At 36.0% G+C, this 82,939-nt stretch carries 72 protein-coding genes, 5 tRNA genes and 1 other RNA gene; 26 read left to right on the top strand and 52 right to left on the bottom strand.

Going from position 1 to position 82,939, the window contains the following annotated elements:
* Window positions 1-558: 558 nt before the first annotated feature.
* Window positions 559-1,251: a DUF4294 domain-containing protein gene (locus tag RBU60_RS01060; protein ID WP_308862756.1), complete on the bottom strand. Its 693-nt coding sequence runs from the start codon at window positions 1,249-1,251 to the stop codon at window positions 559-561.
* A 107-nt stretch (window positions 1,252-1,358) separates the two neighbouring features.
* Between RBU60_RS01060 and RBU60_RS01055 the strand changes: the two genes are divergently transcribed.
* The 3 genes from RBU60_RS01055 to RBU60_RS01045 all read left to right on the top strand — a co-directional run bounded on the left by RBU60_RS01055 (window position 1,359) and on the right by RBU60_RS01045 (window position 5,113).
* Window positions 1,359-2,447, top strand: coding sequence for a M42 family metallopeptidase (locus RBU60_RS01055; RefSeq protein ID WP_308862755.1), 1,089 nt, complete (start codon window positions 1,359-1,361; stop codon window positions 2,445-2,447).
* Window positions 2,448-2,658: 211 nt separating this feature from the next.
* Window positions 2,659-3,744, top strand: coding sequence for a DNA topoisomerase IB (locus tag RBU60_RS01050; protein ID WP_308862754.1), 1,086 nt, complete (start codon window positions 2,659-2,661; stop codon window positions 3,742-3,744).
* A 70-nt stretch (window positions 3,745-3,814) separates the two neighbouring features.
* Window positions 3,815-5,113 carry an acyloxyacyl hydrolase gene (locus RBU60_RS01045; protein WP_308862753.1) on the top strand — a complete coding sequence of 433 codons (1,299 nt, stop codon included), beginning with the start codon at window positions 3,815-3,817 and terminating at the stop codon, window positions 5,111-5,113.
* Here RBU60_RS01045 and RBU60_RS01040 read toward each other — a convergent pair whose 3' ends face one another.
* Window positions 5,114-6,064 (bottom strand): phosphoribosylaminoimidazolesuccinocarboxamide synthase, encoded by a 951-nt coding sequence (locus tag RBU60_RS01040; protein ID WP_308862752.1) that lies wholly within the window; start codon window positions 6,062-6,064, stop codon window positions 5,114-5,116.
* A gap of 10 nt (window positions 6,065-6,074) precedes the next feature.
* Window positions 6,075-7,028: a PhoH family protein gene (locus RBU60_RS01035; protein WP_308862750.1), complete on the bottom strand. Its 954-nt coding sequence runs from the start codon at window positions 7,026-7,028 to the stop codon at window positions 6,075-6,077.
* Between the two features lie 99 nt (window positions 7,029-7,127).
* On the opposite strand from RBU60_RS01035, the gene RBU60_RS01030 reads away from it, so the two are divergent.
* From RBU60_RS01030 to gldG, 4 genes are read left to right on the top strand one after another with little or no spacing between them, the layout of a single operon-like run.
* Window positions 7,128-7,961 (top strand): SAM hydrolase/SAM-dependent halogenase family protein, encoded by an 834-nt coding sequence (locus RBU60_RS01030; protein ID WP_308862749.1) that lies wholly within the window; start codon window positions 7,128-7,130, stop codon window positions 7,959-7,961.
* Window positions 7,958-8,254 carry a putative quinol monooxygenase gene (locus RBU60_RS01025; protein ID WP_308862748.1) on the top strand — a complete coding sequence of 99 codons (297 nt, stop codon included), beginning with the start codon at window positions 7,958-7,960 and terminating at the stop codon, window positions 8,252-8,254. Before RBU60_RS01030 ends, RBU60_RS01025 begins: the two co-directional genes overlap by 4 nt.
* A gap of 4 nt (window positions 8,255-8,258) precedes the next feature.
* Window positions 8,259-8,990, top strand: coding sequence for a gliding motility-associated ABC transporter permease subunit GldF (gldF, locus tag RBU60_RS01020; RefSeq protein ID WP_308862747.1), 732 nt, complete (start codon window positions 8,259-8,261; stop codon window positions 8,988-8,990).
* The gene (gene gldG, locus RBU60_RS01015) at window positions 8,990-10,660 is read left to right on the top strand and encodes a gliding motility-associated ABC transporter substrate-binding protein GldG (RefSeq protein ID WP_308862746.1); all 1,671 of its coding nucleotides are present in this window, start codon (window positions 8,990-8,992) and stop codon (window positions 10,658-10,660) included. The genes gldF and gldG overlap by 1 nt, the downstream gene beginning before the upstream one ends.
* On the opposite strand, the gene RBU60_RS01010 is transcribed toward gldG, so the two are convergent.
* Genes RBU60_RS01010 through idi form a run of 4 tightly spaced genes read right to left on the bottom strand, consistent with a single transcriptional unit; the run spans window position 10,650 to window position 12,877 of the window.
* Window positions 10,650-10,922: a hypothetical protein gene (locus tag RBU60_RS01010; protein ID WP_308862745.1), complete on the bottom strand. Its 273-nt coding sequence runs from the start codon at window positions 10,920-10,922 to the stop codon at window positions 10,650-10,652. The genes gldG and RBU60_RS01010 overlap by 11 nt on opposite strands.
* Window positions 10,923-10,971: 49 nt before the next feature.
* Entirely contained in the window at window positions 10,972-11,952 is a 981-nt protein-coding gene (locus tag RBU60_RS01005; RefSeq protein WP_308862744.1) for a type I phosphomannose isomerase catalytic subunit, read from the bottom strand.
* Entirely contained in the window at window positions 11,949-12,365 is a 417-nt protein-coding gene (locus tag RBU60_RS01000) for a 6-pyruvoyl trahydropterin synthase family protein (RefSeq protein ID WP_308862743.1), read from the bottom strand. Before RBU60_RS01000 ends, RBU60_RS01005 begins: the two co-directional genes overlap by 4 nt.
* A complete protein-coding gene (gene idi / locus RBU60_RS00995) occupies window positions 12,365-12,877 on the bottom strand; it encodes an isopentenyl-diphosphate Delta-isomerase (RefSeq protein ID WP_308862742.1) in 513 nt (170 codons plus the stop codon). The genes RBU60_RS01000 and idi overlap by 1 nt, the downstream gene beginning before the upstream one ends.
* A 194-nt stretch (window positions 12,878-13,071) precedes the next feature.
* Between idi and RBU60_RS00990 the strand changes: the two genes are divergently transcribed.
* Complete coding sequence (locus RBU60_RS00990) at window positions 13,072-14,661, top strand: peptide chain release factor 3 (RefSeq protein WP_308862741.1); 1,590 nt, start codon at window positions 13,072-13,074, stop codon at window positions 14,659-14,661.
* Window positions 14,662-14,878: 217 nt separating this feature from the next.
* On the opposite strand, the gene RBU60_RS00985 is transcribed toward RBU60_RS00990, so the two are convergent.
* The 23 genes from RBU60_RS00985 to RBU60_RS00875 form a co-directional block, all read right to left on the bottom strand.
* Window positions 14,879-15,574 (bottom strand): T9SS type A sorting domain-containing protein, encoded by a 696-nt coding sequence (locus RBU60_RS00985; RefSeq protein WP_308862740.1) that lies wholly within the window; start codon window positions 15,572-15,574, stop codon window positions 14,879-14,881.
* A 35-nt stretch (window positions 15,575-15,609) separates the two neighbouring features.
* Window positions 15,610-15,846: a T9SS type A sorting domain-containing protein gene (locus tag RBU60_RS00980; RefSeq protein ID WP_308862739.1), complete on the bottom strand. Its 237-nt coding sequence runs from the start codon at window positions 15,844-15,846 to the stop codon at window positions 15,610-15,612.
* A gap of 126 nt (window positions 15,847-15,972) precedes the next feature.
* Entirely contained in the window at window positions 15,973-16,191 is a 219-nt protein-coding gene (locus tag RBU60_RS00975; RefSeq protein ID WP_308862738.1) for a hypothetical protein, read from the bottom strand.
* 277 nt (window positions 16,192-16,468) lie between these two features.
* Complete coding sequence (locus tag RBU60_RS00970; RefSeq protein ID WP_308862737.1) at window positions 16,469-16,783, bottom strand: DUF3467 domain-containing protein; 315 nt, start codon at window positions 16,781-16,783, stop codon at window positions 16,469-16,471.
* Between the two features lie 9 nt (window positions 16,784-16,792).
* On the bottom strand, window positions 16,793-21,097 hold the full coding sequence (rpoC, locus tag RBU60_RS00965) for a DNA-directed RNA polymerase subunit beta' (RefSeq protein WP_308862736.1): 4,305 nt from the start codon (window positions 21,095-21,097) through the stop codon (window positions 16,793-16,795).
* 75 nt (window positions 21,098-21,172) lie between these two features.
* Window positions 21,173-24,985 (bottom strand): DNA-directed RNA polymerase subunit beta, encoded by a 3,813-nt coding sequence (gene rpoB, locus RBU60_RS00960; RefSeq protein ID WP_308862735.1) that lies wholly within the window; start codon window positions 24,983-24,985, stop codon window positions 21,173-21,175.
* Window positions 24,986-25,155: 170 nt separating this feature from the next.
* On the bottom strand, window positions 25,156-25,530 hold the full coding sequence (gene rplL, locus RBU60_RS00955) for a 50S ribosomal protein L7/L12 (protein WP_308862734.1): 375 nt from the start codon (window positions 25,528-25,530) through the stop codon (window positions 25,156-25,158).
* A gap of 52 nt (window positions 25,531-25,582) precedes the next feature.
* Window positions 25,583-26,104, bottom strand: coding sequence for a 50S ribosomal protein L10 (gene rplJ, locus RBU60_RS00950; RefSeq protein ID WP_308862733.1), 522 nt, complete (start codon window positions 26,102-26,104; stop codon window positions 25,583-25,585).
* Window positions 26,105-26,113: 9 nt separating this feature from the next.
* Window positions 26,114-26,812, bottom strand: a complete 699-nt coding sequence (gene rplA, locus RBU60_RS00945; protein WP_308862732.1) for a 50S ribosomal protein L1 — start codon at window positions 26,810-26,812, stop codon at window positions 26,114-26,116.
* A gap of 18 nt (window positions 26,813-26,830) precedes the next feature.
* Window positions 26,831-27,268 carry a 50S ribosomal protein L11 gene (gene rplK / locus RBU60_RS00940; RefSeq protein WP_308862731.1) on the bottom strand — a complete coding sequence of 146 codons (438 nt, stop codon included), beginning with the start codon at window positions 27,266-27,268 and terminating at the stop codon, window positions 26,831-26,833.
* Window positions 27,269-27,342: 74 nt separating this feature from the next.
* The gene (nusG, locus tag RBU60_RS00935; protein WP_308862730.1) at window positions 27,343-27,894 is read right to left on the bottom strand and encodes a transcription termination/antitermination protein NusG; all 552 of its coding nucleotides are present in this window, start codon (window positions 27,892-27,894) and stop codon (window positions 27,343-27,345) included.
* Between the two features lie 15 nt (window positions 27,895-27,909).
* Entirely contained in the window at window positions 27,910-28,107 is a 198-nt protein-coding gene (gene secE, locus RBU60_RS00930; RefSeq protein WP_308862729.1) for a preprotein translocase subunit SecE, read from the bottom strand.
* Between the two features lie 14 nt (window positions 28,108-28,121).
* A tRNA-Trp gene (locus tag RBU60_RS00925) sits at window positions 28,122-28,194 on the bottom strand.
* Window positions 28,195-28,255: 61 nt separating this feature from the next.
* Window positions 28,256-29,443, bottom strand: a complete 1,188-nt coding sequence (gene tuf, locus RBU60_RS00920; RefSeq protein WP_308862728.1) for an elongation factor Tu — start codon at window positions 29,441-29,443, stop codon at window positions 28,256-28,258.
* Window positions 29,444-29,553: 110 nt separating this feature from the next.
* A tRNA-Thr gene (locus RBU60_RS00915) sits at window positions 29,554-29,625 on the bottom strand.
* Between the two features lie 66 nt (window positions 29,626-29,691).
* A tRNA-Gly gene (locus tag RBU60_RS00910) sits at window positions 29,692-29,764 on the bottom strand.
* 46 nt (window positions 29,765-29,810) lie between these two features.
* Window positions 29,811-29,892: transfer RNA gene (locus RBU60_RS00905), tRNA-Tyr, on the bottom strand.
* 45 nt (window positions 29,893-29,937) lie between these two features.
* A tRNA-Thr gene (locus RBU60_RS00900) sits at window positions 29,938-30,011 on the bottom strand.
* Between the two features lie 155 nt (window positions 30,012-30,166).
* Window positions 30,167-31,066, bottom strand: coding sequence for a tyrosine-type recombinase/integrase (locus RBU60_RS00895; protein ID WP_308862727.1), 900 nt, complete (start codon window positions 31,064-31,066; stop codon window positions 30,167-30,169).
* Window positions 31,067-31,413: 347 nt separating this feature from the next.
* Window positions 31,414-32,580 carry an acyl-CoA dehydrogenase family protein gene (locus RBU60_RS00890; RefSeq protein WP_308862726.1) on the bottom strand — a complete coding sequence of 389 codons (1,167 nt, stop codon included), beginning with the start codon at window positions 32,578-32,580 and terminating at the stop codon, window positions 31,414-31,416.
* Between the two features lie 54 nt (window positions 32,581-32,634).
* Window positions 32,635-33,501, bottom strand: a complete 867-nt coding sequence (locus RBU60_RS00885) for a ComEA family DNA-binding protein (protein WP_308862725.1) — start codon at window positions 33,499-33,501, stop codon at window positions 32,635-32,637.
* Between the two features lie 14 nt (window positions 33,502-33,515).
* Window positions 33,516-35,636, bottom strand: a complete 2,121-nt coding sequence (locus tag RBU60_RS00880; protein WP_308862724.1) for an amino acid carrier protein — start codon at window positions 35,634-35,636, stop codon at window positions 33,516-33,518.
* A 242-nt stretch (window positions 35,637-35,878) separates the two neighbouring features.
* Window positions 35,879-36,100 carry a PspC domain-containing protein gene (locus tag RBU60_RS00875; RefSeq protein WP_308862723.1) on the bottom strand — a complete coding sequence of 74 codons (222 nt, stop codon included), beginning with the start codon at window positions 36,098-36,100 and terminating at the stop codon, window positions 35,879-35,881.
* 202 nt (window positions 36,101-36,302) lie between these two features.
* Between RBU60_RS00875 and RBU60_RS00870 the strand changes: the two genes are divergently transcribed.
* On the top strand, window positions 36,303-36,503 hold the full coding sequence (locus RBU60_RS00870) for a dodecin family protein (RefSeq protein ID WP_308862722.1): 201 nt from the start codon (window positions 36,303-36,305) through the stop codon (window positions 36,501-36,503).
* A gap of 50 nt (window positions 36,504-36,553) precedes the next feature.
* Here RBU60_RS00870 and RBU60_RS00865 read toward each other — a convergent pair whose 3' ends face one another.
* Window positions 36,554-37,828 carry a DUF2851 family protein gene (locus RBU60_RS00865; RefSeq protein ID WP_308862721.1) on the bottom strand — a complete coding sequence of 425 codons (1,275 nt, stop codon included), beginning with the start codon at window positions 37,826-37,828 and terminating at the stop codon, window positions 36,554-36,556.
* Complete coding sequence (locus RBU60_RS00860) at window positions 37,828-38,517, bottom strand: SGNH/GDSL hydrolase family protein (protein ID WP_308862720.1); 690 nt, start codon at window positions 38,515-38,517, stop codon at window positions 37,828-37,830. Before RBU60_RS00860 ends, RBU60_RS00865 begins: the two co-directional genes overlap by 1 nt.
* 87 nt (window positions 38,518-38,604) lie before the next feature.
* Here RBU60_RS00860 and RBU60_RS00855 point away from each other — a divergent pair, with 87 nt between their 5' ends.
* A complete protein-coding gene (locus RBU60_RS00855) occupies window positions 38,605-38,805 on the top strand; it encodes a hypothetical protein (RefSeq protein ID WP_308862719.1) in 201 nt (66 codons plus the stop codon).
* On the top strand, window positions 38,778-39,167 hold the full coding sequence (locus tag RBU60_RS00850) for a hypothetical protein (protein ID WP_308862718.1): 390 nt from the start codon (window positions 38,778-38,780) through the stop codon (window positions 39,165-39,167). The genes RBU60_RS00855 and RBU60_RS00850 overlap by 28 nt, the downstream gene beginning before the upstream one ends.
* 292 nt (window positions 39,168-39,459) lie before the next feature.
* Here the strand turns inward: RBU60_RS00850 and RBU60_RS00845 are convergent, their stop codons facing one another.
* Window positions 39,460-41,571 (bottom strand): amino acid carrier protein, encoded by a 2,112-nt coding sequence (locus tag RBU60_RS00845; RefSeq protein WP_308862717.1) that lies wholly within the window; start codon window positions 41,569-41,571, stop codon window positions 39,460-39,462.
* A 162-nt stretch (window positions 41,572-41,733) separates the two neighbouring features.
* The gene (locus RBU60_RS00840; protein WP_308862716.1) at window positions 41,734-42,714 is read right to left on the bottom strand and encodes a PLP-dependent cysteine synthase family protein; all 981 of its coding nucleotides are present in this window, start codon (window positions 42,712-42,714) and stop codon (window positions 41,734-41,736) included.
* 381 nt (window positions 42,715-43,095) lie between these two features.
* On the opposite strand from RBU60_RS00840, the gene RBU60_RS00835 reads away from it, so the two are divergent.
* On the top strand, window positions 43,096-44,331 hold the full coding sequence (locus RBU60_RS00835; RefSeq protein WP_308862715.1) for a T9SS type A sorting domain-containing protein: 1,236 nt from the start codon (window positions 43,096-43,098) through the stop codon (window positions 44,329-44,331).
* A gap of 238 nt (window positions 44,332-44,569) precedes the next feature.
* Here the strand turns inward: RBU60_RS00835 and RBU60_RS00830 are convergent, their stop codons facing one another.
* The gene (locus tag RBU60_RS00830; protein WP_308862714.1) at window positions 44,570-44,953 is read right to left on the bottom strand and encodes an acyl-CoA thioesterase; all 384 of its coding nucleotides are present in this window, start codon (window positions 44,951-44,953) and stop codon (window positions 44,570-44,572) included.
* Window positions 44,954-44,968: 15 nt separating this feature from the next.
* Window positions 44,969-46,210, bottom strand: a complete 1,242-nt coding sequence (locus tag RBU60_RS00825; RefSeq protein ID WP_308862760.1) for an ABC transporter permease — start codon at window positions 46,208-46,210, stop codon at window positions 44,969-44,971.
* Window positions 46,211-46,217: 7 nt separating this feature from the next.
* On the opposite strand from RBU60_RS00825, the gene RBU60_RS00820 reads away from it, so the two are divergent.
* Window positions 46,218-47,459 (top strand): exo-beta-N-acetylmuramidase NamZ family protein, encoded by a 1,242-nt coding sequence (locus tag RBU60_RS00820; protein ID WP_308862713.1) that lies wholly within the window; start codon window positions 46,218-46,220, stop codon window positions 47,457-47,459.
* Here RBU60_RS00820 and RBU60_RS00815 read toward each other — a convergent pair.
* Entirely contained in the window at window positions 47,456-47,947 is a 492-nt protein-coding gene (locus RBU60_RS00815; RefSeq protein ID WP_308862712.1) for a YkgJ family cysteine cluster protein, read from the bottom strand. The two genes, RBU60_RS00820 and RBU60_RS00815, sit on opposite strands and share 4 nt — an antisense overlap.
* Before the next feature lie 216 nt (window positions 47,948-48,163).
* Here RBU60_RS00815 and RBU60_RS00810 point away from each other — a divergent pair, with 216 nt between their 5' ends.
* A complete protein-coding gene (locus RBU60_RS00810; protein WP_308862711.1) occupies window positions 48,164-48,871 on the top strand; it encodes a class I SAM-dependent methyltransferase in 708 nt (235 codons plus the stop codon).
* A 96-nt stretch (window positions 48,872-48,967) separates the two neighbouring features.
* Here RBU60_RS00810 and RBU60_RS00805 read toward each other — a convergent pair whose 3' ends face one another.
* The 3 genes from RBU60_RS00805 to RBU60_RS00795 all read right to left on the bottom strand — a co-directional run bounded on the left by RBU60_RS00805 (window position 48,968) and on the right by RBU60_RS00795 (window position 55,615).
* Window positions 48,968-50,587, bottom strand: coding sequence for an amidohydrolase (locus RBU60_RS00805; RefSeq protein ID WP_308862710.1), 1,620 nt, complete (start codon window positions 50,585-50,587; stop codon window positions 48,968-48,970).
* A 219-nt stretch (window positions 50,588-50,806) separates the two neighbouring features.
* On the bottom strand, window positions 50,807-52,552 hold the full coding sequence (locus tag RBU60_RS00800) for a TonB-dependent receptor (protein WP_308862709.1): 1,746 nt from the start codon (window positions 52,550-52,552) through the stop codon (window positions 50,807-50,809).
* 27 nt (window positions 52,553-52,579) lie between these two features.
* Complete coding sequence (locus RBU60_RS00795; RefSeq protein ID WP_308862708.1) at window positions 52,580-55,615, bottom strand: tetratricopeptide repeat protein; 3,036 nt, start codon at window positions 55,613-55,615, stop codon at window positions 52,580-52,582.
* Window positions 55,616-55,853: 238 nt separating this feature from the next.
* Here RBU60_RS00795 and RBU60_RS00790 point away from each other — a divergent pair, with 238 nt between their 5' ends.
* Genes RBU60_RS00790 through RBU60_RS00775 form a run of 4 tightly spaced genes read left to right on the top strand, consistent with a single transcriptional unit; the run spans window position 55,854 to window position 59,094 of the window.
* On the top strand, window positions 55,854-56,537 hold the full coding sequence (locus tag RBU60_RS00790) for a cell division ATP-binding protein FtsE (RefSeq protein WP_308862707.1): 684 nt from the start codon (window positions 55,854-55,856) through the stop codon (window positions 56,535-56,537).
* A 3-nt stretch (window positions 56,538-56,540) separates the two neighbouring features.
* Entirely contained in the window at window positions 56,541-57,272 is a 732-nt protein-coding gene (locus RBU60_RS00785) for a class I SAM-dependent methyltransferase (protein WP_308862706.1), read from the top strand.
* A gap of 6 nt (window positions 57,273-57,278) precedes the next feature.
* Window positions 57,279-58,175, top strand: coding sequence for a glycosyltransferase family 2 protein (locus tag RBU60_RS00780; protein WP_308862705.1), 897 nt, complete (start codon window positions 57,279-57,281; stop codon window positions 58,173-58,175).
* Window positions 58,168-59,094 carry a glycosyltransferase gene (locus RBU60_RS00775; RefSeq protein WP_308862704.1) on the top strand — a complete coding sequence of 309 codons (927 nt, stop codon included), beginning with the start codon at window positions 58,168-58,170 and terminating at the stop codon, window positions 59,092-59,094. Before RBU60_RS00780 ends, RBU60_RS00775 begins: the two co-directional genes overlap by 8 nt.
* Before the next feature lie 233 nt (window positions 59,095-59,327).
* Here RBU60_RS00775 and RBU60_RS00770 read toward each other — a convergent pair whose 3' ends face one another.
* The 4 genes from RBU60_RS00770 to typA form a co-directional block, all read right to left on the bottom strand.
* A complete protein-coding gene (locus tag RBU60_RS00770) occupies window positions 59,328-60,068 on the bottom strand; it encodes a glycosyltransferase family A protein (protein ID WP_308862703.1) in 741 nt (246 codons plus the stop codon).
* Between the two features lie 88 nt (window positions 60,069-60,156).
* Entirely contained in the window at window positions 60,157-61,308 is a 1,152-nt protein-coding gene (locus RBU60_RS00765; protein WP_308862702.1) for a sulfatase-like hydrolase/transferase, read from the bottom strand.
* A 460-nt stretch (window positions 61,309-61,768) separates the two neighbouring features.
* Window positions 61,769-63,061 carry an O-antigen translocase gene (locus RBU60_RS00760; RefSeq protein WP_308862701.1) on the bottom strand — a complete coding sequence of 431 codons (1,293 nt, stop codon included), beginning with the start codon at window positions 63,059-63,061 and terminating at the stop codon, window positions 61,769-61,771.
* 200 nt (window positions 63,062-63,261) lie between these two features.
* Window positions 63,262-65,061: a translational GTPase TypA gene (typA, locus tag RBU60_RS00755; RefSeq protein ID WP_308862700.1), complete on the bottom strand. Its 1,800-nt coding sequence runs from the start codon at window positions 65,059-65,061 to the stop codon at window positions 63,262-63,264.
* A 752-nt stretch (window positions 65,062-65,813) separates the two neighbouring features.
* Between typA and RBU60_RS00750 the strand changes: the two genes are divergently transcribed.
* The 3 genes from RBU60_RS00750 (at window position 65,814) to RBU60_RS00740 (ending at window position 69,380) form a co-directional block, all read left to right on the top strand.
* Window positions 65,814-66,419 carry a hypothetical protein gene (locus RBU60_RS00750; protein WP_308862699.1) on the top strand — a complete coding sequence of 202 codons (606 nt, stop codon included), beginning with the start codon at window positions 65,814-65,816 and terminating at the stop codon, window positions 66,417-66,419.
* A gap of 112 nt (window positions 66,420-66,531) precedes the next feature.
* On the top strand, window positions 66,532-67,350 hold the full coding sequence (kdsA, locus tag RBU60_RS00745; RefSeq protein WP_308862698.1) for a 3-deoxy-8-phosphooctulonate synthase: 819 nt from the start codon (window positions 66,532-66,534) through the stop codon (window positions 67,348-67,350).
* Window positions 67,351-67,463: 113 nt separating this feature from the next.
* The gene (locus RBU60_RS00740; protein ID WP_308862697.1) at window positions 67,464-69,380 is read left to right on the top strand and encodes a TlpA family protein disulfide reductase; all 1,917 of its coding nucleotides are present in this window, start codon (window positions 67,464-67,466) and stop codon (window positions 69,378-69,380) included.
* Window positions 69,381-69,429: 49 nt separating this feature from the next.
* Here the strand turns inward: RBU60_RS00740 and RBU60_RS00735 are convergent, their stop codons facing one another.
* Window positions 69,430-70,194 (bottom strand): endonuclease/exonuclease/phosphatase family protein, encoded by a 765-nt coding sequence (locus RBU60_RS00735; protein ID WP_308862696.1) that lies wholly within the window; start codon window positions 70,192-70,194, stop codon window positions 69,430-69,432.
* A gap of 82 nt (window positions 70,195-70,276) precedes the next feature.
* Window positions 70,277-71,479, bottom strand: a complete 1,203-nt coding sequence (locus RBU60_RS00730) for an NAD(P)-dependent oxidoreductase (protein ID WP_308862694.1) — start codon at window positions 71,477-71,479, stop codon at window positions 70,277-70,279.
* A 235-nt stretch (window positions 71,480-71,714) separates the two neighbouring features.
* Here RBU60_RS00730 and ssrA point away from each other — a divergent pair.
* Both ssrA and RBU60_RS00720 read left to right on the top strand, forming a co-directional pair.
* Window positions 71,715-72,115: a transfer-messenger RNA gene (ssrA, locus tag RBU60_RS00725) on the top strand.
* Between the two features lie 167 nt (window positions 72,116-72,282).
* A complete protein-coding gene (locus RBU60_RS00720; RefSeq protein WP_308862693.1) occupies window positions 72,283-73,461 on the top strand; it encodes a glycosyltransferase family protein in 1,179 nt (392 codons plus the stop codon).
* A gap of 103 nt (window positions 73,462-73,564) precedes the next feature.
* Here the strand turns inward: RBU60_RS00720 and RBU60_RS00715 are convergent, their stop codons facing one another.
* Window positions 73,565-73,888 (bottom strand): formate/nitrite transporter family protein, encoded by a 324-nt coding sequence (locus RBU60_RS00715; protein WP_328517249.1) that lies wholly within the window; start codon window positions 73,886-73,888, stop codon window positions 73,565-73,567.
* A gap of 569 nt (window positions 73,889-74,457) precedes the next feature.
* Window positions 74,458-75,945 carry an MDR family MFS transporter gene (locus RBU60_RS00710; RefSeq protein ID WP_308862692.1) on the bottom strand — a complete coding sequence of 496 codons (1,488 nt, stop codon included), beginning with the start codon at window positions 75,943-75,945 and terminating at the stop codon, window positions 74,458-74,460.
* A gap of 268 nt (window positions 75,946-76,213) precedes the next feature.
* Between RBU60_RS00710 and RBU60_RS00705 the strand changes: the two genes are divergently transcribed.
* The gene (locus tag RBU60_RS00705) at window positions 76,214-77,668 is read left to right on the top strand and encodes a sodium:solute symporter family protein (protein ID WP_308862691.1); all 1,455 of its coding nucleotides are present in this window, start codon (window positions 76,214-76,216) and stop codon (window positions 77,666-77,668) included.
* A 313-nt stretch (window positions 77,669-77,981) separates the two neighbouring features.
* On the opposite strand, the gene RBU60_RS00700 is transcribed toward RBU60_RS00705, so the two are convergent.
* From RBU60_RS00700 to RBU60_RS00690, 3 genes are all read right to left on the bottom strand, one after another.
* Window positions 77,982-78,233, bottom strand: a complete 252-nt coding sequence (locus tag RBU60_RS00700) for a GIY-YIG nuclease family protein (RefSeq protein ID WP_308862690.1) — start codon at window positions 78,231-78,233, stop codon at window positions 77,982-77,984.
* Window positions 78,234-78,692: 459 nt separating this feature from the next.
* Complete coding sequence (locus tag RBU60_RS00695) at window positions 78,693-78,848, bottom strand: hypothetical protein (protein WP_308862688.1); 156 nt, start codon at window positions 78,846-78,848, stop codon at window positions 78,693-78,695.
* Entirely contained in the window at window positions 78,815-79,156 is a 342-nt protein-coding gene (locus tag RBU60_RS00690) for a hypothetical protein (RefSeq protein WP_308862687.1), read from the bottom strand. Before RBU60_RS00690 ends, RBU60_RS00695 begins: the two co-directional genes overlap by 34 nt.
* A gap of 127 nt (window positions 79,157-79,283) precedes the next feature.
* Between RBU60_RS00690 and RBU60_RS00685 the strand changes: the two genes are divergently transcribed.
* Window positions 79,284-79,619, top strand: a complete 336-nt coding sequence (locus RBU60_RS00685; protein WP_308862686.1) for a hypothetical protein — start codon at window positions 79,284-79,286, stop codon at window positions 79,617-79,619.
* On the opposite strand, the gene RBU60_RS00680 is transcribed toward RBU60_RS00685, so the two are convergent.
* Window positions 79,616-80,383 carry a LexA family transcriptional regulator gene (locus tag RBU60_RS00680; RefSeq protein ID WP_308862685.1) on the bottom strand — a complete coding sequence of 256 codons (768 nt, stop codon included), beginning with the start codon at window positions 80,381-80,383 and terminating at the stop codon, window positions 79,616-79,618. The genes RBU60_RS00685 and RBU60_RS00680 overlap by 4 nt on opposite strands.
* 416 nt (window positions 80,384-80,799) lie before the next feature.
* Here RBU60_RS00680 and RBU60_RS00675 point away from each other — a divergent pair.
* The coding region (locus RBU60_RS00675) for a leucine-rich repeat domain-containing protein (RefSeq protein ID WP_308862684.1) at window positions 80,800-82,939 on the top strand (2,140 nt) is incomplete at its 3' end.

Here is an 82,939-nt window from a genome sequence, read left to right as displayed (position 1 = left end):
CTTCGCTAAGCGGTTGCAAAACTAATACTTATTTTTACTATCGCAAGGCTTTTTGAAAAAAATATTTAAAACTTTTTTCTAAAAACAATTCCTTAAATAATCAATGAACTACCGCGCCTAAGCGGGGTGCAAATATACAACCTTTTATTTCACTCTAACAAAAAAAATCTTAGGTTTATTTTATATTCTTTTTAAAGCACTGAAAATAAATATAGTGGAAATAGAATAGATCGGTTTTAGGATTAATTTAAAGAGAGAACGAGAAAAGATCCTCGTGCTTCCACTCCCTTTTTCAGTAAATAAACAGTTCTGTATATCATTGTTATCTAATAAAGAACCAAGACTTAATTATAACGTATTGACGAACAATGACTGTTTGATTTAAAATAACCCTTTCCCTCTGTATAGAATCATTTAAAAAAAAACACCTATTTAAAGATCCTTTTAGATTACAACACCCTCCTACTTTACAAGATATCCCACCGAACACTGATATCCTAAGATATGACTAGATCTAATAATGCTCTAAAGAATAGTAATAGCACTGGACTTGAGAAATTAATTCCAGCGTTTCATACTTGCAGAGAAATCTATAGCAATGGCAGGCTCACTTCTATCCAATTCATTTTTCTGAAAACCCCTTCTTAATATATGCTCTATATAATAGTCTTCCCTTACATGTAATGGGTCATAGGTTTCCTTCAAAGAGATATTAAAAAGACTCGCCGTGGTATTGTACCAAAATGCATTCCACCCGCTTCTTAATTCTTTTATCACCTCAAAGGTGGTTTCTCCAGTTTGGCGATACATAAGTTTCACCAAGATTTGTCCTTCAGTTTTAGTAAGTTTTTTTAATTCTTCAGAAAATTCGTCTTCAATATATTTTTGAACGATTTTCGTGTACTTCTTTTTCTTGTGTTTACTTTCAATAGAATTAAGACGTTCATTAAGTTCGGTTAACCTTTCCGAAGCTAACACCGCATAAGGCCAAACTTTCTTCGTTTTTCGATGTAAAATTAAATAGGTTCTACGCTCTGCTCTGCTCTTAAATTTAAAAGGTCCCAAAAGAAGTACCTCATCTAGATTAACCGCTTCAACAGCAAGGGAGTCATCCTTTATCATGTACAAACCAGGAGATGTTACTAAGACACGCTCCTTAGAAGTGTCGTTTAGAAACACTCTATTCTTCTGTTGCGCCTGAAGCACAAAAGAGAGTAAGAAAATATATAAAATAGCAAGATGCTTCAACATGTCATTTTTATACCTAAAGAATAGCTAAAATCATTCCAAAATTAATTCCGCTTCAAGCGTTGTGATTTAATTTATTGTTATTTTCGTAAAAATGTAAAATTTCAATTATGAGCAAAAATAGTATCCTTAATAAAAAGTCACTTACTTTTTTAGAAAAATATTTAAATAATGCCGCTCCAACCGGGTACGAATCGGGAGGACAGAAAATATGGATGGATTATCTTAAACCTTATGTAGATGAATTTATCACCGACACCTACGGAAGTGCGGTAGGAGTCATTAATCCAGATGCAAAATTTAAAGTCGTTATAGAAGGACACGCCGATGAAATTTCTTGGTATGTGAATTATATTACCGATAACGGACTTATACACGTGATTAGAAATGGAGGAAGTGACCATATGATTGCAGCTTCCAAACGCGTAAACATTCATACCAAAAACGGGATTGTAGACGGAGTTTTTGGCTGGCCGGCGATTCATACCAGAGATAAAAGTAAGGAAGAGCATCCTAAAATAGAGAACATCACCATAGATGTAGGTTGCGAAACCAAAGAAGAAGTAGAGAAATTGGGCGTACATGTAGGTTGTGTGATCACTTATCCAGACGAATTTTTTATCCTGAATAAAGACAAATTTGTATGCAGAGCGCTAGACAACAGAATGGGCGGTTTTATGATTGCTGAAGTGGCTCGTCTTTTAAAAGAGAATAAGAAGAAGTTAGATTTTGGTTTATACTTCACCAATTCTGTACAAGAAGAAATTGGTCTTCGCGGTGCCGAAATGATTACCCAAACCATTAAGCCCAATGTTGCTATTGTGACCGATGTAACTCACGATACTTCTACTCCAATGATTAGTAAAGAGAAAGAAGGCGATACCAAGATTGGTGCCGGTCCCGTAATTTGCTACGCTCCAGCAGTACAAAATAATTTGCGTGAGATGATTATAAATACTGCAGAGAATAATAAAATTCCGTTTCAACGAGCTGCAGCTAGTAGAGCGACCGGGACAGATACAGATGCTTTTGCTTATAGCAATGGTGGTGTAGCTTCAACGCTCATCTCTTTGCCGCTTCGTTATATGCATACCACGGTAGAAATGGTGCATCAAGACGATGTAGAAAATGTGATTAAGCTTATTTACGAAAGTCTTCTTCAGATTAAAGCCGGAGATACGTTTAGCTATTTTGATTAAACTTTCGCTTCCGCGGAATTGATTTCACTTTATTTCCTAGTGAAAGGTAATTAATCTAAAATTTAAGCCTCTTGATATTTTCAAGAGGCTTTTTTTCGTTAACAATTCTTTACAAAATCATAAAAGAACTTCCCGAAGAGAAACTTTCACTTTTTATTATCAATGTGCTTTCGCTTTTAGGTCTACATTCAGTTCATAAATAAACTCACTCGTGCGACTATCCCCTCAACAACTCAAAAAAATCATCCAAGAACCAGAAGAGTTCACTAATTTGGCTCACCTCCATTATGTTTCAGATGAGGACCTCAACATAAGTCGGCATAAAGCAGGGAAAGGCTTTTATTATAAAGACAAGAAGGGAGACACCATTTCTTCCGATAAGGAAAAAGCGCGTATTAAAGCTTTAGTGATTCCTCCCAATTGGAAAAACGTTCGTATCACTCCGTTAAAAAACGGACACCTGCAAGTGGTGGGACGGGATGATAAAGACCGCAAAGTTTACCTTTATCACGAAACTTGGAACAGTTTTAAAACCCAAACCAAGTTTTATAAGATTGCTGCTTTTGGACAGCAGCTTCCAAAAATCAGAAAACAACTCGATAAAGATTTAAGAAAACAAGGGATGCCCAAAGAAAAGGTTTTGGCCTTGGTGATTCGCTTGATGGAAGAAACCCACATTAGAATTGGCAATCATTATTATGCCAAAAAGAACCAAACTTACGGTCTTTCTACCTTAAGATCTAAACATGTACACATCACTAAAGACCTTCTTAGGTTTGATTTTATTGGTAAAAAAGGAAAAGAGCACCAAATTGACATCACCGACAAGAAACTTATCGAGTTGGTGCAAAACTGTGAAGAGATAGCAGGCTGGGAATTGTTTAAATACTACGATGACAACGGACAAAAGCAAGTCATTGACAGTACGATGGTGAACGAATACATACAGAATAGTTGTGGCGACTTTTATTCGGCTAAAGATTTTAGAACCTGGGCTGCGACTAAAATATTTTTTGAAACCCTAAGAGACATTGGTCTTGCCAAAGAAGAAAAGCAACAGCAAAAGAATTTGAACCTCGCTTACGCGGAAGCTGCCAATGGTTTAGGAAACACTAAAAGCGTATGCAAAGAATATTATGTACACCCCATTATTCCCGAAAAATACCTTGACGGAAGTATTTCTACTTATTTTGAAAAGTTAGAAAACAATAAACCTCCCAAAACAAAAAATCTTTCCAAAACAGAAGAGGTCTTACTTGATCTTATGAAGAATTTTGAAATTGATTTTAAGAATTAAGCCTTATATTGTTAAAATTCTTTTTATTTGTAGAAATCGTATTCCTTTTGTAAGTTTTACATTTCTATTTATGAGCAAAGCATTACCCATTCGGAATTCTTTTTTTTATTCTTCCGTAAAGTATTTTAGTTTCCTCTTACTTCTTCTTTCTCAACTAGGATTTTCTCAAGAAAAAGAGAGTTCATGGAAAAATCATTATTTCTCTTCTGAAGTTCTTTTTGGTAAAACAGCGCCTTCCAATGAGTTTTTTCCTAGCCTCTCGATGCAAACTGGATTATCTCTAGGTTTAGGAAAAAACCATTTGGAAAGTAAAAGTGAATGGGCATATCGACTTAATTATCCTAAAACTGGAATTCGTCTAGGAATCAATGATATGGGAAATCGGGATGTTTTGGGGTATCAATTTTCTTTGATTCCCTATGTAGAGCTTCCGTTATTTCCCAACAAAAAGAATCCTTTAAGTATGATGATAGGCTTGGGATCTTCTTATTTTACCAAAAAATTTGACGAAGAGAACAATTCCCTTAATCATGCGGTTTCTACTAACCTCAGCTGGGCTTTTGATCTTTTCTTCTACTACCCTATTCTACAAAGCCCCAGGACAAATTTACGTTTGGGTCTAGGATATTCTCACCGATCTAACGGTCATAAAAAATTACCCAACAACGGTTATAATTCTTTTTTAGGGAGCGTGAATGCAAATTTCAAATTTCATAAAGAAGAGCGTTCTTCAGAAACTGTAACGCATCCCAATTTCAAAGCTTCACAAAATTACTATTTGATGCTGGAAACGGGTTGGGGAGAGAATTCGCTTGCGCTTAGTTTTAATGAACCTAAAAATGTGTTTGCGCTAAGGTTGGGTGTAGGAAAAAAAATAAATAACACGTTTAGAATCGGTGCCGGAGTTTTCTATCATTTTTATCAGCATTACTACGATTACATTCGCAACGACGAGTCTTTGGTACAAGGTGGAGAAGAATTTGAATCCCTCAAAAAGCATCCTACATTAAATGCTTCTGCCTTTGGTGTTTTTATTAGCGGAGAGATGATGTTTTTAAACCACGTGGGATTTGCTCTCCAATTAGGAGCAAATTTACATAAACCAGCTTACGGAATCGAGTGGCGCCACACTCAAGGATGGGCAAATACACCAAGAGAAATCCCCGAAGGTTGGGTCTTGGGAGAATACAATACCAAGTACAAATTAAAAAAGCTTATTACTTCCAAAATTGGAGCTAAATATTACTTGACTTCCTTAGCTAAAAACCCGACTCAAAACTTCTATATCTCAGCAAGCATCAATGCAAATCTGGGACAAGCAGATTTTAATGAATTTGGGCTGGGTTATATTTATAATTTTAAAGGCTAACTATTCCTCTAAATAAGCCAACACATTCTCCTCAATTCGTTCTTTAATATTAGAAATATCTGCTTTTACAAACTTTTCTCCGGTGATGTTTTCGTATAATTCGATGTAACGTTCAGAAACTGATTTGATATATTCATCATTCATTTCGGGAAGCTCTTGACCTTCTAATCCTTGAAAATCGTTCTCAATAAGCCATTGTCTTACAAATTCTTTAGAAAGTTGCTTTTGCTTCTCTCCTTTTTCTTGTCTTTCTTGATAGCCTTCCGCATAAAAATAACGAGAAGAATCTGGCGTATGAATCTCATCAATCAATACAATTTTCCCTTCTTTTGTTTTTCCAAATTCGTATTTGGTATCCACGAGAATCAATCCACGGGAAGCGGCAATCTCACTACCTCGTTGAAAAAGCGCTGTGGTATATTTCTCTAACTGCTCATAATCTGCTGCAGAAACGATTCCTCTTTTAAGAATGTCTTCTCTAGAAATATCTTCGTCGTGATCACCTTGTTCGGCCTTGGTAGCTGGTGTAATAATAGGATATGGTAGTGGGTCGTTTTCCTTTAATCCTTCCGCTAAGGAAACTCCGCAAATTTCGCGTTTTCCCGCTTTGTATTCTCTAGCAGCGTGTCCTGCCAAATACCCACGAATCACCATTTCTACTTTAAAAGGTTCGCACATTTTACCTAACGCCACATTAGGATCTGGAGTTGCTTCCAGCCAATTGGGAACAATATCTTGCGTAGCCTTCATCATCTTGGTCGCAATCTGATTTAGAATTTGTCCTTTATAAGGAATTCCTTTTGGCATCACCACATCAAAAGCAGAAAGTCTATCGGTAGCAATCATGACCACTTGGTCATTCTCTAATTCGTAAACTTGTCTTACTTTTCCTTTATAAACACTTTTTTGTTGCGGAAACTGAAAATTGGTATCGGTTAGGGTATTATTCATCAACATATAATTAATCTACGTTTTCTATCTTTTTGTAAGCGGCAATAACATGACGGACTAATTTATGTCGTATCACATCTTTATCATCTAGATAAACCATCCCAATTCCTTTGACGTCTTTTAGGATTAAAAGAGATTCTTTTAATCCTGAAGTTGCCCTTGGCGGTAAATCTATTTGTCCTGGATCTCCCGTAATCATAAATTTTGCGTTTTTCCCCATACGGGTTAAAAACATTTTCATTTGTGCGTGGGTGGTATTTTGTGCTTCATCTAGAATAACGAAAGCATTGTCTAGCGTTCTTCCTCGCATAAATGCCATAGGCGCAATTTGTATCACTCCTTTTTCTATAAAAGACTCTAGCCGTTCGTGGGGAATCATATCTCTTAACGCATCATACAAAGGCTGCATATAAGGATCTAATTTCTCTTTTAAATCTCCTGGAAGAAATCCTAAATTCTCTCCAGCTTCTACCGCCGGTCTAGTCAGTATAATTTTACGAACTTCTTTTTCTTTAAGTGCTTTTACCGCTAAAGCCACTGCGGTGTAGGTTTTTCCTGTCCCTGCAGGCCCTACGGCAAAAACCATATCATTTTTCTTGGTGAGCTCTACCAATTTTCGCTGGTTGGCGGTTTGTGCTTTAATTAATTTACCACTTACCCCGTGTACTAATACATCGCCGCTTTGTGCAGAAGTTTCATAGTCTTCTTTCTTTTCGCTAGTAAGCACTCTTTCGATTACCGTTTCATTAAGCTTGTTGTATTTTCCAAAATGCTCAATAAGCATATTGATTCTTTTATCAAACTCTTCTAGTAGTTCTTCATCTCCAAAAGCCTTTATCCTATTTCCTCTGGCAACAATTTTTAACTTAGGAAAGTATTTCTTAAGTAGTTCAATAGTTGCGTTTTGTAATCCAAAAAATTCTCTTGGATTAATTTCTGAGAGTTCAATTTCAAGTTCGTTCAAATGCAAGTGTATTTATTAATCTTTTATCTTTAAATTCGCAGTACAAATTTAGGTAAAAATATCATCAAATCACATTAAAAGTATTAACATCATTTCCTTATGGCTATCATCACTTTAACAACAGATTTTGGGCTAAAAGACCCTTCTACAGGTGCTGTTAAAGGTGCTATTCTTAGTGAACTGGAAGGCGTAAACATTGTTGATATCTCTCATAACGTTTCTCCTTTTCATATTACCGAGGCCGCATATATCATTAAAAACGCGTACAGCAGTTTCCCAAAAGGAACCATACATATTATTGGAGTAGATTCAGAAATTACACCAGAGAATAAACATATTGCCATACAATTAGACGATCATTTTTTTATTTGCGCCAATAACGGAATTATGTCTCTCATCGCTGCAGAAATTAAACCTCAGAAGCTAGTCGAGGTTAACATCCATAATGCGATAGAAACCAATTTCCCTGTGTTGGATGTTTTTGTAAAAGTGGCTTGTCATATCGCTCGAGGCGGAACCTTAGAAGTTATAGGAAAAAGTATTCCTGAAGTGAAGCAAATTACAAAGCTTAACCCGTTTATCAACGATAACCAAGATCAGATTATAGGTCACGTGATGTACATTGATACCTATGGCAATGTGGTGACCAATATCTCCAGAAAAATTTTCGAAAATATAGGAAAAGGAAGATCTTTTACCATAAATGCCAGATCTACTAGCTTTACCACAATTCACGAAAGCTATAGTCATGCCATAGATTTTAATTCCCCCAAAGACAATCGGGAAGAAGAAGGTAAAAAACTTGCTATTTTTAATGCTTCTAACTATGTTGAAATCGCGATTTACAAAAGCAATCCTCATACGGTAGGAAGTGCTTCTACCCTATTGGGACTTCAGCTTATGGATACTATCAATATTAAATTTAACTCATGATTGTACGCATTGTAAAAATGTCTTTTAAAGAAGAAGAGATCGAGAATTTTTTAGCCCTTTTTCAAAGTAAAAAACAATATATTCGAGGTTTCGAGGGTTGTACTTTTCTAGAGCTTTATCAAGACAAACACAACCCCTCTATTTTCTTTACTTATAGTTACTGGGAAAGTGAAGCCAATTTAGAAAGCTATAGACATTCTGCTTTGTTTAAAGAAGTTTGGACAGCCACCAAAATTAAATTTAATGCCAAACCCGAAGCTTGGAGTCTCGATCAACTCGTGAGTTTAAAATAATTTTATGAAGGCTATTTTTTTAAAAGAAATCAATTCGTTTTTCTCTAGCACTATTGGCTATTTAGTTATTGGTGTCTTTTTAGTGATCTGCGGATTGTTTTTATGGATATTTAACGGAGACTTTAATATGTTGGATCAAGGTTTTGCCAATCTATCTCCCTTTTTCCTTTTAGCCCCTTGGGTATTTTTATTTTTGATTCCTGCCATCACTATGCGCAGTATTGCCGAAGAAAAGAAACAAGGAACCTTAGAAATCTTACTCACGCAACCTATCACCAAATGGCAGTTGATTTTAGGTAAGTATTTTGGGGCTTTCACGCTTTCGGTATTAGCGCTAATTCCTACGCTATTATATGTATTTACCATGTATCAATTAGGGAAGCCTGAAGGAAATATAGATTTAGGAGTGGTGGGAGGAAGTTATGCAGGCTTATTTTTCTTAAGCGCCACCTATACTTCTATCGGGATTTTTGCTTCCAGTTTAACCGAAAATCAAATTGTATCCTTTATCCTAGCCGTATTGCTTTGTTTCTTATTGTATTTTGGGTTTGAAGGAATTTCAAATTTTGATATCTTTAAATCTGAAGCTTATAGTTTAGAGTACTTTGGGCTTAGTTATCACTATAAAAGCATTAGTCGTGGGGTAATTGACACCAGAGATCTTATCTACTTTATTAGTGTCATCTTTTTGTTCTTAAGCCTAACCAAGTTGAACCTAGAAAAAGAAAACAAGTAATGGGGAAAAATATAAAATATATATTCGGAATCCTGATTGCTTTAGTGCTAGTGAATGCCGTTGCATCACTATATTTTCACAGGTTTGATCTTACGCAGCAAGATCGTTACACCCTTTCTCAACCTTCAAAAGACCTTATTAAAGAAGTAAAAGATCCTATCATTGTCGATGTTTTCTTAAAAGGAGATTTTCCTGCGGAATTTAAACGCCTGCAATCAGAAACCCGATATCTACTTGAAGAATTTAGTGCTTACAATTCTGAAATTAAATTCAATTTCATCAATCCCTTAGAAGAAGGTGTCGATGCGCAGAAGGTGGCCAACAATTTCTATAAAGCGGGAATGATGCCAGAAACCTTAAACATGAACCAGAACGGAAAGGTGAGTGAAAGTCTTCTTTTCCCTTGGGCCGTGGCATATTATGATGATAAATCTGTTCAGATCAATTTATTGAAAAAGAAAATTGGAGATGCTAACGAGCAAATTGTCAACACTTCCGTAGAAAATTTAGAATACGCTTTCGCGGATGCTTTTAGCAAATTGGTTTATGGGAAAGACAAAAAAATAGCGATCATGCGCGGCAACGGCGAACTGCCCGAAAAGAATATTGTAGACTTTGTAAAGACCTTAAAAGAATACTATTATATCGCTCCCTTTACTTTAGATTCTGTTGCGATTCAACCTCAAAGAACACTAGATCAATTAACTCAATACGATCTGATTTTAGAAGCCAAACCTACTCAAAAATATACGGAAGAAGAAAAATTAGTCTTAGACCAATACCTGATGCAAGGCGGAAAAATGATATGGCTGGTAGAAAATGCGGCCATAGAAAAAGACAGCCTATTTACCAACCCAGACAATGCAGCATTAGCTTACCCTAGAGATCTCAACCTAAATGATTTCTTCTTTAAATACGGAGTTAGAATCAATACTTCCTTGGTGAATGATGTTATTTCGGCGCATATTATTTTGGCTCAAGGTTCTGGTAACGAAACCCAGTTTAATCCGTTCCCTTGGTATTATTCTCCCTTAGCGGTTTCTAATAACTCGCACAGCATCATAAAAAATACCGAAGCCGTAAAGTTTGATTTTGCCAATAGCATAGATACCTTAAAAAATGAGGTTAAGAAAACCGTTTTACTGCACAGTTCTCCTACGACCAAGTTAGACGCAACTCCGCTAATGATCAACTTGGAGATGATCAATCAAAAACCTGTTCGAGAAAGTTATACGGATGGGAAACAAAGCTTAGGCGTATTGTTAGAAGGAGAATTTACTTCTGTATACAAAAATAGAATCCTTCCTTTTGAAGTTAAAAACTATTCCGATAAGAGTAAAGAAACGAAGATGCTGGTGATCTCTGACGGAGATGTGATTAAAAATGAATTTAATAGAGAAGGACCTATTGCTCTAGGTTACGATAGATTTACGGGAACCACTTATGGCAACAAGGAGTTTTTAATGAATGCCACTAATTATTTACTAGATGATACTGGTTTGCTAGCTGTAAGAGCTAAAAACATTAAACTGGCATTCTTAGACACAAAAAAAGTTGCTCAAGAAAGAACTTCTTGGCAACTTTTTAATATGGTTTCACCTCTTATCTTACTAGGTATTTTCGCTTTTGGCTTCTATACCTATAGAAAGAAGAAATACATTAAGCATTAAGAGCGTTGATATCTTTTACAAGATCGTGCGCTTTTTCTTCTAATTGCTTATTTACTGCTTTTAAATGCTTTCCTTTATTCTCTACTGAGTTGTCATTAATCTTAGTGATTAACTCGTCATACGAGCGCATTGCATCTTCCACAATTGCTTCTGATTTTACTTGATCTCCCTTAGGATTTACCATTTGATGTAAAAATGCAGCTTCAATAATATCGCCCATTACATAATTTACATTTCTCTTAAGCGTTCTTTTACTTGCCATAAGTACTAATTTAATTTAAGACACAAAATTACGCTAAAAAAGGATAGGGTTATATAGTTACGTGAAGTAATTTACAATTTTTAGAACTAATTGTAATTTCTCTTAAATTTGCAGGAATAAGTATACTCTCTCCTACGCTAATTTCCTCTTTCCCTTCTTCGTATTCTATAAGCGTACTTCCTTCTACACACATTAAAATTACAAAGCAGTCATTATTAATAGGAAGCTTAAAGTTATAATCTTCTTTAAGGTGAAGTAGTTGAGTGCTAAAGTAGGAACAATCTACAAGAGAATTTAATTTATTCTCTTCTAAAGAGTACCTAATCTTGTAATCATCATTGTTGCTGTAATCTATCGTATCTAAAGCTAATTGGGTATGTAGTTCTCGTTGCTTGCCATCAATCCCCTCTCTATTATAATCGTAAATACGGTAGGTGATGTCTGAGGTTTCTTGAATCTCAGCCAATAAGACGCCAGCTCCAATGGCATGAATTAAGCCTGCTTTAATAAAGAAGGCATCTCCACTCTTCACCGATTCTTTGTTGAGAATTTCTTCTAAGGATTCATTTTTTAAGTGAGACAAGTAATCTTCTTTACTTATCCCATTTTGGAACCCTGTGATTATTTTAGCTTCGGGATCTGCTTGAACGATATACCACATTTCAGTTTTCCCTAAAGTACCATGTCTCTTTGAAGCCAACTCATCATCTGGGTGAACCTGAACAGAAAGCTTCTCTTTGGCGTCGATAAATTTTACCAATAAAGGAAATTTTTCTTTAAACCGAGCATAAATAGACCTGCCCACAAGTTTCTCTTTATACTTTAAAATAAGGTCTTTTAAGTTTTCTCCCTTTAAAAACCCATTCTCTACTACCGAAAAATCTCCATCTACCCCACTAATCTCCCAGCTTTCACCTATTTGATTGCCTATTCGCTCTTTACCTAAAACGGAATGTAGCTTTTCGCCACCCCAAATCTTAGTTTTTAAAATAGGTGAAAATTTTAAAGGATATAGTTTTTCTTCTTTCATTCTACAACTCCTTTATAGGAAACAAAATTTCGAGACGTTTCATACAACACAACCTCTACCTCTAAATCACTCTTTATTTTAGCTCTTAATTTATTCCAAATTATCACCACGATATTCTCTGCGGTTGGATTTAAGTTTTTAAACTCTTCAATATCGACGTTTAAATTCTTGTGATCTAAATAGTCTTCAATTTCGATTTTGATTAAATCCTTGAGAACTTTTAAATCCATCACAAAACCGGTTTCTTCATCAATAGCTCCAGTAACCGAAACAATCAATTCATAATTATGGCCGTGATAATTGGGATAACTACACTTTCCGAAAACGTCTAGGTTTTTTTGATCGTTCCAGTCCTTTCGATACAATCGATGGGCAGCATTAAAATGTGCTTTTCTACTTACAGTTACTCCCACTATGCTATAAATTTATAATAATTATCGAAAATAATCTTAAACCAAGCCGTGTATTTTTCGGGTTGGTTAGCCATATCTTTTTTAATCTCTTCTACACTCATCCACTTCCAATCGGCCACCTCGTCTGGATTTACCTTAGGTTCATCATTATAGTGACCCGTCAAGATATAATCGTATTCGTGCTCACTTAACCCGTTATCAAAAGGAGCTTTATAGATAAAAGAAGTGACTTCTTTAAGATCGGTTTGAAAACCCATTTCTTCCATCAGTCTCCGTTTCCCAGCGTCTACGTTGCTTTCTCCTTCTCTTTGGTGACTGCAGCAGGTATTCGCCCATAATCCCGGAGAATGGTATTTTGAATGTGCCCGTTGTTGAATCATGATTTCGTTTTTATCATTATAGACAAAAACCGAAAATGCACGATGAAGTAGCGCCTTTTCGTGTGCTTCAATCTTTTCCATCAAGCCAATTTGCTCGTCGCTTTCATTGACTAAAATTACTTTCTCTTCCATAGAAATCAAAAGTACAAAATTGCATTTCTATTTCATAGGAATAAAAGCAGGCTTAACGTTAAAATGCTTTTTCAAGAAGCTTAAGTACTTGGTTAGGTTTTCAAAAGTCATCATCGTCTTAGTGATGGCGTTAAAAAATAAAGCATTTGACAAGAAATATTGCGGTAGCTTCTTAAAAACAATACCTTTGCAAAATGAAATTAATTGACGAAATAAATAAAAGGAGAACTTTTGGTATTATCTCCCACCCCGATGCAGGTAAAACAACCTTAACGGAAAAATTATTGCTTTTTGGAGGTGCTATTCAAGAAGCGGGTGCGGTAAAATCAAATAAGATTAAGAAAGGTGCGACCAGTGACTTTATGGAAATTGAACGTCAAAGAGGAATCTCTGTAGCCACCTCTGTCTTGGCATTTGAATACCGTGATATTAAAATCAATATTCTAGATACACCTGGGCACAAAGATTTTGCCGAAGATACTTTTAGAACCCTTACCGCGGTAGATAGCGTTATTGTAGTGATTGATGTCGCGAAAGGAGTCGAGGAACAGACCGAGAAACTTGTCGAGGTATGTCGTATGCGTAACATTCCCATGATTGTTTTTATTAATAAAATGGACCGGGAAGGAAAAGATGCTTTCGATTTGCTGGATGAAATTGAGCAGAAACTTCATCTGAGAGTGATTCCATTGAGCTTCCCTATTGGAATGGGGTATGACTTTAAGGGAATCTACAACATTTGGGAAAAGAACGTCAATCTATTTACCGGCGATCCTAGAAAAGACATTGAAGATACCATAGAAATTTCTGATTTAAGTAATCCTGAATTGGATGACCTTATCGGAACTGATGCTGCCAATGAGTTGAGAGAGGAGGTAGAACTGGCGCAAAGCGTTTACCCTGAATTTAGCAAAGAAGAATACCGAGACGGACAATTACAACCCGTATTTTTTGGTTCTGCTTTAAATAACTTCGGTGTTAGAGAGCTTTTAGATTGCTTTATAGATATTGCTCCCTCCCCAAGACCTAAAGAAAGCACCACCAGAGTTGTTCATCCAGAAGAAAAAGATTTTACGGGTTTCGTGTTTAAGATTCACGCCAATATGGATCCTAGACACCGAGATCGCTTGGCATTTATAAAAATTGTTTCGGGAAAGTTTGAGCGTAATGTTCCTTACTTACATGTAAGACAGGGTAAAAATTTAAAATTTAGTAGTCCCAATGCTTTCTTTGCGGAAAAGAAAGAGATTGTAGATGTTTCATATCCCGGAGATATTGTAGGACTTCACGATACTGGGAATTTTAAAATTGGAGATACCCTAACCCAAGGTGAAGAGTTAAGCTACAAAGGGATTCCGAGTTTTTCTCCAGAGCATTTTAGATACATCAACAATGCAGATCCTATGAAGTCTAAGCAATTGGAAAAAGGAATTGACCAGTTGATGGATGAAGGAGTGGCGCAGTTATTCCGTTTAGAACTTAATAACAGAAAGGTGATAGGTACGGTGGGCGCTTTGCAGTATGAAGTAATCCAATACCGACTAGAACACGAATACGGAGCTAAATGTACCTACGAAAATTTGAAGGTACACAAAGCTTGCTGGATAGAGCCAGAAGATCCAAAAAGCGCTGAGTTTGCTGATTTTAAACGAGTGAAGAGTAATTACTTAGCTACAGATAAACGCGGACAGTTAGTCTTTCTAGCGGATTCTCAATTTTCATTGCAAATGACGCAAGAAAAGTACAAAAACATTAAATTCCATTATACTTCTGAATTTAAGTAGTTAGGTTTTATTAAGTAAGAGCCATCAAATTAAAATCATATTTAAATGTCATTTCGAACGGAGTCGAGAAGTATTTAAACTAATTATAAGTAATTTTGATTCGTTAATCATTTTAAACGTTTGCCAAATGTTTCTTCTTGACAAACAGCATGATTATAGATTATTTTAAATTGAAAAAGCCACTAACTTACAATAAGTTAGTGGCTTTTTTGTGAATTTATCGTTTTAGCATTTTCTTGACACTTTCTCCTGTCTCACTTTTAATCTTTACAAAGTAAATACCTGCCGGCAAGTAAGAAACATCATAAGTGATTTGAGCTTCTTCAAAATGTAACACTTCTTTTCCGTCAACGGAAAAAATACGCACCGATTTAATGTTTTTACCAGATTCTACCTCCAACTGAAAGTGATTAGTTACAGGATTAGGGTAAAGATTCACCGCTACTTTTTCCATACTCGCCACCGCTAGTTGTTGGTTGCGGTAAATAGCTTGGTCGCCATTACCGTTAGTAATTGTTAAGACAATATAATTAGGTTGAGTGGCAAAGGTATAAGAAAATGGATTTAAAAAATCATCTATATCAATAAAGTCTATCGCAAACTTTTCATCATAAGCATCCACACCAGTTAAGCCTGGACAAATTTGAAAATCACTGCCCCCTTCATTAATTGCAAAAGAAGCTGTTGAATTATGAGTTAGAATGCCCTCTACAGAACTACAGGGAGAACCAAATATAAAATAATCATTATCAAAACTTGCTGTATAATTATCTTGATACACAAGTGGTGGTGGAAAATCATTTCCATTAATAACCAATTTCTCTAAATACCAAGTATGGTCTTCTAAGGGCGCTATTTGTGCTAAGCTGTTAAAGCTTAACAAGCAAATAATTAGTTTAATTATAATTTTCATAATTTAATTTTTTACTGAATTATTAAATTTTTGGTTTAAATTATTTCTCCGTCACAAGAAAGTGCCATCACATAAGTTCCTGGCACATATGTGGAAACATCTATAATTAAATTAGAATCATTTACATTAAGAATATAATTGTTACTCACTGCTGTTTGTGTAGAGGTAATACTTAAATAAGCTGAAGTTGCTCCTTGAGTTTGGTAAGCTACCTGTACTTGATTGTTTGCAGGGTTTGGGCTTAAGCTTTGTAATGCATAAGGACTAGCCACCTCAATAGAAGCGTAATCTTTATAACCATCAGCTTCTGCGATGATTTCAAGTTTATACTCTTGCGCTATATCCCTACTTAGAGTTAACTGTTCGCCAGTATGTAAAAGATTTCCTTCACTATCGTATCAATTGTAAACAGCAGCTTCATTAATAGTAGTGGCCTCTAAAAAAGATGAATTGTTTGTTTCATTGCTTTCAGCTTTAAAAAACAGACGTTTATTGTTGGGTTTAATTTCATAACTTTCTGTTCCTGTTGTTTTACTTGTGACACTTTCAATCTGCCTTACATGATATAGGTACGTTAATTTATGGGTAGGTTCTTCGGTTAAAAAATTGAAGCTCATACTAACCCTTTTTAGTTATATAATGTATGAATATAAGAAAAATGTGTTAATAATTTAACCATAACCCACCTATAAGCTAAATAATATGATTTTAAAGCGACATATTACAATATGAGGTTGTTTCAATTTAATGAAATTTGTGTAAGCGATAGCAGCGGTATCCTTTTTATGGTCTTTTCGCCATAAAAAGATTTAGCGAATAGCGCGACCCGCAGGGATACACCCAAAAAAAAACATAAAAAAAACTCCGAAGTGAAAGCTTCGGAGTTTTATCTTTTTATGCTTGTCCCGTTGGACCAAAATTTAATGGAATGGGAGGTTTATCATAATCTTTTATTTCGCCGTGAGCGCTTTCAAACCGTTGAATATTATCTCCTAAAGCTTTTAATAACCGCTTTGCATGTTGTGGAGTTAAGATAATTCTAGACTTCACTTTACTTTTTGGTGCTCCAGGCATAATGTTTACAAAATCAACTACAAACTCAGATGGGGAATGATTGATAATCGCCAAGTTACTATACGTTCCTTGTGCGGTTGCTTCATCCAACTCTATGTTGAGCTTATTCTTTTTATTCTTGGCTTCTTCACTCATAACGATGTGTTAATTATAGTTTACCTCTTGTTTCTTTTCCATCATTTCGTTCAAGTCTTCTTTAGAACCTACGATAATGTTATCGTATTCTCTAAGACCTGTTCCTGCTGGGATTCTATGTCCTACAATTACGTTCTCTTTTAATCCTTCTAAGTAATCTACTTTACCGCTTACCGCAGCTTCGTTTAATACCTTAGTCGTTTCTTGGAACGATGCTGCAGAGATAAATGATTTGGTCTGTAATGACGCTCTCGTGATCCCCTGTAAAATAGGTGTCGCTGTTGCCGGTTGAATATCTCTCGCTGTTGCTAGAGTTTTATCCTCTCTTCTTAAGATAGAATTCTCATCTCTTAATTCTCGAGCCGTAACAATTTGACCTGGTTTAAGGTTGGCACTGTCTCCTGCTTCATCTACTACTTTCTTTCCAAAAATGTTATCATTCTCTTCAATAAAGTCAGATTTATGAATCAATTGGTTTTCTAAGAAAATAGTATCACCCGGATCTTGAATTCTAACTTTACGCATCATTTGACGTACTACTACCTCAAAGTGCTTATCGTTAATCTTCACCCCTTGTAATCTATACACTTCTTGTACTTCATTCACTAAATACTGTTGTACAGCACTTGGTCCTTTAATGTTCAAGATGTCTTCTGGAGTAATAGATCCATCAGATAAAGGCATTCCCGCTCTTACGTAATCGTTTTCTTGTACTAGAATCTGGTTAGAAAGTTTTACTAAATACTTCTTCACCTCTCCCAATTTAGACTCAACGATAATCTCACGATTACCACGCTTAATTTTACCAAAAGAAATCACACCATCAATCGCACTTACAACCGCTGGGTTAGAAGGATTACGCGCTTCGAATAATTCGGTTACACGAGGTAGACCTCCTGTAATATCTCCGGCTTTAGATGATTTACGAGGTATTTTTACTAAAATTTTACCAATCTTAATTTTCTCTTCATCATCTACCATTAAGTGAGCCCCTAGTGGTAAGTTATAAGAACGTATTACTTCATCTTTCTTTCCTAAGATTAATAAAGTAGGTATTTTCTTTTTGTTTCTAGATTCAGAAATTACTTTTTCTTGGAAACCAGTTTGTTCATCGGTTTCTACTTGGTAAGTAACTCCTTGTTCAATATTTTCGAATTTAACTTTTCCTGCAAATTCAGAAATAATAACTCCGTTATAAGGATCCCACTGACACACTAAATCTCCTTTTTTGATCTTATCTCCTGGTTTAATTAACAATTGCGCTCCGTAAGGAATTACATTGTTACTTAAAACAATTTTGGTTTTAGGATCTACAATCTTCAATTCTGAAGTTCTAGAGATTACAATCTCAGCTGGTTGCCCATCTGTATTTTCACCTTTAACGGTTTTAAGATCTTCAATCTCTGCAATACCGTCAAACTTAGCGATTAATTTATTTTCTTCTGAAATGTTTCCTGCAATACCTCCTACGTGGAACGTTCTTAAGGTAAGCTGGGTTCCTGGCTCTCCAATAGATTGGGCAGCAACAACACCAACAGATTCTCCTTTTTGAACCGTTTTCCCAGTGGCAAGGTTTCTACCATAACATTTTACACAAATCCCTTTCTTAGCCTCACAAGTTAAAGCAGATCTTACCTCTACACTATCTAAAGCTGAATCTTCTACTTTTGCAGCAATATCTTCATCGATCTCTGTTCCTGCTTCGGCAATTAGTTCTTGAGTGATTGGATCTATGATGTCGTTTAAAGAAGTTCTACCTATGATTCTTTCTTTTAAAGTCTCAACGATTTCTTCATTCTTCTTTAAAGCACTTACATCAATACCTCTTAAGGTACCACAATCTACTTCCCCAACAATAACATCTTGAGAAACATCAACCAAACGACGAGTTAAGTAACCTGCATCGGCCGTTTTAAGTGCGGTATCGGCAAGACCTTTACGCGCCCCGTGGGTAGAGATAAAGTATTCAAGAATTGAAAGACCTTCTTTAAAGTTAGATAAAATTGGATTTTCAATAATTTCACCTCCACCAGAGTTAGATTTTTTAGGCTTAGCCATTAATCCACGCATTCCAGTTAACTGGCGAATCTGTTCTTTAGATCCACGTGCTCCAGAATCTAACATCATATATACCGAGTTAAATCCTTGGTTATCTTCACGAATTCGCTTCATCGCCAATTCGGTTAGATTGGCGTTGGTCGCCGTCCAAATATCAATAACTTGGTTATAACGTTCGTTGTTGGTAATAAGACCCATATTATAATTGGCCATAATTCCTTCAACTTGTTGGTTAGCATCATCAATCATTTCTTGCTTTTCTTTAGGGATAATAATATCTCCTAAAGAGAAAGAAAGACCTCCTCTAAATGCAAACCCGTAACCTAAACTTTTAATCTTATCTAAGAATTCTGCCGTTTCAGGAACACTAGTTACCTTAAGAATGTTACCAATAATATCTCTTAAAGATTTCTTGGTTAATACCTCGTTGATAAATCCTGCTACTTCTGGAACTTCTTCGTTAAACAATACACGTCCTACGGTAGTATCAATGATTTGGAAAACAAGTTCTCCTGCCTCATTAAAATCCTTTGCACGTACTTTAATTGAACTGTTTAAGTCTACTTTTTTCTCATTGTAAGCGATATTTACCTCTTCTGCCGAGTAAAAAGTAAGTCCCTCTCCTTTCATCGTACGGTCTGGAGCAGAAACTCTTTTCTTAGTCATATAGTAAAGACCAAGTACCATATCCTGAGAAGGTACCGTTACCGGAGATCCATTCGCAGGGTTTAAAATATTATGGGAAGCCAACATTAATAATTGAGCTTCTAATATCGCTTCTGGTCCTAATGGTAAGTGAACCGCCATTTGGTCACCATCAAAATCGGCGTTAAATGCCGTACACACTAAGGGGTGTAATTGAATTGCTTTCCCCTCAATTAACTTAGGTTGAAAAGCTTGGATTCCTAAACGGTGAAGCGTAGGAGCACGGTTTAGCAATACGGGATGTCCTTTAAGAACATTCTCCAAGATATCCCAAACTACAGGCTCTTTTTTGTCTATTATTTTCTTGGCAGATTTTACCGTTTTAACAATTCCTCTCTCAATCAATTTTCTAATTACAAAAGGCTTGTAAAGTTCGGCTGCCATATCTTTTGGAAGACCACACTCAAACAATTTCATTTCTGGCCCTACAACAATTACAGAACGTGCCGAATAATCTACACGTTTCCCTAATAAGTTTTGACGGAAACGACCTTGCTTACCTTTTAATGAATCTGATAAAGATTTTAAAGGACGGTTAGAATCTGTTTTTACTGCGGAAGATTTTCTGGTATTATCAAATAAGGAATCTACCGACTCTTGAAGCATACGTTTTTCATTACGTAAAATTACTTCAGGAGCTTTAATCTCCATTAATCTTTTAAGACGGTTGTTACGAATAATCACCCTTCTGTAAAGATCATTTAAATCTGAAGTCGCAAAACGACCTCCGTCAAGCGGAACTAATGGACGCAATTCTGGTGGAATCACCGGAATCGCTTTCATAATCATCCACGCTGGTTTATTTTCTTTTCCTTTATTAGCATCACGGAAAGCTTCTACTACTTGTAAACGCTTTAAAGCTTCCGTTTTACGTTGTTTTGAAGTTTCGTTATTTGCTTTATGTCTTAATTCATAAGAAAGTTCATCTAAATCTAAACGGTTAAGAATGTCGATAAGGCACTCTGCTCCCATTTTAGCGATAAACTTGTTAGGATCTGTATCGTCTAAGTATTGATTTTCCTGCGGAAGTGTTTCTAGAATATTTAAATACTCTTCTTCCGTTAAGAAATCCATTTTCTTTAACTCATCACCTTCCTCACTCTTAGCAATACCTGGCTGAATTACTACGTATCTCTCGTAGTAAATAATCATATCTAATTTCTTAGAAGGTATTCCTAATAAGTAACCTATTTTGTTTGGTAAAGAACGGAAATACCAAATATGAGCAACAGGAACTACCAAATTGATGTGTCCTACTCTATCTCTACGCACTTTCTTCTCTGTAACTTCTACACCACAACGGTCACAAACAATCCCCTTGTAGCGAATTCTTTTATATTTACCACACGCACATTCGTAATCCTTTACAGGACCAAAAATACGCTCACAAAACAGTCCGTCACGTTCTGGTTTGTGGGTACGGTAATTAATAGTTTCTGGTTTTAGCACCTCACCTCTGGATTCTCCCAAAATCTTTTCTGGAGAAGCTAAACCTATAGAGATTTTATTAAATCTCTTTTGTTCTGTATTCTTATCGTTATGTCTTGCCATAATATATGGTACTAAAGAATTATTATAATTTTAGCCTTATAAGAGATACCCTCGCCGAAGCGAAGGCAATCCTTATTACTCTTCTAACTTAATATCCAATCCTAAACCTTTTAATTCGTGCATTAACACGTTAAAAGACTCTGGTAATCCTGGTTCTGGCATTGGTTCACCTTTCACGATTGCCTCGTAAGTTTTAGCTCTACCAATTACATCATCAGATTTTACAGTTAAGATTTCACGAAGGGTTGCAGAAGCACCATATGCCTCTAAAGCCCAAACTTCCATCTCTCCAAAACGCTGACCTCCAAATTGTGCTTTACCACCTAATGGTTGTTGTGTAATTAAAGAGTAAGGTCCAATAGAACGTGCGTGCATCTTGTCTTCAATCATATGCCCTAATTTCAGCATATAAATGATTCCAACGGTTGCCGGTTGATCAAAACGATCACCTGTTCCTCCATCAAATAAGTAGGTATGTCCAAATCTTGGAATACCTGCTTTATCAGTCAGGTCGTTAATTTGATCAATTGTAGCTCCGTCAAAAATTGGCGTTGCATACTTTTGACCTAATTTCTCTCCTGCCCAACCTAATACGGTTTCATAAATTTGTCCAATATTCATACGAGAAGGTACCCCTAATGGGTTCAACACAATGTCTACTGGTGTTCCATCATCTAAGAAAGGCATATCTTCTTGACGTACAATACGCGCAATAATACCCTTGTTACCGTGACGACCCGCCATCTTATCTCCTACTTTAAGTTTACGCTTCTTAGCGATGTAAACTTTAGCTAGTTTAATAATTCCTGATGGTAATTCATCTCCTACAGAAATCGTAAACTTCTCTCTTCGTAAGTTTCCTTGAAGATCGTTTTCTTTAATTTTGTAGTTGTGAACTAAATCGGCTACCAATGAATTTACATGATCATCAACAGTCCAACTACCTTGAGTTAAGTGGGTATAATCATCTACAGAGTTTAACATTTTAAGTGTATACTTCTTACCTTTTGGTAAAACATCTTCCCCTAAATCGTTCTTAACCCCCTGTGCTGTTTTTCCACCAACGATGACAAATAACTTATCGATTAATTCATTTTTAAGCGTTTCAAACTTAACTCTGTATTTATCTTCAAGTCTTGCAATGTCTTCTTTGTCTTGAGCTCTCTTGCGCTTATCCTTAACGGCTCTAGCAAATAACTTTTTGTTAATTACTACCCCATTTAATGAAGGAGAAGCTTTTAGAGAAGCATCTTTTACATCCCCTGCTTTGTCACCAAAGATGGCACGTAAAAGTTTTTCTTCTGGCGTTGGATCTGATTCTCCTTTTGGAGTAATCTTTCCAATAAGAATATCTCCTGGTTTCACCTCTGCTCCAATACGAATCATCCCGTGCTCATCAAGATCTCTTGTAGCGTCTTCTGAAACGTTAGGAATATCATTGGTCAATTCTTCATTTCCTAATTTGGTATCTCTAACTTCTAGAGAATACTCATCAATATGGATAGAAGTAAAGATATCTTCTCTTACTACTTTCTCTGAAATTACAATCGCATCCTCAAAGTTATACCCTTTCCAAGGCATAAAGGCTACTTTCATATTTCTACCTAAAGCTAATTCTCCAGCTTCTGTAGCGTATCCTTGACAAAGTACTTGCCCTTTAGCCACTCTATCGCCAATGCGAACAATAGGCTTCAAGTTGACCGAAGTACCTTGGTTTGTTTTTCTAAATTTAATAAGATTGTACGTCTTAGAATCTGAGTCGAAACTCACCATTCTTTCTTCTTCGGTACGATCATATTTAATAGTTACTTTCTGAGCATCTACATACTCCACAGTTCCAGCTCCTTCCGCATTAATTAATACTCGAGAATCTGAAGCTACCTGACGTTCCAATCCGGTACCAACAATAGGAGAATCAACTCTTAATAAAGGTACAGCCTGACGCATCATATTCGATCCCATCAAGGCACGGTTGGCATCATCATGTTCCAAGAAAGGAATTAATGACGCAGATATAGATGAAATTTGGTTGGGAGCAACATCTGTAAAGTGAATCTCTTTTGGATCTACTACAGGGAAATCTCCTTCCATACGAGCAATTACCTTATCGGTATTAATCGTACCATCTTCTTTTAATGGAATGTTTGCTTGTGCAATTAACTTTCCTTCTTCTTCTTCTGCAGAGAAATAAACCGGTTCTGTTTGAAGATCGATTTTTCCATCCTCTACTTTACGGTAAGGCGTCTCAATGAATCCCATTCCGTTCACTTTTGCATATACAGAAAGTGAAGAAATTAGACCAATGTTTGGCCCCTCTGGAGTTTCAATAGGACAAAGTCTACCGTAGTGTGTATAGTGAACATCACGAACCTCAAATCCTGCTCTTTCTCTAGATAAACCACCTGGTCCTAATGCAGAGAGACGACGCTTATGCGTAATTTCTGCCAGCGGGTTGGTTTGATCCATAAATTGGGACAGCTGGTTGGTCCCAAAGAAAGAATTAATTACAGATGAAAGTGTTTTTGCATTAATTAAATCAATAGGAGTAAACACTTCGTTATCACGTACATTCATACGCTCACGAATGGTTCTTGCCATACGAGCAAGACCTACACCAAATTGCTGAGACAACTGCTCTCCTACTGTTCTAACACGACGGTTAGACAAGTGATCGATATCATCAATCTCTGCTTTTGAGTTGATCAACTCAATTAAATATTTAATAATGGTAATGATATCTTCTTTGGTAAGCACTTGCTTATCCATAGGGATATCTAAACCTAATTTTTTATTCATTCGGTAACGTCCAACTTCCCCTAAATTATAGCGTTGGTCAGAAAAAAATAATTTATCAATAATTCCTCTAGCCGTTTCCTCATCTGGCGGCTCAGCGTTACGTAATTGTCTATATATATGTTCTACCGCTTCTTTTTCTGAATTGGTAGGATCCTTTTGTAAGGTGTTGTGAATAATAGCGTAATCTCCAGTAGAATTATCTTCTTTATGTAAAAGTATAGTCTTCGTACCTGTTTCTAGAATCTCTTCGATATGATCTTTGTTAAGCTCAGTATCCCGATCTAAAACGATTTCATTACGCTCAATAGAAACTACTTCTCCTGTATCTTCATCTACAAAATCTTCATACCACGTATTTAATACACGTGCAGCTAATTTTCTACCTAATACTTTTTTTAATCCAGATTTTGAAACCTTAATTTCTTCAGCAAGATCAAAAATCTCTAAAATATCTTTATCTCTTTCAAATCCGATCGCACGGAAAAGAGTAGTAACTGGCAATTTCTTCTTTCTATCAATATACGCATACATAACGCTATTGATATCCGTCGCAAATTCTATCCAAGATCCTTTAAAAGGAATTACTCTGGCAGAATATAATTTAGTTCCGTTAGCGTGAAAAGACTGTCCAAAAAACACTCCCGGAGAACGGTGTAATTGCGATACTACCACACGTTCTGCTCCATTAATACAAAAGGTACCACTTGGAGTCATGTAAGGGATTGTACCTAAATATACATCTTGAACGATGGTTTCGAAATCTTCATGTTCAGGATCGGTACAGTAAAGCTTTAACCTCGCTTTTAAAGGCACACTATAAGTCAACCCTCGCTCAATACACTCTTGAATAGAGTAACGTGGAGGGTCTACAAAATAGTCTAAAAATTCTAATACGAACTGATTACGGGTATCCGTAATAGGGAAATTTTCCATGAAGGTATTATATAATCCTTCATTCCCTCTTTCTTCTGATTTTGTTTCTAATTGAAAAAAATCCTGAAATGACTTTATCTGGATATCAAGAAAATCCGGATAATCAGGTCTGTTCTTAACAGAAGAGAAATTCAATCTTTCAGCTTGCGTTTCTAACATCTATGGACGGAATTTGAGGTTTCTAATATTTGAGGCTACATCAAAATATCAAAAGCCTAATTAAATATAAAAATGTTTGCGAATAAACGCTGCGTATACATACGCAAAATGGTTTAGACCTTCAAGCCTAAAGCTTGAGGTCTAAACCTAAATACTATTGCTTGTTAAGCTTACTTAAGCTCAACCTCAGCTCCTGCTTCTTCTAATTGAGATTTTAATGCCTCAGCCTCGTCTTTAGAAACACCTTCCTTTACTGGAGCTGGTGCACCATCTACTAAACCTTTAGCATCTTTTAATCCTAAACCAGTTAATTCTTTAACTAATTTTACAACTGCTAACTTAGAACCACCAGCTGCGGTAAGGATTACATCAAACTCAGTTTGCTCTTCAGCAGCTTCTTCACCACCTCCGGCTCCACCACCAGCAACTACTGCAGCAGCTGCAGGTTCGATACCATATTCTTCTTTTAATATATCAGCTAACTCGTTTACTTCTTTTACTGTTAAGTTAACTAACTGTTCTGCGAAATCTTTTAATTCTGCCATTTTCTATCGTTTTAAAATGTGTAATTATATTTATTAAAAAGTGCGTACGTGTTTATCCTTCTTTTTCAGAAAGAGTCTTAAGAATTCCTGCGAGTTTACCACCACCTGATTTAAGTGCTGAAACCACGTTTTTAGCAGGAGACTGAAGTAATCCAATGATATCTCCAATAACTTCATCTTTAGACTTAATGTTAGAAAGAGACTCTAAATTCTCATCCCCTACATATATAGCCTCGTTAATGAATGCTCCTTTCAAAAGAGGCTTTTCAGCCTTTTTTCTGAATTCTTTAATTACCTTAGCTGGCGCATTACCAACTTCAGCGATCATTATTGATGTATTGCCTTTTAAAGTGGATGGTAAATCTCCGAAATCTTTATCGGAAGCTTCCATAGCTTTAGCCAACAATGTATTTTTAACTACTTCTAACGTAACGTTAGCTTTAAAACAAGCTCTTCTTAAGTTAGTCGTTGCTCCTGCATTTAAACCTGAAATATCTGCTAAATAGATAATTGAGGTATCAGTCAACTGGGCAGTTAAATCTTTTATTACTTGTGATTTTTCTTCTCTTGTCATAATATCTAATTATTGCTCAGTAAACCTTTTTGTATCAATCTCAACACTTGGGCTCATTGTACTAGACATGTAAATACTTTTAATATAAACACCTTTAGCTGCCTGAGGTTTCAATTTTACTAGCGTAGTTAATAATTCTCTTGCGTTTCCAGCAATTTTGTCTGCATCAAAAGAGGCTTTACCAATCCCTGCGTGTACAATACCAGTTTTATCAACTCTAAAGTCAATTTTACCAGCTTTAACATCAGATACTGCTTTAGCAACATCCATGGTCACTGTACCTGTTTTGGGGTTAGGCATTAAACCCCTAGGACCTAAAACTCTACCTAAAGGACCTAATTTCCCCATAACGCTTGGCATAGTGATAATTACGTCCACGTCTGTCCAACCACCTTTGATTTTCTCTAAATACTCATCCAACCCAACGTAATCTGCTCCAGCATCTTTAGCTTCTTGCTCCTTATCTGGAGTTACTAAAGCCAATACTTTTACATCTTTACCAGTTCCGTGAGGAAGTGTTACTACCCCTCTAACCATTTGGTTTGCTTTACGTGGATCAACACTTAAACGAACTGCTAGATCTACAGAAGGATCGAAATTTACGTTAGAAACTTCTTTTATTAAAGCAGAAGCTTCAGCAACACTATAGGTTCTTGTAGAATCTATTTTAGTCTGAACTTCCTTTTGCTTTTTTGTTAATTTTGCCATTTTTACTTTCTTTTTGGATTAAAATGGTGCATCACCTTTTACTGTTACTCCTATTGAACGTGCAGTACCAGCTACCATTTTCATAGCAGACTCGACAGTGAATGCATTTAAATCTTGCATTTTATCCTCAGCAATAGCTTTTACTTGATCCCAAGTTACACTTGCTATTTTCTTTCTATTTGGCTCTCCTGAACCTTTCTTTGTTTTCGCTGCTTCCATAAGTTGAACAGCTGCTGGAGGAGTTTTAATTACAAAATCAAAAGACTTATCTTTATATACTGTAATTGCAACTGGTAATACTTTACCAGCCTTATCCTGTGTTCTACCATTGAATTGCTTACAGAATTCCATGATATTAACTCCGGCAGCACCTAAAGCAGGTCCAACTGGTGGCGACGGGTTTGCCGCGCCTCCTTTTACTTGTAGCTTTACAACCTTACTTATTTCTTTTGCCATTTCTTAAAATTTAGTTTGAATTATTTTTAAAGTGGAAGCATTAATAATAATTCTAATATATAATATGTAACAATTTATATTTTCTCAACTTGCATATAACTCAACTCTAATGGCGTCTTTCTTCCAAAGATTTTTACCATTACCTCAAGCTTACGCTTATCTTCATTTACTTTTTCTACTACTCCATTAAATCCGTTAAACGGACCATCCACTACTTTAATAGTTTCCCCAACAGTAAAAGGAATAGCTACAGAGTCTGCTTGTACAGATAACTCATCCACCTTCCCTAACATTCTATTGACTTCAGATTTTCTTAACGGAACAGGATCTCCCCCTTTAGTCTCTCCTAAGAAACCAATCACTCCATTTATCCCCTTAATAATATGAGGAATCTCTCCTGATATATTAGCTTGAACCATAATGTAACCAGGGAAATAAACTCTTTCTTTGTTTATTTTTTTCCCGTCACGAATTTGGATAACCTTCTCTGTAGGCACTAAAACTTGCTCTACAAAATCTTCTAAACCCTGATGCGCGATTTCCTTCTCTATATAATCCTTAACCTTATTTTCCTGACCACTTACGGCACGAACTACATACCACTTTTTCAAATTCCCTTCAGACATATCGTTGATTAATTCTTAAGATTTAACCCAATTAAAATATTGCTCAATTGCAGAACTAAAAACAGTATCTACACCCCAAATCGCTAAAGAGAATAATACTGAAAAAACAAGCACAATAACCGATAGTCTTTGAGCCTCCGCATAAGAGGGCCAAGTTACGTGGTTTTTTAACTCGCTATAAGACTCTGAAATATAATTTACGATTCCTGCCATGATTATTTTATTTGCACGGGTTGAGAGGCTCGAACTCCCGACACCTGGTTTTGGAGACCAGTGCTCTACCAACTGAGCTAAACCCGTATCTATAAGTCAAGGCGTTTCATAATTGAAACACCTTTGACTTATAAGTATATATTAAAAATTAGTCTAAAATTTCAGTAACCTGACCAGCACCTACTGTTCTACCTCCTTCACGGATAGCAAAACGAAGACCAACATTCATTGCAATAGTTTGGATTAACTCCACAGTAATAGTTAAGTTATCTCCAGGCATTACCATCTCTACTCCATCAGGCAGGTTAATTGTACCTGTAACATCTGTTGTTCTTACATAGAACTGAGGACGGTAGTTATTATGGAACGGAGTATGACGCCCACCTTCTTCTTTTTTAAGGATATAAACCTCTGCCTTAAATTTAGCGTGAGGAGTTACAGATCCAGGCTTAGTAATAACCATACCTCTAGAGATCTGAGTTTTCTCAATACCTCTTAATAAGATACCAGCGTTATCTCCAGCTTCACCTCTATCAAGGATCTGACGGAACATTTCAATACCAGTAATCGTAGAAGTTAATTTAGCAGCACCCATACCAATAATCTCAACAGGATCTCCTGTATTAGCAATACCAGTTTCGATACGACCCGTAGCTACAGTTCCACGTCCAGTAATAGAGAATACATCCTCGATAGGCATCAAGAAAGGCTTATCTACATCACGTTCTGGCAACTCGATCCAAGCATCAACTGCCTCCATCAATTCTAAAACTGTTTTAGCCCACTTTTCTTCTCCTTGTAACGCCCCTAAAGCAGAACCAGAAACGATAGGCCCATTATCACCATCATACTCGTAGAAAGAAAGTAAGTCTCTCACCTCCATCTCAACAAGCTCTAATAATTCTTCATCATCAACAAGATCAACTTTATTCAAGAACACAACGATTCTTGGAATACCAACCTGACGTCCTAAAAGGATGTGCTCACGAGTTTGTGGCATTGGACCATCTGTTGCAGCAACAACTAAGATCGCACCGTCCATTTGTGCAGCACCAGTAACCATGTTCTTTACGTAATCGGCGTGACCTGGACAGTCAACGTGCGCGTAGTGACGGTTCTGAGTAGCATACTCAACGTGCGAAGAGTTAATTGTAATACCTCTCTCCTTTTCTTCTGGAGCGTTATCAATCTGATCAAAAGCACTTGCTTCTGAAAATCCAGCATCTGCTAAAACTTTCGTTATCGCTGCTGTTAAAGTTGTTTTTCCGTGATCTACGTGTCCAATTGTACCTATATTCAAGTGCGGTTTGGAACGATCATAAGTTTCCTTTGCCATAATTAATACTTATTTAATCTTAGTTATATATTAGTGTTCAATTTTATACAATACAAAAAAACAACAACCCTAGAGTTTTGTTTAACGAAAAGCAAACGCTTCAGCATTAGAGCCAACGACGAGAATTGAACTCGTGACCTCTTCCTTACCAAGGAAGCGCTCTACCCCTGAGCTACGTCGGCATAAAACTTATTTTGCTTTATACAAGTTAAGCCCCATCTTCACCAAATAAATTTTAGTGAAAATAGAGCGGGAGACCAGGTTCGAACTGGCGACATTCAGCTTGGAAGGCTGACGCTCTACCAACTGAGCTACTCCCGCATTCCAAAATTTTGCATCTTTAAACCTAACCGAAGCTAGATTTTAGTGGGGAGAGCAGGATTCGAACCTGCGAAGACGTAGTCAGCAGATTTACAGTCTGCCCTCGTTGGCCGCTTGAGTATCTCCCCAATGTGGTTTTTTACAAAAAAACCTTCAAAATTTCAATAGAACAGAGCCGATGGAGGGACTCGAACCCACGACCTGCTGATTACAAATCAGCTGCTCTAGCCAGCTGAGCTACATCGGCATCTTTTATTATTTTCTACTCTTAAAGAACTACCGCTTTTCTAACGGAATGCAAATATAAAGCAGTTTCTGAATTGTGCAAAACATTTCAATCTTTTTTTTCATTTTTTTTATCCCTTCAAAAATATACTGTTGAAAATCAAAATAGTACTCCCGTTATTTTTTCTTGTTTCTAGGATGGGAATTTGCATACACCTTCTTTAAACTATTGATGTCGTTATGCGTATAGACTTGCGTTGAAGCTAAACTGTCGTGTCCCAATAATTCTTTTACCTCTTGTAAATTTGCTCCTTGCGCCAATAAATGCGTCGCAAATGAGTGTCTTAATACATGCGGACTCTTTTTGGACTTCGTGGAAACCATAGAAAAGACTTCATTCACTTTCCTATAGATTAAATTGGGATATACCTCATTTCCTTTTTCCGTTAAGAATAAGAGCGGAGTTTGAGCTCCTACATCTTCCAACAAACGTTTTCTATACGCTAAATATACCCGAATACTAGCTTCTAGACTTTTTATAATAGGAACCACGCGCTCTTTATTTCTCTTCCCTACAAACTTTAACGTCCCATTCTCTAGATTAAGATGATCTATAGTTAAAGAAATCACCTCTGCCCTACGCATTCCGGTAACGTATAATAATTCTACCAACAAGCGATCTCTAGACGATGCAAAGGAGTTGACCTCTATCCCTCCAAGAACTTGATGAATCTCCGTTTCAGAAAAAGGGACTTGTATTTTCTTCGAAACTTTTAAGGCTTTATGTTTTACTAAAGGAGAGACTTCAATTTCTTTTACTTTGAGTAAAAACTTATAAAATACATTAAGCGAAGATATTTTCCTATTGATGGAATTGTTGGAAATCTCATGTTCCGACAAGTCTATAATCCAAGATCTAATGATGGAGTAGTTGACCTTCTTCAATTCGGTTTCCTGAAATTGCGCTTCACAAAATTGCTCAAATTTTAATATGTCATTTCCATAAGCGGTAATGGTTTGCACCGAATAGTTTTTCTCTAAGCTTAAATAGTCTAAAAATTTCTCTATAAGTGTCATAAAAAAGAATTGGCGATAAAGTTAATCACTTTATCGCCAATTCTTAGTTGTAGAAAACAATAAATCCCCCATTCGAGCTATTACCAGCTCCAAATGGCATAGGCTTGTTTCGAAAATATAGATTATGTTCTAGACCTCTTGTATTATTTGGAATATAGAATAACAAAAAAGACCCAATCGAGGATTGAGTCTTTTTGTGCTTTTTTTACTTCCGTGGAAACAAAAAATCAATTTTTATATAATTTTTCACAACCCAAATTTAGGTCGCTGCCTTGTACTCTTTCTTGTCGATAATCATTTTGGCGTAAAAATGGGATTTTCACCAAAATAATTCCCTCCAACAAAATTTAGGTCGCTGCTTTGTACTCTTTCTTGTCGATAATCATTTTGGCGATTATCTCTCTCAAGATTTCAGAGGTACCTCCACCTATTGGGCCTAAGCGACTATCACGTAACATTCTTGCTAAAGGATAATCTTCCATATAACCGTAACCTCCTAAAAGCTGTAAACAGTCATAAATACCTTGATCTGCAATTTTGGTAGAAAGTAACTTAGACATACTTGCCTCTTTTACCACATATTCACCTTGATTTAGTCTCTTGGCGATCGAGTAATTAAATTCCTTACACATTTCAACTTCACTAGCAATATCTGCTACTTTGTGTCTTAATGCCTGAAACTTATCTATTGATCTTCCAAAAGCGGTTCTTTCGCTCATATAGCCTAAAGTATAATCCAAGGCATATTCCGTTCTTGCGTGGGCGTTAATTCCCATAATCAAACGCTCTAAAGCAAAATGCTGCATAATGTAAGGGAAACCTTGTCCTTCTTCTCCCATTAAATTTTCGGCTGGAATTCTAACATCAGTGAAAGAAATTTCTGCCGTATCTGAAGCTCTCCACCCTAACTTATCTAATTTTGTAGAAGCGATCCCAGGGGTATCTCTATCCATCACAAAAATACTCATCCCTTTATTACCTAGTTCGGGAGCTGTTTTTGCTGCCACTACCAAATAATCTGAATAAACTCCGTTCGTGATAAAAGTTTTAGAACCGTTAATGATATACGAATCGCCATCTTTAACCGCTGTACTCTTCATTCCAGCAACATCAGATCCGCCAAAAGGCTCTGTAATACAAAGACAACCTATTTTTTTACCTTCAATACTTGGGGTTAGGTATTCTTTCTTTATTCTATCATCACCCTCTTTGTTTAAATGCGTCATCGCCAAGTAAGCATGTGCCCACATCGCAGCTGCAAATCCACCAGAGTTGATTTTTTGCAACTCCTCTAAGAAGATAACCGTATAGAAAAGATCTAACTCTAATCCACCATATTTTTCTGGGTAATTGATACCAAAGTACCCCATCTCTCCAAACTTCTCCCAGATAAATCTTTCGATTGTACCCGTTTTCTCCCATTTATCTAAATGAGGCACCACTTCTTTTTGTAAAAAATCTTTAAGACTTTGTCTAAAAAGTTCGTGTTCTTCAGTAAAATACATATTGTTCATTTAACTATATTTTTTTGGACTTTTTAGTTTCTAAAAAGTGCTTTTTATCAATACTTACTCAAGGGTCAAATATAATTGTATTCTATCTATTTTATGACCTGGAAAACCATCTATTTTAATTAATTCTTCAAAAGAGCCGATTTTTTCATTCAATTTCCTATAATTCACAATACTTCTAGCGAGCTCATAGTCAAAATAAGGGATTTCGGCTAACTGAAGAACTGTAGCCGTATTCAAATTAATCAGCGCCGGTTTTTTGGGGTCTTTTACGGTAAAGTTATTCAGTAAATTTTCTTCGGCCTCATAACCCAAACCATACACATCTTTAATCTGACTATCATCTATAAAACCACCTATCCTAATTTTATACCGAATAATCCTCTTAGCTAACGTTTCTCCAATCCCCTTAACGGAAATTAAATCTTGCTCACTAGCTTGATTTAAATCCTTCTTTAAATGATTGGGAAGTGCTTGAGTCATCTTTTGTCTTTTGGCTCTATTCTCCTTTACCCAATCTGGAAACTTAAAATAAGGAGAAATTTTATGCAGTAATGAATCTGAAACCTGGGTAACTCTTTTAAAATCCTGAATAGAATTGATCCATTGTTCTTTCGCTCTATACTCATGGAGTCGTTCTATTTCCTCTACACTCATTCCTAAGGTATAGCCTTTATAGTCGGTTATAAAATTAGGATTAAAAGGATAAATCTTAAAAACCTTCTTGGTCTTCGCCTCCTTTAAAGAATCTATTTTCTGCTGAACCAACTGAACCTGCTCTTGATTAGGCTCCGCACTTCCTTTCATAGAAAAAAGAACATCTTGATAACAAAGGCCTATAAAGACAAGACCTATAAGCACCCAAAAAGACAAAATCCCATTTCGTTGATTCTTACTCAAACTGAAATGGGATTGTGTTTTCATATCATTTATATTTCTTAAGAAACGATTTTTTGTTTCTTAAATAGTTCTCCTGCTTTTAGCTTTTTAAAGTATTCGCGTAAGTCTTCTCGCACTTCTCCAGAGAGAATATACATTCCTATAATATTAGGGAATGACATCGCTAGAATCATCATATCTGAGAATACCAATACCGCACCTAAACTAATAGAAGCTCCTACCACTACAAATACTAAGAATAACATCTTATAGATAAATTCTGATTTATTGCTTCGTCCAAATAAGTAAGTCCAAGCTCTCATTCCGTAATAAGACCAAGAAATCATCGTAGAAAAAGCAAATAAGAATACGGCTACAGATAATACGTACGGGAACCAAGAAATTACACTTGCAAAAGCTTCAGAAGTTAATTGAACGCCGCCAATACCTTCTACTTCATGCATTCCTGTAAAAATCAATACCAATGCCGTTAAGGTACAAACCACAACCGTATCAATAAAAGGCTCTAATAAAGCTACAAAACCTTCAGACGGCGGATGATTTGTTTTTGCGGCACTATGCGCAATCGCAGCCGATCCAACTCCAGCCTCATTGGAAAAAGCTGCACGTTGAAATCCAACAATTAAAACTCCAATGACTCCTCCTTTAAGAGCAGTAGGATTAAATGCACCTTCAAAAATAGCCGTAAACGCCGGCCCTATATTTTCTATATTTATTCCTATCACCACTAAAGCTCCTAATACATATACGGCAGCCATAAAGGGAACCACTTTCCCGGTTACTTTAGCAATACTACTAATTCCTCCAATAATTACAACTCCTACCAATACAGAAACGATAAGACCAAACCAAAACCCATTTCCTACCAAAGCCGGAAATTGACCAGATAGAATCTCAAAAGACTGGTTGGCCTGGAACATATTTCCTCCTCCAAAAGAGGCTCCTACTCCTAATACAGCAAAAAATCCAGCCAGAAATTTACCTAAACCTGCTAAATTTCTTTTCTCTAATCCATAGCGAAGGTAATTCATAGGACCTCCAAATATCTTTCCTTCTTTACTAATAAATCTATACTTTACTCCCAAGGTACATTCTACAAATTTGGAAGACATTCCCAAAAATCCAGCTAAAACCATCCAGAAAGTGGCTCCTGCCCCTCCTAAAGAAATGGCGACTGCAACCCCAGCAATATTCCCGAGACCTACAGTAGCAGAAACTGCGGTAGATAAAGCTTGAAAGTGAGTAATACTTCCTGGCGCATCTGGATCATCATATTTCCCTTTTGCCAAGTCTAGGGCATGTCTAAATCCTCTAAAGTTAATAAAGCCCATTCTAACCGTAAAGAATGCCGCTCCTACCACCAACCAAACTACAATAAAAGGAATGTTATGTGATTGAGGATCCCCGTTAGGGTGCGTTAAAATTACAGGTTCATCATATTGTAAACGTGCAAAATAATGCGCTCCCGTCTCAATTAAATCTTCTGTATTCGTGTAATCAAAAATACTCTCTCCATCTTTTACCAGATGTTTTAATTCCCCACTAGTGGTTGACTTTACTTCAATATCTCCTCTTTTTTCCGAAGAAATAACAGCGATCACATCTCCTTTAGCTACGTGAGAACCTTCAGCTATATTCCAAGATTTAAGAATAAATTTATCTTCTATTCCATTTTCCCAACCCGGAATAGATACATTTTTTTCATCGGCATAAACAATAGGATCGTAAACCCCTATCGCTGTAAATGGATCCCAAAAAAGAATGGCGCCCATATTATCCACAATCGGAGTAAAAGCACCATTAAAATTCTCTGTTATCGATTCCGCAGGAATACGGTAAGATTTGGTAACCGTGTTTTGACCAGCATCAGTAATGATGACCGTATAATCAATTCCTTCGGTTAATTTTGATGCTTTATTTGAGGTTAATGAAGTTTCTTGATTGCTCCATTTGTACGTGTAAGGCTCCACCCCTCCTGTAACTTCCAGTCTAATTTCCCCGTCATTAATAAGGTCTGATGGGTTGATGATCTCAGACTTTACTTTTAAAGCCTGACTATCTCTATCTCCTGTATTGTCTTGTGCTCTTACATTAACTTGAGCCTGAATCGCAACTATAGTAGTACATAAAAATAATGCTGAAAGTAAGTACTTTCTCATAAGATATAATTATTTATTAAGTAAATTTCGGAAGGGATTAAGTTTAATCCGCAGCAATATCAAAAAAAAACTTACTATATCAAAATGATTGCTCTTAAAATGTAAAGATTTTGTTAAGTCTTGTGTGTATTCAAAATATGTTATTTTGAATCTGAATCTCTTATTATGCTTAGCTAGCCTGAAGTAGTTACCAATATTTATAAAATTTTTTTCTTAGAAAGAAACCCACTTTGATTCTACTATTATAAATCAAAAACAGAAGTTCGCTTGGTATAGACCAAGTCTTTTAACTTGAGCCAAAAGGCCAAAGTTAGGTAAACGGCAAAGCCAATCCCCAAGGTTGCAAACGACAAGTATATAAAAAAGAGACGCACGCTTTTCACCTTCATTCCCAAGCGATCTGCAAAACGGGAACTCACATAAAAACCGTTACGTTCAAAATAATACCTTATAGGAGAAACCATACCTCTAATTTTTACAAATATAACACTAAAACAAAGTTAACTCAAATCATGACCTAAGAATCATTTTAAGCTTCAAAATACTTGTTTTAAGAAAATTTAAAAGAAACGGCGCATAAGTTCTATTATTTTGTTAAAGATTTTCTTACGTCGTAAGTAAATATTAACTTGAGATTAATTGTTTAATTTACTAAAACCAAAAACTATGTCAGTTGTAAAAATTATTGAAGTAATCGCAAGTTCTAATAAAAGTTTTGATGACGCCGTCAACAACGCTGTATCCGAAGCCGCTAAAAGCGTTAAGAACATCAAATCTGTTTATGTAAAAGAAATGAAAGCTCAAGTAGAAGATAATAAGATAAAGTCTTATAGAGTTACGGCTAAAATTTCTTTTATAAAAGAATAAATAGTTTCCATGTAAACTAGAAAATAACCTGCAGCCTTTATAGTTGCAGGTTATTTTTTTAATAAACTCAAACCTATGGCACAATGCAGACATTTGTTTTGATCGCAATAATTGGGCTTTAGATGCAATAAGGCCTGAGATTCTAAGGCCGATGTAGCCATCTTTGGACGCAACTCATTAAACTTTTCAATGGTGGCGTTTTTCTCTTTGGGCAACTCATTTAAAAGAGAAAAGCATTCTTCTGTAGCCGAATTGCTTTTTAAACTTGCAAAATGAAATTTTAAGGGCACAATCGTATTGATGATCAATAGATCAATAAAGCCTGGTGATAATACTTTAGCACTGCTTTTGCTTTCTTTTCCAAAGTTGAAATGATTTTTCCAATAGTCCGAAACTTCCACTTTAAATAACGCGTGAATTTCCTTTCTTGTTTTTAATTGCATCAACTTTAAAAATATATTTTGAGAAGTAGCATAGATAAATGCCAGCTGAGCCAATCTAATACTCGGAAAATTAGGTGGTCTTAACCTAAAGTAAGCCACTTGTTGTTCTACCGGTTCCAATTTGTATTTCTTTTTTTGGTATTCAAAACTCTCCTTGAGCCGAAGCACATAAACATCGTCAAATTCCTTAGGAAACATTTGTAACATACCAAAAAATAAAGCTTCTAGCTCCTCTTGATCTCTCATTTTTCTTACTACGGAAAAAGGAAGTGCAGAAGCCATGACAAAAAATGCTTTTCCGTTGACATTCAAGCCAAAATTCTTCGCCAGTAACTGAAAACAAACCGCTTCCCAATCATTTCTGGAAGAAGTCAACGCCGCCTGAATCACTTTTGTTTTCTCTTGTAAACGCTCTATATATAGACGTTCCAACCAGTTTTTAACGATAAAGCCAGAAACCGATGCAAGGTCTTTCTCACAATTGATCCAATTGTAATTAGCTTTCTCTACCAATTCCAGGTAGTTTTTTAACGCTTCCGCGGAAGCAAAATCAGATAGCTGCAAGGTGGCAATAGGCGTATTATTCTCTCTAAAAACCTCCACATCGTGTTTCCAGACTACGTGTAAAATCACATTATCATAAGCAGGATCTTCTTCATGATGATGCGCGTACCAGTCGCTAGAATTAATATGAATCTCTACATTGCCAGCCCAAACCTGATTTCCTATTCTAAGTTTTGCATTAAAAAAATCTGGCCCAGACTTTGTTTCATTATGATTTCCCACTTGAAGGATTTGGAGTGTTTCTCCTTGAGCGGTAAGGGCGTTTAAAAAGTCGAACTTTTTAAACTTCCATAGATAATGTAGAAAATCTTCTTTCATTAGCGTAATACAATTTGCTGAATCTTAGTATATATTTTTTCTACCCACAACGCGTACATTTTACCGCTGGGGTGCAATTCATCTTCAGCTACAAGACTTAAGTCTTGAGCTGCTTTTTTTGAAATAGGCGTAATATCGTAAAACGAAACTTCCATCTCTTTAGCAATCTTTCTTGCCGCCTTATTGTAAGCCCTAACTTCTTTAGAAATGTTCTTTTTATCAGATTCTTTTCCAAAAGGAGTGACTCCATAGTCGGGGATGCTGAGCACAAAAACACTTCGTTTTCCTTGTTCCCCATAGGGAATGGCTTTTTCTAAAATCTCTTTAAACTCTTTCTTATAAACCGATAACTCCACACCTTGATATTGATTGTTGACGCCAATAAGCACAGAAACGAGATCGTACTTTTTATCACCAAGTTGCTCTTGCATGGCTTGCAAAAGTTCATCGGTGCGCCAACCTGTTTTCGCGATGATGTTGGGCTGTCTTATTTGCATTCCATCTTCCTCCAACCGAAGCGCCAATTGCATCGGCCATCTTTCACTTTCTAGCACACTTTCTCCTATTGTATAAGAATCGCCCAAAGCCAAGTAGCTTATGGCCGCAGTTTCTTGTTGGGCGTAACTAGAATGATTAGAAAATAAGAATAAAAGAAAGCCAACTAAAAATAGATTTGTTTTCATCATCATAGATTTGTATTTTAAAGATACTATTTTTCTAGTTAATCTATATTCTTTTTCGCTAAAGCGGATTTTTTTACACGCTTAAAAATGGGTATGTTTACTGAAAAATCTAGGCATATGGAAGAGCCGGTAGAAACTAAAAAAAACGATTCCCCAGAAGCTAAGCTTAAATCTAAAAAAACAACTTCTAAGCCTGTTTTAGATTTCTTTAAAACCATAGGGGAATATATATGGATGGGCGTTTTAGGTATAGGCGCATTTCTCGCATGGCTCATTTCTTTTTTATTGATATGAATCTCTACGCCTATTTTTTTATAAGTTGTTTAGCAGCTGCCGCTCTATTCTTATTAGGCGATGAGTGGAATTGGAGCTATCCTTTTCTTCTTCGGAATTATTTTATGGATGTATTATGTATGCCCATTGTCTTCGGGATTATTCATTACAGTCTTCGTCTAATTAAACCTCACTTTAAGCTTACTCTTTCTATGATGATTGTGTTAACCTTAATGTATGTCATTTACTTTGAAGTAATTTTACCTCCCCTATCTCCAAGATATACATTTGATGGCTGGGATATTGTCGCTTATATTCTTGGCGCTAGTATTTCTTTTATAGTTCAGCGTTACACGTTTTTAAATAAGAAAACTGTTTTATAAAATCATTGTTGCTGATAAAGAAACAAGAGACTAGAGACTAAATTTTTACTAACCGATAAACAATAGATGCTTGAAATCTAAAAGAACCATCAACTTTACATTAGTCTTAACTGGACACTGATACTATAAAATATTGAATTTTCTAAAAATTTAGATTTCCGTATTCACAGGAATAACAATCTCTTCGGAAAAATACAAGAAATAAAAAACCTCAAGACTGAGCTGAACTACAGTACTTGAGGCTTTTTAATCTATTTTCCTTCTACTACAAGAAAATCATAACATCTTTATATTAGGAAGATTCACTTTCTCTAAACTTCGGATTGATGAAAATCTCTCCGTCTTTAAGTTTCTGAAGGTAGACTTTCATATCAGCGCGAACTTCTGAAGATAAGATGTAAAGTCCCACAATATTAGGGAAAGACATCGCTAGAATCATCATATCAGAAAAGCTTAATACCGCTCCTAAACTTACTGATGCTCCTAAGACCACAAAGAGTAAGAACATTACTTTATAAATAATTTCAGATTTTTTACTTCTTCCAAAAAGGTAAGTCCAAGAACGCATTCCGTAATAAGACCAAGATACCATCGTTGAAAAAGCAAATAAGAATACCGCAAAAGCCAATACTGCAGGAAACCAAGAAACCACACTTCCAAAAGCATCAGAAGTTAATTCTACTCCGCCCAAACCATCTACTTCGTGCATTCCGGTAAAAATAAGTACTAAAGCCGTCATCGTACACACCACCATGGTATCTATAAAAGGTTCTACCAGCGAGGTAAATCCATCTGCAATAGGATTATTAGTTTTGGTAGCACTGTGGGCAATTGCCGCAGATCCTACTCCAGCTTCACTAGAAAAGGCTGCTCGTTGTAAACCAATAATCAATACGCCTATAAATCCTCCTTTCATCGCTGTGGCTGAAAAAGCTCCATTAAAAATAGCTGCAAAAGCACTTCCTATATTTTCAATATTAAATCCTATTACGACTAAACATCCTAAAATATATACTGCTGCCATAAACGGTACTACTCTTCCAGTTACACGCGCAATACTATTAATTCCGCCAAGGATCACCGCTCCAACCAATAAAGCAAAAATAACCCCAAACCAAAAACCGTGACCTTGTAGAAAAGGAATCTGTTCTGAAACTATTTTAAAAGCTTGATTAGACTGTAGCATATTTCCGCCTCCAAAAGAAGCGCCCACTCCCAATACGGCAAATAAACCCGCTAAGAATTTACCCAAACCTTTCATGTTTTTCTTCTCCAAGCCGTAGCGGAGGTAGTTCATGGGACCACCAAAAATTCGACCCTCTTTATTAATAAATCGGTATTTCACTCCTAAGGTACATTCCACAAACTTTAAAGACATCGCAAAGAAACCTGCCATAAACATCCAGAAAGTCGCGCCAGCACCACCTAATGAAATGGCTACGGCAACCCCTGCAATATTTCCTAGACCTACCGTCGCTGAAACCGCTGTGGCCATCGCTTGAAAGTGGGTGATACTTCCAGGAGCATCAGGATCATCATACTTCCCTTTAGCTAAATCTATAGAATGTTTAAATCCGCTAAGGTTCACAAAGCCTAATCTAAACGTAAAAAAGATACTTCCCAAAATAAGCCAAATCACGATAAAAGGAATGGCATTGGTCTTGGTGTCCCCATTAGGATGTTTTAAAGGCTGCGGAGTATCATAATTGATTTGAGCTAAAAAATGTGCTCCTTGCTCTACTACATCACTGGTGCTGTTGGGATCAAAAATAACTTGCCCTTCTTTCACTAAATAATCTAGCTTTCCAGAAACTGAAGAAATGACGTCCATCTCCCTACCAGTATCACTAGTGACTGTTGCAATATTATCTCCTTCTTTAACGTTTTCCTTTTCAGAAAAATTCCATTGTTTAAGCGTATAGACCTCTTTGCTTGTAGCGTCCCAATTAGGAATGGGTATTTCTTTATAATCAGTATAAACCACAGGATCGTAAATCCCAACGCTGGCAAAAGGATCCCAGAATAAAACACTCCCCAAAAAATCTACCGCGGGTTGTACCCCACTATTAAAAAATTCTGTAATAGACTCCGTAGGAATTTTAAAATTTTTAGCCGCTGTTAGTCCATTAGCATCTGTAACGGTCACCGAATACGGCATGCCTTCAATTAAGCCCTTAGACTTTACAGATTCTAAACTAGTCTCCTGATTGGACCATTTATACTCATACGGAGCTTGTCCGCCGATCACATCGACTAGAGCTGTACCGTCATTTATTTCTGTGGAAGGATTATTCAGCTCTATGTTTAGTTGTAATTCATTAGAAGCAGATAACTCGCTTTTTTGAGCATTCACATGTACTGTTATTCCTATAAAACAGCATAAAACCAGTAGTACATTTCTCATATAATCTTTGTTATTTTTTAGTCGTACCCCACTAAGATGTTAACTTCTACCTTTGTCAAAACTTCTGAAGGTTTTATCCAGATATACAGGCGGACACTATTATTATTATTTAAAAAACAGATCAAAAAAAATCCTGCATTAAAAGCAGGATTCTTGTATTTTTTAATCTATAAAACCTTGAGACTTCATCCAGTCATCGTTATACATTTTACCTACATAACGACTTCCATGATCGTGAAAAAGCACTACCACTACATCGTCTTTGGTAAAGTGTTCTTTTAACTGCAAAAGTCCTTTCATCGCCGCTCCAGCAGAGTTGCCCAAAAACATCCCTTCTTCTTTAGACAAGCGTTGTGTATAGACTGCAGCGTCTTTATCGGTTACTTTGGTAAAGCCATCTATGATACTAAAATCTACGTTTTTAGGAAGAATATCTTCTCCAATTCCTTCCGTAATGTAAGGATAAATTTCCTTTTCATCAAACTCTCCAGTTTCATGGTATTTTTTAAATACAGAACCATAGGTATCAATTCCCCATACTTTTACCTTTGGATTTTGTTCTTTTAGGTATTTTCCTACCCCAGAAATAGTTCCTCCCGTCCCAACTCCTACTACAAAGTGAGTCACTTTCCCGTCGGTTTGTTTCCAAATTTCGGGACCAGTGCTTTCGTAATGTGCTTTGGTATTCGAGGGATTATCGTATTGATTAACATACCAAGAATTCGGAGTTTCTTCTGCTAATCGCTTTGAAGTGGAGTAATACGAGCGAGGATCATCTGGTTCTACATCGGTTGGGCAAACCACTACTTCACTTCCTACAGCTCTAAGAATATCTATCTTTTCTTTACTTTGCTTATCTGCAATCACACAAACCATTTTGTAACCCTTTACAATCGCGGCTAAAGCAAGTCCCATTCCCGTGTTTCCCGAAGTTCCTTCTATAATAGTTCCTCCTGGCTCTATGAGTCCTTGTTCTTCCGCATCTTCCAACATGGTAAGTGCCATACGGTCTTTAACAGAGTTCCCCGGATTAAAAGTTTCGTATTTGGCTAAAACCAAAGCCGGAATTTCTTCTGCCAACTTATTTATCTTCACCAAAGGGGTGTTTCCAATAGTGCCTAATATATTTTCTTTATAATCCATGTTCCTTTTTTTGAGTGGGCAAAGGTAAGAAAAAAAAATTGCGATGGTAAAATGAAAAAAAAAGAAGGGGTTTCTATAAAATATACCTAAAATTAGGTATTGTAAATCAGATAATTAGCGCTTAATTTTAGACTTTAAATCATTAGTGTCCGATTAAAACATTACAGAATTCTGTTGATTCAAATATAAAAGGCGTTTAGAGGTTTTTTATTAAGTGACAGCTTGCTATTAAGTTTACCATTGAAATTTAAAAATTAATACGAATGCTTAATCTAATTATCAGGCTATTAAGAATCAAGTCTTATGTCTTATCTCTTTTAGCGCAGCGGTCTTATATCTTAGTCGGACACGACTAACTTTAAATCCTTAAAATATAATCTTATGAAAAAGTTAATACTCTTTTTATTAGTCCTTAGTTTAGGGATACATGTCAACTTTGCTCAACCCCAATCTGAAAGAGATGCGCTTACGGCTTTATATAACAGCACCAATGGAGATGATTGGGACGATAACACGAATTGGTTAGATTTTTCGGTACCTATAGAAGATTGGAATGGAGTTTTTGTGAACAATGGTCATGTTACTGCTATTGTTTTAGTAGACAATAATCTTACTGGAACTTTACCCACAGAAATAGGCAACTTCCCTTTCTTGGTTGAATTGCATTTACCTTTAAATAGCATAACAGGTGTCGTTCCTTCAGAAATAGGGAATCTTAGCAATCTTGAGATTTTAGATTTAGCTCCTAACGGATTCTCTGGTACTATTCCTACTGAAATAGGAAACCTCACCAACCTACAAATCTTATGGCTTAATCAATGTGGTCTTAGCGGAAGTATTCCACAAAGCTTTCAAAATTTAATCCACCTAAAAGAATTGTATTTACAAGGTGCTATTTTTGGATCTAGTATAGAATACCCTGCCTGGAAAAGTAGTGAATATTCAGGAGATCTGCCAGATTTAACCGCATTGCCACTAGACACTTTAATGATTCAAAACAATTTATTTACTTACGATAATATTGATGATCACCTACTCACCTACATCGACGATGTGACAGGCTTTCATTTTTCTCCACAACTCACCCAAGATGAAGAAGAATTCATTACGTTTACTGTAGGAGACGACATTACGTTTACAATGAGTGATATTCCTATTTATTTTGGAAATAACAGAAATACTTCCGCAGCCAATACCTATCAATGGTATAAAAACGGAGAAGAAATAACGGGAGCCACTTCCTTAACTTATGAAATTACTAATGTGCAAGAAGCAGATGAAGGAATTTATCTAGGAAGAATCACCAATGAAGATGTTCCAGATTATGCGCACGTCACTCCGCCTATTAGCTTAACAGCAAGTCTTAACGTAGATTCAAAAGAGCAAGATGGAGTATCCATTTACCCCAATCCAGTTACAAACGAGCTTCACTTTAATTTTAAACATGTCTCTGAACCTCTTATAGTAACACTTTATGATATCAAGGGGGAAAAAATTATTACTCGAAAGCTCCGTTCCGATAAGACTTTAAATCTCAATTTTTTATCTGAAGGAATGTATGTCGTGAAAATAAAAACCAGTCGGTTTATTCTTACTAAGAAAATTATTAAACGCTAAATAGCCAATTCGTTGTTCTCTGAAGAGTTGCCCTAAAAAGCAACTCTTTTTTTTTATAGCAAAGAAATCTTTTAGTACATCCATTTAATCTCCAGTTTGGCTAAATAAAAGTTATAATGTCACATCGAGCGGAGTCGAGATGCATCTTATCTTTTTTTTTACTAGGCTGAAAAAGGCAAAAATGAGTTTTAGGAGCTATAGCTGATATATAAATCTTTTAAAGAAAGAATACCAAAAATTATAAAATCTGAGTCGGTTTTTTATTTTCATCCATCGCTACAAAAGTAAACTCTCCAGAGACCGCTTTCTCTCGGTGATCCTCATACATCTGCTCTACAAAAATATCTACCCTAACTTTAAGACTTGTATTGCCTAAATAAGTTACTCGTCCGCAAAGCTCTACGATAGTTCCTGCAGGAATTGGTTTTTTAAAATCGATACGATCACTACTCACCGTTACCATGGGCTGTCTACTAAAACGCGTAGCGGTGATAAATGCAGTTTCATCCATCAATTGCATGGCAGTTCCTCCAAAAAGCGTATCGTAGTGATTGGTAGTATTTGGAAATACAGCTTTAAAAATAGTGGTTTTCGACTGATTTATTTTCTCTTCTAAGGTCATAAAATCTGGAATTATTTATTCGAACTTAATCGCTCTACTCGGATTGATTCTGGTAATTAAATATGAAGGCAATAGCAACATAAGCAAACATAAAAGCAATGTCCCTAGGTTAATGAGCACCACATATTCCCAAGAAAGATATATGGGAGCTTCGGTCACATAATAAGTTTCGGGGTTAAGCTTTATGAGTTTCGCATATTTCTGTAGAAATAAGAGTCCGAGGCCTATCAAATTTCCCAAAAAAAGCCCTTTTATAATTAAGTAAGCCCCGTTATATAAAAAGATTTTTCTTACGCTCCAATCATTACTTCCCAAAGCTTTAAGCATCCCAATCATCGGTGTTCTTTCTAAAATAAGTACCAATAAAGCCGTAATCATATTAATTCCCGAAACAATAATCATAATGCCAATAATAAGCGCAATATTAAAATCGAACAAGGACAACCATTCAAAAATAGAAGGATAGGATTGTTCAATCGTTTTGGCTTCTAGAAAGGTATTGATATGCTGATTCACTTCGCCTCCTTTTTCTACAATCTGATCAAAATCATCAATAAAAATTTCAAAATTACCAATTTGATCGGCATCCCATTTATTAAGACGTTGAATCTGAGAAATATCAGCTATTAAAAAAGTTTCATCAAATTCTTGAAAACCCGAATTATAAATCCCCACTATTCTAAAGGCCGTAAGTCTTGGTTTTTTTTGGTTGGCATCGTTTAAAAAATAAACCACCAATTGATCGTTTAACTTAAACCCAAGTCGGTTGGCCATATACGAGGATAAAAGAATTTCCTCACTATATTTTTTCTCTTTAGAGTACGAAGGTAACTTCCCTTCTACCAAATATTCTTTAAGATAATCCCAGCGGTAATCGTCACCAACACCTTTTACTACAATTCCTTCAAAATCAGTTTCGGTGCGAATCACTCCGTATTTAGTGGCAACCGCCTGAATGTGATCTATCCCTTCTACCGCTTCAAAATCTGGATAAAAATCTTGTTCCGAAGAAATGGCTTTAATGGAAATTTGAGAATTGTTATTATTTAAGTTCCCAATGGTAATATGCCCATTAAAAGCCGCAATTTTATCTCTAATTTTTTGTTGTAAACCCACGCCTGTAGCGATAGAAACCAACATCATAATAACTCCAATAGCAATCGCTGCCACTGCAATTTTTATAATTGGTGCCGATATACTACTTTTATAATCTTTCGCGCTTATTAAACGCTTAGAAATAAAGAATTCAAAATTCAAGCTTCCTATGTTTTTACATTTTTTCAAAAATACATTTTTTATCGTTGCCGTAACTATTGTTTCGTGCATTAGTCCGTCAACCCATAAATCTCCTTCTCACGCTTCCGCGGAAGCGAAAACAACTCCTATTCCAAAAAAAGACAAAAAATTAGTCCTCGGTGCCAACCAAACCGAAGCTTATCTGCCGCTTTTAAAAGGCAAAAAAGTGGGCGTGGTAGGCAATCAAACCTCCGTGGTTTTTAAAGAAAATGGAGGCTATACGCATCTAATAGATTCTTTGATATCCCTGGACGTCAACGTGACCAAGGCCTTTTCGCCAGAACACGGATTTAGAGGAAAAGCCGATGCCGGAGAAAAAGTAGTGGATGGTATAGACCCAAAAACAGGTGTTCCCATTGTTTCCCTTTACGGAAGTAATAAAAAACCCACGCAGCAACAATTAGACGGAATCGATATCTTGATTTTTGACATTCAGGATGTGGGCGTTCGTTTTTACACCTATATTTCTACGCTGCATTATGTGATGGAAGCTGCCGCAGAAAAAAACCTGACGGTATTAATTTTAGACCGACCTAATCCTAACGGACATTACATCGACGGACCTATTTTAGAAAAGAAGCACCAAAGTTTTGTAGGCATGCATCCCATTCCCATCGTTCACGGAATGACGATTGCAGAATACGCTCAAATGATTAATGGAGAAAACTGGCTGGCCAAAAACCTAACTTGCGATTTAATGGTCATTAAAATGAAGAATTATACCAAGCAAACTTCGTATTCTTTGCCTATAAAACCTTCCCCTAATTTACCCAATGATCAAGCGATTAACCTCTACCCTAGCTTGTGTTTCTTTGAAGGTTCTCCCGTAAATGCAGGCCGAGGCACGGCTCATCAATTTCAAGTATTTGGTTCCCCGGGATTAGACCAAAACTATTTTCCCTACCGTTATACTCCGCAAGCAAACGATGGATCAAAACATCCTAAAAATGAAGGGAAACTGTGTTATGGAAGGGATTTAACGCAAGAACGGCAGCTTTCTAAAATCGAACTAAAATGGCTCTTAGAAGCCTATCAACATTCCAATAATAAAGAAAGTTTTTTCACTTCCTTCTTTAGTAAACTAGCGGGAACTGAAAAATTGCAACAACAAATAGAACAAGGATGGACGGCCAAAAAAATTAGAACCAGTTGGCAAGAAGGTTTAGAAACGTATGACACGATGAGACAAGCCTATTTGCTCTATCCTTAAGGCAATCGCTTTTTCATTTCTTCAACAATATTGAAAGCTGCGGGACAAATCGCTACATTTTTTAGGGTTAAATTTCCTATTTGCTGAAATTTTCTGCGATCGGTGTGAGGAAATTCTGCGCAAGCTTTAGGTCTTACCTCATAAATAGAGCATTTATTATCCTCTCCTAAAAACGTACACGGTACCTGTTGCAATACATAATCTTGTTCTTCATCTACTCGTAAATAGGTTTCGACGAAAGCTTGAGGTTTCATTTTTAAGAATTTAGAAATCCGCTTTACATCTTTATCGGTAAATAAAGGACCTGTGGTTTTGCAGCAATTAGCGCAAGTAAGGCAGTCTGTGCGCTCAAATTCGTTGTCGTGCAATTCTTGCATCAACACGTCCAAATGCTTTGGTGGCTTTTTTTTAAGCTTAGAAAAAAACTTTTTGTTCTCCTTATGTTTATCTTTGGCTTGCTTTGGCAAGTTTTTTAAAACCTCATCCATAGCGCAAATATAAATAATCTAGGCTCTAGTTTAGCAGTGCGTTGATAATATCTTGGTTTGTCATTCAGAACCTTTCGTCGAAAAGCTCAAGACAAGCTCCGCTTGCGGAGTGAAGAATCTTTACTCGAAAAGAAAAGATTCCTCCTACGTCGGAATGACAACTTATTACAACTGTAATAGCTTTTTAGACTACAGCCATAATCTAAAATCCTTAATTTGATTGTACCCGATATTTTTGGCCAAGCCGTAATTGATCACTTTGAAAAACAAAATGCAGAAAACATCAAGGTGATTGCTACAGATTTTGATGATGATGAAATCCCCACCGATTACCTGTTTCGAGACTTTAAAGAAATGCCCAAATTAGAGCAAAAAGCATTGCAACTCGCCAAAGGAAAAACTTTAGATGTAGGCTGTTGTGCAGGAAGTCATGCGCTGGTTTTACAGGAAAAAGGAATTGAAATAAAAGCCATAGACATTTCTCAAGGAGCCATAAAAGTAGCTCGCTTACGCGGAATTAAAAATGCGGTAGTACAAGATTTCTTTGACGAACAAGAAAAATTTGATACCATCCTTATGTTGATGAATGGGATTGGAATCGTAGGAAAACTAAGAAAGCTTACCGCTTTTTTTGAACACCTCAAAAGCATTCTTAATCCCAATGGAAAAGTTTTACTAGATTCTTCAGACTTGCATTATTTATTCGACAAGGAAGAAGACGGTTCTATTTGGGTAGATCCTACGCAGTATTACGGAGAACTTAGATACCAAATTCAGTATAAAGAGGAGATTTCTGCTCCCTTTGATTGGTTGTATATCGATTTTAACTCGCTTCAATTGGCCGCAGAAAGCAATGGTTTCTCTTGTAAATTAGTTGAAGAAGGAGAACATTACGATTATCTCGCCCAACTACAACTCAACTAATAACCTAAATCCGATATAAGAAAATCGTGTCAGTTCGAGTAAAATTTTGAAAAAATTTTGTATCGAGAACACCGATTTTCATTAACAAATCTATTTTTAGTTTACTTTTTCTCCGCCTACAAAAGTCGCTATGACTTTCGTTTTGGGAATGAGTTTTTCTTCCACGTTCATCAAATCTTGATCTAAGACAATAAAATCGGCTAACTTTCCTTTTTCGATGCTTCCTTTTTCATTTTCTTCAAAGTTGGAGTAAGCCGCCCAAATCGTCATTCCGCGAAGAGTTTCTTCTCTGGAAAGCGCATTTTCTTTTTGAAATCCTCCTTTAGGAAACTGATGAACGTCTTGTCTCGCCACCGCTGCATAAAAAGTCAAAAACGGACTCACTTTTTCAATAGGGAAATCGGTTCCTAACGCAATTTTTCTAGTTTGCTTTAAGAGTTTTTTATAAGCGTAAGCATTTTTTAAACGCTTTTTCCCCAATCGGTCTTTCGCCCAATACATATCACTCGTCGCATGGGTAGGTTGCACCGATGGAATAATATTTCCGCCAAAGTATTTAAAATCTTTTTCTCCAACAATCTGTGCATGTTCTACACGCCAACGTCTATCTTTTTCATTTTTCAAAACAGAATCATAGGTTTTTAAAACCACGACATTGGCAGAATCTCCAATGGCATGTGTATTCATTTGGAAGTTGGTCTTGCTTAATTTTCCTGCCAAAGCCTTAAACTCATCTAGGCCAATTAACATCGCTCCAAAATGATTTTTCTTATCGGAATATGGTTTTTTAAGAGCTGCACCACGTGATCCCAAAGCACCATCTGCATAAACTTTTACCGAGCGAACGTTTAATCTCTCGGTTTTTATAATTCCTTCATTTAAGAAATAATCCACATCTTCTGGATGATTTTCTACCATCGCATACATACGCATCTTTAAATCTCCGGTTTTTTGCAAGCTGTCTATAAGCATAATGGCATCTTTCCTCAAGCCTGCATCATCAATCGTGGTGAGTCCTAAACTAATGGCTATTTTTTGAGCTTCCAATAGTCCGTTGATGGCTTCCTCTTTTGTGGATTCGGGAATTACATTACGCACCAAACTCATGGGGTTGTCGATTAAAATTCCAGTAAGTTTCCCATTTTTCAATTCTATTTCTCCTCCTTCTACTTTGGTCTCTGGAGTAATTCCTGCAAGATCTAAGGCTTTTTGATTGGCTAATAAGGCGTGACCATCAATTCGGGTAACCGCCACAGGCGTGTTGGGGAATAATTCATCTAATCTTTTCTTGTTAGGAAAATTTTGATCTTCCCAATCGTTTTGATCCCATCCTCTTCCGGTAATAAAATCGACTTTGTTTTTCTCTTGAAACTTCACAATTCGCTCTATTACCTCATCAAAACTTTGGGTACCAGTTAAGTCTACTTTTTGCAATTGCAGTCCTAAACCATAAAAATGAGCATGGGCATCTATAAACCCAGGGTAAACGGTTCTCCCTTTGGCATCATAAACCTCATCTGCTTTATATTTTAGTTGTAAAGCTTCAGCATCGGCTACCTCTAAGATTTTTCCGTCTCTAACTGCAAAACCTTTAGCCACCGCAAAATTTTCATTTACCGTATAAACTTTTGCATTCATCACAATTAAATCGGCCTGCTGTTTTTTATCACAAGACTGTAAGGCGAACACTAAGATTAGAACTAATAACTTTTTCATGAGATAGGTTTTTACAAAAATAAAAAGCCTTTGTCAGAAACAAAGGCTTTTTAGGTCAATAAACTCTATTTAACTACTTTTTAACCAATTGTTGGTTGAGGTATTCTTTTAAAAAGAAAAAATGAATCTTTTATTTAGACATTAGAGCATGAGATCCCGGAGCAAGCCAGGGATTACAGGAAGCACGAACGTGAGATTCCGGATCAAGACCGGAATTAGTTACCAATCAAATTGGTAGCTTACTCCTCCCATCACTTGTATGCCTTGCGTAGGATATCCCAACCAAGGTCTGTAATTTTCTGTCAGTAAATTATTTCCGCGAAGAAATAGCGATAAGCGATCGTTGATTTTATATCCCACACGAAGATTGGCATCTATATAAGCATCCATCTTCCCTTTGGTTTGGTAAGTGTTTGATAGCCCCTGAAAATCTAGAAATACATCGCGTTCTCCCACCGCAAAAACGCTTGCTCCTGCAAACCACTTCTCGGTAATTTGATAATCTAAGGCCAAAGAACCTTCGAGTTCTGGTAAATTCCATACCTCCTCTTGTTCATCGGCGCTGTAATTATTATACGTTCCGTTAATTCTCAAACTCACGTCTTTATTTAAAGAAAATTGCAATTCTCCAAAGAAAGAAAGTGTCGTTACATCATCGTAAACCACACCAAAAGAGTTGAAATTTTCATAGCCTTCTTTAGGAGCACTTGCTTCAACGTATGGATTGTGAAGAAACATAGGCTTGTTTGCTTCAGAAGTATAGCTTCCGCGGATATTATAACTCGCATGATCAGAAAATTTTCCTTTTCCGCCAAGGTAGATATCATATTGCTTATCTGTTGGCGCTACACTTAAGGTAGGCGAAACAAACGGATTTTGTTGCGCAAACTCATAATAGGTGTTTTGTTTCAATTCTCCTTCCGCACCAGCGTAAGCGATAAAATAATCACCCGACACCCGATAGCTACCGCTTACTCTTGGATATAAAAACAAGTTGTTGTCTTCATTTTCAATATCCATAGAATACACCAATTGAGCTCCTAAGTTGACTGATAAATCTTCATTCCCAATCTGAATGCTCGGCGCTATTCCCATATTAAAGAACCCATACTGATTAGTCACTGGAAGATTTTCATAGCCTTTATCAAAGTTTCCGTTTACGAAATCAAAAGAAACTTCCGTTCCTATGACTTGGTCTACCACTGGAAACTCCAAGTCTGAAATCCACTTGACATGATTTTCTCCGCTTCCAAAGTTATCACCAAATCTTCTGTACTTTAATTTAGCTCCGTCAAAAACTCCTTCCTCCATATCGAGGTGTGCTCCAACCGTAGCCGCATAATAAGAATGCTGAGGATCCATCTGCGCCAACTCTGTTTCGTCAGGCTGAAAATAATCGGGGATTCCGTACCAATTGTACAATTGATGCTGAAAGCCTGCATCTACACCCCAAGTAAGGTCACGTCCTTGTGTCTTGTAGCCTATTTCTACGCCCGTGTCATAATACTTATCATCTAGTCTAGCTTCATCTATTCCGCCTTGCGAAGAATTGTGAACCAAACCAATAGAGACTTCTTTCCCGCGATCTAAATTTATGGTGCTGTAAAATTCTGCTGCCACATTAGAGTAATTTCCAAAGCCTAAAGACGCATAGTTATCATACAATCTAGGCATAGCTTTTCTAGTCACCCCTTCGGCCTTTCCTTTGGCTGGCGTAAAAGTGGAAGCTACGGGAAACGAAAAAATATCGTACACCACCGCTTTCTTTCTACGCTCTGTAGAATCGTTAATCACCGGCATTTGCTTCACTTTAAACGCATCACTTACCGTGGGCGAATAAGGTTTTACGATAATGAGTCTCTCGGTGTCGATGTCTCCTTCCTCATCTTCCTGAGCAAAAACGGCTCCCGTTACTAAAAATGCGATACTGTATATAAATACTTTACTTAATGAAATGCGTTGCATATAAGAAAGATTAGTTTGTGTTTAAAATTAGTTTTGTTGAGTTTCTACAGAAGAATTGGTCTTCGCTTCTTCGGTTTTAATACGAATCAATTCCGCTTCAGCTTCTTTTACCACTTCTGGGTAACCTTTCACACTATTAATAATGTTTTCTAAAACTACTGTTGCTTGATAGGGATCTTTGTAAGGTGGCTCTGCATCATAAAAGTTTTTAGACATCAATAATAAACCTTGATAAGAATATTTTTTATAGCCTGAATATTCTTTAGCGATGATTTGAATAGATTTGTTTGAAGCTTTAAACTTCCCTTCTTTGTTTAAAAAATAAGCCTCATAATATTGAGCCTCTGCAGCTAATTCTCCCTTGGCGATTTTTTGAACTTCTTGGTAAGCTGTTTTTGCTCGGTTTTCATCACCCGTTTTAATCGCCGATCTAGCAATGAACACTTGCGCGTCACTTTTTACATTGTTCTCAATCTTGCCATTTTGTAATACACGCTCGGCATACACAATGGTTTGCGCATAGTCTTCTTGTTGGTAATACGATTTCATCAAATTAGATTGTGCAAAAATGATGTTTTGAGGAAAATCTGCTTCCGTTTCTAACCTCTTGAGCACCGGAATCGCTTTTTGATCATTCTTCTGTTCTAAATAAATCTGCGATAAACGCGCCAAAGCTTGCTCTGTAAATTCACTTCTTGACTGCTGGGTCACATATTCATAATGAGGAGCCGCTTCTGCTTTCTTATCGGTTTTATATTGCAATTGTGCTAGATAAAAGTGCGCCGAATTAGCATGCAAACCTTTAGGGAATTGCTGTAAGTACTTCTCGAAACCTTTGATCGCAGGCCCCGTATTGTTTTCTATAAATTGCTGCTCGGCGGCTTCGTAGGTCGCATTATCTATATCAGAATCGGCTACCTCTACAAAATCCAAATTTTTCACCCAAGCCGCATATTCATCGGTTCTTCCCAAATCAACATAAATTACTCGCGCCGTTTTCACCGCCTGAACTGATTCATCGGTATTAGGGAAATCACTTACTACTTTTTTAAATTTAGTCAAAGCTTTATCGCCTTCATTGCCGTTGTAATAAATAAGTCCTTGTTTCAGTAAAGACCTAGAAACAAACGAACTCGAAGCCTCTTCATTTTGCAATCTAGCATAAGTTTTTAACGCTGCCGCGGAATTTTCTTCGGCCACATACGTATTTCCCAACTCATATAACGCATCGTCTTTATAAATGCTGCTAGGATATTTAGAAATAAAACTTTCTAAATCCTTAATTTTATCTTCATTTCTATTTACAAAACCATAACTGATCGCTTTTTGGAAGTACGCATAATCTGAATCGATGCCTTTTAAACCAATCGATTTGTTGTAAGCTTCCATAGCGGGCCAGTAATCGCTAGTCACAAAATAACTATCTCCCAAACGTAAGTAAGCATCATTTTTTTGCGTTAATGGGATATCGCCTTTTTCCGCGTAAGCTTTAAAATGACTCACCGCATTGGCATATTCTTTCTTCTTAAAATAAGCATAAGCAATATTGTAATCTATAGATTTAAACTCGTCGGTTTGCTTGGCCGACACCATTCCCATAAATTCTTTGTACCCAATTAACGCCGACTGGTAATTCTCTAGGTTATAATCGCTTTCTGCTTTCCAATAGGTAGCTTTTGCCGTAAACATAGCATCGTTTCGCTCTTTTAGAGATTTATTGAAATGCACCAAAGCCGCCGAATAATTTCCTTCATTGTACAATTCGGTTGCTCTATAATAAGCCACTTTTTGGTACACCAATTTATCGTTGTACTTATTGCTACCTTCTAAAATGCTCATCGCTTTTTTGTAGTTTTTAGAAGTGATGTAAGAATCGATGAGTAATTTTTCTATTTCCGTCGTAGCGGAATTGTTGGGGTACTTTTCTAAGAAATCATTCAATACTTCTGGAATACTCTTGTAGTTATTTCCAATTTCGTAACTCAGCTTGGCATAGTTTAACGCTGCATCTTCCTGAATCTTTTTATCAAAATCCATTTCCGAAGCATTTTTAAACGCATTTAATGCCTGCTGCTTTTGATCTAATTCTACATAAGACTCGGCCAAATGATAATAAGCATTCTGAGCCACATGATTCTGACCGTTTATAATTTTATTAAATTCGTTGATGGCATTTTGAAATTCCCCTTGTTGGTAATACGCGTATCCCAATTGGTAATAATCGGTGTTGTTCCATTTTCCGCGATCTCCTTGGTATTCCTTTAAGTAAGGAATCGCTTGATCATATTGCTCTAGGTTAAAATAGCTTTCCCCAATAATCTTATTTAATTGAGAACGCTCCATGCGGTTAGAACGATCCAGTTGAGCTTTTCCCAAAGTTATGGCTTTTTCAAACTTCCCCAGCTTAAAATTCATATCACTTTGAAAGTAAGAAAGCGATTTATCCAATCTCCCATCGCCTTTTACCTCTTCAAACATATCGTTTGCTTCTTGGTAATCGTCGCCTTCATAAGCAATAAAACCTAAGTAATATTTCGCTTGAGAACCGTATTCTTTACTGTCTCTTACGCGATTAAAATAGGTTTTAGCTTCGTCTTTTCTTCCGGCTTTAAAATAAGCGTACCCATTATTAAAATCAAATTCTTGCTGCTCGGCTCTAGATAAACTCGACGTATCTACTTTTTCGTACCAAATTCGGGCTCTATTATAATCCCCATTATTAAAGTAATAATTGGCAACATTGATGTACGCTGAATTTCGCTTCGTACTCGTAGGATGCTCACTCACAAAATCTTCCATGAGCGAATCTGCGTTAGACTGATTTAAACGCACTGCACAAATAGCGATGTAATACGCACAATCTGCTTTCAGCTCTTGGCCGCTTACCTCCTCTTCTACTTTTTGGAAAAGCGTTTGAGCTGCTTGATATTGGTTATTTTCAAACAACACCATCGCTCGATTATAATCTGCAAAATCGTTGGTATAAATAGCGGTTTGCTGGCTAAATACCGAGACCGAGACACTTGCCGTTAAGGCCAAACAAAGACTTATTTTCTTTAACATGCAGCTAAGATTTTATTTTAAGGGTCAAATATACTTGAATTGCTATTTTGATAACGAAACTTTGATGTGATAATTATGTTAATGTTAAACATTTTAAGTTGGGTATTTTTTCAAGTCCTATAAAAGAAATCAAAACGGGGAAAAAGAAGCAAATTGTATCCTCCTTGAGCAGAGATTTTTCAGCAGCATTTTTTCTTTACAAATATTCAATTACCTTTAAGGCTTAAAACTTTTGAGTATGTCAAATCCTATTTTAGAACTTAAGAATGCGGCGGTTTACCAACGGGAAAACCTCATCCTTTCTGATGTGAACGTAGAAATCAATAAAGGAGATTTTGTTTACCTTATTGGAAAAACGGGGACTGGAAAAAGTAGTTTTATGAAGACGCTTTACGGAGACATTCCTTTAAAGGAAGGTGAAGGAAGTATTGTAGGCCATGACCTTAGGCAACTAAAAGAGAAAAATATTCCGTTTTTAAGAAGAAAATTAGGGGTTGTTTTTCAAGATTTTAAACTCTTGAATGACCGTACCATCAAAGATAACTTGATGTTTGTTTTAAAGGCTACGGGCTGGAAGGAAACCAAGGCTATGGAAAATAAAATCGACCAAGTTTTGGACAAGGTAGATATGAAAACCAAAAACTTTAAATATCCATACCAACTTTCGGGAGGAGAACAACAACGTATCGCCATTGCGCGTGCTTTATTGAACGACCCCGAGTTGATCCTAGCCGATGAGCCTACGGGAAATTTAGATCCGCAAACCTCTGTAGAAGTGATGGAAGTCTTACAAGAAATTAACCGAAATGGCAATACTATTCTTATGGCTACACACGATTATGCGCTCTTGTTAAAATACCCATCGAAGACTTTAAAATGCGATGGACAAAAAGTGTTTGAAGTAGTTCAAAAGACTGCCTAAATTATGTATAAACAGATTAAATCAGTCGTAAAGAAGGTTATTCCTCAAGAGTTTCTATTTAGAAATGAGCTTCTTTTTAAAAAAATACTCCTTCCTTTTTATGCTGGAAAGAAATACCAGTGTACCATTTGCGAAAAGTCATGGAAGCGATTTATTACCTTACCCGACGATGATTTACTTTGCCCCTATTGTGGAAGTCGCAGTAGAACACGAAGACTTTTTAGAGTTTTGAGAAAAGAAAACGCCCTTCAGGGAAATGTACTTCATTTTTCACCTTCTCGTAGTTTGTTTAGAGTTTTTAAAAAAGATAACCGGTTCTCTTATTATAGCACCGATTTTGAAAATCAATTTTTAGCCGATTATCAATTGGATATCACCCAAATTGACATGGCAGACAATACATTTGACACCATTATTTGCTATCATATCTTAGAGCATATTGAGGAAGATACCAAAGCAATGAAAGAACTGAATCGGATTTTAAAGCCTAATGGGAAATGTTTTATACAAACCCCATTTAAGCTAGGAGAAATTTATGAAGATTACAGTATTAAAAATACACAAGAACGCTTAAAAGCTTTTGGACAAGAAGATCACGTACGCGTGTATTCTGAAAACGGACTTATAGAGCGATTGCAAAACAATGGCTTGCAAACTAAATCTTTGCACTTTAAAGAAGATACATTACCCCACGGTTTGCTAGCAGAAAGTATAATCATTGCAAGCTCAAAATAAAAAATCATGATTTCTGTACTCATCCCCACCTATAATTATCACATTTTCCCCTTAGTACAGAAAGTACACGAACTTCTTGTTGCCGAAAAAATTGATTTTGAAATCATGTGTTTTGACGATGCTTCGCCAGAAGATTCATTTATCGAGAAGAATGAAAAAATCAACAGCTTAGAAAAAGCTTCGTATAAAGTTTTACCTAAAAATATAGGCCGAAGTAAAATTCGGAATCTCTTAGCCGATACGGCAAATTTTGATTGGCTACTTTTTCTCGATGCTGATGTGATACCCATCAAAGATGATTTTATAAACAACTATCTTAAATTTATTTCTGAAGATCACGACATCATCTATGGAGGCATTAAATATGTCCCCAAAAAACCTGATGCTTCACAGCTTTTACGATGGCATTATGGAAACTTAAGAGAAGCCTTAGATACCGAAAAACGAAGCAGAAAACCATACGTATCCTTTCTTACACTTAATTTCTTAATACGAAAATCGGTGTTTGAAAAAGTTCGATTTAATGAAGATATTCCAAATTTAAGACACGAAGACACGCTTTTTTCTTACCAACTTCGGGAAGCAAAAGTGCCTATTTTACATATCGAAAATCCCGTATATCATTTGGGAATAGAAAGCAGTAAAGAGTTTTTAAAGAAATCTATAGAATCTGTGGAAGGCGCTTTGTATTTTAAAAAGCATGGGCTTATTGATCCCAACTACATCAAAATCTTATCTTTTCATCAAAAATTAAAAAAATCAAAACTAGATCGCGGAATTGTCTATTTACCCAAACGGACTTTACGCCGCATCGAAAGAAATCTATTGGGAGCAAAACCCTCGCTACGTCTTTTTGACTTGTATCGACTTTATCATTTAATTCAATTTGAGAAAGATGCCTAGATTTTCTGTCATTGTTCCGCTTTTCAACAAAGAAAATTATATAAAAGAGACCTTAGAATCTGTTTTACAACAAACCTACACTGATTTTGAAATAATTATAGTTGATGACGGCTCTACTGATAAAAGCGCGGCGATTGCCAAGGAGTTTCAAAACGACAGAATTAAGTATTTTTATCAAGAAAATCTGGGAGCATCGCAAGCTCGTAATAAGGCCATTATGTTAGCATCTGGCGAATATTTAGCATTATTAGATGCCGATGACCTCTGGTACCCAAATCACTTACAAGTAATTAAGAGATTAATTTTAAATTTTCCTAATGAAAAAATTTTTGCTACAGGCATCCATATTCAAGATCGTTATGGTGCCCATGCAGCAAAGTATGATTTAGTTAAACCAGGAGAGCAAGTATTAGATTTTTTTAAAAATAGTCTTGCAGCTCCAATTTTATCTGGGTCTACCACCGTATTTCACCATTCAATTCCCAAAGAAATAGGCTATTTTGACAAAGAGATTCTTAGCAATCAAGATACAGATTACTGGATACGTATAGGCTTGAAGCATAATATAGTTTTCACTCCTTCCCCAACAGCTACTTATGTTTATGCTCCTGAAAGTCTATCTAATGCAAGTTTTGATTTTAATCGTAAAACCGATTTTAGCAAGTTTGATCACATTGCAATAAACCACCCAGATCTAGCTCGTTTTATTAGTTACAATAGGCTGGCAGCATACCTTAATTGTGTGTTAGTTAAGGATAAAAAGAATGCTCAATTCCTAAAAAACAAAATAAATAAAAAATACCTAAACAAGCTTCAAAGATGGACACTCCATTTACCTAGTGCCGCTTTAAAGTTTTTAGTGATACTAAAAGAGAAGTTAAAAAGAATTGGCCTAAGACCTGTGTTATTCAAGAAGTAGAATTAACCCCTTAAAATACACATCCATTGTGGTTAGATTTCTTAGAGTAGGAAAATTGTAGGCATTTCGGGATTTTTTTTAATCATTATAATTCTAAGTCCATCTTGAAAAGCCGTTACGCGCATAGCTTAAATGTACTTTTACTTGTCAGAAGAGATTATACAACAAAGACAAATACATTGAAAATATTTTAAATTCAGTATTAAAAAAACATATTCATCTTTTGAAATCAGCTACGTCACCCTTTTTATTTCTTTAATCGCTTGATAACCTACCCTATATTTCTCAACAAAAGAAGAAGCCTTAATATGCTTCTTTCTGATTAAAAAGAACAAAAATTTTAGCATCCAAAGCAAGCTCCAGTTTCCATATTGCAAATATTTTGCAGCGGCACGAGCACGTATAAAATGATTAGAGCCAGGGTTTGAGGTAGAGCTCTCATCGGCGTGGCTTACGATAACTTTTGGAACATGAAAAATCTTTATTTGCTTAGAAAGAAGCTCCTTTAAAAATAACTCTTCCTCGCCAGATGGAAAATAAGAACCTAAACCAAACAGTTCATTAAAGAAAATTTTATTCTCTATTATAATTTTCTTTTTAAATGTCATTTCTATAGATGAAAGCGGTATTTCCTTTCGTACTGCCGTGATTTCTCTTTCTTTGTTATTGTATTTTTTATAAGGCTTTTCGCTAAAGTTTTTTGCCTGAAAAGAAATCAAGCCCGCCAAAGCATGTTTATTGTGTGCATCTACAACAGTTTTTGCAAAACCGTTTGTGTAAACAACATCATCGTCTGCCACTATACAGATAGACTTAACTGCATTTTTAATAGCCAGATTTCTACTTTTAGACAAGCCTCTATCTTCAGTATTTATAACCCGAATATTAAGAAAATCAGAACTTAATTGATGTTCTGCATCAGTTTGATTAATGATTAGAATATGATGTTTGTGTATATCATTATTTACAAACATGGCTTCTAGAAAAGCTAACGAGGTTCTTTTCATGGTAGAAATTAAAATCTCTACATCATCTATGGTATATGTTGTTATTTTTTCAGGATTATTCTTCATTAATTTCCCAATCAAATGTATCAAAATTAATTCCGTTTCCTATTACCCTTTCTTTAGGTTTAAAGTTTTTAGAAAATATACTTTTATCTAGTCTTCGTTCTTTGAAATCTATTTGAGACAAATCTGACAAACTATGTATAAAGTCATCTAACACATAGGCTCTGTTGGTGTCTAATGTGAGTTTACTATTTTCTATAAATTTTTCTGACCTCCACAAGATAAACGGAATTTCAAACATTCCTTTAGTAGGATTCTCATCTAAATGACCTGCAAAATCTCTTACTTCATACATTTCTTCTCCGTGATCTGCAAAATAGAAAACATAACTAGATTCTTTTTTTTTCTCAACTTTAGCTATGACCTGCTCTATAATATAATCGTTGTACAAAACGGCATTGTCATAATCGTTTCTTCTTGATATCGCTAAAGCGGAATTAAACTTAGTCTTAGGTTTTTCTGTAAATTTTTTAAAGCTTTCAGGAAAACGGTCTTTATATTTTAAATGGGTTCCTAAAATATGTAAAATAATAAATTTTTTAGGCGCAGGATCTTTTAACGCTTCATCCAAATAAGGCAACAAAACTTCATCGTATGGTGTAGAGGAACCTGCCATAGCAGAGTTGGTATATTTATAAACACTTGATGCTCTAGAGATTTTGGTTACCAAACTTTCAAAAGGACCAATAGGTCTTTGGTTAGAAAACCAAAAAGTTTTAAACCCTGCTTGATTCATTAATTGAACTAAAGAAGACTCATCCTCTTCTTTAAAATTATTTAAGGTAAGCGCTTCTTGTAGAGAACCAATGGTATACGCATGAGAACTTATTACATCCTTATAAATTAACAATTCTTCTTTACGCTTTTTTAAATTAGGTGTAGTTGGGCGGTAATAATCGTAAATCCCCAAATGGTTCTTATTTGTGGACTCCCCTATGATTAAAACATAGGTGGCTTGTTTGTTGTTTTTTTTATGCACTACATTGGTAAAACTGCCCGCTTTTGTATCGATATGAAATGCTTGCATCTTCTTTTGTTCTTCATAGTATTCGTAAGAAGCTTTAGCTACCAAATAAGGAAAATTAGGAACGATGAGCTTTGTTATTTTTAAAAATAGGAGAATGAAAATAAATATACATCCCAAAAAGAATTTGCTTCTTTGACGAGTAAAAGCGAAATAAAAAAAACTGTTCTTATTTCGGAAAAATAAAAAAGCGCAAATTAGTAAACTAACAAAGAATACTAGTATAGGAAAATCTACATAAAATTGTAAAAATTCTTTTGCCTCTGCGGTATTTGTTTCTAAGGCAATAAATATAGCCGATGCGCTAAATTGAGCTGTAAAAAGGCTATAAAAAGAGGTTTCTATAAACAAACATAATAAGAAAATTAGGTAATAAATTGATTGTAATATATATTGAACTTTTGCATTATTAAACCACGGGACAGTAATCAACATCACCGTAGCAAATAGTATATTTTCTATAAAATTTTCTAATCTTGAGAAATTAAATTCCGTGAAGAAAAATTCATAAAAAAAAGTTATTAATATAGGCAGCAACCAAATAAATATAAACTGATATTTTGCTTTCTTTTGATTCATCTTACAGTTTTGAGTGACTAAAAAGAGGTTTCCTAAAGATGGTTAAAACAAGTAAAAAGTATAAAAAATTTATAAGCGCGTGTGCATAAACAACTCCTTCTAAACCTAAAATACCTAAAAAATAGACACTAAAAGCATAAAAGCCTATGGCTATAAATAAATCGGTTGCAATAAATCTTTTCACTTGCCTCTTGGCATGCATTTGGTATACCATTACCAATGCTAAAATATAAAAAAAGTCCCCAATTAACTGACCTAAAAACAAATCTTGAACAGGTAAAAACTCTTCAGAATACACTACTCTAATAATGAAATTTCTAAATACATAAATCACGACTAAACCTACCGCATAAAAAGGGATAATCAATTTATAAAACTCTAATACGGTTTCTTTAAAGGTCTTTGTATGCTTTGCTGCAGATAGTTTTGGTAAAACATAAAGGTTAATGACAGAAACCATAAGAAGAATATAATGAGAAGACAATCTACTCATAGCTTCCCAGTAACCTGCATCGGTACTTGATAATGTTAACATAATTTCACGCCTAACGCCTAAGTAAACCAAAGGAAAGCTTATGCTAGAAATTAAAGTCATTAATCCATATTTAGATAAGCTAGAAATTATCTTTTTAGGAAAGTAAAAAAGTTTTAAGTTTTCAAATAAATAATAATAGGGCCTGGCATAAAAAAGGGTGATTATAAATTGGAGTGAAGAAAGCAAAATAACCGTTACAAAAGCACCTTCTAACCCTAGAAAATATAATAGTATAGAAAACAAGACCAGATTAGAAATACTAGTAATTATATTTATATAAATCACTTTCTTAAAATCTGACAGCCCTTGAAGAATAGACAAGATAAAAAGGTTAAGCGTATTTATAGGGAGGCTAATAGCTAATAAAGTAATTATCCAAGCATAACTATTAGTTTTAAAAATATAATGAGAAACCTCAGCGTTAAAAGCGAATATAAATACGCCTACAACTATGCTTACCAATAAGCCTAAGCTAAAAAATGTATTGGTTAATATTTGTAAAAACTTCTTTTTATCTTTGCCTTTTGCAATATGACTTACAACCCCTTTTTGTATTCCCGAAGAGGCTAAGGTATTAATTAAATTTTGCCCGTTTCTTAAGTTCCCTATTAGTGCAATCCCAACTGGACCTAAAAAATATGCGGTAAGTTTTGAAATGACCAACCCCGCCATCATTTTCATTAAAATAGCGCCACTATTAAGTGAAGTTACTTTTAATAAAGGGTTCTCTTTTATATAGTTTATAAACTTTGGGCGCATCCAAATGAATTAAGATACCTAAACAACTTTATTAATATAAGAGGTTTCATAAAAACTAATGCTCACTAAAAGAGTAAACCTTATTATAAATTGTTAAGACCACGAAGATACAATATTGAAGATAAATCTTTAGGGAAGCTCTTAAAAAAAGAAAAACCCTAAACTTGCGTTTAGGGTTCTGTGTCATATTCCGTAAAGAATTAGACAATCTTATTACGTTTACGCTCATTTTCTGTCAAGTAAATCTTTCTTAACCTTAAAAAGTGTGGCGTTACTTCTACGTATTCATCTTTTTGGATGTATTCTAAAGCTTCCTCCAAGCTAAATTTGATTGCAGGAACAATTTTCGCTTTATCATCTGCTCCAGAAGAACGTACGTTAGATAATTTCTTGGTTTTGGTAATATTCACCGCCATATCATCCTGACGAGAATTTTCTCCAATCACCTGACCTTCGTAGATATCTTCTCCTGGATCTACAAAGAACTTCCCTCTATCTTGTAACTTATCGATAGAATAAGGAATGGCAGAACCTTTTTCCATAGAAACTAAAGAACCATTTTGACGTTCTGGAATCCCTCCTTTTAAAGGTTGGTATTCTTTATAACGGTGTGCCATAATTGCTTCTCCTGCAGTAGCAGTTAACAATTGGTTACGTAAACCTATAATCCCTCTTGACGGAATCATAAACTCACAAACCATACGCTCACCTCTGGCTTCCATACTTAACATTTCTCCTTTTCGAAGGGTCACCATTTCTACCGCTTTTCCAGAAACTGCTTCTGGCAAATCGATGGTTAACTCTTCTATAGGCTCACATTTTACACCATCAATTTCTTTGATGATTACTTGTGGCTGACCAATTTGAAGCTCATAACCTTCTCTTCTCATGGTTTCAATTAACACAGATAAGTGAAGAACTCCACGCCCGTAAACCAAAAATTTATCGGCGCTATCGGTTTCTTGCACACGAAGTGCTAAGTTTTTCTCTAGCTCTTTATTTAAACGGTCTTTAATATGACGAGAAGTTACAAATTTACCATCTTTACCAAAGAAAGGAGAATCGTTAATGGTAAACAACATACTCATCGTAGGCTCATCGATAGCAATCGCTTTAAGTCCTTCAGGATTTTCAAAATCGGCTACGGTATCTCCAATTTCAAAACCTTCTAAGCCTACAATAGCACAAATATCGCCTGTTTCTACTTCTTCTACTTTTCTTCGGCCTAAACCTTCAAACGTATGAAGTTCTTTAATTTTACTTTTTACAATCTTACCATCTCTCTTTACCAAAGAAATTTGCATTCCTTCTTTAAGATGGCCTCTTTGTAAACGTCCAATAGCGATTCTTCCTGTAAATGAAGAATAGTCTAAAGAAGTAATTAACATTTGTGTATTCCCTTCAGGAATTGTTGGAGAAGGAATATGTTCCATCACCATATCCAATAAAGGCTCAATGTTTTCGGTTTCATTTCTCCAGTCCTCACTCATCCAGTTGTTCTTAGCAGAACCGTAAACAGAAGGAAAATCTAACTGCCACTCTTCTGCTCCTAACTCAAACATCAAGTCAAAAACTTTTTCGTGTACCTCATCTGGCGTACAGTTTTCTTTATCTACTTTATTGATCACCACGCAAGGTTTTAAACCTAAGTCAATCGCTTTTTGCAATACGAAACGCGTTTGTGGCATGGGACCTTCAAAAGCGTCTACTAAAAGTAGGACCCCATCGGCCATATTTAAAACACGCTCTACCTCTCCACCAAAATCGGCGTGACCAGGAGTATCAATAATATTAATTTTTGTATCCTTATAAACAACAGATACGTTCTTAGAAGTAATGGTAATCCCACGTTCCCTTTCTATATCGTTATTATCTAGAATTAGATCGCCTGTATTCTCGTTTTCACGGAATAAACGGCAGTGGTACATTATTTTGTCTACCAAGGTAGTTTTACCGTGGTCAACGTGTGCAATAATTGCAATATTTTTGATTGCTGTCATAAAAAGCCTTTTTTAAAGGCTGCAAATGTAGAGTTATTTTTTTTTATATATGGGTTTATTTTTACTTTTCTGAAACTATAACAGTTAATTCTTAGCATCCTGATAGTCAAAGCTTAGTCATTTGAATTTGAAGAAATAGTTTTTAAAAAAAATGGTGTCTTTAATCTCAACCAATTATTTTTATGATGATAAAAACTACATCTTTATTGTTCTTTTTTACAATCTCTACCAGTATTTCTTTCGCTCCAAGCACAATTCTTAATTCTTCTTTAAAATATATTTTAGAGACAGTGTTAGCAATAAAAACATCTTTTATTTGGGCACCAGTTTTTACGTTAGATATCCTGAAAATGTAGATGCTAATCTAGGGGAAGTAGATTGATATGGGCAACCCAAAAATGCTTTAAATGTGCGCTCCATCATAAGAACTCAAACCGAATACGAATGCGCTGTAGATCCCAATGAAGATCCGGTTTATTATACTGAATAAAGAGTTTAAAAAATAGATTTTAAATTTCCTGATTAGGTATTAAAAGGTTCGCCGAATGATTGCTACTTTTATCATTAGGATTACGAAATTGAAAGTAAAATGACGTTTAACGAAAGCATTAAAATCTATTTCTAGATAAATTTATCAAAAAAACCTTTTAAACTTACTCATTTAAAACTACTCCCTACAAAAACCTTAATAAAATGTTAATTTTAACAAAAATATTATATATTGGCGGTCATAAAACCAATTTACATTATCTATGAAAAAAATTACAGCAATGGTTGCATTACTTTTTTGTGTTAGTTTAGGCTTTGCGCAAAAGGAAAAAGTTAGAAACGGAAAGTTTAAAGCTCTTAAAGGAATTACAGCCTATAACCTAACCTTTACCTACGACAACGTAGAAATTCCAAAATTTGACTCTGAAAAAGAATTTCTCGATGAGAAAGTAAAAGAAAAAGAAGAAGATGAAGCGGGAGCCGGAATAGCGTGGAAAGAAGAATGGTTTTCTAACCGCCCCAATCACTTTGAACCAAAATTTATTGAATCTTTTAATAAGCGCTTTGACGATAATTTAGTTACGGTAAAAAAAGAAGCTCCAGAAAGAAAATATACCATCAATGTAGCCATTACCATGATGTATGACGGTTACAACGTAGGAGTTTGGAGAAAAGATGCAAAACTTGAATCTACCATTACCGTCTTTGAAACCAACAACCCTTCCAACATTTTACTAGAAGTAGATTACTCCAAAGTAAAAGGTAGAGGCGCAATGGGGTATGATTTTACCTCTGCACACCGCGTGACTGAAGCTTACGCCAAACTCGCCAAAGAGTTTGCTAAAAAAATAAGAAAGCGTGCCTTTTAAATTTTAAATTCAAAACTACCTCTAGCCGAAACCTTCATAATATGGTTTCGGCTATTTTATTTCCAAGCCTTTATGCATAAATTTGGTACCTTTACACTCTTAAATAAGAACTATGAAACTTGATTTAATTCCGCAGATAAAACACTTAGATTCAGATAACTTTTTTCTGCTTGCCGGTCCTTGCGCCATAGAAAGTGAAGATATGGCCCTTAGAATTGCCGAAAAAGTAATTACAATCACCGATAAGCTGGAAATTCCTTATGTTTTTAAAGGAAGCTTTAAAAAAGCCAACCGGAGTCGTATTGATAGTTTTACGGGAATTGGAGACGAGAAAGCCTTAAAAATTCTTCGTAAAGTTTCAGAAACCTTTAAAGTACCTACAGTAACCGATATTCACGAAGTAAGCGACGCTGCGATGGCGGCAGAATATGTAGACGTATTACAAATCCCAGCATTTTTGGTGCGTCAAACCGATTTGGTTGTCGCTGCCGCGGAAACAGGAAAAGTAGTCAACCTTAAGAAAGGTCAGTTTATGAGTCCAGAAAGCATGAAGCATGCGGTAACCAAAGTAACCGATTGCAACAATCCACAGGTGATGGTCACCGATCGCGGGACTATGTTTGGCTACCAGGATATGATTGTAGATTTTAGAGGAATTCCTACGATGCGCGAGTTTGCTCCTACAGTCTTAGATGTGACGCATTCTCTACAACAACCCAATCAAAGCAGCGGAGTGACAGGAGGAAGACCAGATATGATTGAAACTATCGCTCGTGCCGGAGTAGTAAATCATGTAGATGGTTTATTTATAGAAACACATTTTGACCCTGCTCATGCGAAAAGTGATGGCGCTAATATGCTGGATTTACAGCACCTAGAAAAGCTTCTTACCCATTTGGTAAGCATTAGAAAAACCATTAATAAATTCTAAATTAATTCCCTTTTAGTCATTACATAACAAGTCCGTAAAACTATTACGGACTTTTTTATTTACTTTAATAAAATAAAAAAAACGTACCTTTAACGATACAAAAATTAATTATTATGAAAATAAAAACCCTCTCGATACTCGCTAGTTCCGTTTTAATCCTAGCAAGTTGCCAAGAAGAAAAGAAAGAAGATAAAGACCAAGGAAAAGATATGGGTCAGCTTCATTTAGCCACCGAATATCCACAAGCCGGCGATGATCTTCAAATCAGTTATAGCAATGATGCCGAATCTGTAGATGCGCATTTCTACTACATGGTGAATGGAAAAATGTATCCTCAGGATCTTGACCTAGAAGACTCTTCGAATCTTTGGCAAACAACCATAAAAGTGCCAGATTCTGCGCAAGCCTTAGCTTTTAATTTTAAGAGTGAGGACGAATATGACAACAATGATAAAAAAGGTTACATCTTGCCTTTATACAATAAAGACAAAAAGCCTGTTGCCGGAAGTAACGCCAGCATGGGAATGTATTATGCCAATTTAGCACCCGAGTTTGGCGCAGAAATACCAGCAGATTCTTCTTTAGCTTTAATCGATACAGACCTTAAAGAGAATAAGGGTATCCAAAAAGACTGGGACAGAATGTATGTCTCTATGCTTGCCAATTCTAATGAAGATAAAGCTAAAGCTTACGCAAAAAAAAGAATGACTTCTTACGAAAAGAAAGAATTAACTGAAGACGAAAACACCACCTTATTAAGTTTTCATCAGGTTCTGGGAAACAAATCTAAAGTAGATTCTATTTCTAAGCTTATGGCTAGCAAATATCCTAAAGGAAGTGCTGCAAAAAGAACTTATGCCATGCGTGTTTATAAGGCTTCTTCTCTAGAAGACAAATTAAACGCTTTAGCAGATTACAATAAAAACGTAGGCGAAGATAGTTTTGAGAAGGATTTTATGTTAAGTAATATTGCAGAGGAGTACTTTAAAAAAGGTGATCAAGAGAAATTTAAAAAATATACCAATCAAATTTCGAACAGCACTCAAAAAGCAAGTAGCTACAATTCTGTTGCTTGGAATATGGCCGAAAAAGAGGAGAACTTAGATTTGGCAGCCGAATTGTCCAAAAAATCTCTAGATCTCATTAATAAAGAACAAAAAAGCTTTGAAGGGAAGACAGATTTTCAAACCAAAAAGCAATATTCTAAAAATCTAGATAGAACCTACGGAATGTATGCCGACACCTACGCATACATTTTATTTAAGCAAGGAAATACCGAAGAAGCGATTAAGTACCAAGCTCAGGCTGTAGGAGAAGGGAACGACGCCGAATTGAATGAACGCTATATCGAATATCTCGCTTCCGCGGAAGCAAACGATAAAGTGATCACTGAAGCTGAAAAATTTATCGCTAGCAACAACGCGACTCAAAAAGTAAAAGAAGCCTATAAAGCAGCTTTGCTAAATACTGATGTAGATGAAGCGGAAGCCGATAAGAAATTAAGCAGTCTTGAAGCTAAAGCTGACAAACTTCTTATGGCCAACATAAAGAAAGAAATGATCAATAAAGAAGCGGCAAGTTTCAATTTGAAAAATCTAGCTGGCAAAGAAGTGAGTCTAGAGAGTTTAAAAGGTAAAACTGTAGTCTTAGATTTTTGGGCTACATGGTGTGGTCCCTGTAAAGCTTCTTTCCCTGGAATGCAAAAAGCTGTAGACAAGTATAAAGACAATGAAAACGTAGAAATTCTATTTGTAAATACGATGGAAAGAGGGGATGAAGCTACTAGAACCAAAGGAGCAAAAGATTTTATAACCTCTAAGGCTTATAGTTTTGAAGTGCTTATGGATACTCCTGTTAAAGAAGGGTCGAGAAAATATAGTACTTCTTCTAGCTACGGTATTACGGGTATTCCTACAAAAATTATTATTGGTCCTAACGGGAAAATAAGGTTTAAGAAAGTAGGCTACAGTGGAAATAACGAACAAATGATTAAAGAGATTGATATGATGATTAAGCTTATTAATTCCTAAGCTCAATTCTTTCCATAAAAAAAGCCCAGATTTAAATCTGGGTTTTTTTTTATGGAATAGTCAGTTCAACATATAAGGGATAATGATCTGATGGGTACATTTCTCCATACTTATTTTGAAGCACTTCATAAGATTTTACTTTTATGTTTTCATTCACAAAAATATAATCAATTCTGTATTTATGCCTAGCCGTTCTATCATTAAAAAAATTAAAGGTTCCTAAAGGCCCTTTAGGAGAAGTCATACTTACAGTCTTGGTGTCTCTATAATGATCTTTAAACCAAAGAATAGGTTCTGTATTTTCTTTAGAATTAAAATCTCCTCCAATAATTACTGGATAGTTATTAATGTTTATTTTTTTTATCCATTCATCTAATAATTCAACTCCTTTTATTTTTGATTCTGAACCTTGTTGATCTAAATGGACATTAAAAACATAAAAATTGTCTTTAGTCACTCTATTCTCTAATAAAGCATACGTTATTATTCTTACCCTTGAAGCGTCCCACCCTTTAGATTCTAGTAAAGGGGTCTCGGAAACCCAAAAAGTTTCATCTTCTTTTAATTTAAATTTATTCCTGTTAAAAAAAATAGCATTGTAAGTTCCTAAGTACTCATCATCAATTCTAGGCTTCCCTACCACAGAGAAGTTTTTTAAATTAGATTGAATATAATCTATTTGATGCTTTAAAGGTTCCTGTAACAAATAAACATCTACTCCTTTTTCTTTCATTTGCTTAACTACATGACCTCCCCGCTTTGACCAGCTTTTAAGACCCTTATCACCAGTAGCCAACCTTATATTATAAGTCATTATGTCCAAGTTTTTCTCTTTTTCTTTGTTTTTTAGAGAAGCACAAGAAGACAGTATGACCAACAAAAGAAAATATAGACAGTTAAATTTCATTTACATAATCTTTTAAATAAGAATAACGTGAAGTAAGTTCTCCGTTAAAAGTCATTCTAGCACGATCTAAAATTCCTTTTTCATCATCGTTAAAGAAAGCGGGAATCACATGCTCTAAGAACATGTCTCCAAAACCTTCGCTAGCATCCTTTGGCAACTCACAAGGTAAGTTATCTACAGCCATAACCGTTATCGCGTTTTTTGCATCAAAAGCAACTTCCATTTCGGTTTGTGGATCATACCCATAAAAAGGGTCGGCGATGGTAGAAGGTTTTATGGTAGAAGCTACAGGACCGTCTATATCGCAACTTACATCTGCAATCAGGTTAATCTTAAATTCTTCTTGTTTTGCTTCCTCTCGAGTAAACAAGTAAGGCGCGCCATCTCCATAAAAGTGACCCGCGATAAAATAATCGGTTACTTTTGCAAAACGCATAAAATCAGATTCGTAAATTTCTGGATAATTGTAAAAATCGTATTTATCGAGTTGCTTCCCATCTTTTCTTTTGTTGTAGTCGAGCACCCCCAACATGGCATAAACGGGCTCATCAAAAATTTTGGTGAGGTAATCGTGAATACTTACTTTTTTAATGTGAAGGTGATCTAAAATCTCTTTAGCACCATATCCCACTTTTCCAGTTCCCGTCAAGGCTATTTTTATAGCAGGTATCTTTATTTGTTGAAGATTCTCTACCACCGCACCATAATCTGGCAAGCTTTCTACTTTAGGTAATTGAAAAAGTTTATCTCTAAGACCTAAGGCTCTAAATCCATTATAAGCTCCTACAATACCAGCATAGCGACCAAAGCCAATTAATCGACTATTTTTTTGATTGGTAATCACTTCATGATCATACAAGACTATATTTTTTTCTAAAATAGCTTGTAACAGTTCTCGGTTATAGGGTTGCTTTTTGATGGTGTGTGAGAAGAAGAAATATTTTTTATTCGGAATTAAAGCTTCTATAGGCACTTCTTTTACTCCTAGCAGTACATCACAGTCACTCAAATCTTCAGAGATTTCAAAACCTAGACGTTTATATTCTTCATCTGGAAATATTCTAATATCTGAGGGCTCTACGATTAATTCACAGTTGGGAAACTGCTTTTTGAGCAATGATAACTTTTGCGGTGAAAAAACTACTCTACGGTCTGGCGGTGTCTTTCTTTCTTTTATAATTCCTAACTTCATATAGTGGTACAGCTTTTGTATATAATAACAATACTAGGTTTGATGCGTAAATATATGATTTTATTGTATCTTTGTCTTCTTAACTTTATCTGAAAGTAGATATTTTGCGTTAGGGATAGGAGTGAAAATCCCGCAGGCCCATTTTTGGGACGAGGAATTGTAACGGATAGCCCGACATTTGTTTTTTTTACAAATGTAACGCCCAAACTACGAAGATAAATGTTCTTTGAAAAATGGGGTCGATTTGGTTTTGACAGCGAGTCTAATTGAATGGTAAGCACGTCGAGCGCTGGGATACAGCTCGTAAATATCATATTTCACACTTTTTTAAACGGCGAGAATAACTACGCCTTGGCTGCATAATCTGAATTATAGTAAGATTTGCTTAGTCCCTACTAGGTAGGGAACCAAGATGTCTCGTGGCAGCCTTGATTTACGGCGACCACACTTGAGGCACCGAAAAAGTAACTCTAGAAACAGCAGGGTCTTGATGCAGTTTCGAAACTTAAGCGAGAATAAGTATGTCGTTGGTGGCTTTCGGCCGGTGGCATATCGAAAACTAAACGAGAGATAAGCGCGTAGAAAGCTATTGAATTGCTTGTTTGCACGGGAGTTCGAGTCTCCCCGACTCCACGATACAGAACCTAACTACCTTATTGGCAAGTAGTTAGGTTTTTTGTTTAAAAACTAATGCACTTTTACCTCATTAGCTTTAATACCTCATTATTCTTCTAAATCCATATTAAAATCTTTACTTTTGGACCACGTTGAATCAATCTCAATTTAACGACTCTTTTAAGTATATGAAGTTAGTTATTGTATCTATTTTCTCTAAAAATGAGAACCCTATAGCCAAAAAATTTGGAGAGAGTATCATTCATCATTTTCAAAATGCAAGGAAACTAAATGAAATTGTTGTAATTACAAATTCAGACTTTCCCGTTTCTTTATCGGAAAAAAATTTAAAAATTATTCCTGATCATACTTTTGATAGCCTTAAAAATTCTTTAAAGGTCTTAAAAATCATTCGTAGAGAAAAACCTGATGCTATCTATTTCAACATTGATTTTTTAGATCAAAATATTAAAACCGGAATTTACTTTTTCAAGTTCTTAATCCCCATCTTCTTTTCATTTAAAAAAATACCTTCTATTTTGTTTCTTAATAACTACCGAGAAGAGTTAGACTTAAATCACGCAAAATTTTCTGGAGATTACTTTAATGCCAAGGGGTTTAAAATTAAGAAGTATATCCTATTTAAAATTTTGCCAAAAGTCAATTTAGTGAGCCTTCCTAACTCCAAAGACTTTAATAGCTTTCATAAAAATTATCCTAATTATCCTCTGAAACATTCTCCCTATGTGAGAACAGTAAGGTCTAGTTTACCTAATTTTCTTAATGATGAAAATGATCTTTTAAAAATCAATACTTATTTAGGAAATAAACCTCATCAAGAGCTTACCTTTTTAGTTCAGGCACTGAGTAATAGTAAGAATATAAACATTGAAATTGCTTTAAGTACTAATCCAGATACTTTTGTTTTGGAAAATTTCATCTCCGAAAATAACATCCCTCCAACTATCAAGATTGTCAATTATTTTAGCATTAACTATTTTGAATTTATAAAAAATGGTAAAATGGTATTGTTTCTAAATCCACTTGCTTTAAAAGATAAGGACCTATTGCTAAATGTAAGCCTCCTAGGAAAACCAATTCTTGCTCCTAATGAAAAAAATGCAAGCATCCAAATGCGAGAAGAAGGCTATAGTGCACATTATTATACCCCTAGAAATGAAAACTCTCTTTATAGAGGAATTTTCACTGTTTACAACAGTAAAAGCTACGGCTTCAAACTTGCCAAAAAGAATTATTCCATAGCATCACAAAATACACTAGACACCATCACCTCTTATTATATAGACTTATATACTAACTATAACAACAAGAAAAAAACCACTAGTTTAAATAATTCTAAAGTATAAACCCCCTAATTTCAACTTGGATTAAGAATATATTAAATTAATAGAAGCAAAAGATTTAACAGCAACAATAAAAGACAATCCTTTAATTACTAGCATAAAAATTCTACTTCTTATTAGATTCAAAAAATCCGATATTTAAATAAACCTCCACAATCGCGCCTCCTAATCCGTATCCTAAAATCACCCAGCCCCAAACACTCAGCATCTCTAAAAAGCTACGTTGCCGGTTTAACACCGGTAAAGCCAATACCAAAGTTTGTTCGGTAAACAGCGCCGACTTTCCCATAATCACCAAAACAAATCCTAAGGGGTAAGCCAGTCCAAAAAGTTTAAAAATCACCTGTTCGTCTACACTTCCATACAACGTACAAATAAGTAAGTAGCTAAAGCCAATTTCCAGACCGGCAATACAAGCGCTCAAAAACAAGGTGATTCTTTTAGTTTTAAAAACGGCTTCCCTCGTTAATAACCCGACTTAAAATCCTGGTATATTTTTTAGTTTCCTCTACCTCATTCGATTTTTTCTAGAGTTCTTTCTGATGTTTTTCTTCATTGGCCATAAGTACAAAATACTTTACGATACTAATTTATTTCGAGAATCGTTCTTGTCTATTGAGATTTTAGGAAAAACTTATCGTGTATTTCTTCCTACTCCACTTTTAGCGCGAAGAGAAATTAGCTTTATAGCTTTACAAAAGCATGGAGCAAAACAATTAAAACAACTTCGGAAGAAAAATTTAATTCTCCGCATTTAGGTTTTATATTTCTGATTTCTAACAATAAGTTTTTATATCTGTTTAGTGTCCAGTGTAATCAAATAATAGTGCTAATATCACGTCGAGCCTTTCGTCTTCCCGCCAGAATGAATTCTTTCGGGCTGGAGCTCTCCTGAAGCTTCGGGAGTGACAAAAACTAATTTTAGGAATGAAAGCCGATATACAATAATAAATTGCAATAGTTCTAAAAGTTAAATCAAAATAAAACAAAATAGCTAGACTAATTCGACTCTTCTTTCGTTTGTATCTTTTTGGGGATTAGCCAAATTGCAGCAAAAGTAAGTACCGCCAAAATCGCCATTCCGTAATAAATATGATGATTTGCCGTATTAATGGCTCCCTTTAAAAAAAATTTAGCTTCCGCAGACAAGCTCGGAGTTTGTAACATCTGCAAAATATTTCCATCTTGCTCAGGTAAATCAAATGGAGCTTCACTCACTTGTTGAGAAAAAGAGGCATTAAAAATAGCACCCACAATAGCCGCCCCTAAACTCTGACCCAAATTTCGGCCAAACATAGTGGCTCCAGTGACCACTCCGCGTTGATTCCAATCTACCATCGACTGTACTCCCACCAGAACCGGAGTAGAAATAAGTCCGAATCCCGCGCCTAAAATTACCTGATTGATCACCAGTAAATATACAGGCTGCGGATATGGAATCAACAAAAAGCTTATTGCTGCAAGAAACACTAAAACTGCCCCAATAATTGCTGTATTCCTAAACCCAATTCTTAAATATAACTTTCCTGAAAGTGCTGATGCCGTTGGCCAACCTATACTCATGCTTGCCAAAATTAATCCCGAAACCGTCACTCCAATTCCCAACGAGGCCTGCGTAAAAGTGGGCAGGTAGGTTTCTGGTCCCATAATAATGACGCCCATTCCCATCAAAGCTAAAATAGAACCCAAAAAGGGACGGTGTGTCCACAACCAAAGAGGCATTATGGGAGATTCCGCTCGGCGTTCTACATAGACACATAAACAAAGCAATGCCGCTACCAAACCAAACAAGCCTAAACTATAGAAAGAAAGCCAAGCCCAAGCTTGTCCGCCATTCAGTAAAAAAGTAATCAGCAAGGTAAGCGTGGTAAAAATGAGGAAAGCACCTAGATAATCGATCTTAGTTTTAATAACACTCACTTTCTCTTTTAAAAACATCATCAACAAAACAACAGAAACAAGTCCGATAGGAATATTGATTAGAAAAATCCACCGCCAGTTGACATACTCTACCATAGCTCCCCCCAAAGCCGGACCTATAATCGCCGAGATTCCCCAGATACTAGACAACCAACCTTGTATTTTAGAGCGTTCTTTTACCGTATAAATATCACCTGCAATGGTATTGACAATCGCCATAATAGAACCGGCACCTAACCCCTGCAAGCCTCGAAAAGCGATTAAAGACTCTATATTCCACGAAGCTCCGCAGGCCGCAGAACCCACTAGAAAAATAACAATTCCAATAAGAAGTATCTTTTTTCGACCATACATGTCGGCCATTTTTCCGTACACGGGAATACTGGCGGTTTGCGTAAGCAGGTAAATAGAAAATACCCAAGAGAATTTCTTAAACCCACCCAAGTCTCCAACGATTTGCGGAATAACGGTCGAAACAATGGCAATATCCATTGCGGCGAGAAACATCGTTAGCATCAAAGCAGCCAAAATCCAATTTCGCTTTAACGGAAGGGGAGAATTATTCATAGCCGGCGAAGGTAAACAAATAAGCAGAAAATGAGAATGCTATTTTAGGTTGCTAAGACTAAAAACAAGCTCCACAAAAGCTAAAAAAAATGAAAAATAAAAGAAGCCTGTAGAGCTAAGCAATTTCAGTTCTATATTTGCAAGATTCAAGAGAGTTTGGAGTAACCACTAAGCGATTTCAGAAACTACCCGTTGGAGTTTCATCGAATAGTGAGGACAGCTAATTTTCCTAAAATAATTGTATCATTGCTACCCGTAAAAAAGCCATATGTCCAACACTACGCTTACCATTGTTTTTTTAGTACTTTACATCATAGTCATTATTGGCGTGGGTATTTGGAACCGAAAAAGCAATACGAGTGAAGATTACTTCTTAGGTTCTCGAAAATTGCCCGCCTGGTTGTTAGCCATCACTTTTATTGCTTCTTGGTGGGGTGGCGGTTCAGCGATAGATTTAGTAGATCACGCTCATCAAAACGGACTTAGTTCTTTTTGGATTTACGGAGTTCCAGTACTTATCGCTACAGGATTGATGTATTTATTTGCTGGCGGAATTCGGAATATAAGGAGCATTTCCCAACCTCAGCTTATGCGGCAGCGCTATAATGACACCACTGCCTTGTTACTCACCATCTTTATCATTATTTTTATGGTGATTGCCGCTTCCATTCAAGTTATTGTTGTGGCAAAATTCTTTAAAGCTTATTTTGATATGAGCTATGAAGCTGGAGCGCTTTTAGGTACCGTTATCGTACTGGTATATTCGCTCTTCGGCGGATTTAAAGGTGTAGTCCTTACCGATTTTCTTCAATTTATATTCTTCTTGTTTACCGCAATCTTTTTGTTTTACATTACCTACGATCGGTCTGGCGGATGGGAAGCCGTGAAAAAAATAGCCGAAACCAATAACAAACCAGGTTATACTTCCTTTTTTAATCAGGTATCAGATAATCTAGCCTACGTGATCACCTTCGGAACTTCGTGGATGATCCAAGCCAATATTTGGCAGCGCATTTCGGCTGCAAAAAAGGCTAGTGACGCTAAGAAAATGATGCTCTTTAGTTTCTTCGCCTTCATTCCGCTTTACCTTATGGTTACTTATACGGGGATGTTTTCTTCAGTATTTTATGACAGCGTGCCCGAAAGCGGAATCGTTCCCCATATTTTAAGCAATTATAAAAGCCCTATCATTAGCGCGATTTTATTTGTGGGCTTAAGTTCTGCCATCATGTCTACCATGGATTCTTTGGTGAATACCGGTGCGCTTTCCTTAACGGTAGATGTGTATCAAAAATACATCAATCCCAACGCCAGTGATACTCGTCAAGTGAATGTAGGGAGAATTTCCACCTTTATTATTGGGGGTGCAGCCTTGTTTATTGCCTTAAAAATACAATCGGTACTCACCATCTCTTGGTTAGGATCAGATTTTCTAACCAGTGGTGCTTTTATCCCCTTAATTTTCGGCTTTCTGTGGGTTCGCGGAACCTCCACGGCGGCTAGTATTTCTATGTTTTTCGGATTGCTGTTTTCATCCTACAACTTAATGGTCGCTTTAGGTGCCGATTTACCCGTAGCTTGGGAAATTGCCTCTACCAAACAAGCCTTGATTGGAATTTCCATTTCGCTAGTTCTATATGTAGGCATTAGCCTTTTCACTAAAGATGATTACGCAAAAAATCGGGCTTTTATCAAGAAAGCCAATATTTTGAATAGGAAATAGTTTTTATTCTGGAAAAGAATACTAGACGAATGGACACCATTGCCTTAAAAATATATTTTTTGTTGCTCTGAGAAGTTTTTTGATTGAAAATAGATGAAAGTGATGTATTTTCATCATTTATTAAATTTAAAAACGATTTTAAACTACGCTTCGACAAGCTCAGCGTGACAAAATTACTTTTAAGTAGCAATTTCACTCAATCAAATTCTTTTCTAAAGATAGTCAATTTTGAAAACGGGTGTCAGTCTGAGCCTGTCGAAGACCCAGGCTTACCATATTCAGTATAATTTTTAGAAAATTTAACCAAATCGTCTCACTTTTCATCGATTAGGGCTTTCTTTTTTCTTCTGGTCCAGCCTTTAATCTGTTTTTCAATTTTTATAGCTTCTGAAGGATTGGTGCATTGAATATACCAGACTAATTTTAAAGGCCGCTTTTTATAGGTATAGCAACTTTTCTTTTTTCCTCCTTGATGTTCCGTCATTCTTCGATCAAGATCGTTAGTCATTCCTGTATAATAGCTATTATCAACACATAATAATATGTAAGTAAAATAGAATTTCATTTTTTTTAATTAAAGCATTTCGACTTCAAATAGCACTTGCACTTCGATCCTTCGGTAAACTCAGGACAGGCTAGGCTCAGTATGACAGTATGGGTTTCGATTGACATCCTTTAAGGTTTGAAAATTTCAAGTATAAAGATAGCCAATTCAGGAAACAAATGTCAGTCTGAGCCTGTCGAAGACCTCTTTCTTATCAAGCTCAGCGTGACAAAATTACTTTTAAGTAGCAATTTCACTCAATCAAATCCTTTTCTAAAGATAGTCAATTTTGAAAACGGGTGTCAGCCTGAGCCTGTCGAAGACCCTTACTGCTCCCCAGTTAATTCCTGATGGCGGCGCTTGGCCATGTTCATCAATTCTTACTGTTAATTTGGAATGTATTTCCTCCACAGGTTTGATTCCTGAAAAACCCAATAAATCATCGACCTCGTCTTCCAGCTTTCGTATTTTAGATTCTCGTTATTTCCAGAAATTGGGTTTGTTAATGGCAGCTTTTAGCAAGACAATCAATTCTTTTATTAAGGGCCTTAACTCCTCTTTTTCTTCTTCAGAAATCGAATCTTTAAAAGCATTATACACAATTAAATCATAAAATGGTAATTCTTGTTCGGCCAATCCTTGTTCATATTGATTTTTATATGTCTTCGAATGGCGTGCTCCATTTCGCTGGCTTTGGTCTTTGGGGTTTTGCTTATCTTGTTCATTTCGCCCATAAATTCATCATGCAATAAATTGATGAGTTCTACGCGGCTGTCGATGCCCAAGGTTTCCAGATAAGTATCAATTATCTTGCGCACTTTGGGTTTTACCAATTTTAAATCGAGCGTCACATCCTTATAGCAGTTACGGATGCGCACCAACAAATAGCCAAAGCGTTTTACCGGAATGTAATATTGATGCACCACTTCGGAATGAAACAGCAAACTCAGTTCAAAGAAAAGAATAATTCTAGAGAATTACGGACAGGTTTTTGCTCCAGATATCGATTACTTCAAGAAATACATTCAGCCTGAAATTATTTTAAATGCCTATAAAACAACTGAATTTGAGGTGGTGATAGGAAGTAGTATGGGAGCTTTAAATGCTTATATTACTTCAGAAACTATTGGCAGACCTGCATTGCTATTTAATCCGCCTTTATCTAGGTACAAAGAGGTTACTTTTACCACTTATTTTAAAAAAAGAGCGGCTCCAAAACAACTACTTTTAGGTGCAAAAGACGAGGTCGTGAATCCTATGGATACCTTCACTTTTTTAGCCGATCAATTAAAAAAAGCTCCGCTTCGGTTGAATGTAGCCCCACAATTAGAGCACCGCATTCCCGTTCCTGTTTTTAAGGCGCAACTCCATGAGTTTTTTGAGCAATTCCTTCCGGAAATAAATTAAGCCTGCTTGCGCATTTCTCCCAATTGGCGTTTTAAATCGAGCATAGATTCTTGGAGTTCCCGTAGAATTCCGCTTTCTGAACTCGCATCTAAATTGAACGTCAGTTTTGAATTGACTTGCCACAGCTCTTGAATCTCTGACACCTCTACTTCAAAAGGCTGATATTCGGTATTAAAAGAAACCAACTTCACTTTACTAGGATCGTTGAGTTTGTGTAATTTTTTCACCACAACCGTATCGTACATTACCACTACATACACTTTATGATCACTAGCATCAGATAAACTAGGAACGGCTTTCGCCAACACCCATTCTTCTGGCCTAAAATTAGGCAACATACTATCACCTTCAATTTGAAAACCGCGATAAGTAGCATTTCGGAACTGCGGTAAAGGCAAATCGAATGCTGGTAATTGCCTATACCATTCTACATCTTGCACATTGTGTGGATATCCTGCTGCCGCTTTTTGATTCACCATCACAATATTTTCTTGCTCTTCAGAATCGAGGGTAATTACCTTGGGCATGGTGTCTATCCTATGTAAGGGTAAGATTTTCTGATTGCTCTCTCCAAATAACCAAAGCGGATTGATTCCAAATTGCTTCAGCAGCTCGGTCACCACTACTCCACTGAGTTTGGTACGGCCGCGTTCAATGTCAGACGTAGAGGTTTTTATCTTTAATAATTCGGCAAACTCTGCTTGAGTCTGACCTTGTTCTTCCCTAATTTCTTTAAATCGACGTATTTCTAGTGGTAGTTCCATACTCAAAACTAATTAATATCTGGATATATTCCAACTTTAATTAGGTTTATTTCCAAATAAAAGGAAATACTCCTCGATTACGCATAAATCCCTAGCTTTCAAGCTTCGCTGAAAAGCTGTTCTTAAAAATTATGAAAGAAATAACATTGAAGAAAAATGACCCTAGTGACTTAGCGATTTTCGGTTAAATCCTCAAAAAAAATTCGTTTTACTTCGACATAGCTTGCCAAACGGCAAAGCTGGGCTAAACCCTCTAGAAGGATTAAAATCAACTCGGTTAGTTGAACTTATGACTTGGTTAAAGCTGATTAAATTACTTGTTCTCTAATGCTTAATATACCTAAAATTGGGTATTGTTTCGTCTGCTCTTTCCGGTTAATTTTACTTTTGAAATTTAATTTTTAAGCCTGTTTGTTATGAAACAATTTATACTTTTTTCCCTTGTATGTTTTTCTTTTTTAAGTCTTAGCGCACAAAATACTTATGTCCCCGATGATAATTTTGAACAAAAACTCATAGACCTAGGGCTTGATGATACTTTAGATAATTATGTACTTACCGCCAATATTGAGAATGTTACTAATTTATTTATCCCCAATTTAGATATAGAAGACCTAACAGGTATTGAAGACTTTACGGTTCTAGAAACCTTAACCTGCTATAACAATCAACTTACCAATTTAAATCTAGACCAAAATATAGCTTTAAGCGTTGTGCGTTGCTATAGTAACCAACTTACAGAGTTAAGCTTAACAGGGTTAATGTATTTAACAGAACTACGTTGCCAAAACAACCAACTTACCAGCTTAGATATAAGCAGTAACCTTAACCTTTCTACATTGTACGCTACAGCTAATCCTAACCTCTCTTGCATACAGGTAGCCAATATAGCGCAAGTAGAGAACAGTTGGAACAGCCTTAACCCTAATATACTTTTTAACGAAAATTGCGCCAATCCAGATGTTTCTACACAAGAACGCAATGCACTTATTGCTTTTTACAATGCAACTGGAGGTACTAACTGGACTAATATTACCAATTGGACTACCACCACACCCGTTACTGAATGGTATGGTGTTACTGTAGAAGAAATTAGTGGCTTTTTAAGAATAACAGAAATTAATTTGTCGAATAACAATCTTACTGGCAATTTGCCCGACCTTGTTGATTTACCTGAACTACGCAGGTTGTACCTTGCAAATAATAACCTTACAGGTGGAGTTGTACTAAGCAATGACCATTTGCAAGAACTTCATCTCAATAATACCAATATAAGCAGTCTCAACTTAGTCAATGATCTTTGGAACACTAATGTGACCAATGGACAACTGAACTTTAGACACGCACCGAATTTGGTTTGTGTCACGGTACCCACTAGTAATCTTGCCACTATTCGTAATTTGCCATTAGAATATTTTGACTACGGCCTTGTTATATCAGACGATTGTAGCAACCCTGTTCCCGTAGCTCCTGCTGAAAAAATTGCATTTTATGAAATATATGATGTTACCAATGGTCCTAACTGGAATGTAAAATATAATGATATGTTCCCTGATCTCAATAGTAACAATACCGGGTTTGTCTATACTGAAACCAGCGGTTACCGTCATGCTATTGGTATGGATTTGCACGGTTTTGGATTGAATGGAGAAATACCTGCTAACCTCGAAACTTTTTCAAATTTAGAAAGCTTAAACCTAAGTAACAATAATGGACTTACCGCTTTACCTCCAGAACTAGGAAATCTTACCAATCTTACTGATTTGAGGTTTAACAATTGTAGCATAGAGGTCGTTCCTATAACTATAGAAAATCTCACCAATCTCAACTATTTACAATTTAATAATAACGATATAACGCTGCTGCCTGAACAAATAGGAACACTTATTAATCTAGAGGCCTTAGTAGCAAGTCCCAATCCTTTTCCTAGCATCCCTGTAGAAATAGGCAATCTCGTTAATTTAGAATATTTAGACCTCTCGGGAAGTTTAATCACCAATATTCCAGTAGCTATTGGTGGGTTGGATAACCTGACAGAACTTTACCTTGATGACAATGAGATAGAACTTATCCCTGAAAATAGCATAGGCAACTTGACTACCCTAACAACCCTTAGACTTGATAATAATAATATAACTGAACTCCCTGAAGATATAGGGAATTTGGTTGATTTGACACAATTAACATTGAACTACAATGAATTAACGACTTTGCCCAGTGGTATAGGAAACTTAATAAACCTTGTTCAACTGACTTTACAGAATAACTTATTAGAAACCTTGCCCGAAAGTTTTGGTAATTTAAACCTGTTGACTAATCTTGACTTTTCAGGAGGGAATAAGCTTGCTGGGTTGCCTGAAAGTTTTGGAAACCTTAGTAACCTCTCGGTGCTAAATCTCTATAATAACCAACTGGAAAGCCTGCCCGAGAGTTTTGGTAATCTCTCTGCATTAACGGAGCTTAACCTTGCCAACCAATATTATTACGAAAGCGGCACGGGCACCGTTTATACCTTGACCACCTTGCCCGAAAGCTTCAATGACCTAACCACCTTAA

It is taken from the genome of Mesonia profundi (genome assembly GCF_031085155.1).
Classification (GTDB): domain Bacteria; phylum Bacteroidota; class Bacteroidia; order Flavobacteriales; family Flavobacteriaceae; genus Mesonia; species Mesonia profundi.
This window is presented reverse-complemented; position numbering and strand designations above follow the sequence as displayed.

Bases quoted from the DNA above. Each gene is read 5' to 3' on its own strand.
- RBU60_RS01060 (WP_308862756.1), bottom strand. From the start codon at position 1,251: ATGTTGAAGCATCTTGCTATTTTATATATTTTCTTACTCTCTTTTGTG.
- RBU60_RS01055 (WP_308862755.1), top strand. From the start codon at position 1,359: ATGAGCAAAAATAGTATCCTTAATAAAAAGTCACTTACTTTTTTAGAA.
- RBU60_RS01045 (WP_308862753.1), top strand. From the start codon at position 3,815: ATGAGCAAAGCATTACCCATTCGGAATTCTTTTTTTTATTCTTCCGTA.
- RBU60_RS01040 (WP_308862752.1), bottom strand. From the start codon at position 6,064: ATGAATAATACCCTAACCGATACCAATTTTCAGTTTCCGCAACAAAAA.
- RBU60_RS01030 (WP_308862749.1), top strand. From the start codon at position 7,128: ATGGCTATCATCACTTTAACAACAGATTTTGGGCTAAAAGACCCTTCT.
- RBU60_RS01025 (WP_308862748.1), top strand. From the start codon at position 7,958: ATGATTGTACGCATTGTAAAAATGTCTTTTAAAGAAGAAGAGATCGAG.
- gldF (WP_308862747.1), top strand. From the start codon at position 8,259: ATGAAGGCTATTTTTTTAAAAGAAATCAATTCGTTTTTCTCTAGCACT.
- gldG (WP_308862746.1), top strand. From the start codon at position 8,990: ATGGGGAAAAATATAAAATATATATTCGGAATCCTGATTGCTTTAGTG.
- RBU60_RS01010 (WP_308862745.1), bottom strand. From the start codon at position 10,922: ATGGCAAGTAAAAGAACGCTTAAGAGAAATGTAAATTATGTAATGGGC.
- RBU60_RS01005 (WP_308862744.1), bottom strand. From the start codon at position 11,952: ATGAAAGAAGAAAAACTATATCCTTTAAAATTTTCACCTATTTTAAAA.
- idi (WP_308862742.1), bottom strand. From the start codon at position 12,877: ATGGAAGAGAAAGTAATTTTAGTCAATGAAAGCGACGAGCAAATTGGC.
- RBU60_RS00990 (WP_308862741.1), top strand. From the start codon at position 13,072: ATGAAATTAATTGACGAAATAAATAAAAGGAGAACTTTTGGTATTATC.
- RBU60_RS00985 (WP_308862740.1), bottom strand. From the start codon at position 15,574: ATGAAAATTATAATTAAACTAATTATTTGCTTGTTAAGCTTTAACAGC.
- RBU60_RS00975 (WP_308862738.1), bottom strand. From the start codon at position 16,191: ATGAGCTTCAATTTTTTAACCGAAGAACCTACCCATAAATTAACGTAC.
- RBU60_RS00970 (WP_308862737.1), bottom strand. From the start codon at position 16,783: ATGAGTGAAGAAGCCAAGAATAAAAAGAATAAGCTCAACATAGAGTTG.
- rpoC (WP_308862736.1), bottom strand. From the start codon at position 21,097: ATGGCAAGACATAACGATAAGAATACAGAACAAAAGAGATTTAATAAA.
- rpoB (WP_308862735.1), bottom strand. From the start codon at position 24,985: ATGTTAGAAACGCAAGCTGAAAGATTGAATTTCTCTTCTGTTAAGAAC.
- rplL (WP_308862734.1), bottom strand. From the start codon at position 25,530: ATGGCAGAATTAAAAGATTTCGCAGAACAGTTAGTTAACTTAACAGTA.
- rplJ (WP_308862733.1), bottom strand. From the start codon at position 26,104: ATGACAAGAGAAGAAAAATCACAAGTAATAAAAGATTTAACTGCCCAG.
- rplA (WP_308862732.1), bottom strand. From the start codon at position 26,812: ATGGCAAAATTAACAAAAAAGCAAAAGGAAGTTCAGACTAAAATAGAT.
- rplK (WP_308862731.1), bottom strand. From the start codon at position 27,268: ATGGCAAAAGAAATAAGTAAGGTTGTAAAGCTACAAGTAAAAGGAGGC.
- nusG (WP_308862730.1), bottom strand. From the start codon at position 27,894: ATGTCTGAAGGGAATTTGAAAAAGTGGTATGTAGTTCGTGCCGTAAGT.
- secE (WP_308862729.1), bottom strand. From the start codon at position 28,107: ATGGCAGGAATCGTAAATTATATTTCAGAGTCTTATAGCGAGTTAAAA.
- tuf (WP_308862728.1), bottom strand. From the start codon at position 29,443: ATGGCAAAGGAAACTTATGATCGTTCCAAACCGCACTTGAATATAGGT.
- RBU60_RS00895 (WP_308862727.1), bottom strand. From the start codon at position 31,066: ATGACACTTATAGAGAAATTTTTAGACTATTTAAGCTTAGAGAAAAAC.
- RBU60_RS00890 (WP_308862726.1), bottom strand. From the start codon at position 32,580: ATGAACAATATGTATTTTACTGAAGAACACGAACTTTTTAGACAAAGT.
- RBU60_RS00885 (WP_308862725.1), bottom strand. From the start codon at position 33,501: ATGAAAACACAATCCCATTTCAGTTTGAGTAAGAATCAACGAAATGGG.
- RBU60_RS00880 (WP_308862724.1), bottom strand. From the start codon at position 35,636: ATGAGAAAGTACTTACTTTCAGCATTATTTTTATGTACTACTATAGTT.
- RBU60_RS00875 (WP_308862723.1), bottom strand. From the start codon at position 36,100: ATGGTTTCTCCTATAAGGTATTATTTTGAACGTAACGGTTTTTATGTG.
- RBU60_RS00870 (WP_308862722.1), top strand. From the start codon at position 36,303: ATGTCAGTTGTAAAAATTATTGAAGTAATCGCAAGTTCTAATAAAAGT.
- RBU60_RS00865 (WP_308862721.1), bottom strand. From the start codon at position 37,828: ATGAAAGAAGATTTTCTACATTATCTATGGAAGTTTAAAAAGTTCGAC.
- RBU60_RS00860 (WP_308862720.1), bottom strand. From the start codon at position 38,517: ATGATGATGAAAACAAATCTATTTTTAGTTGGCTTTCTTTTATTCTTA.
- RBU60_RS00855 (WP_308862719.1), top strand. From the start codon at position 38,605: ATGTTTACTGAAAAATCTAGGCATATGGAAGAGCCGGTAGAAACTAAA.
- RBU60_RS00850 (WP_308862718.1), top strand. From the start codon at position 38,778: ATGGCTCATTTCTTTTTTATTGATATGAATCTCTACGCCTATTTTTTT.
- RBU60_RS00845 (WP_308862717.1), bottom strand. From the start codon at position 41,571: ATGAGAAATGTACTACTGGTTTTATGCTGTTTTATAGGAATAACAGTA.
- RBU60_RS00840 (WP_308862716.1), bottom strand. From the start codon at position 42,714: ATGGATTATAAAGAAAATATATTAGGCACTATTGGAAACACCCCTTTG.
- RBU60_RS00835 (WP_308862715.1), top strand. From the start codon at position 43,096: ATGAAAAAGTTAATACTCTTTTTATTAGTCCTTAGTTTAGGGATACAT.
- RBU60_RS00830 (WP_308862714.1), bottom strand. From the start codon at position 44,953: ATGACCTTAGAAGAGAAAATAAATCAGTCGAAAACCACTATTTTTAAA.
- RBU60_RS00820 (WP_308862713.1), top strand. From the start codon at position 46,218: ATGTTTTTACATTTTTTCAAAAATACATTTTTTATCGTTGCCGTAACT.
- RBU60_RS00815 (WP_308862712.1), bottom strand. From the start codon at position 47,947: ATGGATGAGGTTTTAAAAAACTTGCCAAAGCAAGCCAAAGATAAACAT.
- RBU60_RS00805 (WP_308862710.1), bottom strand. From the start codon at position 50,587: ATGAAAAAGTTATTAGTTCTAATCTTAGTGTTCGCCTTACAGTCTTGT.
- RBU60_RS00800 (WP_308862709.1), bottom strand. From the start codon at position 52,552: ATGCAACGCATTTCATTAAGTAAAGTATTTATATACAGTATCGCATTT.
- RBU60_RS00795 (WP_308862708.1), bottom strand. From the start codon at position 55,615: ATGTTAAAGAAAATAAGTCTTTGTTTGGCCTTAACGGCAAGTGTCTCG.
- RBU60_RS00790 (WP_308862707.1), top strand. From the start codon at position 55,854: ATGTCAAATCCTATTTTAGAACTTAAGAATGCGGCGGTTTACCAACGG.
- RBU60_RS00785 (WP_308862706.1), top strand. From the start codon at position 56,541: ATGTATAAACAGATTAAATCAGTCGTAAAGAAGGTTATTCCTCAAGAG.
- RBU60_RS00780 (WP_308862705.1), top strand. From the start codon at position 57,279: ATGATTTCTGTACTCATCCCCACCTATAATTATCACATTTTCCCCTTA.
- RBU60_RS00775 (WP_308862704.1), top strand. From the start codon at position 58,168: ATGCCTAGATTTTCTGTCATTGTTCCGCTTTTCAACAAAGAAAATTAT.
- RBU60_RS00770 (WP_308862703.1), bottom strand. From the start codon at position 60,068: ATGTTTGTAAATAATGATATACACAAACATCATATTCTAATCATTAAT.
- RBU60_RS00760 (WP_308862701.1), bottom strand. From the start codon at position 63,061: ATGCGCCCAAAGTTTATAAACTATATAAAAGAGAACCCTTTATTAAAA.
- typA (WP_308862700.1), bottom strand. From the start codon at position 65,061: ATGACAGCAATCAAAAATATTGCAATTATTGCACACGTTGACCACGGT.
- RBU60_RS00750 (WP_308862699.1), top strand. From the start codon at position 65,814: ATGAAAAAAATTACAGCAATGGTTGCATTACTTTTTTGTGTTAGTTTA.
- kdsA (WP_308862698.1), top strand. From the start codon at position 66,532: ATGAAACTTGATTTAATTCCGCAGATAAAACACTTAGATTCAGATAAC.
- RBU60_RS00740 (WP_308862697.1), top strand. From the start codon at position 67,464: ATGAAAATAAAAACCCTCTCGATACTCGCTAGTTCCGTTTTAATCCTA.
- RBU60_RS00735 (WP_308862696.1), bottom strand. From the start codon at position 70,194: ATGACTTATAATATAAGGTTGGCTACTGGTGATAAGGGTCTTAAAAGC.
- RBU60_RS00730 (WP_308862694.1), bottom strand. From the start codon at position 71,479: ATGAAGTTAGGAATTATAAAAGAAAGAAAGACACCGCCAGACCGTAGA.
- RBU60_RS00720 (WP_308862693.1), top strand. From the start codon at position 72,283: ATGAAGTTAGTTATTGTATCTATTTTCTCTAAAAATGAGAACCCTATA.
- RBU60_RS00710 (WP_308862692.1), bottom strand. From the start codon at position 75,945: ATGAATAATTCTCCCCTTCCGTTAAAGCGAAATTGGATTTTGGCTGCT.
- RBU60_RS00705 (WP_308862691.1), top strand. From the start codon at position 76,214: ATGTCCAACACTACGCTTACCATTGTTTTTTTAGTACTTTACATCATA.
- RBU60_RS00700 (WP_308862690.1), bottom strand. From the start codon at position 78,233: ATGAAATTCTATTTTACTTACATATTATTATGTGTTGATAATAGCTAT.
- RBU60_RS00680 (WP_308862685.1), bottom strand. From the start codon at position 80,383: ATGGAACTACCACTAGAAATACGTCGATTTAAAGAAATTAGGGAAGAA.